This window comes from Cellulomonas xylanilytica (assembly GCF_007989805.1).
In the GTDB taxonomy this organism is placed as follows: Bacteria; Actinomycetota; Actinomycetes; order Actinomycetales; family Cellulomonadaceae; genus Cellulomonas; species Cellulomonas xylanilytica.
The window spans coordinates 112,216-225,380 of record NZ_BJUB01000002.1 but is presented as its reverse complement, the minus strand read 5'-3'; the positions used below and the strand labels follow the sequence as shown (position 1 = coordinate 225,380).

The following is a 113,165-nucleotide window of genomic DNA, read 5'->3' as shown; positions in this document are numbered from 1 at the left end:
GACCGCGGCGAGCTTCTGCCCGACGGTCTTCGCCCGGGACAGGTCGAGCAGCGCGCGGCGCAGGCGGTTGCTGACGGCGATGGGGGCGTCCGACGTGGAGTCGACGCCGCCGGCGATCGCCGACTCGAGCTGGCCCAGGCGGATCTTGTTGCTGAGCGAGACGACGGTCTCGAGGCCGGTCGCACAGGCCTGCTGCACGTCGTAGGCGGGTGTCTCGGCCGAGAGGGCCGACCCGAGGACGGCCTCGCGGGTGAGGTTGAAGTCCTTGCTGTGCTTGAGCACGGCGCCCGCGGCGACCTCGCCGATGCGCTCGCCCTGCAGGCCGTACCGGGCGACGAGCCCGTCGATCGCGGCGGTGAGCATGTCCTGGTTGCTGGCCCGCACGTAGGGGCCGCCGGCGCGGGCGAAGGGGATCCGGTTGCCGCCGAGCACGTAGGCGGGGCGCACCTGGAGGGTGGGTGTGGGGGTGGTCTGGGCCATGTGGCGCGTTCCTCTCGCATCGTCGTCGAGCGCAGGGAGTCGAACTGGTGAGCAGGGGCGCTCGCGGTGCCGTGGTGTCCGAAACCCACAGTACCTGATACCTTCGGTCTCGTGAGCCCTGTCACACCGGGTCCGTCGAAGGCGACGACCCTCACGCTGCTGAACTCCGAGGCCGGTCGTGCGCGACCGGCCCTTCCGACGCCCCCCTCGTCCAGGCGGCCCCCCGACGACGCCTTCGCGGCCGACGGCCGGTCCACCCGCTGGGCCGACCACCGCGAGGCCCGCCGCGCCGAGCTGGTCCGCATCGCCCGGCGCACGGTCCACCACAAGGGCCCAGACGTGTCCATGGAGGAGATCGCGGCCGCCGCGGGCACCTCCAAGTCGATCGTCTACCGCTACTTCGCGGACAAGACCGGCCTGCAGATCGCCGTCGCCGAGGCCGTCGTGCTGCAGATCCAGGGGGCGCTCGAGGGCGTCCTGCGGATCGCTCCGACCCCCCGCGACGGCCTGCGGGCGATGGTCGCGGTGTACCTCGAGATGATCGAGTCGTCGCCCAACGTCTACGCCTTCGTGACGCGCAACGGCTCGGTCGAGTCGGGCGGCCCGCTCGGGCACTTCCTCGACTCCGTCACCGCGCTCGTCGCCGCCCCGTTCGCTCGTGGCCTGACCGAGGAGCACGACGGCCGGCGGACCGCACGCAGGCCCGAGGCCTCCCAGGAGGACGACGCCGCCCTCGCTGCCCGTGTCGCCCTGGCCGAGTCCTGGGCCGCCGGCGCCGTCGGCTTCGTGCGCGGCTCCGGCGAGTGGTGGCTGGCCCACCGCGACGAGCCCGCCAGCCCCGATCGTGAAGAGCTCACCGCCCAGGTCGCCGCATGGCTCTGGGCCGGACCCGTCGGGCTGCTCGCCCGTGACCGCAACCGCACGTCCCCGGAGGAGTCCCGATGACCACCACCAGCACCCGCCCCGTCGAGGCCACCGAGGCCGGCGACCCCCGTCTGGACGCGGACGTCACCAACGTCGACATCGCGCACCTGAGCCAGGTCCTGCTCGGCCACTACCCGGAGCTGCGCCTCGCCGCACGCCGGCTCATGGCCGACGAGCGGTTCCACCGGATCGAGGGCCAGTCGCTGGCCGACCACCGCGAGCGCGTCCTCGGCCAGCTCCGCCTGCTCGCCGCGGAGGGCGACGTGCACCGGTCGTTCCCGGAGCGGTTCGGCGGCGCCGAGGACCACGGCGGCTTCCTGGCCCGGTTCGAGGAGCTGACGCACGCCGACCCGTCGCTGCAGATCAAGTCGGGCGTGCAGTGGGGGCTGTTCGCCTCGGCGATCTACCACCTCGGCACCGAGCGCAGCCACGACCAGTTCCTGGCCGACGCGCTGTCGGTGAAGGTCCCGGGCGCGTTCGCGATGACGGAGACGGGCCACGGCTCCGACGTCGCCGCCATCGGCACCACCGCGACGTACGACCCGGCGACGCAGGAGTTCGTCATCCACACGCCGTTCCGTGCGGCGTGGAAGGACTACCTGGGCAACGCCGGCCAGCACGGCACGGCGGCCACCGTGTTCGCCCGCCTCATCACGGCCGGGACCGACCACGGCGTCCACGCCTTCTACGTCCCGATCCGCGACGAGGCCACGATGGAGTTCCTGCCGGGCGTCGGCGGTGAGGACGACGGGCTCAAGGGCGGCCTGAACGGCATCGACAACGGCCGGCTCTGGTTCGACCAGGTCCGCGTCCCGCGCACCAACCTGCTGAACCGGTACGGCGACGTGGCCGAGGACGGGACCTACTCGTCGCCCATCGCGAGCCCCGGCCGCCGGTTCTTCACCATGCTCGGCACGCTCGTGCAGGGTCGTGTCTCGCTCGACGGCGCCGCGGTCACGGCCGCCCGCGTCGGCCTGACCATCGCGATCACGTACGGCAACCAGCGCCGCCAGTTCAACGCCGCGTCGCCCACCGACGAGGTCGTCATCCTCGACTACGCCGAGCACCAGCGCCGGCTCCTCCCGCTGCTCGCCGAGACCTACGCGGCCGGGTTCGCGCACGAGGACCTGCTCGCCGCGTTCGACGACGTGTTCTCGGGTCGCAACGACACCCCGGAGACCCGCGAGGACCTCGAGACGCTCGCGGCAGCGCTCAAGCCGGCCTCCACGTGGCACGCGCTGAACACCCTGCAGGTCGCCCGCGAGGCGTGCGGCGGGGCGGGGTTCCTGGCGGAGAACCGCCTCACGAGCCTGCGCGCGGACCTGGACGTGTACGCGACGTTCGAGGGTGACAACACCGTCCTGCTGCAGCTCGTCGGCAAGCGTCTGCTCACCGACTACTCGAAGAGCTTCAAGCACCTGGACGCGACGAAGGTCGCCCGCATGGTCGCCGAGCGCGCGTCCGACGCCGCCCGCTTCCGCACGCCGCTGCACCGGGCCGTCCAGACGATCGCCGACGTCGGCGACCCGCGCCGCTCGGCCGGTCAGCTGCGCGAGACGGCGACCCAGCGCGAGCTGCTGGTGGACCGCGTCGAGACGATGGTCGAGGAGGTCGCGCAGGCCCTGCGGCCCGCGCAGAAGGCCGACCCGGCGACCGCCGCGGCACTGTTCAACGCCCACCAGCACGAGCTGATCGCGGCGGCCCGCGCGCACGCCGAGCTGGTCCAGTGGGAGTCGTTCACGGCGGCCCTGGAGCGCGTCACCGACCCCGGCACCCGCCAGATCCTCACCTGGGTGCGGGACCTGTTCGGCCTGACGGTCATCGAGCGGAACCTCACCTGGTACCTGCTCAACGGCCGGCTGTCCGCGGGGCGTGCCCGCACGGTGACGTCCTACATCGACCGGCTGCTGGCGCGCCTGCGCCCGCACGCGCAGAGCCTGGTCGACGCGTTCGGCTACGAGCAGGCGCACCTGCGCGCACCGATCGCCTCGGGCGCCGAGCAGGCCCGTCAGGACGAGGCCCGCGCGTACTACCGGGCGCAGCGCGCGTCGGGTGACGCCCCCGTCCCGGAGAAGCACAAGCGCTGACCCTCAGACCGCGCGCCGATCCGGCGCGCCGACCCGCCGCCACACCCCCCGGGCGGCGGGTGCCCGGCCCGCCCCACCGCGCATCCCGCGGGAGGCGGGCCGGGCTTCGTTCAGCCCCTGCGGCCGGCCCGTCGGGTCTTCGCGATCCAGCCGACGACGATGCCGAGCACGAAGGTGATCGCGAGGATGACCCACAGCGGCATCGCGAAGTGCGTGAACACGAGGCTGAACTGGACCTCCTGCCGGTTGGCGGCGATCACGACGACCGTGACGACCACGATGACGATCGCGAGCCACCGGCGCCTGAGGAACGCGGCGAACGAGCTCTCCTGCGGGGCGGTCGAGGTTCCGGACATCTGTCGCTGCCTCCGTGCCGGGAGGGGTCGGCTTCCCCTCGTCGTCGCCAGTCTGGCGCGCTCAGGGGTTGCAGCGCTCGCGGATCATCTCGATGGTGCCGACGTCGGGGCGCCACGGCTCCAGGTTCCACGTGGCCTTGTCCGGGGCGCCCAGCTCGTGGCACTCGAGCTGGGCCCGCATGCCGGGGGTGTCGGCGTCAGGTGCCTGGGCGACGACCTGCGCCCACAGGCCCTCCTGCGACGCGAGGCTGCCGACGCGTGCCCACGCGCTGGGTGTCACCGCGAGGGAGCGACCACCCTCGGCCTCGCCCCAGACGGCGCTCTCGACCGCCACGGACGTGAACCAGAGGTCGGCGGCGTCGTCGAGCCGGACCACCTCGGGCCGCACCTGGGTCAGCGACGCGTCCCACGGCTGGACGGTCAGGCCCGCGACGAACGCCGCCCCGGCATCACGGACCACGGCGGTCCCGTCGGAGAGCGCGGTGAGCGTCATGCCCTCGGGCGCGGCCAGCAGCGTGCCGGCCGGGACGGCGAGCCGGGCGGAGCCGTCGGCGTCGGCGGTCGGCGTCGCACCGGGCGCGACGACCGCGAGCGTCACCGCCCCGGACGTCAGGGGTGTCCCGGTCGCCCGGACCACGGCGGGGTCCGTCGGGTCGGCGGTCGCCGTCGGGGCCGGCGTGGCAGACGGCGACGGGGGCTGCGGTGTCGCGGTGGGGCCGGGGCCGCAGCCCGCCAGCACGAGGGCGAGCAGCACCGGGACCAGGGCTGCCCGTGTTCTCACCCTGCGAAACGTACCGGCCCGTCCGTCAGCCAGACGCACTCCGACGGTGCGACGGCCGTCGGGTCGTCCTCGCCTCCGGTACGGACGACCACCGACGCGCCGGCCGGGAGCCGGCACGGACGGGACGAGGTGTTCAGCACCACGGCCGCGTCCCCGCGGCGGCCGACCAGCACCCCCGCGCGCGCGTCGTCCCAGGTCAGGTCGTCGGTGGTCCACAGTCGTGGGCGCACGGTGAGCGCCCGGTGCAGGACGGACCAGGGGGAGCCGGGGTCGGACTCCTGCCGGTCCCGGGCGTACCGCGGCCAGCGCGGCGGGACCGGGAGCCACGGCGTGCCCGTCGTGAAACCGGCGTTCGGTCCCGCCGTCCACGGCAGCGGGACGCGGGCTCCGTCGCGGTTGGGCAGCCGGCCGCCGGACCGCAGCGACTGCGGGTCCTGCCAGTGCTCCGGCGGCACGTCGGCGTCGGGCAGGCCGAGCTCGTCGCCGGCGTACAGGTAGAAGGCGCCGGGCAGGGCGAGCAGGAACAGGTGCAGGGCCAGCGCGCGCTCGGGTCCGAGCCGGGTGGCGACGCGTGCGGTGTCGTGGTTGCCGGCGACCCAGGCGGGCAGTGCGCCGACCGCGCGGTGCGCCGCCAGCTGGGCGTCGACGGTCCGCCGCAGCGCCGCGGCGGACCAGGGCGTGCGCAGGACCTCGAACGCGAACGCCTGGCCCAGCTCGTCGGGGCGGGCGAACGCGGCGGTGCGCTCGGGTGGGCCCCAGGCCTCCGCGACGGCGGGCGCGTCGCCCAGCACGTGCCGCCACGACCGGTAGACGTCGTGCACCTCCTCGCGGTCCCAGTGCGGGTGCGGCACGCCGCGCCGGACCTCCCCGTAGGCGGGGTCCTTGGCCAGCCCACCGGCGACGTCCACCCGGAAGCCGTCCACCCCGCGGGCGAGCCAGAACCGCAGCGTGTCCGCGAAGTCGGCCTGCACCGCGGGGTGCGCCCAGTTCAGGTCCGGCTGCTCGGGTGCGAACAGGTGCAGGTACCAGTCGCCGTCGGGCAGGGGTGACCAGGCGGGACCGCCGAACATCGACCGCCAGCCGGTGGGCCGGGAGCGGACGTGGAACAGCGCCCGCTCCGGGCCCCCGGCGCGTGCCGCGACGAACCAGGGGTGCTGGTCGGACACGTGGTTGGGCACCAGGTCCATGAGCACCCGCAGCCCACGCTCGTGCGCGGCGGCGAGCAGCGCGTCGAACGCGGCGAGGTCCCCGAAGAGCGGGTCGATGTCGCGGTGGTCGGCGACGTCGTAGCCGTGGTCGGCCTGCGGCGACCGGTACACGGGCGTGAGCCACACCGCGTCCACGCCCAGGCGGGCGACGGCGTCGAGACCGGCGGTCAGTCCCGCCAGGTCACCGACGCCGTCGCCGTCCGAGTCCAGGAACGACCGGACGTACACCTGGTAGACGACGGCGCTGCGCCACCACAGGCTCACCCGGCGCGGACCAGCTCGATCAGGACCATCGACGGGTTCGGCAGCCGGACGTCCAGCGCTGTCCCGACGAGCGGGCGCTCCGTGACGGCCAGGCGGTCGGCCGCGCGCAGCCGCTCCCACTGCTCGTCCGTCGGCCAGTCGGCGCCGTCGGACATCGACGACCACACGGCCGCGATGTTCGAGTGGTCGGCGTCGACCCGCGACTCCCGGACCGTCCACTCCCCGTCGGGGAGGCCGTCGAGCCCCACGTGGGCCGTGCGGGCCAGCGCGTCGGACCCGTCGACCTTCGACTGGTCGAGCGTGCCGTTCCAGAGGGCGAGCGCGATGCGGTCCTCCTCGCGAGACGCCCACACCTCCACCAGGCTGTCCGCGCCGTCGCCGGTCACGGTCGCCGCGACCTCGTCGCGACCCAGCTGCTCCAGCAGCCACAGCGCCCACCACCGCGGCTTGCGCAGCTCCCCGACCGTGCGCAGCCCGAACCCGCCGTGCAGCAGCCTCGGCGGACGGCCGAGCTCCTCGAACTGGTCCGAGACCACCCAGTACGACAGCGCGTCGATCCGTCCGGCCGCCGAGCGCATGCCGCGCACCAGGAAGGCCGCGGAGAACACGCCGTCGTTCGCGTTGCCGAAGTGCGTGGGGCTCACCCCCCACTCGGTCCACCAGATCTGCGCGTCCTCGCGCCCGTGCCGCGCGAGCGTCGTCCGCAGGTCCAGGGGTGCGTTGCCGTAGGTGTGCGTCGAGACGAAGTCGACGGGGGCGCCGGAGGACGCGACGTGCTCCAGCAGCCCGTCCACCCAGCCGGCGGCCGCGGTCGACGGCCCGCCGACCACCAGCCGGTCGTCGACGGCCCGCACGGCGTTCACGGTGACGTCGTACAGCCGCCAGAACTCGTCGCGCGTGCCCGACCAGAACACCTCGAGGTTCGGCTCGTTCCAGACCTCGAACGACCAGCGGTCGCGGACCTCCTCGAGGCCGTACCGGTCGACCAGGTGCTGCACCAGGTCCGTGACCAGGGCGGCCCAGCGGTCCCAGTCCGCGGGCGGGGACACGATCGCGCCGTAGTCGAACACGGTCACGTCCGGGTCGGACGCCAGGTCGCGCGGCATGTACGACAGCTCGACGACGGGCCGCAGGCCGAGCGCGAGCAGCGCGTCGTACGTGGCGTCGACGCCCGTGAAGTCGTGCACGGGCTCGCCGTCCACCTCGCGGTACACGCCGAGGTCGTCGCACAGGATCGCGTGCGCGCGGACCGTGGCGACGCCCAGCTCGTCGTGCGCGGCCCGCAGTGCCGACGTGAGGTCCGCGGCGATGCTCTGGCCGCCGACCGTCTCGTCGCTCAGCAGGAGGCTGAGGTGCTCCGAGCCGATCATCGGCCGCCATGGCCGGGGCAGCTCGCGCACCACCGTGGCGAGGTCGACCAGGACCTCGACCGACGCGTCCCCGGACGGCAGCGACGCCGCTACGACCTCGTCCCCGCCCGGACCGGACACGTCGACGTCGGTCACCGTCGCGACGGCGTACCGGTACGGCACGCCGGGCTCACCGGTGGTGTCCGCGTACGGACCGTGCGGGACCGCCAGGACGTCCCCGCCCTGGTGGTCCAGCGGCGACCCGTCGCGCAGCACCTGGTACCCGACCGCGCCGTCCACCGGGTCCCAGTGCAGCGTCACCTGCCCCACCCCCGGCGCGGCGTACAGCCCCGCCGGCGGAGCGAGCACGGGGACCTGACCGGCCGCGGTGGTGTCGGAGCGGCGCCCGATCCTGTTCTCCCAGTCCGTGCGTGCCTCGGTCACTTGATCACCCCCGCGCTGAACTCCTCCTGGCCGATGAGCGGGCGCAGGACCTTCTCCACCTGGCGCGTGCCGAACGAGTCGTGCAGCACGCCGCCGCCCAGCACGTTGCCCAGCGCGCCCAGGACCATGCCCTGGTCGAGCGACAGGTACCGGTCCGCGTGGGTGTTCGAGCGGACCGCGACGGAGTCGTAGAACCCGCCCTGGCCGTACGCGCCGAGCACGGCCTCGATGTTGCGCAGGTTGTCGACCGCCTCGCGCGGCGCGTAGGGGAGCGCGAGGAAGGACGCGTGCGGGGTCACGACGCCGTCGGCGAACGTCGGTGCCGGGTTGGTCGCCTCACGGCAGCCCTCGTAGCCGGCGTCGACGTTCGTCTTCTCCGCGTCGGACGGGTACCCGGTCGGGTCCATGCCGATCGCGTCGACGCCGTACACGTCGTAGGTGCCGAACGGGTCGCTCGCGGGCGAGAAGCCCCAGTAGCCGTAGCCGGCCTCCTCCATGCCGTGCTCGATGTGCGCACGGACGGCGAGCGGGTGGTTGACGCCCCAGCTCCTCGGGGCCCACTGCGACTCCGGCACGAACAGGTCCGGCATGAGCTCCTCGAACATGTCGCCGCCCCACGTCGGCACGATGTGCATGCCGCGGTAGGTGAACGCGCCCTCGAACACCTCGATGCCCTCGTACGTGCGCGTCACGCCGACCGGCCGCTGCTCCAGCCAGTCCCAGTCACAGCTGGCCGGGAACGTGCGGGCCGTCGCGTAGTAGTGCGCGGGCGGGATCTGACCGCGCGCGATGCCGATGTAGCTGGCGATCCGGGGCTCGGAGTTGGTGATGTCGTAGTGGTTCTTGGTGAAGTACACCGGCGACCCGGCGACCGTCCCGGGGTCGGTCTCCGCGTTCGGCGGGTCCGCCCAGAACCCACCGCGCAGCAGCCCCGCTCGCCCGGGGACGCCGCCGTTCGCGGCCGGGTCGTAGAACGCCGCGAAGTTCATCGGCTCCAGCAGCGCGTCCGCCTGCCGGCGCAGCGACGGCTCGGCGGTGCGGACCACCATGAGCGCCGCGGCCATCCAGCCGTTGTCCACCGACGACAGGAACGGATAGATCGTCTCGCCCGTCGGGAACACCGTGAGCTTCGTGGCCGTGGCCTCGTCGTACCAGTTGTAGAACATGCCGCTCGGCTCGTGGCGCTCCATCGTCGCCAGCGTCGTCAAGGTCTGCTTGAGCCGGTGGCGCGCCTCCCGCTTGCCGATGATCCCGAGCTCCTCGGCGGAGATCGTGGACCACAGGTACGCGCCGATGTTCGTCGGCGAGGTGTAGCCGGAGCGAGTCGCCGGGTCCAGCGACGCGTCGATGTTGTCCGCCGGCAGGCCGGTGATCTCGTCGGTCATGGCCACGAACGAGGTCCAGGTGTCCTGGCCCCAGCGCTTCAGGTCCGCGCGGTCGTGGCGGGTGAGGCCGAGATCGTCGTGGTGATGCCGGCCCCCGGCGGACGCGGTGGTGGCGCCCGTGAGCACCAGGGCGGACGCGGCCAGCACGGCCGCAGCGGGTCGGAGTCTCATCATCGAGCCCTTCATGATTTCAGGCCGGTCGTCGCCAGCCCCTGGACGAAGTGCTTCTGCAGCGCGAAGAACACGATGAGGATCGGGACGACCACGACCATCGAGCCGGCGAGCAGGAGCCCGTACTGGGTGGAGTTCTGCCCGACGCTGTACAGCGCGAGCGCCACGGGGAGCGTGTACATGTCCTCGGTGCTGGACACGACCAGCGGCCACAGGAAGTTGTTCCACGAGCCGAGGAACGTGAGGATCGCGAGCGTCGCCAGGGCCGGCTTGCACAGCGGCATGACGACCCGCGCGAAGATCCGGAACTCCCCGGCCCCGTCCACCCGGCCCGCGTCGATGAGCTCGTCGGGGATGCCCTGGATGAACTGCCGCATGAGGAACACGCCGAACGGCCCGGCCAGGAACGGCAGGATCAGCCCGAAGTAGGTGTTGACCATGCCCAGGTTGCTGACCAGCACGAACAGCGGGACCAGCGTCACCATCCCGGGGATCATCAGCGTCGCCAGCACCAGCCGGAAGAGCCACGTGCGGCCCCAGAAGTCGAGCTTGGCGAACGCGTACCCGAGCATCGAGCAGAACACCAGGTTGCCGAGCGTCACGACGACCGCGACGACGACGGAGTTGGCGAAGAACTGCGGGAAGTCGAGCCGCGTGAACAGCTCGCGGAAGTTGTCCAGCGTCGGGTTCTGCGGCCACCACGTGGGCGGGTTGGCGCGCAGCTCGCCCTCCGTCTTGACCGACCCGAGGGCCATCCAGACGAACGGCGTGACGACGAGCACGAGGCCGATGCCGAGCACGGCGTACAGCCACGGCCGGGCCTGCGGCTCGCCGATGTGGGAGCCGATGGTGCCACGGGGCTTGGTGTCCAGAGCGGTCATGCGGACGCACCTCCCGACCGACGGAACCAGCGCCGCTTCGCCCCGGTCGCGTCGTCGCGCTCACCGAGGACCTTGAACTGCAGGATCGTCAGCAGGACGACTGCGGCGAACAGCACGTAGCTCATCGCCGCTGCGACGCCGTAGTTGCCGAACCCGAAGGTGTTGTAGACGAGGTACGCCACCGAGAGCGTGCTGTTCAACGGGCCGCCCTGCGTCATGACGAACGGCTCCTCGAAGAACTGCAGGAACCCGATGCCGGTGATCACCCCGGCGAACAGCATGGTCGGCCGGATCGTCGGGATCGTGATCTGGCGCAGCCGCTGCCACGCGGTGGCGCCGTCGAGCGCGGCGGCCTCGTGCAGCGCCTTGGGCACGGACTGCAGCCCGGCCAGGAAGATCACGACGAGGGTGCCCAGCGACCGCCACACGGCCATCGCGATGAGCGACGGCATCGCCCACGTGGTGCTGCCCAGCCAGTCCGGGCCGGTGATGCCGACCCAGCCCAGCACCTCGTTGACCAGCCCGTTCTCGGGCCGCAGCAGGAACCGCCACACGACGGCCACCGCGACGATCGACGTCACGACCGGCATGTAGTAGCCGATCCGGAAGAAGCCGGCCAGCCTGGTGATGCCCGTGTTGAGCGCGATCGCGATGGCGAGCGCCGTGAGCATGGTCAGGGGGACGCCGACGACCACGAAGTAGAGGGTGTTCGTCGCCGCCTTCCGGAACGTCGGGTCGGCGAGCACGGAGGCGAAGTTGTCGAGCCCGACGAAGTTCACCGCGAACGGGTTCTGCAGGTCCCGGCTCTTGATGTCGGTGACGCTCATGAACAGCGACGACACCACCGGCCACGCGGTGAAGACGAGGAAGAGCAGGACGAACGGCGCCGCCATGCCCCACGCCGCGATGCTGCGCCGTCGGCGCAGGGGGGAGGAGCGGCGGACGCGGGGGACGGCCTGGTCGGCCGTCCCCGGCGCCTGCACGCCCGACCCGGAGGTCAGGGTCGTGGACATGAGGTCAGAGCCCCGTGCCGATCGCCTCGGCCTGCTGCTGGATGGCCGTGGCGGCCTCCTGCGGGTCCATCCCGGACTTGCAGACCTTCTCCAGCTCGGTGTCGATGACGTTGGAGATCTGCTCCCACGTGGGGATCGACGGAGGAGCCATCGCGGTCGTCATCTGCTCGCCGAACACGGCGAGCGCCGGGTCGGAGGCCAGGTCGCCCTCCTCCCACGCCGACTGCACGGCGGGCAGGTCGCTCGTCTCCGCGTACCACTCGGCCTGCACCTCGGGCTGGCTGAGCCACTGGACGAACTTCCAGGCCGCGTCGCGGTTCTCGGAGCCCTTGAACACGGCCAGGTTGCTGCCGCCGATGAACGACGCCTGCTTCTCGTCGGCCGGCAGCGGCGCCAGGGTCACGGAGTCGAGGAAGCCCTCGCCGCCGGTGTCGTCCAGGATCCCGATGTGCCACGGGCCGGACTGGAACGCGCCGATCTTGCCGGCGACGAAGTCGGGCTCCAGCGTGCCGTCGGGCAGCTCCTTGGGCGCGACGCCCTCGGTGAAGAACGACTGGTAGTAGGTGAGCGCCTTGACGAACTCGGGGCTGTCGAACGTGAACTCCGTCTGGTCGGCGTTCATGATCTCGGCGCCCCCCTGCCACGCGAACGGCATGAACGTCTGCCACGCGCCGGTCTGGCCGGCCTGCAGCGTGATGCCCCACTGCGCCCCGGCGGACTGCATGCCCTTGGACGTCGCCATCAGGTCGTCCCACGTCGCCGGCGTCGGGGAGACCCCGGCCTGCTCGGCGAGCGCGGTGTCGACGAACAGCACGCGCGTCTCGACGTACCACGGGACGGCGTAGGAGGTCCCGCCGACCTCCGTGGAGCCCCAGGCGCCCTCGAAGAAGGCGGACTCGTCGATGAGGTCCGGTGGCGTCGGGTCGAGGCCGCCGCTGGTGGCGAACTCGCCCATCCACGTCGTGCCGATCATCGAGACGTCGGGCACCTCGTCGGCCGCGATGGCCGTGGCGATCTTGTCGTGCGCCGCGTCCCAGGGGATGGCCGTGACGTCGACGGTCACGTCGGGGTTCTCCTCGGTGAACGCGCTCGCGAACTCGCCCAGCTTCTCGCCCTCGGTCCCCATGGCCCAGACGGTGATGTCCCCGCTGACGTCGCCGGTCGCGACGGGCGCCGCGCTGGCCTCCTCGGCCGCGGGGTCGTCGCCGCGGCCGCAGCCCGCGGTCAGGGCGAACGTGGTGACGGCCAACGCGGCGACGCTGACGCGCATGGATCTGTTCATGCTGGTTCCTCCTCGAACCGGACGGCCCCGCGTGGGGTCCGTCAGGGGTGCAGACCGCAGCTGTCGCGCACCACCAGGTCGGTGGTGAGCAGCTCGTGCCGCGGGGTCGTGCGGTCTCCGGTGATGCGCTCGTCGAGCACCTCGGCGGCGAGGGACCCGAGCGCGCGCATCGGCTGGCGGACGGTGGTGAGGGCCGGACGGGCGTGGCGCGCTGCCATCACGTCGTCCCAGCCGGTGATCGCGACGTCCCGCCCGACGCGCAGCCCGATCTCCTCCGCCGCGACGATCGCTCCGAGCGCGATCTCGTCGTTGGCGCACACGAGGGCGTCCGGGCGGTGGCGGACGGCGAGCAGGCCGGCCGCGACGCGCGTGCCGGAGTCCTCGTCGAACAGGCACGGCGTGACGGTCGGCTCGATGCCGTGCGCGCCGAGGCCGTCCCGCACGCCGCGCCAGCGCTCGGCGACGTCGGGGGACTCCTCGGGCGAGCCGAGGAACGCGACGCGCCGCACCCCGTGCCCGGCCAGGTGCTCGCCGAGCGTGCGTGCGGCCGTGAGGTTGTCGGCGCGGATGGAGTCGACCCCGGCCAGGACCGGGCGGGCGACGACGACCACGGGGACGTCACCCAGGGCGGCGATGGTCTCGTCGGGGACGGTGCGGCCGAGCACGACCAGCCCGTCGACGCGGCCGGCGAGGTCACGGACCGCGGCGTCCGCGTCGGGGCGGCCGTGCGTGGCCAGGACGAGCACGCTGCGGCCCAGCCGGGACGCCGCCTCCTCGTAGCCCAGCAGCACCTCGGCGAAGTAGGGGCCGGACAGGTCGGGGAAGACGATGCCGTTGGCGGCGTGGGTGCGCGCGGCGAGCGAGGTGCCGGCATGGCTGGGCCGGAAGCCGAGCTCCTCGACGGCGGCGAGGACCCGTGCGCGGGTCGCCTCGGCCACGGGCGCGGAGCCGCGCATGGCCCGGGAGACGGTCGCGATGCCCACGCCGGCACGCGCGGCGACGTCGTAGATCGTCACCGCGCCCGTCTCGGTACCCGACGGCGTAGGAAGCGCTTTCATGTGGCGACCGTCACACCTCGGGACGAGTTGCGCAACTCGAACCGAACGGCGCGATCACGGTCATCCCGGGCGGTCCCCAGTCATGCTGCGCCTGTCGCTGCAGGTCACCTCGCGGATCGGCGGGCGGGGCGAGCGCGCCGGGAATGCGGGGAAACTGGTCGGCGCGGACGCTGCTCCGGACGGCGTCCGGGCGCCGGTATCCTGTGCGCGTCTGCCGACGTCGGCTGGGCTTGCTCGCGCCAACCGGCCTGCGCCCGGCCCCACGGGTCTCCACCGAGGGAATCGATGACCACCGCACCTGCGCGCGCCCCCCAGACCGACACCGTCGACGTCGCCGCCGCGACACCGGACCAGGAGCAGCCGTTCGCGGAGCTGGGCCTGAAGCCGGACGAGTACCAGCGGATCCGGGACATCCTCGGTCGCCGCCCCACGGCGGCAGAGCTCGCCATGTACTCGGTCATGTGGTCCGAGCACTGCTCGTACAAGTCGAGCAAGAACCACCTGCGTCAGTTCGGCGACAAGACCACGGACGCCATGAAGGAGCACCTGCTCGTCGGCATCGGCGAGAACGCGGGCGTCGTCGACATCGGCGACGGCTGGGCGGTGACGTTCAAGGTCGAGTCGCACAACCACCCGTCCTACGTCGAGCCGTACCAGGGTGCGGCCACGGGCGTCGGCGGGATCGTGCGCGACATCATCTCGATGGGCGCCCGGCCGGTCGCCGTCATGGACCAGCTGCGCTTCGGGGCCGTCGACCACCCCGACACCGCCCGCGTGGTGCACGGCGTCGTGGCGGGCGTTGGCGGGTACGGCAACTCCCTCGGCCTGCCCAACATCGGCGGCGAGCTCGTGTTCGACGCCTCGTACCAGGGCAACCCGCTGGTCAACGCGCTGTGCCTCGGCGTGCTGCGGCACGAGGACATCCACCTGGCCAACGCCTCGGGCGCGGGCAACAAGGTGGTCCTGTTCGGGGCCCGCACGGGCGGCGACGGCATCGGCGGTGCGTCGATCCTCGCCTCCGAGACGTTCGACGACACCAAGCCCTCCAAGCGTCCGTCCGTGCAGGTCGGCGACCCGTTCATGGAGAAGGTGCTCATCGAGTGCTGCCTCGAGCTCTACGCCGCGCGCGTGGTCGAGGGCATCCAGGACCTGGGCGCCGCGGGCATCTCGTGCGCGACCAGCGAGCTCGCGTCCAACGGCGACGGCGGCATGCATGTCGACCTGGAGAACGTGCTGCTGCGCGACCCGTCGCTGACCGCCGGCGAGATCCTCATGTCGGAGTCGCAGGAGCGCATGATGGCCGTGGTCCGCCCCGACCAGCTCGACGCGTTCCTGGCCATCACCGGCAGGTGGGACGTCGAGACGGCCGTGATCGGCGAGGTCACCGGCACCGGCCGCCTCACCATCGACCACCACGGCCTGCGCATCGTCGACGTGGACCCGAAGACGGTCGCGCACGAGGGCCCGGTCTACGACCGCCCGTACGCGCGGCCGGCCTGGCAGGACGGGTTGAACGCCGACACGACGGCCGCGCTGCCGAAGCCGTCGACCAACGCGGAGCTCCGCGCCACGGTGCTCGAGCTCCTGGCGAGCCCCAACCTCGCGTCCAAGGCGTGGGTCACCCGCCAGTACGACCGCTTCGTGCAGGGCAACACCGCACTTGCGCAGCCCGACGACTCGGGCGTGATCCGCGTCGACGAGACCACCGGCCTCGGTGTCGCGCTGGCCACGGACGCCAGCGGCCGGTACGCCAAGCTCGACCCGTACACCGGCGCGCAGCTGGCCCTGGCCGAGGCGTACCGCAACGTCGCGACGACGGGCGCCCGCCCGCTGGCCGTGACCGACTGCCTCAACTTCGGCAGCCCGGAGCACCCGGACTCCATGTGGCAGCTGGTCGAGGCCATCCGCGGCCTCGCCGACGCGTGCCAGGTCCTCGAGGTCCCGGTCACCGGCGGCAACGTCTCGCTGTACAACGGCACGGGGGAGCCGGGTCTCATCGACTCGGCGATCCACCCCACCCCGGTGGTCGGCGTGCTGGGCGTCCTCGACGACGTCGCACACGCGACGCCGTCCGGCTGGACCGCGCCCGGCCAGGCCGTCTACCTCCTCGGCACCACGCGCGCGGAGCTCGACGGGTCGGCGTGGGCCGAGGTCGCGCACGACCACCTCGGCGGGCTGCCGCCGGCCGTGGACCTGGCCGCCGAGCGCCGGCTGGCCGAGGTCCTCGTCCGTGCCAGCCGCGACGAGCTCGTCGACGCCGCGCACGACCTGTCGGAGGGCGGTCTGGCCCAGGGGCTCGTCGAGTCGAGCCTGCGCTTCGGCGTCGGCGTGCAGGTGTCGCTCGACTCCCTGTGCGCCCGCGACGGCGTCACACCGTTCGAGGCGCTGTTCTCGGAGTCGACCGCCCGCGCGCTGGTCGCCGTCCCGCGCTCGGAGGAGGTCCGCCTGGTGGACCTCTGCACCGCCCGCGGCGTCCCGGCGCTGCGCCTGGGCGAGACCGCCGAGTCGTGCTCGCCCGGAGCCGGCACCCCGTCCGACGCCGCCGACCACGTGCACGGCCCCGCGGTCGAGGTCCAGGGCGTCTTCACGCTGCCCCTGGCGGAGGCCCGCGAGGCCCACGAGGCGACCCTGCCGCGCTGGTTCGGCTGACCCTCGTCCGCACGGCCACGTCCGACCCCGGCAGGGGTGCCGTTCCGCTAGTCGTGACGGCGCCCAGGTCGGGTTCGCGCGGGACGTGCGGCGTCGGGGCTGGTCGGCAGACGCTGCGCGCCAGCGCGTGCAGCGCTATTTCCGTGGCCTGGTGGCGCCGCACGCTCCTACCGTCGGGGCGTGGTCGAACTCTTCCGTGTGGTGCGCGCCGACAAGGGCGCGGTCCTCGTGCTGCCCGCGGACGGGCTGGACGGTGAGCACGAGCCGCACCGGGTGACGCTGGACCGGGACGGCCTGGTCGGCACCGAGGACGGCGAGCGGCTCGTGCCGACGGTCGGGGACTGGCTGCTCGTCGACGAGACGCGTGCGAGCCTGCGACCCCGCACCACGGCCCTGGTCCGCGACAGCGCGGGCGCGACCTCGCGCGTGCAGGCGCTGGCCGCCAACATCGACGTCGTTCTCGTGGTCGAGCACCTCGACCCGGACCCGGACCTCGGCCGCATCGAGCGGATGCTCACGCTGGCCTGGCGCTCCGGCGCGACCCCGGTCGTCGTCCTGACGAAGGCCGACCTGGTGCCCGACCCCGACGGCATGACCGCGGAGGTCGCCGCGGTGGCCCTGGCCGTCGACGTGCACACGGTCAGCGTGCCCACCGGGCAGGGCCTGGACGCCCTGCGAGCGCTGCTGGTGCCCGGCGCCACCCTCGTCGCCGTCGGCCCGTCCGGCGCGGGCAAGTCCACCTTGGTCAACGCGCTGGCCGGTCGGGACGTGATGGGGACGGGCGAGCGGCGGGCCGACGGGCGCGGCCGGCACACGACCACGCACCGCGAGCTCGTCCCGCTGGCGGGCGGCGCGATGCTCATCGACACGCCCGGCATCCGCGGGGTCGGCGTGGTCGCGGACGACGACGCGCTGGACACCACCTTCGCGGACGTCGCGGCTCTGGCGCAGGCGTGCCGGTTCGCCGACTGCCACCACGCGGGCGAGCCGGGCTGCGCCATCCGCGCGGCGCTCGACCGGGGAGAGCTGGCGGAGCGCCGGTTCGACAGCTGGCAGCGGCTCGCACGGGAGGCCGCGTACCAGGCGCGACGGTCGGACGCACGGCTGCGTGCCGAGGAGCGGGACCGGTGGAAGAAGGTCACCAAGGAGTACCAGCGGGGGCTGCGCGGACCGGGACGCCCCCGCCCCTGACGCGCGCGCGGAAGCGCATCGACGACGCGGATCCGGAACCAAAACGTTTCGGAAGCTGCTGAGCGCTCGCCAGACCTGAGCGCCGTCGGGTTTCCTCGACGGGACCGGGGTGCAGCCGCCGTCATTGTCGACGCGCAGCCCGCCCCGCCCGGACACAGAACTCCCGAGGAGACCCATGCCCACCCGCAGATCCGCCACCGCGCTGCTCGCCGCCGCGGCCATCGCGGTCGGAGGCCTCACCGCCGCCGCGACCGCCGCGCAGGCCGCCCCCGGCTGCAAGGTCGAGTACAAGATCACCAACCAGTGGGGCGGCGGCTTCGGCGCCGACGTCACCATCACCAACCTTGGCGACCCGATCAGCTCCTGGACCGTCGGCTGGACCTACGGGTCCGGGCAGAAGATCACGCAGCTCTGGAACGGCACCGCGACGCAGAGCGGCTCGACGGTCTCCGTCGCGAGCCTGTCGTACAACGGCTCGCTCGGCACCAACGGGAAGGCCAACTTCGGCTTCAACGGCTCGTGGAGCGGGTCCAACGCGATCCCCGCGTCGTTCACGGTGAACGGCACGGCCTGCACCGGCACCACGCCGACGCAGACCCAGACGCCGACCCCCACCCAGACCCAGAACCCGACCCCGACGGTGACCGCGACGCCGACCCCGACGCCCACGCAGACCACGCCTCCGCAGCCGGCCGGCAACTTCTACGTCGACCCCACCACGCAGGCGTACCGCGCGTGGCAGGCCGCGGGCGGCTCGGACAAGGCGCTGCTCGAGAAGATCGCGTTGACCCCGCAGGCGTACTGGGTGGGCAACTGGGCAGACGCGTCGCACGCGAGGACCGAGGTGGCCGACTACACCGGCCGCGCGGTTGCGGCCGGCAAGACCCCGATGCTCGTCGTCTACGCCATCCCGGGCCGTGACTGCGGCTCGTACTCCGGTGGCGGTGTCGCCGAGAGCGCCTACGCCGCCTGGATCGACACGGTGGCGTCCGGCATCCAGGGCCGCCCGTACGTGGTGCTCGAGCCCGACGCCCTCGCCCAGCTGGGCGACTGCAACGGTCAGGGCGACCGCATCGGCTTCCTCAAGTACGCCGCCAAGGCGCTCACCCTCAAGGGTGCCCGCGTCTACATCGACGCCGGCCACTCAGGCTGGCTCCCGGTGAGCACCGCGGTGAGCCGCCTCAACCAGGTCGGCTTCGAGTACGCGGTCGGCTTCGCGCTCAACACGTCGAACTACCAGACGACCTCGGCGTCGAAGTCGTACGGCCAGCAGATCTCGCAGCAGCTCGGTGGCAAGCGGTTCGTGATCGACACCTCGCGCAACGGCAACGGCTCCAACGGCGAGTGGTGCAACCCGAGCGGTCGGGCCCTCGGCGAGAAGCCGACCCTGGTGAACGACGGCTCCGGCCTGGACGCCCTGCTCTGGGTCAAGCTGCCCGGCGAGTCGGACGGCACCTGCAACGGCGGTCCCTCCGCCGGGGCGTGGTTCCAGAGCATGGCCCTGGAGCTGGCCCGCAACGCGAAGTGGTGACCACCCGGTCCTAGGTCATCACCCCGAGCTCGCGGACGTCACGGATCGTGGCGTCCGCGAGCTCGTTCGTGCGTGCGTCCCGCCGCACCGCGGACGACGGGCCGGCCACCGCGGCGGTCTTTGACGAGCGCGGCAGTTCGCGACGAGCGCGTCAGTTCCTATTGCCGCGCTCGTCCGGACGTGCCGCGCTCGTGGGGTGCGTGCTCGGTGGGCGGGGGAGAATCGACGCATGCCGCCACGTCGACGTACCGACCCTGCCGACGGACGGGCCGCGCTCGCGGTCTGGCGGACCGACCCCGGCGCCGTCCCGGTGGCCGCGCGCCGGACGGCCGTGCGGTTCACGCTCGAGGAGCTGGCCGACGTGGCGCCCGGCAACGCCGTCGAGGTGCGCGTGCCGCCGGACGGTGCGGTGCAGGCCGTGGAAGGACCGCGTCACACCCGGGGCACCCCGCCCAACGTCGTGGAGACGGACGCGCAGACCTGGCTCGGGCTGGCGACCGGGGCGCTGACCTGGGAGTCCGCCGTGTCCGACGGGCGGATCCGGGCGTCGGGGGAGCGCGCCGACCTGCGCGAGTGGCTCCCGCTGCAGGCCGCCCGCCCCCGCGGCTGAGCGGGGGACGTGAGCGCTGACCTAGGATCACGAGGTGCCTGACGACCCCCAGCCCGACGCCGTCCCGGACGTGACTCCGGCGGCCGCGCCGACCCCGTCGGTCCCCGTGGACGCCCGCGGCGTGCCGATCCCGTCGGAGGAGGAGCTGGCCCGGGTCGCCGAGCCGGCCACGGTCCGGCACGCCCCGAAGTTCGGCGCGTTCATCACCGCGGGCGCGCTCGTCGGCATCGTCGTCGCGCTGGTCCTCGTCGCGGTCGTCCGCCCCGAGGTGCCCTGGGTGGCCGACGGCTCCGGCTTCATCTCGTTCCTCGACGGCGAGGGTGCGGTGCGCACGGTCATGGCCGTCGCCGGTGCCGTGCTCGGGGGGTTCCTCGGAGGGCTCGTCGCGGTGGTCGCGGACCGCCGCAGCGTCCGCAAGGCGGTCCGTCCCGACGTCTGAGGCGGTGTCTGCAGAGCGGTCACGTCCACGAGCACGTCCGAGGACTGTGCGACCATAGGGGCGTGGCCCCCCGCGCAGACGGACGTCTGAACCACGACCTCCTCCCCAACGAAAAAGGCCCCCAGGACGCTTGTGGCGTCTTCGGTGTGTGGGCACCTGGCGAGGAAGTCGCCAAGCTCACCTACTTCGGCCTGTACGCACTGCAGCACCGCGGCCAGGAGTCGGCGGGCATCGCCACCTCCAACGGCCAGCAGCTGCTGGTCTACAAGGACATGGGTCTCGTGTCCCAGGTCTTCGACGAGACCGCGCTGAACGCCCTGCAGGGCCACATCGCCATCGGCCACGCGCGCTACTCGACCACCGGGGGCAGCACCTGGGAGAACGCGCAGCCGACGCTCGGCCCGACGGCCGCGGGCACGGTCGCGCTGGGTCACAACGGCAACCTCACCAACACCGCGGAGCTGGTCGACCTCGTCGCCGAGCGCTACGGCAGCCAGCGGCGCGGCGAGCTAGCGCGCGGCAACACCACCGACACGGCGCTCATCACGGCCCTGCTGGCGGGGGACCCCGACCACACGCTCGAGGCCACCGCGCTCGAGGTGCTGCCGCGCCTGCGCGGCGCGTTCAGCCTGGTCTTCATGGACGAGCACACGCTCTACGCCGCGCGGGACCCGCAGGGTGTCCGCCCGCTGGTCCTGGGCCGCCTGGAGCGCGGCTGGGTGGTGGCCAGCGAGACCCCGGCCCTCGACATCGTCGGCGCCTCGTTCGTCCGCGAGATCGAGCCCGGCGAGTTCATCGCGATCGACGCCGACGGTCTGCGCAGCAGCCGGTTCGCACCGGTCGACCGCGCCGGGTGCGTCTTCGAGTACGTCTACCTCGCGCGACCCGACACGTCGATCGCCGGCCGTTCCGTCCACGCCGCGCGGGTCGCCATGGGTCGTCGGCTGGCGATCGAGCACCCCGTCGAGGCCGACCTGGTCATCCCGGTCCCCGAGTCCGGGACACCCGCGGCCGTCGGTTACGCCGCCGAGTCCGGCATCACGTTCGGTCAGGGCCTGACCAAGAACGCCTACGTCGGTCGCACGTTCATCCAGCCGTCGCAGACGCTGCGGCAGCTGGGCATCCGGCTCAAGCTCAACCCGCTCAAGGACGTCATCCGTGGCAAGCGCCTGGTCGTCGTCGACGACTCGATCGTCCGCGGCAACACGCAGCGCGCGCTCGTGCGGATGCTGCGGGAGGCCGGCGCCGCGGAGGTGCACGTGCGCATCAGCTCGCCGCCCGTGAAGTGGCCCTGCTTCTACGGCATCGACTTCGCGTCCCGCGCGGAGCTCATCGCCAACGGCCTGGGGGTCGACGAGATCGCCGCGTCGCTGGGCGCCGACTCGCTCGGCTACATCTCCCCGGAGGGCATGATCGCCGCCACCGAGCAGCCCGCGTCGCAGCTGTGCGCCGCGTGCTTCACCGGTCAGTACCCCATCGAGCTGCCGCCGGACGACCGGCTGGGCAAGTTCCTGCTCGAGCAGAGCGAGCTCCCGCTGGGCGCCCCGGAGGACGGTCTGCTGTCGATCGTTCCGAGCGCCGGCGGCGCGACCGCGCTGGACCACCCGTGAGCGGCGCGCAGGGCACGCAGGTCACCTATGCCACCGCCGGGGTGGACACGGAGGCCGGCGACAAGGCCGTCGAGCTGATGAAGGACGCCGTGCGAGCGACGCACGGCCCGCAGGTGCTCGGCGGGGTCGGCGGGTTCGCCGGGCTCTACGACGCCAGCGCGCTGCTGACCTACCGCAAGCCGCTGCTCGCTACGTCCACCGACGGCGTGGGCACCAAGGTCGCCATCGCGCAGGCGCTCGACATCCACGACACCATCGGGTTCGACCTGGTGGGCATGGTCGTCGACGACATCGTCGTGGTGGGCGCCAAGCCCCTGTTCATGACCGACTACATCGCGTGCGGCCGCGTGGTGCCCGAGCGCATCGCCGGCATCGTGCGCGGGATCGCCGCCGCCTGCTCGGTGGCCGGGACGGCGCTCGTCGGCGGCGAGACCGCGGAGCACCCCGGGCTGCTGGGTCCCGACGAGTACGACGTGGCCGGTGCCGCGACTGGCGTCGTCGAGGCCGACCGCCTGCTCGGCCCGGAGCGCGTCCGGTCCGGTGACGTGCTGCTCGCGCTGGGGTCCAGCGGCCTGCACTCCAACGGGTACTCCCTGGTCCGCAAGGTGGTGTCGGTGGCGGGCTGGTCGCTGGACCGTCACGTCGACGAGCTCGGCCGGACGCTGGGCGAGGAGCTCCTGGAGCCCACCCGCGTCTACGCCTCGGACTGCCTCGCGCTCGCGGACCGCGCCGGGGTGGCCGGTCTGCACGCGTTCAGCCACGTCACGGGTGGGGGGCTGGCGTCCAACGTCGCGCGCGTGCTGCCGCAGGGGCTGGTCGCGGACATCGACCGCGGGGGCTGGACCCTGCCCCCGGTCTTCGCGCTGGTGCAGCGCCTCGGGCAGGTGCCGTGGACCGACCTCGAGGGAACGCTCAACCTGGGGGTCGGCATGGTGGCGATCGTCGCTGCCGACGCCGTCGACGGGGTCCTCGCGCACGCAGCCGAGCTGGGTCTGCCGGCCTGGGAGCTGGGCACCGTCCGGCACGCCGATCCCACCAGGGACGTGGTCGGCGCTCCGGGCTTCGTGGCGGGCACCAAGGGCGTGCACGGGGGAGCGGTCCAGCTCACGGGCGACTACCGGGCGTAGCGCGTCGGCGCTCGGGGCACCCCCACGGCGCCCGCCGCGATCCCGCGCAGCAGGGCTTCAGGAAGTCGCGTGGGGCAGGCGTCAGAGAGCGACGAGCGAGACGGGCGACAGCCGTGCTGCCGCCGCCTCGCTCGGCGGTCTCGCGACGCGCGCGAGGTGGGTGACGACCGCGTCAGCGGTCGTCGTCGGACCAGCGGCGGTAGTCGTCGCTGTCGTCGTCAGTGTCGGTCTCCACAGCCGCGCGAGGGCGGTTGTCGGTGACGACATCGTTGTGGCCGTGCGACGTGAGCTCCTGCTCGAGAGCTCGGTAGTTGGTCTCCGGGCTGAAGTACTTCAGCTCCCGGGCCACCTTCGTCTGCTTAGCCTTCTGACGGCCGCGCCCCATGGCATCGACCCCCTCTTACGTGGATGCGGGGCGGCTCCGTGCTGACACGTGCGGCCCCGGGGTGCTGAATCGTCTCTTCGAGGGGCAACGGTACATGCTCGTTCGCTATTCCGACCACTCGCCGGGGGCGACACGCGTCACGTGCGCCCGGCCGGTCGGCCTGCGGCGGGGCGAGTACAGGTCGGCCGTCCAACCGTACGTGGACGGATGCGCGCGTCGGTGTGTATGACCGATTGGTCGGGTTTAGGGTGGTCCTACGGCCGCTTCGCGGAGCGGTATGAGAGTTGTATGAGAGTCCTGTGTAGGTTGTCACCCGAACGTGTCCCGGAATGCGCTGTCTGAGGCTTTCGTTCATGCTAGGGAGCGATGTCAGATTTCGGGCATCGAGGACGTAGGCTTGCCATCCCGAGAACGTTTCACACGGTTGGACCTGCACCACCCGCACCAGACTGGCCGGGCGCCGACGTGTCGGCACCACAGGCCGCACGCTTGCCAGGAGGCAGCTGATGAACGCACACCCCGTAGAGACCGAGACACTGCTCACGCCCTCCGAGGTCGCGACCCTGTTCCGCGTCGACCCGAAGACCGTCACCCGGTGGGCGAAGGCCGGAAAGCTGTCCTCGATCCGTACCCTCGGTGGGCACCGGCGTTACCGCGAGTCCGAGGTGCGTGACCTGCTGAACGGTGTCCCGCAGCAGCGCCCGTCGGACGGCTGAGCGACTGCACCCACGGCCGAGCCCGTCGACCTCGATCGACGGGTCCTCGGCGGTCGAGCCCCCACGAGGGGCAGACACCCCTGCCTCACAAGACTGCGAGGGTCGCGACGATGCGACCCTCGCAGTCTTTGTCTGTCCCGGTCTCTGACGGCCCTCTGGCCGCCTCGCGCTCAGCCCCTGCGGCTCGCTGCGACGATCAGCGCGAGGACCACCGCCACGCCCGCCACCGCCCCGCCGAGAACCTTCAGCGCCTTCGTGCGGTCCTCGGGAGAGGCGTCGCCGCTCGTGGCGTCCTGCCACATCCGGCGCCCCGAGTCGACCGCCCTGCCCGCCTGCGCACGCGGGTCCAGACGAGCGGCGAGCTCGTCCACCGTCGACGCCAGCTGCGCGCGGGTCACGGCGAGCTCGGCCTCGAGCGCCACCATCTCGGGCGTGCTGAAGGGCTTCTGCGTGCTCGCAGGCTTCTGGACCGCCTCGTCGCTCATGCGCTGAACCCCGCCTTCACCGCTGCGATGTCGTTCTGGACGTTCTCGATCGCCCTCGCCGGCGTCGGAGGCGACCCGGCCTTGACCCGGTTGATGCCGATCAGGACCAGGACGACGATGACCAGCAGCAGGAACGCGCAGACGATCAGCGCGGCCAGCCACAGGTCGAGCCAGAGGTCCAGCACGATGATGGTCGTGGCGATCCCGGCGGCCAGCAGGTAGAGCGCGAGCACGGCACCGGCCGCGATGAGCGCGGCGCCGACGCCGAGCTGCTGCGCACGCCCGGTGATCTCTGCCTTGGCCAGGTCGATCTCGGCGCGGACGAGCCGCGCTCCTTGTTCGCTGAGCTCGGACACCAGCTGACCGAGCGACTTCTCGTCGCCCGGCAGTCTCGACTGGGTGGTCATGGGCACGGCCTCTCGTCTGCACATCCGTTGAGCACTCAGTCTGGTGGTCGGCGATCCCGCCCGCGAGTCAGTCCGCCCAGGGGTGCACCTGCTCCTCCGCCGGGTGGACGGGCTCGTGGATGCGGACGACCGACACCGAGGGCGCCGGCGGGAGGCGCCGCTTGGCCCATGCGGCCACGCCCGCGCCGATCAGCAGCAGGGCCACGCCGATGATGAGTGCGGCGAGCCACGGGTCGACGGCGTGCGACAGACCCAGCACCGCGGCGGTGATCAGCAGCGCCAGACCGAAGAAGCTGAGGAGTGCGGCGGCGGCGAACCCGATGGCGGACGGGCGGACCTCGATGGCCCGGGTCCGGACGCTGCGCGCGACCGCGTCGATCTCGTGCTGGATGGCCTCGCGGACGTGGTCCTCCGCCTGCTCGAACTTCTCGCGCGCCCGGTCCGCGAAGGGCTCGGTGAGCCGGTCGAAGAAGCTGCGGGGTCGATCGGCACCGGGGGTGCTGGTCATGGGTCCTCCTCGTGCGGCGTGCGGTGCGACCCAGACTAGGAGCAGATGCCCTGGTCGCGGGGTTGCCGCGCTCCATCGACCCGACGACGAAGCCCCGCTCCGGATGATCCGGGCGGGGCTCCTGGTGTGGCCACTGGCAGGGTCGAACTGCCGACCTTTCGATTTTCAGTCGAACGCTCTACCAACTGAGCTAAGTGGCCGTAACCGACGACGCCCGGGTTCCTGCGAACAGGATGACCGGGCGGATCGAGCGACCCCGACGGGACTTGAACCCGCGACCTCCGCCGTGACAGGGCGGCGCGCTAACCAACTGCGCTACGGGGCCTTGGTACTGCTGCAAGGCCTTCATGCTGACGTGCTGAACTGCTCGTACCCCCAACGGGATTCGAACCCGTGCTACCGCCGTGAAAGGGCGGGGTCCTAGGCCGCTAGACGATGGGGGCTTGTCCGACGCGAACATCCAACCCCCAACGCCGAGGCGCCGGATGACCGGTGACGAGCATACGGGGTCAGCGGCCCTATCTCCAAAGTCGATGGCGAGTGGCGGTCGTCACCACGCTGCTCATGGCCCTGAGCAGGCAGGATGGACCGCATGGTCGACATGTCCCCCACCGAGTTCGAGGACGCGGTCCGTGACGCCCTCGACGAGATCCCCGACGAGCTCGCGGCCATGATGGACAACGTCGTGGTGCTGGTGGAGGACGCGCCGCCCGAGGGCGAGGTCGAGCTGCTGGGGCTGTACGAGGGGACCCCGCTGACGGAGCGCGGCGAGTTCTGGGCGGCCGGGTCGCTGCCGGACCGGATCACGATCTTCCGGCTCCCGACGCTGGCCGTCTGCGACACCCGCGAGGACGTCGTCGAGGAGGTCGCCGTCACCGTGGTGCACGAGATCGCGCACCACTTCGGCATCGACGACGAGCGGCTGCACGAGCTGGGCTGGGACTGAGCCCGGTGGGACACGACCACTCCCACTCGACCGCGGCGCAGGCCCATCGCGGCCGGCTGCTCGCGGTGCTCCTGCTCACGCTCGCGGTGCTGGTCGTCGAGGTCGTCGGCGGGCTGGTCTCCGGGTCGTTCGCGCTGATCGCCGACGCGGGGCACATGCTCACCGACGCGGCCGGGGTCGGCCTGGCGCTGGGTGCCACCGCGCTGGCCGCCCGGCCCGCGACCGCGGCACGCACGTTCGGGTGGCAGCGCGCCGAGATCCTCGCCGCGCTGGTCAACGGGCTGGTCATCGCTGCGGTCGGGATAGGCGTCATCGTCGGCGGCATCGCCCGCATCGTCACCCCCGGTGAGGTCGAGGCGGGGCTGATGCTCGCCGTGGCGGTCGTCGGGCTCGCCGCCAACGCGGTCGGCCTCCTGCTGCTGCGCCGGGGGCAGGAGGAGTCGCTGACCGTGCGGGGCGCCTACCTCGAGGTGCTCGGTGACCTGCTGGGCTCCGCCGCGGTCGTCGCCGCCGCACTCGTGGTGATGGCGACGGGGTACCTGCGGGCCGACGGCATAGCGTCCGTGCTCATCGGCCTGATGATCGTGCCGCGTGCGGTCGCGCTGCTGCGCGAGGTGGGGACGGTGCTCCTGGAGGCCACCCCGCGCGGCGTCGACCTGGACGCCATCCGCGCGCACATCTGCGGCGTCCCGGGGGTGCTCGGCGTGCACGACCTGCACGCCTGGACCATCACGTCGGGCGTCCCGGTGCTCTCCGCGCACGTCGAGGTGCCGGACGACCTCCTGTCCCGCGGCGAGGCCGGGCGCGTGCTCGGCGACCTGCGGCGCTGCCTGGCCGGCCACTTCGACGTCGACCACTGCACGTTCCAGCTGGAGCCGCCGTCCACCACCGGCACCGAGCACCACGCGCACGCCTGACCCGTCGCACCACCCTGGACGTCCGCACTCGTCAGGGCTCGGACCCGCACGGGTGCGGACGTCACGGCGGGTGGGCGCATAAGGTCGGCGGATGGTTGCTGTGGGGATCGCGTTGCTGCCGCAGGAGCGGTGGGGGACTGCTCGTCGCAAGTGGGAGCAGGTCGAGGAGTGGGGGTTCGACCACGCGTGGACCTACGACCACCTGGCGTGGCGCACGCTCGTCGACCAGCCGTGGTTCGCGACCGTCCCCCTGCTGGCCGCGGCTGCTGCCGTGACCGAGCGCATCGGCCTCGGCACGTGGGTGGCGTCACCGAACTTCCGGCATCCCGTCCCGTTCGCGAAGGACGTGCTGGGGCTCGACGACGTCAGCAACGGCCGGTTCCTGCTCGGCGTCGGCGCCGGCGGTGAGGGGTTCGACGCCTCCGTCACCGGCGACCCACCCACCCGCGGGGAGCGGACCCGCCGGTTCGAGGAGTTCGTCGGGCTGCTCGACACGCTGCTGACGCAGCCGGTCACGTCGCATCAGGGCACCTTCTACCGGGCCCACGAGGCGCGGATGATCCCCGGCACCCTCGCGCAGCCGCGGACCCCGTTCGTGGTCGCCGCCAACGGTCCGCGCACGATGGCGCTGGCCGCCCGGTACGGCCAGGGGTGGGCCACCTACGGTCCCGCGTACGCCACGGAGGACGTGCCTGACGACCCCACCGCCGCGCAGGAGCAGTGGTGGACAGGGCTGGCGACGATGCTCGAGCAGGTCGACGCGATCGAGGCGGAGCACCGGCCCGCGGGGCAGCCCCCGCTGCGGCGCTACCTCAGCCTGGACGGGGCGCCGATCTTCTCGATGACCTCGCTCGACCTGGTGACCGAGGGCGTCGAGCGAGCCGCGGGGCTCGGCTTCACCGACGTGGTCGTGCACTGGCCGCGCGCCGACGGCATCTACGCCGGCGACGAGTCGGTGCTGGAGGGCCTGGTCGACCACCTGCCCCGCCTGCAGGCCCTCTGACCCGTACGGCACTGGCGACGCCAACGTCCGCACATCCGGTCGCCCGGACGACCGAACTTGCGGACGTCGCCGAGAGACCTGCGTGACGTCCGCACGTTCGGTCGTCGGAACGACTGTATGTGCGGACGTCTCGGAGATAGGGCTCTGACGTCCGAACGTTCGGGTGTCGGGACGCGTGAGTCTACGAACGCCGCGAGAGACGGCGGTGCGTCAGTGGGCCTGGCGGGCCTGCCAGGCGCTGGTGACCATGTCGAGGAGGGTGTGGCGCATCCGCCAGTCGAGGTCGCGGGCGGCCAGCTCGCCGGACGCGACGATGCGGGCGGGGTCGCCCGGTCGGCGCGGGCCTGTCTCGGGCTCGAACGGGATGCCGGTGCCCTCGGCCATGGCGTCCATGATCTCCCGCACGGAGACGCCCTCGCCGGAGCCCAGGTTGTAGACCGGCTCCAGGGTGCGGCCGGCGGCGAGCGCCTGGGCCGCGGCGACGTGCGAGTCGGCCAGGTCCGCCACGTGGATGTAGTCGCGGACGCAGGTGCCGTCCGGGGTCGCGTAGTCGGTGCCGTTGATGCGCGGCGTCCTGCCCGCGGCCAGGGCGTCCAGGACCAGCGGGAAGAGGTTGTGCGGGCTGGTGTCGTACAGCTCGGGGGTGGCCGACCCGACGACGTTGAAGTAGCGCAGCGACGTGTGACGCAGCCCGGCGGCACGCCCCTGGTCGCGCAGCAACCACTCGCCGATGAGCTTGGACTCGCCGTACGGGGACTCGGGGGCGGTCGCCGTGTCCTCGGTGACCAGGTCGACGTCGGGGGTGCCGTAGACGGCCGCGGACGACGAGAACACGATCGCGTCGACACCCTGGGAGGCCATCGCCTCGAGCAGGTGGGCCGTGCCGGTGACGTTCTGGTCGTACGTGTGCAGGGGGCGGTCCACGGAGACGCCCGCGTACTTGAACCCCGCGAGGTGGACGACGCCGACGATGCCGTGCTGGACGAGCGTGTCCGCGACGAGGTCGGTGTCGAGGATCGAGCCCTCCACCAGTGGCACCCCGTCGGGGACGAAGCCGCGGTGCCCGCTGGACAGGTCGTCCAGGACCACCGTCTCCAGCCCGACCTGCCCGAACGCCCGCACCACGTGCGACCCGATGTACCCGGCACCGCCGGTGACCAGCCATGTCATGGTGCCGAGCCTACCGACGACGATGCCGGGCGGCCGACCCGGCCGCCGCGGAGAGAAAGTCTGCGCCGGGTGCATCCGCCGGGGGCCCTGGGACCGAAGGGACGAGAACAACCGCGCGCGGTGGCGGTCCCGGAGATGCTCAGTACCCTGAGTATTCCTCGGGGCTCCGGCCGGGTGGGGGACGGGTCGGTGCCGGCGACAGGGACAGGAGAGCGCATGCACGTGGAGTCGGCGCTGCGGACGCAGCCACGCGCAGCCGAGGGGGAACGGGTCGAGACCGCCGAGCGGGTCGACGCCGTCGAGCGAGCGGGGCTGGCGAGGTCCGTCGAGCACACGATGGCGGCGACGTCGACGGTCCTGCAGGACTTCCTCGACGGCCGGGTGCGGGCGGCGGCCGCTCGGTCGGACGTCGCGGCACGCCTGTGGGCGGACCTCGCGGACGGCGTCGGCGGCAAGCTCATGCGGCCCCGGCTGGCAGTCGCCGCGTACCTCGGGATCCGGGGTGGGCACGGGGACGACGACTCCGCGGCCATCGCGCCCGTCGCCGCCGCGATCGAGGTGCTGCACACCGCGATGCTCGTGCACGACGACCTGCTCGACCACGACGAGGTGCGCCGCGGACGTCCGAACGTCGCAGGCGCCACCCGAGCACGCCTGGTCGGACGAGGGCTCAAGGAGCGGACCCTCGCCGACCAGGTGCAGGCCGCCGGGCTGCTGGCGGGCGACCTGGCCATCGCGTCGGCGTTCGCGCTGGTGGCGAGCGCACCCGCGGACCCGGCCGCCCTGCTCAGGGTGGTCCGGCTGCTGGCCGAGGGCATCGAGACGACGGTCGTCGGCGAGCTGCTCGACGTGACCGGTGCGCTGTCCTCGCCGCGGGACGTCGACGCGCTCGCGGTCGCGGAGCTGAAGACGGCCGCGTACTCGGGCAGCATGCCGCTGGTGGTCGGTGCGGTGCTGGCGGGTGCCGACGACGCGCAGGTGGCCCGGCTGGGCGCCGTGGGGTCCGCCCTGGGCGTCGCGTTCCAGCTGGCCGACGACGACCTCGGCGTGTTCGGCGACCCTGCGGTGACGGGCAAGTCCGTGCTGTCGGACCTGCGCGAGGGCAAGCGCACGGAGCTGCTGCGGCGGGCGTACGCGATGGCGGACGACGCCGGGTGCGCGCTCCTCGACGCGCACGTCGGCCGGGCGGACCTCGACGAGGAGGGTGCTGCGGCCGTGCGGCGCGTCCTGGTGGCCAGCGGGGCGCTGGACGCGGTGCGGGAGCTGACCCGGGCCACCGGGCTGCGCGCGCGGGAGCTGGCGGTGGACGGGGTGCCCGAGCCGTTGGGAGGCTACCTTGTGGGCGTCGTCGACGATCTCGTCGGACGAGGTCACTGACGTGCTGGGGGAGTCGATGACGGAACTGCGGTCAGCCCGCGACCGGGCGCTCCGGTTGTACGACAGCACGGCAGCGCGCACGAGCGCCGGCGTCCTGGCGGCCTACTCCACGTCGTTCGGCCTGGGCACGCGGCTGCTCGGGCGGCGCGGCCAGGAGGACATCCGCGCGATCTACGCGCTGGTGCGGCTGGCCGACGAGGTCGTCGACACCTACCGCGGCGACGACGCGGGTGCGGAGCTGGACGAGCTCGAGGAGCAGACCGCCCGCGCGCTGCGGACGGGGTACTCGACGAACCTGGTGGTGCACGCGTTCGCGCGGACGGCGCGACGCGTCGGCATCAGCGCCGCGGAGACCGGGCCGTTCTTCGCGTCGATGCGTGCGGACCTGACGGTGCGCGAGCACGACCGGGCCAGCTACGAGGCCTACGTCTACGGCTCGGCCGAGGTGGTGGGCCTGATGTGCGTCCGCGCCTTCCTCAACGAGGACCGCCGGCCCGGGGAGCCGGTGCGGGAGCCCGACCAGGTGCAGGTGCGCGGTGCACGGGCGCTCGGTGCGGCGTTCCAGAAGATCAACTTCCTGCGCGACCTGGGTGCGGACACCGAGGAGCTGGGCCGGACGTACTTCCCGGGCACCGTCCCGGGCCACCTGGACGACGCGCAGCTGGCTGCGATCCTGCGGGAGATCACCGACGACGTGGAGGCGGCTCGGGCGGCGGTGCCGAGCCTGCCGCGGCGCGCGCGCTACGCGGTCGGCGCCACGCTCGCCCTCTACCAGCGGCTGCTGGACGAGATCGCGACGCGCGCGCCCCAGGACCTGCTGGTCGGGCGGGTGCGGCTGCCCGCGCCGGTCAAGCTGCTGGTGGTGGGCGAGTCGGTGCTGGCCGAGGCCCGGGCGGGCAGGGCTGACGACCCAGGACGCCTCGACGCATGACACCCGGACGCGTCGTCGTCGTCGGGGGCGGCATCGCCGGGCTCACCACCGCCGCCCTGCTGGCCCGAGGTGGTGCCCTGGTGACCCTGCTGGAACGCCACGACCAGCTGGGCGGGCGGGCCGGGACGCTGTCGGTCGACGGGTTCCGGTTCGACACCGGGCCCTCCTGGTACTTTATGCCCGAGGTGTTCGAGCACGCGTTCGCCCTGCTGGGCGAGCGGATCGAGGACCACGTCGAGCTGGAGCGGCTGGACCCCGCGTACCGGCTGTTCCCGGAGCCGGTGGGCGACGGGCCGTCGGAGCCGTTCGACGTCGTCGGTGACGCCGAGACCAACTGGGCGACCTTCGAGCAGCGTGAGCCCGGGGCCGGGGACGCGATCCGCCGGTACACGGAGGACTCGACGCGGGCGTACCGGACCGCGCTCGACTCGTTCCTCTACACGACGTTCGCGCGGCCGGACCGGCTGCTGTCGCTCGACGTCGCCCGGCAGTCGGGGACGCTTGCGGGCCTGCTGACCGGGACGCTCGCGGACAAGGTCGCCGCGACGGTGACGGACCCGGTGCTCCGGCAGGTGCTCGGGTACCACGCCGTGTTCCTGGGGTCCTCGCCGTACCGGGTGCCGGCGCTGTACTCGCTGATGAGCCACCTCGACCTCGTCGACGGCGTACGTTTCCCTCGCGGTGGGATGTACACGATCATCGAGGCGCTCGAGCGCATCGCGCGCAAGGAGGGCGTCGAGGTCCGCACGGGTGCCGACGTGGCCGCCGTCGAGATCGACGACGCCGGCCCCTCGCTCCGGCATCCGCGCAGGTCAGGAAAGGCCCGTGGCGTCCGGCTGACCGACGGGACGTTCGTGCCGGCCGACGTCGTGGTGTCCGCGGCGGACCGGCACCACACCGAGACCGCGCTGCTCGGCTCGCACCGGGAGCTGCCCGAGCCGTGGTGGGAGGACCGGGGGCCGGGGATCTCGGCGCTGCTGGTCCTGGCCGGCGTGCGCGGGGAGCTGCCCGAGCTGGCGCACCACTCGCTGTTCTTCACGCGCGACTGGCCGGGCAACTTCGAGGACATCCTGGGGACCGGCCGGTCGACGCCCCCGGACGGGCTGCGGATCCCCGAGACCGCGTCGATGTACGTCTCGCGGACCTCCGCCAGCGACCCGACAGCGGCGCCGCCCGGGCACGAGAACCTCTTCGTCCTGGTCCCGTTCCCCGCCGACGCGTCGCTGGGCGCGGGGGACCGTGACGCCGTCGAGCGGCACGCCGACCGGTACCTCGACCAGATCGCGGACTGGGCGGGCATCCCCGGGCTCCGCGACCGCGTGGTGACCCGCCGCGTGGTCGCGCCCGCCGACTTCGCCCGCGACTTCTCCGCGTGGCGCGGCACCGCGCTGGGCATGGAGCACACCCTGCGGCAGAGCGCGATGTTCCGGCCGGGCGACGCGTCGTCGCGCGTCCCGAACGTCCTGCACGTCGGAGGTGGCACGATCCCGGGTGTGGGACTGCCGATGTGCCTGATCAGTGCCGAGCTCGTGGTCAAGCGGATGCTCGGGGAGACGTCGTCGCGACCCCTCCCCGCCCCGCTGCGCCCGGGCTACCTCGCGGCCGCGCGGCCTCGCGGGGTCTGGAGCGAGTCGGTCGGATGAGCTTTCTGTACCTCGGCGCCCTGCTGCTGTCGCTGGGCGGCCTCGCCGTGCTGGACCGCCGGTTCCGGCTGGCGTTCTGGTCCGCGCCGCGCCGCGCCGCGCTGACCGTGGGGATCGGCGTCGTCGCGTTCCTGCTGTGGGACGGGCTGGGGCTGGTGCTCGGCATCTTCGCTCGCGGCGACTCCCCGCACATGACCGGGCTCCTGCTGGCCCCGGAGCTGCCCGTCGAGGAGGCGTTCTTCCTGGCGCTGCTCTGCTACACGGCCCTGCTGTCCTGGCGCGCGCTGGACCGGTGGCGCGGGGAGCCCGCATGACCAACATCGTGCTCAACGTGATCGTCCTGGCGGTGCTGGGGGCGGTCTCGTGGCCGGTCCTGCGGCGGCTGCGTCCGGTGCCGATCCTGCTGACGGTGCTGATCCTCTGCGCCCTCACGGCGGTGTTCGACACCCTGATGATCGCGGCGGACCTGTACGTCTTCGACCCGGACAAGATCCTGGGCGTCTACGTCTGGGGCGCCCCGCTCGAGGACTTCGCCTACGCGATCGCCGCCGCGGTGGGGATGCCGGTGCTGTGGACGGTCCTGGGGCGCCGGAAGGCCCGGAAGGACGCCGCGTGAGAGAGGTCCTCGCCGCGTCCCGGCCGTTCTCCTGGATCAACACGGCGTACCCGTACGCGGCCGGCTACCTGCTGGCCACCGGCGGGCGGGTCGACCTCACGTTCGTCGTCGGCACGCTGTTCTTCCTCGGCCCGTACAACCTGCTGATGTACGGCATCAACGACGTCTTCGACTACGCCTCCGACCTGCGCAACCCTCGCAAGGGCGGGATCGAGGGCGGCCTCGTGGAGCCCGCCCGGGCGCGTGAGGTGCACCGCCGGATCCTGTGGGCGTGCCTGGTCACGACGGTGCCGTTCGTGGTCTACCTGCTGCTCGTCGGCGACGCCGCGGCCAACGCGACCCTTGCGCTGGTCCTGTTCCTCGTGGTCGCGTACTCGGCGCCCGTGCTGCGCTTCAAGGAGCGCCCGGTCCTGGACTCGCTGACGTCCGCGATGCACTTCGTCGGCCCGCTGCTCTACGCGCTCGTCCTCGTGGATGCGGACCTCGGCGCGTCGACGACCTGGCCGGTGCTCGTCGCGTTCGTGCTGTGGGGGATGGCGTCGCACGCGTTCGGCGCCGTGCAGGACGTCCGGGCGGACCGCGAGGGCGGGATCGCGTCCGTGGCGACCGCGCTCGGGGCGCACCCCACGGTGGTCGCCGCCACCGTCCTCTACGTCCTGGCGGCGGCCGTGCTGCTCGTGGTGCCGTGGCCGGGGACGCTCACGGCGGTGCTGCCGATCCCGTACGCGATCAGCACCGCGCAGTTCTGGTCCGTGCGCGACGAGGACTGCGAGCGCGCGAACACCGGCTGGCGACGGTTCCTCTGGCTGAACCTGGTGACCGGCTTCCTGGTGACGATGCTGCTGATCGTGATCGCCCGGACGGGCTGACCGCGGTCAGCCCGTCGTCGTGACGTCCCACGTGGCGTCCTCGTCCTCGCGCAGGACCAGGTACCCACCGGCCGCCACGGTCACGCCGTCGTCGGTCCGGCCGCCGGCCACCAGGTCGACGCCCGGACCGGTGACGCACGCCGCGCGCTCGCCGTGGTTGAGGACGAACAGGTAGTCGTGCTCGGCGCCACGGCGCCGGACCACCTCGACGGAGGCGGGGCGGTCGGCCACCACCGGGGCGACGCCCGCCGCAGCCGCGACGTCCTCCAGCAGGGCACGGGTCGCCGTCAGGTCGAGGTGCGTCGAGACGTAGGTGACCGTCCCCGTGCCGCGCGCGGCTCGGGTCACCGCAGGGGAGCCGTCCAGGTCGCCACCGCGGTACCGACGGAGCACGGTGGCGTCGTCGGGCTGCACCAGCTCGGACCACACCGTGCCGGTCGAGCCGTCGTCCAGGACCACGCTCTCGTCGGCCGCGAGCGGCGCCAGGTGCTCCACCCGCAGCCCGACCAGGTCGCGCAGCCGTCCCGGGTAGCCGCCCGTGACGACGTGCAGGTTCTCGTCGGCGATGCCGCTGAACGGCCAGACGACGACGTGCCCGCCACCCGCGACGAACTCCTCGAGGGAACGGACGGCTGCGTCGTCGAGGGCGAACATGCTCGGGACGAGCAGCACGCGGTAGTCCGACAGGTCGGCGCCGGGACGGGTGAAGTCGACCTCCAGGCCCGCGTGCCAGGCCGCACGGTGCACGGACCGCACGGCGTCGGGGTAGGTGAGGTGGTCCGACGGGAGGCTGCGGTTCTCCAGCGCCCACCAGCCCTCGGCGTGCCACCAGACGGCGATCTCGCTGCTCGTCAGCCGACCGTCGGCCGGCGGGCGGGTCACCTCGGCGATCGAGTCGAGGACCGAGCCGAGCTCGCACACCGCGCGGAACGTCGCGGAGTCGGCGCCGGCGTGCGGAACCATCGCGCCGTGCCACGCCTCGGAGCCCCCGGCCGACGCCCGCCACTGGAAGAAGAGCGACGACTGCGCGCCGCGCGCGACGTAGCCGAGCGAGTTGCGGACCGCCCGCGCCGGGTCCTTGAAGGTGATCCGTCCGCCGGTCGAGATCGAGCTCATCGACTGCTCCATCAGCAGCCACGGCCCGCCGTCCGCCCACGACCGGGTGAGGTCCGAGCCGTAGGCGACGTGCGCCTCCCCGTCCGGGCCTGTCGTGTCGAGGTAGTGGTCGACGGACGGCACGTCGAGCTCCGCGGACCAGCTCCACTGCTCGAGGTGGTTCCAGGTGGGCAGCATGAAGTTCGTCGTGATCGGCGCGGACGAGCCGGCTGCGCGGATCTCGGCGCGCTGCTCGCGGTACGCGTCGAGCATCTCGTCGGAGAAGAAGCGCCGGAAGTCCACGGACTGCGTCGGGTTGTGCAGGTACTGCGTCGCCCGCGGCGGGACGACCTGCTCCCAGGACTCGTAGTGCTGGCTCCAGAACGTGGTCCACCACGCCGCGTTGAGGGCGTCGAGCGTCCCGTACCTGTCCTCCAGCCAGACCCGGAAGGCGGCCGCGACGTGGTCGCACCAGCAGTACGTGCCGTACTCGTTGTGCACGTGCCACGCCCGCAGCGCCGGGTGGTCGCCGTAGCGCTCGGCCAGGACGCGCGCGATCGACCGGGACGCCTCGCGGTAGGCCGGGGCGCACACGCAGTAGGTGTCGCGGCTGCCGTGCCACAGCCGGGTGCCGTCCGCGAGGACCGGGAGGGCGTCCGGGTGCGCGGCGGTGAACCACGGTGGCGGGGAGGCGGTCGGCGTGGCGAGGACGACGCCGATGCCGCCGGCGTGGAGCAGCTCGACGACGTCGTCGAGCCAGCCCAGGTCGTACCGGCCCTCCTCGGGCTCGAGGAGGGCCCAGGAGAAGACGCCGATGGTCGCGGTGTTCACGCCGGCGCGCTGCATGAGCTCGACGTCCTGCGCCCAGACCTCGCGCGGCCACTGCTCGGGGTTGTAGTCGCCGCCGAACCAGAACCGGTCGGGGGCGAAGGGCGTGCGGGTCATCGGATCTCCTGGTGGTGCGAGAGCGTCATCGACCGTCGGGTCCGAGCCACACGCTGGTCGGGGACCAGCGTCGCGAGCTCGTCCCACAGGTCGGCGGGGACGGGGTGCCGCGCCCAGGCGAGCGCGTCGTCGATCTGCTGCGGGCGGGTCGCACCGACGATCGTCGAGACGATGCGGGGGTCACGCGTGGACAGCTGGAGTGCCGCCGCGGCCACGGGGACGCCGTGCCGGGCGCAGGCCTGGCCGATCGCGGTCCGCGCCGCGACGTGCTCGGGCGTCGCCGGGCGGTACGCGTACGTGAGGGCGACGCCCTCCTGCGGCTCGCGGGCGAGGATGCCGCCGCCGTACGGCGCGGCGTTGAAGACCGCCACGCCGTGCTCGACGGCCGCGTCGAGCAACGCGTCGGCGGACCGGTCCAGCAGGGTGAGCCGGTTGTGCGTCACGGCGGCGTCGAACACCCCGAGGCGCACGAAGCGCTCCATCATCGCGGCGGGTCCGCCGGCGACGCCGACGAGCCCGACCACGCCCTCGTCCCGGAGCGCGAGCAGCGCCTCCAGCGGGCCGCCGGGAGCGGTCGCGGCGGCGAAGGAGATGCGCTCCGGGTCGTGCAGGTGGACCAGCGGCAGGTGGTCGACCCCCAGCCGGGCGAGGCTCTCGTCGACGGAGCGGCGGACGCGGTCGCCGGAGAAGTCGTCGTCGCCGGGAGCCGGGTCGACCTTGGTCACCACCACGTGCCCCGCCGGGACGCCTCCGAGGGCGCGCAGCACGGCGCCGATGCGCTCCTCGGAGCGGCCGTAGTTGTTGCCGGTGTCGAGCGCGGCGAGCGGACCGGTCAGGGCCGCGGTGATCGTGGCCTGCGCCGTGGGGTCGTCGACGCGCGGGCTGCCCAGCGCCGAGGCACCCACCGTGAGCACGCTGACCTCCACACCGGGGGCGATCCTCCTGCGCCCGGCCGGGTCGGGTGAGGCGCTCATCCCTTGAGCCCGCCGCTGATGAGGTCCAGCCTCCAGAACCGCTGCAGGAAGAGCAGCAGCGCGACGAGCGGGATGATCGACACGGCGGCGCCGATGATCGCGATGCTGTACAGCGCCGGCTCCCCGGAGCCCTTGGACAGCAGCGTGTAGAGCCCGACGGTGATCGGGTACTTGTTCTGGTCGGACAGCATGATGAACGGCAGCAGGAAGTTGTTCCAGATGCCGACGAACTGCAGCATGAAGACGGTCACCATGCCCGGCAGCATCATCGGGATCCCGATGTTCGTGAAGATCCGGGCCTCGCCGGCGCCGTCGAGACGGGCGGCCTCGATGGTCTCCACCGGCACGGCCGCGGTCGCGAACACGCGGCAGAGGTAGATGCCGAACGGCGAGACGATCATCGGCAGCAGCACCGACGCGTACGACCCGGCGAAGCCGAGCTTGGACATCAGCAGGTACTGCGGGATCGCCAGCGTGATGCCGGGGATCAGGACGCCCGCCAGGATCGCGTAGAACACCAGGTTCCGGCCACGGAACTGGTACTTGGCCAGGCCGTAGCCCGCCATCGCCGAGACGATGACCGACAGGACCGACCCCACGCCGGCGTACAGCAGGCTGTTCAGCGCCCAGCTGCCGTACTGGCCGCCGCCGTACGCGAACAGGTCCTTCAGGTTGTCCACCAGGCCGCTGCCGGGCGCGAACGTGAACGTGGTGAAGAGCTCGGAGCGCGACTTGGTGGAGGCGACGATCACCCACGCCACGGGCACGAGGCAGTAGATCGCGCCGACCAGGATGACGGCGGTCGGCAGCGCCTTGGACAGGAACGGGGTGCGCACGGTGTCGTGCGCGAGGGTGGGCTGGGACATCAGCTCTCTCCGAAGGCGCGCTTCTGCGTCAGCCGCAGGAGGATCACGGACAGGGCGACGGTGCACACGGCGAGGAACACCGAGCCGGCGGCCGCGCGGGGCAGGTCGTCGCGGACGAAGGCGTCGCGGTAGATCGTCATGAGCGGCACCCAGGTCTGGGAGATCGCGCTCGTCATGGGCCGCAGCGTGGTGGGCTCGCCGTAGACCTGCAGCGTGCCGATGAGCGCGAACAGTCCGGTGAGGACCAGCGCCGGGGTCACCAGCGGCACCTTCACCCGCCACGCGATCTGCCACTCGTTCGCACCGTCGATGCGGGCCGCGTCGTACAGCTCGGACGGGATGCCCCGCAGGGACGTGTAGATGATGATCATGTTGAACCCGACGCCGCCCCAGATCGCGATGTTGGCGATCGAGCCGAAGATCTCGGGGTTCTCCAGGAAGGGGATCGTCCCCCAGCCCAGCTGCTCCGTCACGTACGAGAACGGACTGGTCAGCGGCAGGTACATGAAGCCCCACATGAGCGTCGCGACGACACCCGGGACCGCGTACGGGATGAAGATGGCCGTCCGGGAGAACCGCTTGGCCCGGGTCGCCCCGAGGTCGAGCAGCAGCGCGAACACGAGCGCGAGGCCCAGGGTGAGCGGCACGGCGATCGCGCCGTAGACGGCGAGCCGCCCGAAGCCGGCCAGGAAGTCGCGGTCGGTGATCGCCGAGACGTAGTTGCCGAGCCCGATGAACACCTCCTGCCGCTTGCCGAAGGCGCCGCCCTCGACGAGCCGCAGGCCGCGGAAGCTGAGGTAGACCGAGTAGAGCATCGGCACGAGCAGGAACGCGAGGTACAGCACGACCGCCGGCGCGACGAACACGTACGGGGCGATCGGCGAGCGCCGTCGGCTTCTCGTCCTGGTGGTGCCGCCGGTCGACGTGGTCGTCGGCATGGTCGTCGTGGTTGTCATGTCCCTCTCCGCCGGCAGGCCCGGCCGGGGCGCCCCGTGGACGCCCCGGCCGCGACCGTCCTCATTCGCTGACGTCGAACCCGGTGGTCTTCATGTCCTCGACGACGACCTTCTGGGTCTCCGTGAGGGCCTCCCGCAGTGGTGTCCCGTTCTGCACGGCCTTCGCCATCGCGTCCTGGAACGCCGACTGGGCGACGTTGACGTTCGGGCCCCACGAGATGTTCGGGATCGTGTCCGCGGCGATCGTCGAGGCGAGCTCCCAGAAGTCGGTCTGCTGCGGCATGAGGAGCGGCGGCGCGGAGGTCTCCGCCTTCGTCTGGCCCAGGGTCGAGGCCGGGTACTGGCCCGTCTCGAGCTGGATGGCGGCGCCCTCGTCGGTGGAGTTGATCCAGGCCGCGAACTCGGCGGCCTCCTTCGGGTGCTTGGAGGAGGTCGTCACGACGACGGCCGAGCCGCCCTGGTAGGCCACTGCGGTGTCACCGGGGGTCCACTGCGGCAGCGGCGCCATGGCCCACTGGCCCGCCATGCCCTCGGCGACGCCGTAGATGACGCCGGGTGCCCACAGCGCGGACGGCCACGACAGCACCTGGCCAGCGTTGACCTCCTGGTTCCACTGCGGGGTGAGCAGGTCCTCGACCTTGATCAGGTCGTTGTCGATGAGGTCCTGCCAGTAGTCGGCGACCTCCTGCGACGCCTCGTCGTCGATGCCGACGGTCCACTGGTCGCCGTCGACGGACCACCACTGCGCACCTGCCTGCTGCGCCATGCCGGCGAAGAAGCCGAACTCGGAGGTGTTGAACGTCGCCAGGTAGGCGTTGGGGTCGGCGGCACGGACCGCGGCTGCGGCAGTCTTGAACTCGGCCCACGTGGTCGGCACCGGGACGCCGAGCTCGTCGAGCCGGGCCTGGTTGTAGACGAACGCCATGGGGCCGACGTCCTGCGGCACGCCGTAGATGGCGTCGTTGAACGTCGTCAGGCCCCAGGTCGCGTCCGTGAAGCTCGACTTCAGGTCGTCGTCGACGTACTCGGTGATGTCGGCGGCGACGTCTCCGACGATCATCGCGGGCAGCGTCTGGTACTCGACGACGGCCACGTCGGGCGCGTTGTCGGCCCGGGTGGCGGTGAGCAGCTTGGCGGAGGAGTCGCTGCCGCCGCCGGCGTCGGTGTGCTTCACCTGGATGTCGGGGTGGGCCTTGTTCCAGGCGTCGACCATCGGGTCCTGCGCCGTTCCCCACGCCCAGTACTCGAGCGTGACGGGCCCGTCGGCGGCCTCGTCCTCGGAGCCGGAGGAGCTGCCGCCGGAGCAGCCGGCGAGCAGCGCGCCTGCGGCGACCAGGGCGCTGGTGGCGGCGAACACTCTCGAACGCATGTTTCACATCTCCCTTGACGTGGTACCGGTGCCGGGATCGGGGGACCCCGCGAAGCGAAGCGCTTCGATGACTGATGCGCGCCATCGTGTGCCTCGTCCGGGCTGCCTGTCAACACGTGCGCCGGAATTGTTTCTGGCGCGGGAGCGTGGGTGCGTCAGCTCGGCAGTGGTGATTTCGAAGCGCTTCGATATACGGATCCCGAAGGGGCGCCGAGCGTGAGCGCAGGTCAGCGGGGCGGTGCGACGCTGCCGTGCGGCGTGAGCGTGGGCGCCACCAGCCGGGTCTCCCCGGGGCTGTCCTGCTGCAGCCGGGCCATCGCCATCTGTACGGCGATCCCGCCGATGTCGTGGCCCGGCACGGTGATCGAGTCCACCGGGTGCCGCAGGCCCTCCGCGATGTTCGCGGCGTTGATGGCGACCACCGACATCCCGGCCGGGACCGGCCGGCCGGCACGGTCCAGGGCGTCCACCACGCCGGCCAGCGCTGCCTCGTTGTGCACGACCAGGCCGGTGACGCCGGGGTCCTCCGCGAGGAGCTGGTCGACCGCGTCGACGCCGCCCGCGTAGGTGGGCTCGCACGGCAGGACGTGCACCTCGAGCCCGCTGCGGGCGGCCTGCTCGACGACCCCGTCGCGCATGCGGACCGCGTAGTTGGCTCTCCGCTCGAACCGCTCCCGGGATGCGCCGATGAGCGCCACTCGGCGGTGACCTGCATCGATGAGGGTGCGAGTGGCCAGCCGGCCCGCGGCGGCGAAGTCGAGGTCGACGCAGGCCAGGCCCGAGGTGTCCTCGGGCACGCCGATCAGCACCGCAGGCCGGTCCAGGGCGCGCAGGGACGGCAGGCGCGGGTCCTCGGACTCGACGTCCATGACGATGACGGCGTCCGCGAGCGACCGCGCGGCCACGCGGTCGATCTCCTGGATGTCCTCCTGGGTGAGCAGCAGCACGTCGTGGTCGAACGCCCGGGCCGCGGTGACCACGCCGGCGACGAACTCCATGATGATCGCGACGTTGATCCCCGGCCGGAACGGCACCATCAGCGCGATGACGTTGCTCCGCGCCGACGCGAGCGCCTGGGCGCCGGCGTGCGGGTGGAACGCGAGCTCGCGGATCGCCCGCTCGACCCGCTCCCGGGTGGGCTGCGAGATCGGTCGCTTGCCGCTGATCACGTAGCTCACGGTCGACAGGGACACCCCGGCCGCCCGGGCCACATCGCCGATGGTCGCCATCGCGCAAGGTTAGCGCCCTCGGTCGGGGCGCGAGGAAGAATGACGCTCGGGCGCATTCATGAGCGCTTTTCTGGCGAGGTGGCGGCCGACGGTGCGCAGGCGCTGGGCGGGACGTCGGCCGTGCCGTAGGCTCCTCGCAGGCGAAGCGCTTCGACGATGTGCGCTCCCCTGGGCACCGGCCCGACGAGGGGCCGGACCGCGGCGGAGGAACGATCCCGCAGGACCGAGAGGACGACGATGAAGTTCACCGACGGCTACTGGCAGACCCTGCCGGGCATGAGTGTCCTGCACCCGCGTGACGTGGCCGACGTCGTCGTGGGGGACGCCGAGGTGCGGGTCTACGCCCCGACCGCGCCGCAGCGCCGCCGCGGCGACTCCCTCAACCGTCCGCTGGTCTCCGTGGCGTTCGACAGCCCGATGGACGACGTGATCCGGGTGCGCATCGAGCACCACAGCGGTGGCGTCGACCGGGGCCCGCACTTCGACGTGGCCACGGGCCCGGCGGACGTCAAGGTGACCGGTCCGGAGGCCGGGTCCGTCACGCTCCGGTCCGGTGGCCTGAGCGCCCGGATCGGCACGGGGGGGCCGTGGGACGTGACGTTCGAGGCGGACGGCCGGGTGCTCACCTCGTCCACGCCGCGGTCGGTGGGGATCGCCACCGACGCGGCAGGCCGCACGTACGTCCACGAGCAGCTGACGCTCGGGGTCCGCGAGCACGTCTACGGGCTGGGGGAGCGGTTCGGCGCCTTCGTGAAGAACGGCCAGTCGGTCGACATCTGGAACGCCGACGGCGGCACGGCCAGCGAGCAGGCATACAAGAACGTGCCGTTCTACCTGTCCGACGCGGGCTACGGCGTGTTCGTCGACCACCCCGGCCGCGTCTCGTTCGAGGTCGGCTCCGAGGTGGTCAGCCGGACGCAGTTCTCCGTCCCGGGCGAGTCGCTGCAGTACTACGTGATCCACGGGCCGACGCCCAAGGACGTGCTGCGGCGCTACACCGCCCTGACGGGCCGCCCGGCGCTGCCGCCCGCGTGGTCGTACGGGCTCTGGCTCTCGACCTCGTTCACCACCAGCTACGACGAGGAGACCGTCACGTCCTTCGTGGACGGGATGGCCGACCGGGACCTCCCGCTGAGCGTCTTCCACTTCGACTGCTTCTGGATGCGGGCGTACCACTGGACCGACTTCACGTGGGACCCCGCCACCTTCCCGGACCCGCAGGGGATGCTCGACCGGCTCAAGGCCAAGGGCCTGAAGATCTGCGTCTGGATCAACCCGTACATCGCGCAGCGCTCCGCCCTCTTCGAGGAGGGCCGTGCCGGGGGCTTCCTGGTGAGGCGCGCCGACGGGTCGGTCTGGCAGACCGACCTGTGGCAGGCCGGCATGGGGCTCGTCGACTTCACGAACCCGGCCGCGGTCGCCTGGTACCAGGGGCACCTGCGCCGGCTCGTCGGCCAGGGCGTGGACGCCTTCAAGACCGACTTCGGGGAGCGGATCCCGACGGACGTCGTGTGGCACGACGGCTCCGACCCGGAGCGGATGCACAACTACTACACGCAGCTCTACAACCGCGCGGTCTTCGACCTGCTGGAGGACGAGCTCGGTCCCGGCGAGGCCGTGCTGTTCGCGCGGTCCGCGACGGCGGGCGGCCAGCAGTTCCCGGTGCACTGGGGCGGCGACTGCGAGTCGACGTTCGTCTCGATGGCGGAGTCGCTGCGCGGCGGGCTGTCGCTGGCGTCGTCGGGCTTCGGCTTCTGGAGCCACGACATCGGCGGGTTCGAGGGGACGCCGGACCCGGCGGTGTTCAAGCGGTGGCTGGCGTTCGGGCTGCTGTCGTCGCACAGCCGCCTGCACGGCTCCAGCTCCTACCGGGTGCCGTGGGCGTTCGACGAGGAAGCCGTCGAGGTGACGCGGAGGTTCACGACGCTGAAGCACCAGCTCATGCCGTACCTGGCGGCGGCCGGCGTCGAGGCCCACCAGGAGGGGGTCCCGGTGATGCGGCCGATGGTGCTGGAGTTCCCCGACGACCCCGGCGCGGCGACCGTCGACACCCAGTACATGCTCGGGCCCGACCTGCTGGTCGCTCCCGTGTTCACCGCCGCGGGCGACGTGGACGTCTACGTGCCCGCAGGCACGTGGACGTCCCTGCTCAGCGGTGCACAGGTCAGCGGCCCGCGCTGGGTCCGCGAGCGGCACGGCTTCGACTCCGTGCCGCTGTACGTCCGGCCGGGCACGGTGCTGGCGCAGGGGGCCCGCACCGACCGGCCGGACTACGACTGGGCCGACGGCGTCACGCTGCGCCACTTCGACCTGCCCGAGGGCCACCGGTCGGTCACCACCGTGCCCGCGGTCGGCGAGCAGCCGACCGCGACGTTCGTGGTGACGCGCACCGGTCAGCAGGTCCGGGTGGAGGCGCGGGGCACGAGCGCGCCGTGGGCGGTGCAGGTCGAGCCGATGGGCGACCGGGCGGCTCAGGGCGTGACCGTGCCGGCCGGGACGGGCGAGGTCACCCTGGAACTTCGTCGGGACTGACCCCGCCCGCCCCTACAGTGCGCGTATGACGGACGCGGGCACGGTCGACTGGGCGGTGTTCGTGCTGGTGGTGGGGCTCCGGCTCGTGGTGCCGCTGTTCATCCCGCGGTTCCCGCTGCCGGCCATCCTCGCGGCGCTGGTCATCGACGGCGTCGACAAGTCGATCTTCGCCGCGTTCACCGGGCTGCCGCTCGACAACTACCAGTCGTACGACAAGGCCCTGGACATCTACTACCTGACCATCGCGTACCTGTCGGTGCTGCGGAACTGGCGCAACCCGTTCGCGGTGGGGGTGGCGGCGTTCCTCTGGTACTACCGGCTGGTGGGGGTGCTGCTGTTCGAGCTCACCGACGCCCGCTGGCTGCTCATGGTGTTCCCGAACACGTTCGAGTACTTCGTCATCGCGATCGAGGTGGTCCGGACGCGCTGGGACGCCGCCCGCCTGAGCCGGGCGGCGTTCCTCTGGACGGCGGGCCTGATCTGGGTCGTCATCAAGCTGCCGCAGGAGTGGTGGATCCACGTCGCGCAGCTCGACTTCACCGACGAGTTCGGGGAGCTGGTCGACGCGTACCCGTGGGTCTGGGGTGTGCTCGCGGTTCTCGCGGTGGTGCTCGTCGTCGTCGGCCGACGGGTGGTCCGGCGGCTCCCGCCCGCGGACTGGCCGTTCACGGTCGACGCGGACGCGGTGGCCCGGCGGGTCGGCTGGGTGCCGCGCGGTCCCGTGGCCGTCGCGCCGCGGGGGGTCGGGCACCTGGCCGAGAAGGTCGCGCTGGCGGGTCTGGTCACGGCGGTCCTGTTCGAGTCGTACCCGCTGACGGAGGGGCGGCTGTCCGTGGTGGTGCTCGTCGTGGCGGGGACGGTGCTGGTCCACGCGGCGCTGGCGCTGTGGCGGGCGCGCGCGTCGCTGGCGGTCGAGGTGGTGGTCAACACGGTCATCAGCGTGGTCGCGATGCTCGTCTTCGCGGCGTTCGCGACCGGTCAACGAGGACTGGTGTCGGTCGGCGACGTGCTGCTGTTCGCGTACGTGGTCGCCCTCGTCGTCACGCTCTACGACCGCTACACGGCCAGGCGCGAGGCATGCGCCGACGCGCGGGGCGACCTGCAGGTCGCGCGGGGCTAGGTGGTCGCGGCGGGCGGGGGGACGTACCGCGCGAGGTCCTGCGTCAAGGCGCGGGTGCCCACGACGGAGAGGCACGCCAGCAACGCGACGAGGAGCACCGACGCCAGCGGTGCCGTCGCGGCGGGAAGCAGGAGGAGGTCCGGCAGCGCAGCGGCCGCGAACGACGGCGCGCCGCCACCACCGCCGTAGGCGACCGCCCACGAGGACTGCCACCCGACCCAGGTCAGCAAGGTCGCGGGCACCACGAAGGCGGCGGCCCACGGGGACGGCCGCCGACGGTCGGTCAGCACCAGGGCGCCGATGACCAGCACGAGGACCAGGGAGACGGTCCGCACGGCCGCGGACGCCGTCGGCTGGGTGGGGAGAAGCACATACGGACCGCCCAGGGACGACACCCAGATCGGGACGGTGAGCACGGCGGCCCCGACGGCGAGGACGCGGACCGGGACACGCGTGCTCGCGTCCTCCGCGGTGGCGACCAGCCCGATCCCCGCCAGGGCCCAGAGGTTCACGAGCAGGACGGGGACGACGATCCCGATGACGCCGTGCCCGGGAGGCGCCGGCGCCTCCTCCGGGGCGTAGGCGAACCAGGCGGTCGACGCCGGCCGGGACCACCACCAGCTGGTCAGGAGCACCGCGGGGATCCCGAGGAGCAGGCTCAGACGGGCGGCGGACGGGCGACGCCGCACGACGACGGCCGCCAGGGCGACGACGAGGACCAGGCTCGGGGCCTGGCTGCCGTCGACGAGGAGGGCAGCGACGACCGCCAGGAGTCCGGCGGATGCCGCGAGGACGCGCGCGACGCGGTCGGCGACGCGGGGCGGCGAGGAGCTGGTCACGGGCTCTCCGCAGGTTCCTGGTGGCGAGCACCCGGCGCGGCTCGGCGTGGGACGACCCCCAGCACCGCGAGCGTCCACGTGAGGACCACCAGCAGGGACAGCGCGACCGAGACCGCGAACCACGGGGACGTGAACGCGGGTGGCGGGTCCTGGCCGGCGGAGCCGGTCATGGCGACCAGGTAGCTGCCGCCGCCCTCCGTGCGCCACCAGACCCAGGTCAGGGCCAGGGCCGGGACCGCGTAGAACGCGGCGACCCGCCGGCCGCGCCACCACGTCAGCCCTCCGAGCAGCACGACGGCCACCACGGCGGACACGCGCACGGCGGTGACCCCGGGGGGCACCGCCGCCGCGACCATGAAGACTCCGTCGGCGGTGGTGACGTGACCCGGGGGTGCCCAGAGCGGGATCGTCGCGAGGGCAGCAAGGACCGCGAGCACGCGCACCGGGCGCGAGCGAACCTGCTGGTCAGCGGGGGGCACCCCGCCACGCTAGGAGCGGGCCGGTCCACCCGGGGGTGAACCGGCCCGACGTTCACCCGTGCGCGCGCAGGTTCCTCCACGTCTCACGGCGGGCCGCCTGCTCCACCGGGTCCGGCACCGGCAGGGACGCCAGCAGGCGCTGGGTGTACGGGTGCTTCGGTGCGCCCAGCACCTCGTCGCCCGTGCCCTCCTCCACCAGCACGCCACGGTGCAGGACCGCGATCCGGTGCGCCAGCAGGTCGACGACGGCCAGGTCGTGGCTGATGAACAGGCACGCGAAGCCCAGCTCGGCCTGCAGGCGGGCGAACAGGTCGAGCACCCGGGCCTGCACGGAGACGTCGAGCGCGCTCGTCGGCTCGTCGGCGATGAGCAGCTCCGGGCCCAGGATGAGGGCCCGGGCCAGGCTGGCGCGCTGCCGCTGCCCGCCCGACAGCTCGTGCGGGAACCGGTCGCCGAACGCCTTGGGCAGCTGGACGGCCTCCATGAGCTCGTCGACCCGCGGGCGGGCCTCGTCCGGGTTCGGGGCGAGACCGTGCACGACCATGGGCTCCGCGACGCACTGCGCGATGGTGAGCAGCGGGTTGAAGCTGGTCGCGGGGTCCTGGAAGACGAACCCGATGCGCTTGCGGACCGGGCGGAAGACCTTCTCCTTGACGTCGAGCATCTCGACGCCGTGGACCTTCAGCGACCCCCCGCTCACGGGCGTCAGCCCGGCGATGGCCCGGCCGATCGTCGTCTTGCCGCTGCCCGACTCGCCCACCAGGCCGAGCACCTCGCCGGGCCGGATCGCCAGGTTCACGCCGTCGACGGCCGTGAACGCGGGCTGCCGCAGGCGGCCCGGGTAGACGATCCGCAGGTCGGACGCCTCGACGACCGGCGTCGCCGACTCGTCGACCGCCATCGGCTCGAGCTCGTCGGCCACGCGCACGCGGTCCCGCAGCCGCCGCCCGCCGACCCGCGGAACGGCGTCCAGCAGCCGCTGCGTGTAGGGGTGCTGCGGGGACGAGAACAGGGTGCGGACCTCGGCCTGCTCGACGATCTCGCCGTTGAACATGACCGCCACCCGGTCGGCCAGGTCCGCGACGACCCCCATGTTGTGCGTGATCAGCACGATCGCGGAGCCGAAGTCCCGGGGGAGGCTGCGCAGCAGGTCGAGGATCTCGGCCTGGACGGTGACGTCCAGGGCCGTGGTCGGCTCGTCGGCGATGATCAGGCCCGGGTCGAGGACCAGCGCCTGGGCGATGACGATGCGCTGCTTCTGGCCGCCCGAGAACTGGTGCGGGTAGTGGTCGACGCGGTGCTCGGGGTCCGGGATGCCGACCAGCCGCAGGATCTCGATGGCGCGGGCGCGGGCGTCCTTGTCGGAGATCCTGCTGTGCGCCTTGAGGCCCTCGGCGATCTGCCAGCCGACCGGGAAGACCGGGTTGAGCGCGGTGGACGGCTCCTGGAAGACCATCGCGGCGTCCCGGCCCCGCACGTCGCGCAGGTCGTTGCCGCGCAGCGTGACGATGTCGTGCGTGGCGGACCCGTCCTTGCGGGTGAGCAGCACCGCGCCGCTGGTCAGCGCGGTCTCGGGCAGCAGGCCCAGGATCGTGCGGGCGGTGACCGTCTTGCCGGAGCCGGACTCGCCGACGATCGCGAGCACCTCCCCGGCGGCGACCTGGAGCGTGACGCCCTCGACCGCCCGGACGGTGCCGGAGTCGGTGGCGAACGAGACGCGCAGGTCGGTGATGTCGACGACGTTGGTCATGAGCGAGGTCCGTTCTCGTCGAACAGGTCGGAAGGTCCCTCGAGCTCGTCGATGCTCTCGACACCGGGGACGCGGTCGGTGGCGACGCCGCCGGGCACGGCCGTGACCGGGCTCAGGGCGGCGGCCTTGGCGGCCCGGCGGGTGCGCAGGCGCGGGTCGGCGAGGTCGTTGAGCGACTCGCCGACGAGGGTGGCTCCCAGCACGGTGAGCACGATGGCGACGCCCGGGGGCACCGCGGTCCACCAGATGCCGCTGGTCACGTCGGACAGCGACTTCGACAGGTCGTAGCCCCAGTCCGCCGCTGCGGTCGGCTCGATGCCGAACCCGAGGAAGCCGAGGCCCGCCAGCGTGAGCACGGCCTCGGAGCAGTTGAGCGTGAGGATCAACGGCAGGGTCCGCGTCGAGTTGCGCAGGACGTGGCGGCCCATGATCCGCAGGTGGCCCGCGCCGATCACGCGGGCGGACTCCACGAACGCCTCGGCCTTGACGCGCACCACCTCGGCGCGCACCACGCGGAAGTACTGCGGGATCATCACGACGCTGAGCGAGATGGCCGCGGCCATGACCCCGCCCCACATCGAGGACTGACCGCCGCTGATCACGATGGCCACGACGATGGCGAGCAGCAGGGACGGGAACGCGAAGAGCGCGTCGGCGATGACGACGAGCACCCGGTCGACCCAGCCGCCGAAGTAGCCCGACACCAGCCCGAGCGCGACGCCCGCGAAGATCGAGAGCGTGACCGCGACGATGATCACGAGGATCGCCGGCCGGGCGCCCCAGATGGTGCGGGACAGCACGTCGTAGCCGCCGACCGTGGTGCCCAGCAGGTTCTCGGCCGAGGGCGGCTGCTGCGAGCCGAAGTTCACGTCACCGGAGCTCAGCTGCGCGTACCCGTAGGGCGCCAGCAGCGGCGCGAACACGGCCGTGACGACGAAGACGAGGACCAGGACGAGGCCGGTGACCAGCATCGTGCGCTGCAGGCCGACGCTCGTGCGGACGTGGCGCACGACGGGCAGGCGCTTCCAGAGCGAGGTGTGCTCGGGCGTCGGCGGGGCGGCGTGCGCGACGGCGAGCCCGACCTCGGGAAGGGATGTGTCAGTCATGTCAGTACCTGATCCTCGGGTCGACGAGCGCGGCGATGACGTCGACGACGAAGTTCGTCAGCGCCACCACCACGGCGAGCAGGACCACCAGGCCCTGCACGGCGACGAAGTCGCGGGCCAGCAGGTACTGGACCAGCTGGAAGCCGAGGCCCTTCCACTCGAAGGTCTTCTCGGTCAGGACGGCGCCGGACAGCAGCAGCGCGACCTGGAGGCCGATCACGGTGATGATCGGGACGAGCGCGGGGCGCCAGGCGTGCTGGCGCAGCAGGCGGCGCTCGTTGACGCCGCGGGACCGGGCCGCCTCGACGTACCCGGTGGACAGCGTGCCGATGACGTTGGTGCGGACCAGCCGCAGGAAGATGCCGCCGGTCAGCAGCCCGAGCGCGAGGGCGGGCAGGATCGCGTGCTCGAGCACGTCGAGGACCACCGCCGGGTCGCCGGTGGCGATCGCGTCGACGATGAACAGGCCCGTGCCGGCGCCGTTGCGCTGGATCTCGATCTGCGCGTCGGTCGAGGCGCGTCCGGCGACGGGGAGCCAGCCCAGCCACACCGAGAAGATCAGCTTGAGCAGGATGCCGGCGAAGAACACGGGCGTCGCGTAGGCCAGGATCCCGGTGATGCGCAGCGACGCGTCGACCCCCTTGTCCCGGCGGGCCGCGGCGATGCGGCCGAGCGGGATGCCGACGAGGAGCGCGACGAGCAGCGCGTAGAACGCCAGCTCGAGGGTCGCCGCGCCGTAGGTCATGACGACCTCGGTGACCGGGCGGTTGTCCGAGATGGTCGTGCCGAAGTCGCCGCGGAAGATGTTGCCCAGGTACTCGAGGTACTGCACGAGGATCGGCCGGTCGTAGCCCGCCTCGGCGATCCGCTCGTCCAGCTGGGCGCGCGTCAGGCGGCCACCCAGCGACGCGGTGATGGGGTCACCCGTCGCCCGCATGAGGACGAAGACGGTGGTGACCAGGATGAAGATCGTGGGGAAGATCAGCAGGAACCGCACCAGCAGGTAGCTGCCGAGGTGTCCCCCCGATCGCCTGCTCTTCGCGGCCGGGGTCGCCGGCGTGGTGGGCTCCGGCGGCGCGACGCCGGTGGGCGCTCCGGTGGTGGTGGAGGTCATGGGTTCCTGCCTTGTCGATGACGTGCCGTACGGACGTGCCGGACGGCCCCGCCCCCCGAGTGTGCTGGGGGACGGGACCGTCGGCCTGCTGTACGCGATCAGCCGTTGGCGAGCGCGCCGTAGCGGAACTTGAACGACGCGTCGAGGGTGTCCTCGGTGCCCGTCACGTCCTTGCCGACGACGGCCACCTGGGCGCCCTGCAGGTACGGGACCGTGGAGAGGTCCTGCGCCACGGCGTCCTGGATGTCCTCGATGAGGCCCGTGCGGGCGGCGGGGTCGGCCGTCGTCGCCTGCTCGAGGATCATGTCGTTCACCGTCGTGTTGTCGTAGTGGTTCCCGAGGAAGTTCTCCGTGAGGAAGAACGGCGTCAGGTAGTTGTCGGCGTCCGAGTAGTCCGGGAACCAGCCGAGCTGGTACGCGGGGTAGACGTCGGCGGTGCGGTCCTTGGAGTACTGCACCCACTCCGTGGTCTGCAGGTCGACCGCGAAGAGGCCGTCCTTCTCCAGCTGGTCCTTGATCAGCGCGTACTCGTCGGCCGACGACGGACCGTAGTGGTCGTTCGAGTACTGCAGGCTCAGCGCGACGGGGGTGGTGACGCCGGCCGCCTCCAGGGTGGCCTTCGCCTTGGCGGCGTCGGGGCCGCCGTCGCCGTCGCCGTAGAGACCCTTCAGGGACTCGGTGGCGCCGGTCAAGCCGTCCGGCACGTAGGAGTACAGGGGCGTGTAGGTGCCCTTGTAGACCTGCTCCGACAGCGGTGCCCGGTCGATCAGGTGGGCCACGGCCTGGCGGACCGCGAGGGCCTTCGCCGGGTCGGCGCCGTCGGCCTTGGTGCCGAACGGCTGCGTGTCGAAGTTGAACGTGATGTAGCGGATCTCCCCGCCGGGACCGTCGACGACCTTGACGTTGTCGCTGGTCTTGAGGTCGGCGATGTCCGTGGCCGAGAGGCTGCGGAACGCGACGTCGATGTTGCCCTCCTGGATGTCCAGCTTGAGGTTCGACGAGTCCGCGTAGTACTTGACGTTGACCTCGGCGGTCTCGGCCGGGGGCAGGACACCCGCGTAGTCGGGGTTGGCCTCGTAGGAGATCAGCTCGTTGAAGGCGTAGCTCGTGATCGTGTACTGACCACCGAAGGCGTTGCCGTCGACGATCTCGTTGTCGGGGGTCAGCTCGGTGGCCGAGAAGACCTCCTCGTCGACGATCGGGCCCGCGGGGCTGGACAGGATCTGCGGGAAGATCTGGTCGTTCTCCGACTTCAGGTGGAAGACCACCGTGGTGTCGTCGACGGCGTCCACGCTCTCCAGGTTGTACAGCAGCGACGACGGGCCGTTGTCGGCCGCGATCGCCACCTGGCGGTCGAACGTGAACTTCACGTCCGACGCCGTCAGGTCGTTGCCGTTGGCCCACTTCAGGTCCGGCTTGAGCGTCACCGTGTACTCGGTGGGCGCGGTGAACTCGGCGGAGACCGCGATGTCGGGCTCGACGTCGGGGCTGCCGTAGGGCGTGTTCATGAGGAACGGGAAGACCTGGTTCTGCACGGCGAACGAGCCGTTGTCGTACGAGCCGGCCGGATCCAGCGTGGTGACCTTGTCGGTGGTCCCGATGGTCAGCGCGCCTGCGGCGGAGGTGCTGCCGGCGTCGCCGCCCTCGTCGTCGTTGCCGCCCGAGCAGGCGGTCAGGACGAGAGCGGTGGCTGCGAGGCCCGCGGTCGCCGCGATGACGCGGCGACGGTGTGGTGCGAGGGAGGACATGCGCTACCTCTTCTGTCAGGGCCGCGGGCGCGCGTCGAAGCGGGCCCGTCGGCTGTTTCTCAGTGGGCTATGGGTAGCACACCGATGCGTCACGCATGTCGAGGGTCTTACCGGGAAGTAACATCCATATCTCGGGATGGTCACGATCGTCCGGAGATTGTTCGCGGCACGCCGTCCTCGTCGATCGGCTCGACCTCGGTGGCTCGCACTCCCAGCAGGCGTGCGACCAGCGGACCTGTGCTCCCGTAGACGATCGCGGTGAGCAGCACGACGCCGAAGACGACCGGCACGAGCTCGGGGAACGGCTCCCCGGCGTCATCGAACTGCAACGCGAAGACGCTCGCCGTGGACGCCGCCACGATGCCTCGCGGCGCCATCCAGGCGACCATCGCCCGCTCCGGCCGGGACAGCGCGGTGCGCATCGTGGCGAGCCCGGCGGCCAGGGGCCGGACGCCCAGCACCAGGAACGCGAGCAGGACGAGCGTGGCCGGCAGGAACCGGACGAGGGCGTCGAGGTCGATGCGGGCGGCGAGGACGATGAAGAGCGAGCCGATCAGGAGCATGCCCACGTGACTGCCGAACTCGTGCAGCGCGTCCAGGCGCACCCACGGCTGGTTGGCCAGTGCGACCCCGAGGGCCGTCGTCGCCCACAGACCGGACTCCTCCCCGACGGACTCCGCCACCGCGAACGCGGTGAGCGCGACCGCGACCCCGAGCGCGACGTGGGTGGCCGGCGGCACGCGGCCGGAGCGGACGATCAGCAGGTAGGCCGCGGCGCACACGATTCCGGTGACGATGCCGACGAGGGCCGTCATGCCCAGCCCGGTGCCGCTCTTGTGCAGCGCGAGGTGCACCATGCTCAGCGCGACGGTCGCGCCGATCGGGTCGATGAAGATGCCCTCGAACGCCAGCACCGACTCGAGCGGCTGCTTGGGCCGGATCACCGCGAGCAGGGGACCGACGACCGTCGGCCCGGAGACGATGAGGATCGCCCCGATGACCGCCGCGCGGCTGAAGGGCAGCCCGAACACCCACTGCGCGAGCAGCGTGGTGCAGATCCCGGTGACGATGGCGCCGGTGGTGACCAGCCCGAGGACGGGACGCCGTGCGCCGCCGTGCAGCCGCGAGAAGTCGAGCTTGAGGGACTCCTCGAACAGCAGCAGCCCCACGGCCATGGAGACCAGCGGGAACAGGGCGTCGCCCAGCAGCGCGTCCGGGTCCACCCAGCCGAGGACGGGACCGGCCAGCAGACCGAGCGCGAGCAGCACGATGATCGACGGGACCCGCACCGCGTGGCCGAGGAGCTGGCCCAGCACGCCGAGCAGGACGATGGCGGCGATGCCGGCGGTGAACCCGAGCTCCATGCCCGCCATTGTGTCGGGCCACCACGCGCTCGTCGTCGGCTACGTTGGCGCGTGTCCTGATCAGGGGCATGAACGGCGCAGACGAGGAGACACCATGCGGGGCACGCCACCGTCCGGGAGGCAGTACCGCATCATGGCTGCCGGCCACGAGGCGGTCGTCACCCAGGTCGGTGCCGGGCTGCGCGAGTGCACGTTCGACGGGCGCCCGGTGCTCGACGGCTACGACGAGGCCGAGCGCGCGCCCGACGGCCGGGGGCAGGTGCTCGCGCCCTTCCCCAACCGCATCGCTGACGGCAGGTACACGTTCGGCGGCCGCACGTGCCAGGTCGCGATGGACGAGCCGGAGCGTGGCAACGCGATCCACGGGATGGTCCGCTGGCTCGACTGGACCGAGGTGTCCTTCACCGAGCACGACGTCGTGCTGGCCTGCGTGCTGCGCCCGCAGCCGGGGTTCGCGTGGGAGCTGACGCTGCAGGTGGGGTACCACCTCGACCGGCACGGACTGACCGTCGCCTCGTCCGCCACCAACACCGGCACCGAGCCCGCCCCGTTCGGGATGGGCTTCCACCCGTACCTCGGCCTCGGCGCACCCGTCGACGGGCTCGAGCTGCTGGTCCCCGCGCGCACCCACTCCCCGGTCCCGGCCGACCGCGACCGGCGGCCCGAGCCGGTCGGCGTGACGGGCACCGATCTCGACTTCCGCTCCGCGCGGGCCGTGGGTCCGACCGTGCTGGACACCGTGTTCGGTGACCTAGTCCGGGGTGCCGACGGGCGTGCCGTCGTCCGCCTGACCGACCCGGTGAGCGCCGACGGCGTCCAGCTGTGGGTCGACGAGTCGTTCCCGTACGTCATGGTCTACTCCGCCGACGGGGTGCTCCCCGTCGAGCGGCAACGGCGCTCCCTGGCCGTCGAGCCCATGACCTGCCCGCCCCACGCGTTCCGGTCCGGCGCCGACGTCGTGACGCTCGCACCGGGGGAGTCCTGGTCGGGCACGTGGGGGCTGGCCGCGGGCTGACCGTGAGCAGCGCCGGTCAGTGCGCGGGCTCGGCCTTCCGGCGCTTCGGGATGACGTGCATGATCGCGACGACCACGGCACCGACCACGAGCCCGACCAGCGCGGAGCCCAGGGTGTCGATGAGCCAGGACAGCAGGCCGCCCACACCCGGGACGCCGACGACGGCCTCCTCCAGGTGGTGCAGCAGGTCGATCGGGGCGTGCCAGCCGAGCTCGTCGACCCCCGCCAGGAGGATGTGCCCACCGACCCACAGCATCGCGACGATGCCGACCGTCGACAGCACCGACAGCACCTTCGGCATCGCCAGGACGAGCCCACGGCCGATCCCGGCGACCGCACCGTTGCGCCGCTGCGCGAGGTGCAGGCCGATGTCGTCCATCTTCACGATGAGCGCGACCACCCCGTAGACGAGCACGGTGATCGCCAGCGCGACGACCGCCAGGATGATCGTGCGGGACAGGAACGGCTCGTCGGCCACCTCGTTGAGGGCGATCACCATGATCTCGGCGGACAGGATGAAGTCCGTGCGGATCGCTCCGCGCACCATCGACTTCTCGGTGTCCTCGCCCTGGACGGCCACCGGGGTGGTCGTGTGCTCCTTGGCGTGCCCGGTGATCAGCTCGTAGATCTTCTCGGCACCCTCGTACGCCAGGTACGTGCCGCCGACCATGAGGATCGGGGTCAGAAGCCACGGCAGGAACTGGCTGAGCAGCAGCGCGGCCGGGAGGATGAACAGCAGCTTGTTGCGCAGCGACCCGACGGCGATCTTGCGGACGATCGGCAGCTCGCGCTGCGGCTGGAACCCGTGGACGTACCGCGGCGTCACGGCCGTGTCGTCGATGACGACGCCCGCCGCCTTCGCGCTCGCCCGTCCCGCCGCCGCGCCCACGTCGTCGACCGACGCCGCAGCGAGCTTCGCCAGCGCGGCGATGTCGTCCAGTAGCGCGGCCAGACCGCCAGCCATCAGTTCTCCCTCGTCGGTGGTGCCAGGTGCTCGGGTGATCCTGGCACAGCGAGCGCCTCAGTTCAGGCTGGCGTCCTCCGCGAACGTCGACACGATCGCCAGGTCGCCGCCCTGGCGCCGCAGCACGCGGCGCCACAGCTGGTGGGGCTCGGACGTGAGCACGTCGTCCGGGACGGCGTCGACCACATACCAGGCGCGCTCCGCCAGCTCGTCCTCGAGCTGCCCGGCACCCCACCCGGCGTGCCCGGCGAACACCCGGACGCCACCGACGTGCGGCGCCACGGCCGTGGGGTCCGCGTCCAGGTCGACCAGGCCGAACCGGCCCGTCAGGCGGTCGACCTCCGGCGACTGCCCGACGCCGCGGGGGAGCACCGCCACGCCCATCGCGCCGTCGAGGCCGACCGGGCCGCCGTGGAACAGCCGCGGAGGTTCGCTGACGTGGTCCTGCCAGTCGGGCAGCACGACCCCGACGTCCACCGTCGACGGGCGGTTGAGGACCACCCCGATCGCGCCGTCCGGGCCGTGGTCGAGCAGCAGGAGGACGGTGCGGTGGAAGGTGGGCTCCCGCAGCCGCGGGGTCGCGACGAGCAGCCGGCCGCGCAGCGCCGCGTCGTCGGTCACCGGGCCAGCTCCCGTCGCATGATCACGCGGGGCCGGCCGCCGCTGTGCCCGGTCGTCTCCGACGCCTGGCTGAACCCTGCCGCCTGGAACAGGCGGCTCGTCCCGACGTACCCGGAGATGACGTCGACCCGCTCGTCGCCGTCGACCGTGACGGGGTACCCCTCGACCACCTCGGCGCCGTGCGCGGCGGCGTGCGCGACCGCCCCCTCCAGCAGCTCGTGCATGAGCCCGCGGCGCCGGAACGGCGGCCGGACGACGAAGCAGACGATGCTCCAGGCGTCGCGGTCGTCGACGAACGGGATGGTCCGCGAGCTCATCAGCCGGCGGTAGGTGCTCCGCGGGGCCACCGAGCACCAGCCCGCCACCTCACCGTCCACGTACGCCAGCACCCCCGGGCCCGGCTCGGCGGAGCACTCGTCGCGCATGTACTGGGCGCGGCCGTCGTTGGGCACGCGGCTGTCGCGGAACGCCATGCACCAGCAGCCGGCGCCGCCCGGCTTCTTCACGCCGACGACCTCGTAGAAGTCGTCGTACCGCCCGACGGCGGAGTGCACCTCGATGGCCATCCACCCAGGCTACGGAAACGTGTCAGACGCGCTCGGGGGCCTGCTCGCCGATCCGGTGCCGCTCGTCCTGGATCGTCGCGCCGGCCGCGACGAGCTTGAGCTCGTGGGCGCGGAAGTGGTGGCCGCAGAACAGCAGCTCCATCCCGTCCGCCGTGGGGATCGTCGCCTTCACGAACGCCTGCGCGCCGCAGCGGTCGCAGCGGTCCTGCCGCGTGAGCGCGGTCGTGGCGTGGTTGATGGTGGTGGCGGTCGTCATGGGGGCAGACCTCGTCTCCGTGGGTTGATCGTGTGCTGCCCATCCGAACCGCCGCCCCGGCGGGACCATTCCGGATCGGCTGTTCGCCCAGGGGAGAACCGCCGGGGACAGCCGCTGACCTGCGGATCAGCGCGCCGCCGTCGTCTCGCCGGGCACCAGGGTGGTCGGCAGGACCGTCTTGACGATCGCCCCCGGCTCGGCGAGCTGGGCGAGCACCCCGGACAGGGCGGCACGGCCCAGGCCCGGCTCGTCCTGCGACACGTGCGTGAACACCTGCGCGGCGTCGTCGTAGGCGTTGTCGGGGGAGTCGAGCGAGACGATCGAGACGTCCTGCGGCACCCGCATCCCGAGCTCGAGGCACGCCCGGCGCAGCAGCAGGCTGACGGAGTACTCCCCGCCGACGAACCCGGTCAGCTCGGGGGTCGCCTTGACGAACTCCTTGAGCGCGGAGACGTCGTCGTCCATCGAGGCCGTCGCGTGGGGAACGGTCGAGCGGACGTCGCGGAACTCGTGGCGCGGGTCGAACGCGTAGCCGCGGGCGGCGTGCGCGAACACGAAGCCGGAGTGCCGGTCGTCGAGGGAGGAGACGTGCCCGGCGGAGGTCACCAGCCCGATGTCACGGTGCCCGAGCGCGAACAGGTGCTCGGCCGCCTGCCGCCCGGCTCCCACGTGGTCCGAGCAGACCGTCGAGATGGGCAGGCCCACCAGCAGGCGGTCGAGGATGACCAGCGGGTGCTTCTGGTGCACGAGCTCGAGGATCGCGGGCGGGATCCAGTCGGACGACGACGGCAGCAGGATGAGCCCGTCGAGGCCCTCGTACTGCGCGATGAGCTGCTGCTCGCGGTCGTGGTGGCCCTCGGTCCGCGACAGGGTCACGTTCGCGACGCCGATGCTCGCGTCGAGCAGCCCGTGCAGCACGCGGGTGCCGAAGCTGTCGTCGAAGTTGGTCAGGATGGCGCCGATCGTCGGCAGGGCCCGCGGCGCCGACCGGGTGGGGACGGCGCTCACGACCACCGACCCGATCCGCGGGCGGCGCTCGATGTAGCCGGCGTCGTGCAGCAGCGCGAGCGCGTGCTTGATGGTGATCACCGAGACGCCGAACGAGCCGGCGAGCTCGCCCTGCGTCGGCAGCTTGTGGCCGACCTCCAGCTCGCCGGCCTCGATGCGCGCACGCAGCGTCTCGAACACCTGCGTGTACAGCGTCGAGTCCACGTCCGGCTCCTGTGCTCACGGGCCTCGCGTCCGGGCCGTCAGTGGATATCTAGCACACCTTGTATTCCTCCAGATGCTGGATATATTGAGAACCGCTCGAACATGCTCAGAACGGATCCTTTGCGACGGAGTGGGAGCAATGAAGCTGACACGACTGATCCAGACCACGGCGCTCGTCACGGGCGCGGCGCTGGCCGTGACCATGGGGGCGGTCCCCGCGGTGGCCGGCCCGGGCCACGAGAACAGCCCCGGCCAGCCGCGGAACGCGGCACGCGCCATCGCCGCCTACGAGGCGATGCAGGAGCACCTCTACGTCGACGACGGCTCGGGCCTGTACCTCGAGCGCACCGAGCCGACGGCGGAGGACCGGCAGTACTCGTTCGAGTGGCCGTTCTCCCAGGCGCACATCGCCACCCTCGACCTGACCGGCCTGCCCGGCCGCGCCGGGCGCGAGTTCCGCGACGACCTCGCCGACCGCAAGGTGGGCCAGGAGCGCTACTGGAACGAGACCGGCGGCAGCACCGGGCTGCCCGGCTACGACTCGTACGTCCGCGCCCCCTACGGCCAGGGCGGCGACATGTTCTACGACGACAACGAGTGGGTCGCGCTCGCCAAGGTGCAGGAGTACCTGCAGACCGGCGACGACGCCGCGCTCGACCGGGCCAAGGAGATCTTCGCGCTGGTCGAGTCCGGCTGGGACGAGGACCCCACGCACCCCTCGCCCGGCGGCGTCTACTGGACGCAGGCCCCCTGGAGCCAGGACCGCAACACGGTCTCCACGTTCCCCGGGGCGCAGCTGGCCACCCGCCTCTACCTGATCACCGGCGACGAGTCGTACCTCGACTGGGCCAAGCGCAGCGTCGAGTGGGTCGAGGGCACCCTGCTGGCCCCGAACGGCCTGTTCTGGGACAACATCAAGCTCGACGGCAGCATCGACAGGACCCAGTGGTCGTACAACCAGGGCACGCCGATCGGCACCTACACCCTGCTCTACCAGGCCACGGGCGACGCGACCTACCTCGACAAGGCCACGGCCCTGGCCGAGGCGTCGCTGGCGTTCTACTCCGAGGGGACCCGGCTGGAGGACCAGCCGATCTTCTTCAACTCGATCTACTTCAAGAACCTGATGCTGCTCGAGTCGGTGACCGGCGGGCACACCTACCGGGACGCCCAGCAGGCGTACGCCGACCACTTGTGGCGCGACGTCCGTGATCCCGAGACCGACCTGTTCCTGGTCCTCGACGAGTCCGACTCCACCACCCTGCTCGACCAGTCCGCCGCCGTGCAGATCTTCGCCACCCTGGCGTGGCCGCGAGGTCTCGCCTCGACCCTGTACTGAGCACGGACAGCGACGGCCGACGCATCACGCGTCGGCCGTCGTCATGTCGTGTGTGCCCGGTGGGCCCCGTGGGGATCGAACCCACAACCCGCGGATTAAAAGTCCGCTGCTCTGCCAATTGAGCTAGAGGCCCGGAGAGACGGGGAGAGTCGGTGGGGGAACCCCGGGACGAATCCCGTGTGGTTCGGGTACCACCGAGTGGCCCATCGCCTTCGACGGAGACCCTACGACACGCCGGTCCAAGGGCGCCCAGGTCGTGCGCGGCACTGTCGGGCTCCTGCCCGACGAACTCGCTCAGCACAGGGACGTGGCCCGCCGCCGCCTCAGCCGGGCAGTTCCTCGGCGACGAAGCCGGGGATGTCCTCGACGCGGTGATAGACCGGAAGCCCACGTTCTTGCGCGATCTTGACGTCCTGGTCGGCGCCGGTCGACTCTCCCTCCAGCCGGAGGACCGCGTCACAGTGCTGCAGCAGGCGCTCGGCGGTCGGGTACATGACCTCCTGCGCGAGCGGGCTGAGCGGACCGGCGGCTCCCGCGCTGCTGAGCACCGGGAGCGCCACCCACTCGCCGATCATCGGGAGGTGGCCGCTGCGGAAGACGGGCCACGCGGCCTCCTCGAGCCGTTCGAGGTTCTGCGCCATGAGGTCGGGGTCGTCGCCTGTGCCGGAGCGGTACGGGCCGGCGATGAGGATCATCAGTGGTCGGGTCATGTGCAGTAGTATGCACGAGTCGGAAGAAACAAGGGAGAACGTGCATGCTCGCCGCTCAGCGCAAGGAGCTCCTGCTCGACCGGTTGCGGGTCGACGGGCGGCTCGTGGCCAAGGACCTGGCATCGGAGCTGGACACGTCGGAGGACACCATCCGTCGTGACCTGCGCGAGCTCGCCGACGCCGGCCTCTGCCAGCGCGTGTACGGCGGTGCGATACCGATGCCGCTGGCCGCTGCGAGCTACGCGCGGCGGCAGGAGATCGCGACGACGAGCAAGCACCGCGTGGCCCTGGCCTGCGTGGGTCTCATCGAGCCGGGGAGCACCGTGATCCTCGACGGAGGGACGACGGCGCTCGAGGTCGCTCGGCTGCTCCCGCGTGACGTCGACGTCACCGTGATCACCCACAGCCCGACGATCGCCGTCTCGCTCGTCGACCACCCCGCCGAGGTGTTCATCCTGGGTGGCCGGCTGTTCAAGCACTCGGTCGTGGCGTCCGGCGCGGCCGCGGCCGAGGCGGCGGCGCAGGTCACCGCAGACCTGTTCCTGATGGGCGTCACCGGCGTGCGGCCCGACACCGGCCTGACGACGGGCGACGTCGACGAGGCAGCGATGAAGCGCGCGCTCTCGCGCCGGGCGGCCCGGACGTGGGTGATGGCGAGCGAGGAGAAGATCGGTGCGGCGTCGCCGTTCCCGGTCCTCCGCCTCGACGAGGTGGCGGGGATCGTCAGCGACGCGGAGCCGACGAACGCCGTCCTCGCCGAGCTCGAGGGTGCCGGTGTCGAGGTGCTCCGCGCCCGGTGAGCGGACCCTCGCCCGTCAGAACTTGCCTCGCAGCGAGCCCCGCCCCGGCTGGTACGGGGTGACGCTGAACGGGACGGTCGCACTCGTCGACGCCTGGTGCGTGGCCGAGCCCAGGTACTTCGCCGACACGGCGTAGGAACCGGAGGCCCACACGGGACCGTTCCAGGTCGCCCGGCCCGCCACGAGGGTCAGGGTCGTGAGCTTCGTGGCGCCGCGGTACAGGTCGACGGTGCCGGTCGCGGTGGCGACGCCGGTCGGCGACCCCACGATGACGGTGACCCGGGGCGTGGCGCCGTAGGGGACGTTGGGGGCCAGCACCGTGGGGGTCGTCACGGCCTTGTCGACCGTGACCGACCCGGTGGCGCTCGAGGGCAGGTGGGTTGTCGAGCCCAGGTAGCTCGCGGTCACCGGGTAGGTGCCCGGCGCCTTCACGGGGCCGGTCCAGGCCGCGGACCCGCCGGTCAGCGTGACGGACGCGAGCTTCGTCGCGCCGGAGAAGACGTCGACGACGCCGCCGTCCGGCACGCCCTGCACGGACACCCGGCCGGTCAGGCGGGCCCCGTACCGGACGTTCGGGTTGGACAGGGCCGTGACGCTGGGAACCCGTGCGTCCTTGCCGACCGTGATCGCGACGGTCGCGGAGCTCGGGGACAGCGCGGTGACGGCCACGCTGAACCGGTTCGGCGTCGCGGCGAAGGTGGTGCCGGCCGCGTGGGTCGCCCGGTACCGGATGCCGTCGAACGACGACAGGGTCGTCAGCTCGGAACCGTCGACACGGGTGACGTGCACCCCGGGCGAGTACACGGAGACCCGGCCGCTCGCGGAGAGCGTGCCCCCGGTGGTGTAGAACGTCCCGGCGTCCGCGCCTGCCCCCGCCCGGTACTCGACGAAGTAGCGGGCGCCGTTCGCCGGGTCCGTGAACTCCACCGACGTCACGCCCGTGAGGCTGGTCGACGGGCTCAGCGTGTGAACCGTCGTGGTCGGCTGTGCCGTCCAGGGCAGCGTGGTACGCCGCAGGTCGCGACCGGGCAGCAGGAGCTGCTCCTGGAAGCCGGCCTCGAGCGTCGCCGGTGTGTAGGAGCCGATGCGGGCGGACATCGGCCCGAACGCCCCGAAGTACTCCCCGATGACGGGGGCCGTCGTCGGGGTGACGTACTCGAGGTCCGCGTGGCCGAGGCTGACGTTGTGCCCGAGCTCGTGCGCGACGGTGGACCAGTAGGGTCCGTCGGCGATCTGGACGCGGCCGCCGCTGGCCAGGGAGCCGCCGACCGCGGCGATGCCGATGTACGGGTACGTGGTGCAGCCCGACGGCGAGTACACGATGAGGTGGTTGCCGTTCGAGAACGAGACGCCCGGGAACAGTGCTCCCGCCCGCTGCCAGAGGGACGCGTAGTTGGACGCGCAGCTGCCGTCGAGGACGAGCGTGGCGCGTGCGGCGATGTCGAACGACGAGATCGCGCCCTTCGCCTCGCGGACCCAGTAGTCGGCGGCCGCGGTCGTCATCTGGTCGGCCTGGGCGGTGGTGATGTCGCCGCCGATGGTCGCGTCGGCGATGACGACGACGTACGCGTGGTGGGCGCTCGCGGGCTGCGACGTCACGGCGGCGGCGACGTCGGTGCCGGGCTCCGTCAGGGTGGCCGACAGGACGTCCCGGGTGCCTTCCGCGTCCGGTGCGGAGACGCTCGCGACGATGGTGGTGCCCGCGTCGAAGTCCGTGTACGCCGCAGGCAGGTCCACCGGCACCAGCTGGCCGGCGGGCGTCTCGATGAGGAACTCCTCGCCGTGGACCTCGCCCGGCAGGGTCGGCTGCACGTCGTTGGAGACGCGGACCAGCTCGCCGGAGAGCGTCGTGGTGTCCGCGGCCACCGAGGGCACCGTGGCTGCGAGGGTCAGCGCGAGCGAGCCGGCCGCGGCGAGCGCGATCCCGCGCCGGTGGTGCCTCGTCGGGGGTGCTGGGGTGGGACGTCTCCGCGGGACGAAAGGCACGAGCAGGTCTCCTCGGTCGACGTGGCACAGCTTCACGGCTCTATCGGCACCGGCGAGGTCGTGGTGAAGTCCTGAGCCGGCGCGTTCTTGCCCGAAGTGTGCAGGTCAAGACACCCACCACGTCCGCGGTGTCCAGCATTGCCGGTGCCACCATGGTCGGCGTGCTCCTGAACCAGCGCGTCGCCGACGGGATCCGCAGCGGTAGGTGACCCTGGCGTTCCGACGGTGGTCGCGACCGCGCGTCACGCCGGGTGGCTCGTTCCTGTCGTCGGTCGGTGTGGTCCGGGTGGGGGCCGTCGACGAGGTCGGTGGTGCGACGCCGGACGAGGCGCGCGCGGCGGGTGCGTCGACGGTGGACGAGGTGGTCGGTGGACGGACGGAGCTGCCGCTGTACCGGATCGAGCTGTCGTGGGGCGGCCCGGACCCGCGCGACGCGCTCTCCGCCGACACGTCGTTCACCGCGGACCAGCGGGCGCAGCTGGCGGCGACGCTCGCCCGGTGGGACGCGCGCTCGCCGTGGACGCGGCAGACCCTCGAGCTGATCCGGGACCGCCCGGCCACCCGGGCGCCCGACCTCGCCGCATCGGTGGGCCGGGAGACGGCGCCGTTCAAGCGCGACGTCCGCCGGCTGAAGGAGCTGGGCCTGACGCACAGCCTGGAGGTGGGCTACCGGCTCTCGCCGCGCGGGCAGGCCTATCTGGAGGGTCCGGTCGCTCCCTGAGGAGCGCGCCGTCGCGTGCAGCGGGACCATCGCAGCATGGCCGCACAGCAGCTTCGGGGTTCATCCGACCCCTACCTCGCCCACGAGACGTACCGCCACCTGCGCCTGATGCTCGTCGCGCTGCCGGGACTGCTGCTCCTGGCGCTGGTCGGCGCGGCGTTCGCGTTCGGGCCGGGCTCGGTCCAGGGATCGATCAGCGCCTACTACCTCGGCCCCATGCGCGACGTGTTCGTGGGCTGCATGGTCGGCATCGCGGTGTGCCTCGTCGCCTATCGCGGCGAGGCGCTCGAGGACTACGCGCTCGACCTGGCGGGCTTCTACGCGCTCTTCGTCGCCTTCGTGCCCACCCAGCTGGCCGCGACCCTGGCGGAGCTGGAGACGGCGCAGGAGCGGGCGGAGGTGATCAGCTCGCTGCGGGTCACGATCGCCGCCGTCCTGCTGGTCACGCTCGCCTTCCTGGTCGCCGAGGCCGGGGAGAAGCGGCGGGCGTACGGCGAGCTCATGAAGAACACGGTGACCCGGTGGTTCTTCCGCCTCTCGACCGTGCTGGTGGTCGCCTTCCTCGTCCTGCTCGTGTGGCGGGCCGTCGAGGGGACCACGTTCGACAACGTCCACCTCGCCGCGACGGTCCTGCTCATCGTCAGCATGGCGACCGCCGTCGCCAGCTATGCGTGGCCCGGACCGACCGGTGCGTCGCGGCGGCCGCGTGCCGCCCGGTCCACACCGGGCGGCACGCGCACGTACGTGGTGATCTTCTGGCTCATGGTCGCCGGCATCGGCGTCTACGCCGCGTTCAGCCGGACCGACTACGCGGCCATCGTCACGGAGCTGTGGGAGCTCGGGCTGTTCATGGCGTTCTGGTTCATCCAGACCCGCGAGAAGTGGGACCCGCCGGTGACGCCGGCGGCGGCCGCGCGGGACGTGCGGATCGAGTCCTGACGCGACCGGGTCAGCGGTCGGTCCGCGGTGGTGCGGCGGGCAGGCGGACGACCACGCGCAGGCCGCCGTCGGCGCGGGGCGAGAGGGCGAGGTGCCCGTCGTGCGCCCGGACGATGCTCTCGACGATCGCGAGGCCGAGACCGACACCCGCCTGGTCGCCGTGCACGCGGGCGGTGCCGCGCTGGAACGGCTCGGTGAACGTCGGCACGCGTTCCGGGTCGAGCACCTCGCCGGTGTTCTCGACCGTGACCACGACCGACCCCTTCAGCGCCGCGGTGCGGACCTGCACCGCTCCGCCCGACGGGAGGTTGTGCACGATCGCGTTGTGCACCAGGTTCGTGATCATCTGCAGCAGCAGCGCCCGCGAGCCGACCGCCGGCGTGACGTCGCCCGAGGTCTCCAGGCTGACGCCGCGCCGCTCGGCGGAGGCGAGCAGCGTCTCGGTGGCCTCCTCCGCCAGGAGCGACAGGTCGACCCGCTCGCGCAGGAAGGACCGCTGGTCGGCGCGGCTGAGCAGGAGCAGCTCCTCGGTGAGGTCGATCGCCCGGGCGTTGACGGCGTGGAGGCGGTCGACGAGCTCGCGCGGGTCGTCCGGTGGGTCCTGCCGGGCCACGTCGAGGAGCGCCTGGCTGGTCGCCAGCGGGGTCCGCAGCTCGTGCGAGGCGTTGGCCGCGAACCGGCGCTGCTGGGCGACGTGCACCTCGAGCCGGTCGAGCATCACGTCGAAGGCGTCGGCGAGCTCGCGGAACTCGTCCTGGCGTCCCGGCAGCGCGATCCGGTGCGAGAGCGAGCCGCTCCCGGCCGTGCGGCTCGCCTCCGTGATGCGCTGCAGGGGTGCGAGCATGCGGCCGGCGAGGAGCCACCCGCCGGCCAGCCCGAACAGCAGCAGGAAGCCCAGCGCCAGGGCCGCCTTCGGTGCGAAGGCGCGCCACAGGTCGGAGCGACCGGGGATGAAGAGCCCCGGGCCGCCGCCGGGCACGGCATCACCCGAGACGGTGACCGCCTGCTCGGGGACGTACCGCAGGAGGAAGACCCACACGACCGCGATCAGCAGGGCCCCCGCCACCATGAGGAACGCGGCGTAGCTCAGGGCGAGCCGGAGGCGGACGCTCAGGCCCGGTTCCCTAGTCACGCTCGTCACCGATGCGGTACCCGGCGCCCGCGACGGTGGCGATGAGCCAGGGTTCGCCGAGCCGTTTGCGCAGCGCCGAGACGGTGATCCGCACCGCGTTGGTGAACGGGTCGGCGTTCTCGTCCCACGCCCGCTCCAGCAGCTCCTCGGCACTGACCACGCCACCGTCGGCCGCGACGAGGACCTCGAGGACGGCGAACTGCTTGCGGGTCAGCGGGACGTAGCGGCCGTCGCGGTAGACCTCGCGACGGAACGGGTCCAGGCGCAGGCCCGCGATCTCGTGCACGGGCGGCCGGTGGTGCGCCCGGCGCCGGTCCAGCGCGCGGAGCCGGAGCACGAGCTCGCGCATGTCGAAGGGCTTGGTCAGGTAGTCGTCGGCACCGAGCCCGAACCCGGACGCCAGGTCGTCGAGCTGGTCGGCCGCGGTCAGCATGAGGATCGGCGTCCCGCGCCCGGACGCGACGATGTGCGCGGCGACGTCGTCACCGGACGGGCCCGGGATGTCGCGGTCGAGCACGGCGAGGTCGTAGGCGTGCACACCGAACAGCTCGAGCGCCGCGTCCCCGTCGCCGGCGATGTCCGCAGCGATGGCCTCGAGGCGCAGACCGTCGCGGATGGCCTGCGCCAGGTAGGGCTCGTCCTCGACGATCAGCACGCGCATCCTCCGGACTCTACGAGCCGCCACCTATCGTCGGGATATCGAGATCCGCATACGCCCCGGCAACACCCGCTCGCGTTGGCTGGGGTCATGTCTTCTCCTCCACGAAAGCGGACCCGCTCCGCCGTCGCCGTCCTCGCGCTCGCCGCGGTGGGGGTGGCCGCGGGAGTCGGGCTCCTCGACGACCAGCCGTCGGCGGCGTCCGTCGTCTCGGCGACACCGGGCCGTCCGACCCCTCCCGGAGCACCGCCCCACGACCCCGCCACCGGCCCGGGCACGGGCCTCGGCGCCGACGGCAGCGTCCCGGACGGCGTGACCGTCTTCGACGAGGTCCCCGCGGTGGCGAACCTCGACGCCGCCCTGCTCGACGCCGTCCGCCGGGCCGCGACCGACGCCGCCGGCGCGGGGGTCACGTTCGAGGTCAACAGCGGCTGGCGGTCGGCCGAGTACCAGGAGCGGCTGCTGCGCGACGCGGTCACCCAGTACGGCTCGGCGCAGGAGGCTGCCCGCTGGGTCGCGACGGCGGGCACGTCGCCGCACGTGCAGGGCGACGCGATCGACGTGGGCCCGTGGGCGGCCATGGACTGGCTCGCGCAGCACGGCGCCGCGTACGGGCTGTGCCAGATCTACGCCAACGAGCCGTGGCACTACGAGCTGCGTCCGGACGCCGTCGGCAGCGACTGTCCCGCCCAGTACACCGACCCGACGCAGGACCCGAGGATGCAGCAGTGACCAGCACGGCTCCGGCCGTCGTCGCGACGGCCCCGGCCCACCGGTCCGCCGGGGTCTCGGGGCTCTTCGTTGTCTACCTCGCGCTGCTCGTCTGGGCCGTCCTCTGGAAGCTCGAGGCCCCGTGGGTCGGCGTGGCGGGCGAGCGCATCGTCAAGCTCGTCCCGTTCGTCGCGACGAGCGGCGCCGGTGCCAGCAGCCGGTCCGACGTCGTCGCCAACGTCGCGCTCTTCGTCCCGTTCGGCCTCTACCTCGGCCTGCTCGCGCCGGCGTGGCGGTGGTGGAAGGTCGCCGCCGCGGCGGGTGCGGCGAGCATGGCGCTGGAGGTCGCCCAGTACGTGCTGGCCGTCGGGAGCTCCGACCTCACGGACGTCGTCGTCAACACCGCCGGCGCCCTGGTCGGTCTCGGCCTGCTCGCCCTGGCACGCCGGCGGTACCGGGAGCGGACCGTGCTCGCGATGACGCGGGCCTGCGCCGTCGGGACGGTGCTCGCGCTGCTCGTGGGTGCGCTCGTCGTCGCCTCCCCGCTGCGGTACGCGGCGCCGGAGGACGTCCGGTGCGACCGCGTCTCCGGGCGCTGCGCGCCGCCGCTAGAGGAACTCGAGCCGCGCGATGCGCTGGGCCTTGGGCAGTAGCCCCTTGTGCACCTGGTCCAGCACCCACAGCACGGGCATCACGACCTCGGCGAGCCCGGCCTGCTCCTGCCACGACACGGTCGGCGGCCCGGCGGGTGAGCGCGGGTGCCCGGGGACCGGCCGCAGCGTGTGGGTGACGACGGGGGACCGGTCGCCGTCGCGCGTGAGCTCCATGCGGTCCGCGATCAGCGTGCCGGCCGGCCGCCAGCGCCAGACCTTGTCCTGGGGGCCGTCCACCTGGAACGCCCACCGGTCGCGGCCGCTGCGTTCCCGGGTGACGTCGACCGTGTCGCCCAGGACCGTCAGCGGCATCACCGTGTAGTCCCAGACGAAGGTGTCCTGACCCGTGCTCACGCCCTCCGCCGTGCCGGACGCCACCTCGCGCCCGGCCACCGAGCAGGCCAGCACGCGCCCCGCCCGCCAGTGGACGTCGACGCGGTGGCCGGCGACCTCCAGGTCGCACCGGTGCACGTGCGGCGTCGCCGCGGGCGTGCGGGCGAGCTCCAGATGGGTCAGGGCGTCGACGACCTCGACCGTCCCGGCGACCCCCAGAGGTGCCCAGACGTCGAGCGCGGTCACCGCGGGACGGTGTTCTGGGCGTCGCGCGCGTCCTGCTCGCGCTGCGCCGCCCTGCCCGCCTCGCCGCGCACGCGGGACGCCTCCTCGCGCAGGTTGCCTGCCGACGTGCGCGCGGCGCTGCGCCACTGGTCGAGGGCGCCCCGCACGTCGTTCGCGTTGGCGCAGTCCCACTCGGGCGTGCGCGGCACGCCCCACGCGACGTCGACGCAGGTCTCGACGTCGGCGGCGAGCGCGTCGAGGTCCCGGGCCTTGGCGTACAGGTCCTCCGAGGTCATCGGGTCCTCCCTAGAACCAGTTCATGGGGTTGAGGTCGGACTCCTTGATGTCGTCCAGCCGGTCGCCGGCCCAGTCGGCCGCGTCGTCCGCCCGGTCGCCCACCCAGTCCGCGGCGTCGTCGACCGCGGCGGTGATGTCGTCCCAGTGCTCGACGACCTCCGCCCCGGCCCACACCAGACCCGTGACGGCGACGAGACCGATCGTCACCGGGTTCGGCGCGATGAGCGCGGCGGTCATGGAGGCGTTGAAGGCGGTCTCGGCGTACTCGCCGATGACGTGCGCCTTGCCCTCCGTGCCGCCGTTCTCCCAGAGGTCGGCGTTCTCGTCCCAGTTGTTGACCAGACCGACCACGCCGTCGACCGTGGCCAGCCCGCTGCCGGCGACGCCCAGGACGCGCAGCGCACCGGCGCTGGACGCCATGGTGCGCCACCCGGACTGGTTGGCCATGGTCAGCAGGTTGCCCGCACCGCGCCCGTACGTGATGCCGGTCGCCGTGTTGGTCCACGGCCGCCCGAAGACGTTGTTGCCCCAGCCGGCGAGCCGCGTGGCCAGCTGCCCGGTGCTCGTCGTGCCCAGGACCGACGAGACCCACGAGGTCGCGGCCACCCCCGGGCGGGACGTGAGCATCTTGGCGAGCAGGGTCGGCTTGACCTGGCCGGCCACCTCGTAGGGCTTGACCGCCTGGGAGGTCCGCAGCACCCACGAGTCGAAGTCCTCGACCGTGGACGCGGTGCGCAGCAGCAGCTTCTGCGTGAGGTTCGGGACGAACGCGCCGGGCCGGGTGAACTGCGTCTTGGCGTTGATGTAGTTGGAGTCGGCGGCGTTGAGCGCGCCGCTGAGCCAGTTGGCCACGCCGGGCCGGCCGGACGCCACCAGGGCGTTGAGACCGGGGTCGACGATGCCGCGCTGCGCCAGCCACCGGACCATCGCGGGCCCGCCCTTGAGGATGATCTGGGACACCGCCGCCGTGGTGCCCGCGCTGGCGACGACGAGGTTCTGGACGTCGTTGTAGGCGTCGACGAGCTTCTCGGCCTGCTCGGCGTCGCTCATGCCGGTGAGCTTCTGCAGCGCCCGGGCCTGGAGCTCCTCGAACCACTCGCTCAGGTTGGCCGGGTCACCCGTCCAGGCGTCCGCGGGCGTGCCGGTGACCTCGAGCGCGAGCGCGGCCTCCTCGATGCGCATCGACTGGCCGGCGATGTCCAGCGCCTGCTGACCCGACATGCGCACCCCGGCGAACGTGGGGTTCGCCTGGGCCATCTGCTCCAGGACGCCGATGCGGGCCTGCAGGTCCCGTGCGGTGTCCGTCGCCCACTCCTGCGCGCCGCGCAGGCCGGCGACATCCGGACCGGCACCCAGCTGGTCGGCGCGCGAGAGGAGGGCCGGAAGGGCGTACGACAGGTCGTCCAGCGCGATGACGGTCGCGGCCAGGACGTCCTTGTCGACCTTGACGGTCACGGTGCCGGGACCCGGTCGAGCACCGCCCGCAGGTCCGCCGACGACGGGAGCAGGCCGGCGAGCAGCCGCCACGCCTCGCCGCCGGTGACCGGACGGAACCGCGCCTCGGTGTCCGGGGTGATGTCCTCGGCGCGCAGCGGCTCGGCAGGCTGCTCGCGCACCCAGTACCCGCCCGGTCCGCAGTCCCACAGCACCAGGCCCCGGGCGTCCGTCTCGATGTCCGGGCCCCACACCAGGGTCACGCGGGCGGTCGACTCCAGGAACGACAGGGTCGCCATCAGCATCGTGCGGTCCTGCTCGGCGATGTCGCCGCCGAAGAACCGCTCCAGCTGGGCGGTCGCCACGATCCGGGTGGGCTCCCACGCGTCCTCGGACAGCGCCATCGTCTGCACGACCGCGTCGATGGCCCGCAGCGGCACCGTGAACGGCGTCGCCACCGGCGGCACCTCACGCCGTCGCAGCCCGACCAGCCGCGCGAGGACCCAGAGGATCTGCGGCAGCTCGTCCTGGCAGTAGACGGTCGACTGCGGCGCCGCGTCGCCCTGGGGCCACGGGTCGGTGTACCAGACGGTCTCCTCCCGGACGGCCAGCAGCGCGCTCACCGCGCCCTGGGGACCGGCGGTCTCGACGGCGCACTCGATCATCGGCTCCGAGACGGTGCGCACCAGGTCCAGCACGAGGGGCGCGATGTCGCCGTCGGCGGTCACGATGCCCGCGTCCACGAGTCCCCGCCGAGCCTCGTCGGCGACCGGCTCGTCGTTGTGCACCAGCCGCAGCGTCTCGAACTCGTCGTCGCTCAGCGAGATCCGTCGTCGCACCACATCCAGCTGCGCCATGCTCAAGATCTCCTCGGGGAGGGGTCGGTTCCGGGCGAAACCTTACCGGGGCGTGCCGCCGCCCCGGGGTAGGCCGAACGGGTCAGCGCGCGTCCGCGCGGAACGGTGCCAGGACCTCGTCGAGGGCGGCCCGCAGCGCCTCGGGGTCCTTCGCCTGGACCAGCTTCGTCCCGCCGTCGCGCATGGTGAGCCCGACGACGTGCGTGCCCATCGCCTGCGCGTAGGCGCCGCCGATGATCTTGCCGGACAGGGCGTCGCCCGGCTTCGAGACGCCCCACGGGTGGATGTCGGCGAGCGGCACGCGCGCGCGTCCGACGCGCAGCAGGGTGTCCGTGAGCGTGATGTTGCCGTACCGGCCGGTGCTCCACATCGTGATGGCCGCGATGACGCCGAGCATGCCCACGATCGTCGTGGGCATCCACGGGGAGGACGTGTCGACGAGGAAGAGGCCGAGCCACGCGACGACGCAGATGCCGAGCAGGATCAGCCACGCGCGCCGGCTGGGGGAGCGTTCCTGGTACCGGATCACCTGGGCATCCTAGGACGTCCCGGGCGTGGCTACCGTGGCTCCATGTACCTGGAGAACCTGGTCCTCGACGCCGTCGACCCGCAGCGGGTCGGCCGGTTCTGGGAGGCCGTCGTCGGCGGGGAGACGCTGACGGACGAGCCCGACGCCTTCGAGACGCGGCTGGCCGTCGACGGCGGACCGGTGCTCGACCTGTGCTTCCAGCGCGTCCCCGAGGCGCCCACGGAACCGCTCCGGCTGCACCTGGACCTGCGGGGCGGGCCCCGGCAGGCCGAGGAGGTGGACCGGCTGCTCGGGCTGGGCGCGCGACGGCTCGACATCGGTCAGGGCGACGTGCCGTGGGTGGTGCTCGCCGACCCGGAGGGCAACCCGTGCTGCGTCATGGACGACCGGTCGGAGTACACGGACACCGGACCCGTCGCCGCGCTGCCGCTCGACTCCGCGGACCCGGACCGGGACGCGGAGCTCTGGTCCTGGCTGACCGGGTGGACCGACGCGCCCGGCTCCGCACCGCGCACCCTGCGGCACCCGTCGCGTCGGGGTCCCCTGCTCGACCTGTGGCACGAGCCGGCGGCCAAGGGACCGGCGAAGAACCGGCTGCACCTCGACATCCGGCTCGAGGCGGGGGACGACCCCGACGAGGTCGCCGCGGGCATCGCCGACCGCGGGGGCCGCGAGCTGCACCCGGAGTGGGCCGTCGGCCTGCCGTGGCGGATCTACACGGACCCGTCGGGCAACGAGCTGTGCGTGCTGCCGGCGCGCACCTGAGCCACCGGCCGCCGAACGGGTGACGCAGGCGTCCCTCCGGTCACGACACCGCAACGGGCCGACCGAGCGGCCTGCGACCGCCGTACGGTGCGCTCATGCCGACGCCGCGCCGGGCACGCCTCCGACCGCTCGCGGTCGCGTTCGTGCTCGTCGTGGGCGCGGGTGCTGCCGTGGCGACCTCACCCGGGACGCCCGCGTGCCCGGACCCGCCCGAGGCGGGGGTCGTCGGCGAGTTCTACGGTCCGCAGGACCGCGACTCCTCGATGACGCGCCTGGCGTCGCCGTCGGCGTTCCGCGCCGGCAGGTTCGGGGTGTGGCGGACCCAGGTGAGCGCCCCGGGCTGTCTCACCGCCGACGACGTGACGGTCCCCGTCCGGGTGAGCCTGGAGCTCGACGAGCGCGATCCCGGTCCGCTGCCCGAGGCCGCGCTGCGGACGTTCACCGTGACCGACGGGCAGGGGCGGACGTGGTCGCCGCGGGAGGTCAGCACGCGCGAGCGCCAGCCCCCGTCCTCGGAGGGCGGCCAGCCGTACCGCTCCTACGCCCACCTCGTGTTCGACCTGCCGCTCGACGTGTCGACCCCGGTCACGCTCGGGCTGGGCGACCTCGGCGACGCCGGCACCGACACGGTCTCGCTCGACGAGGACGCCGCCGCGCCGACCGGGTGACCCGACGGCGCAGCCGGCTCTGTGCGCCCGTGGGCGAGCCCATCCCGCCCGATGCACCCGGTATGTCCGTATCAGCCAATCGTGACGCCTGCTCCTCCTCTGCGAACGGCCCGGTCCGGGTCGTCCCACTCTGGAGGGGGAGCCATGGGTTTCTACGTGAAGGACCTGTACGTGCAGCGCGTGCCGAAGTTCCGGTGGCACGACAAGCTGACCAACCCGCCGACGGTCCCGGAGACGTCGCCGATCATCGAGATCGCGGCACTGTCGCCGCAGATCGCCCAGGTGCGTGCCGCCGGCGGCGGGGGCGGCGCCTTCCTGCCCGCCGACGACATGACGCTCTACACCGTGCCGTCGTGGCTCACGCCGATCATCAACCCGGCACGCCACCTCTCGGAGGTCGACCTGCACACCGTGCGGGAGAGCCTCGCGGTGACCCTGAAGGCCGTCGATCAGCAGATCGAGGGGCTGCAGGGCACGGCCGAGGACATCGAGTACGCGACGTCCGTCCTCAAGGGCTGACCATGTCGCAGCCGTCCGGCGACCGCCTCGCCCAGATGACCCGCACGCTGGTCGTCCGTGCCGCGGCGCTCGCCGGACGGGCGCGACCCGACGAGCTGGCGGCCGTCCTGTACCGGTCCGGGGGAAGCGCCCCCGACCCTCGGCAGGACCCGCGCTGGCCGCACCACCTGGCCCACCTGGCCGAGCGGTCCGCACCCGGGACCGAGCGGTACGAGCGGTCCCGCGCCGAGCACTGGAACGGCTGGACCACCCCGGGGGTCGAGACCACCGCGCAGGTGCACAAGGTCTACGTGAGCCCGACCGTGCCTGGCCTGGCCACCGTGCTGCCCGTGGTGTTCGCGACCGCGGCGGCCCTCGACGTGCCGTCGTGGAAGGTCGGAGCCGACGCGGCGGGACTGCACCGCGCGGACAAGATCGTGCTCTACCTCCCGTCGGCATCCCGCGCCGACACCGTCGCGGCGGCGCTCGCGGACCTCCTCGACGGGTGCTCCGCACAGGGGGTGCCGTTCACCGGCCAGGTCGGCGCGACGGGCATCGTGTCCCGGGGCCAGGACCGGCCGGGGGAGAGCTGGCGCGCGGTCGTCTGCCGCGCGGTGGCCGACGCGCTGGACGAGCACCGCGCGCGGCTGGGTCCCGCCGCCGCCGCAGAGGCCGTCGCAGGGGCGGCGCTGGACGCGCTCGCGGACGCCTACGACGTGGTGACGTGGCGCCCCGGCACCCGCGAGCAGGTGCCGGCGTGACCGCGACCGAGGTGCGGTACCTGCTGCACCCCGACGTCGAGACGGTGCCCCTGGCCGACCAGGACGAGGTGCTCGTCGCGCGCCGCGGCAGCCGCGTCCCGCCGCAGCTGGTCTCGGGCGACGCGATGGCCCTGCTGAACCGCTTCCGGGAGCCGTCGACGCTGGTGGAGGCAGTCCTGGCGTACAGCGCGGACGTCGGCGCCGACCCGATGGCCACGCTCGACGAGGCGTTCGGCGTCCTGGTCGCCCTGACCCGCACCGACGTCCTCGTCGCGGACGGCACGGCGCCCGCACAGACCTTGGAGGACCGGCACCGGGTCGGGGAGGCGGTCGGGCCGGCGACGATCACCGGACGCATCCGGGTCCTGCGGGACAGCGAGATCTGGCGCGGGGTGCTGGCGGACGGTGCGCGGGTCGTCGTGAAGGTCGTCGACGACCCCGTCCACGGCCCGGGCCTGGTGTCCCGTGAGCTCGCCGCTCTGAACCGGCTCGACGGCCATGCCGCGCCACGGCTCGTGTGGCACCACCGGACCGCGACCGGGGGGACGCTCGTGCTCGACGAGGTCGACGGCGACCCCGCCGACCTGGCGACGCTCGTGGTCGACGCCGACGGGCGCCGGCGGATCGCGTCCGCCGTGCTCGACGCGTACGTCGACCTGCACGGGCGCGGCGTCCTGCACGGCGACGTCCACCCGGGGAACGTGCTCGTCGGCCCCGACGGCGCCGTGACGCTGGTCGACTTCGGGCTGGCGGGCAGCGCGAGCGCGCCACCCCCGCGCGCCGGTGGCGGCGAGTACCTCGACCCGGCCGCCGCCGCGGCGCTGCGGGCGGGGACCCCGCCCCCCGCGCTGGACGCGACCGCCGAGCAGTACGCCGTGGCAGCGGTGGTCTACCGGCTCCTCACCGGCGAGGCCCCGCACGACCTGGCGTGCGAGCGCGACGAGGCCCTGCGCCGGATCGTCCAGGAGCGGCCCCGGCCCTTCGTCACCGTCGGCGCGACGCCCTGGCCGGCCGGCGAGCGCGTGCTGCGGCGCGCGCTGTCCGCCGACCCCGGACGCCGGTACCGCTCCGTGCGGGCGCTGCGCGACGCGTTCGTCGGGGCAGCCGTCGTCCCGAGCCCGAACCCTCCTGACCTGGGTGACGTCCTCGCCGCGCTCGACGTCACCGGGTCGGTGTGGGCCACGGCGGACGACGCCCGGGCGACGCATGTCGCATGGTTCGCCGCCCGGGTCGCGACCCTCACGGGCGACCCGTTGGCGCACGACCTGGCGCTCGTCTGGGCGAGCCGCTGCGGGCACGTCTCGCCACCCGCGCCGCACCCGCACAGCCCGCTCGCCCGCGCCCACCGCGCCCTCGCCACGTACGCGCGCACCGGCCGGCCCGCACCGCTGCGCGTCGCCCGGGACATCGCCGTCCGGCTGAGCACCGGGGGCGCCGAGCCGGTGGACGTCCTGACGGGTGGGTGGGCCGGCCTGCTCCTCGCGCTCGAGTGCGACCGACCCGCCCTCGCGCTTGCGCCGGGGACCGCCGGCGAGTGACTAGCGTGGCGCTCATGCCGGCCAAGGGAACGCGCCAGGCGCGGTACGCGGCGCGTCGCAGGCGTCGCATGGCCGCCGTCGAGCACGACCTGCTCCCCGAGCAGTGGGCCGCGCTGACCGCGGCCTGGGGCGGCTGCGCGTACTGCGGGGTCACCGGCACGCCGCTGCAGCGCGACTGCGTCCTGCCGATCTCGCGCGGCGGCCGCTACACGCTGGACAACATCGCGCCCGCCTGCGGCTCCTGCAACGCGAGCAAGTGCAACGACGAGGTCACCGGCTGGCTGCGCCGCAAGCGGCTCGACGAGCGGGCGTTCCTGGAGAAGCACGTGCAGGTCCAGCGGGAGCTGGCGCAGCGGTTCGCGCCCGTCACTCCGGCGGGGTGAACTGGCTGACGGTGAAGACCGCGCCCTGCGGGTCCCGGACCGTCGCCGTGCGCGCCCACTGCGACTCCTCGACCGCGAGCACCTCGCCGCCGTTCTCGGTGACCAGCGCCGCGGTGGCGTCCCGGTCGGCGACCGCGAAGGTCACGTGCCAGTGCGGCGGCTCACCCTCCTCGGCGGGCGCCACCCAGCCGATCGCGTCCGCGAACCCGGGCGGGACGGACACGCTGGCCTGCCGCTCGCGGATGTCCGGGTCGGTGGTGGCGGCCAGGTGGTCGCCGTACCCGGGTACGCGGATCATCGTGGCGAACCACGCGTCGGTGATCTCCCACCCGAAGACCGTCTCGTAGAACCCGGTCGCCGGGTCGTCGGCGTGCAGGTCGCTGAAGTTCCAGGCGCCGGGGGCGTTGACCACCTGCGCTCCCAGCCGCCGGTTCGCCTGCCACAGCCGCAGGACCGCCCCGGTGGGGTCGGCGAGCTCGGCCCAGGTCCCGCCCTCACCGGCCACGGTCGGTCCGGCGGTGACGGTCCCGCCGGCGGCGGCCACCGCGTCGAGGACGGGCTGCAGGTCGTCGACGGAGACATAGGTCTGCCAGCCGGGCCCGTCCGGGGTCCCGCTGCCGATGCCCGCCGCGTCGAGCCCGTCCACCTGCGCGACGACGTACCGGGACGGTGCGTCCGGCGGCGCCGCGTCGTGGAACGTCCACCCCAGTACGGCTCCGTAGAACGCCGTCGCCGCGTCGACGTCCGCCTGCTCCAGGTCCACCCAGGACGTCACGCCGTGGGGATAGGTCCGCTGCATCCCCCTACGGTAGGGAGCGCTCCAGCAGCGTGCACGAGAACTCGGCGAAGTCGCGCTGCCCGACCGCCCGGAACCCGTGCCCCTCGTAGTAGGTGCGCAGGACGGGGTTGGTGGTCCGGCAGTCCAGCCGGAACAGACCCACCCCCGCGTCGCCCCCGCGGGCGGCCGCCCAGTCGAGCAGCGTGGTGCCCAGTCCCTGGCCGGCCGCGCGACGGTCGACCATCAGGCCGTGCACGTAGACCGCCGGGGTGTGGTCGTCGCCCCAGAAGTCGGGGTCGGTCCACAGCAGCCGGACCGTGCCCACCAGCCCGAGCCGGTCGTCGAGCACGACCCACCACTCGCCGGCGTCGACCTGCGCGGCGATGCGCTCCCGGGTGAGCGACCCTCGCGGCCACTGCACCGTGCCGTGCTCCGCCATCCAGTCCTCCAGGGACCGGCGCAGCGCGTGGATGTCGTCGACGTCGGCCGGGGTGGCGGCCCGCGGGGGGTCGAAGGTCACCAGACGAAAGTACCTGTCGGATCCCGTGGTCCTCGCTATGGTCCGGAGATGGGTGCGGGGTGTCGCCGCTGGTCCGACCGGGTGCCGATCGTCGAGGTGCTGCGCACCTACGACCGGCGGTGGCTGCGCACCGACGTGGCCGCCGGTGTCGCCGTCGCGGCGCTGATCGTCCCCAAGAACCTCGGCTACGCGGGCATCGCCGGCATCCCGCTGCAGAACGGTCTGTACGCCGCCGCGGCCGGGGCGATCCTCTACGCGATCTTCGGCACGAGCCGGCAGATCTCGACCGGACCCAGCTCCGGTCTCGCCGCCGTCGCGGCGAGCGCGGTCCTCGCGGTCGGCCTCACGGGGGCGCAGGCGGCGCCGTTCGTCGCCGGGATCACGCTGGTCTCCGGCGTCGTGTTCCTCGTCCTCGCGGTGCTGCGGATGGGGTGGATCGCGCAGTTCCTGTCGCGTGCCGTCGTCACGGGGTTCCTGTTCGGCGCGGCGATCGACGTCGTCGTGGGTGAGCTGCCCAAGATCACGGGGACCAGCGCCGAGGGGTCCACGCCACCGCAGGAGCTGTGGTCGTGGCTCGGCACGCTCGGCGACGTGAACCGCGCGACCGTCGTGGTCGGCGTGGTCGCGCTCGTGACGGTCTTCGGTCTGCGTCGCGTCGCACCGCGCGTCCCCGGCGCGCTCGTCCTCGTCGTCGGTGGGCTGCTCGCCACCTGGCTCCTCGACCTGGGCGAGCGCGGGGTCGCCCTGGTGGGCGACGTGCCCCGCGGGCTGCCGTCGGTCGAGGTGCCCGACGTGGCCCTGCTCCTCGACAACGTCGCGACCGTCGCGCTCGCGTCCGTGGCGCTGGTGATGATCGGGTTCTCGCAGACGGCGGGGGACGCCCGCACGTTCGCCGCCCGGCACCGGTACCGGGTCGACATCGACCAGGAGTCGTTCGCGCAGGGCGCCGCGAACGTGGGTGCCGGGCTGCTGCAGGGCATGCCCGTGTCGACGAGCCTGTCCGCGAGCTCCCTGAACGACCGCACCGGCGCACGCACGCCGGTGGCGTCCCTGACGTCCGGCGTGATGGTGCTGCTCACGCTGGTCCTGCTGGCGCCGCTGTTCTCGGGACTGCCCACGGCGGTGCTCGCGGCGATCATCATCGAGGCCGTCGTCATGGGGATGATGGACGTCGCCGCGCTCCGCCGGCTCGCCCGGGTGCAGCGGTTCGACTTCTGGATCGCGATCGTCGCCCTGGTCAGCACGGTGCTGGTCGGCGTGCTGGCCGGCGTGCTCGTCGGGATCGGCCTGTCGCTGCTGTGGCTGGTCTCCGTGACCACCCGGCCCTCCCTGCCGCTCATGGTCCGGGAGCGGGGCACCCAGGTGTTCCGCGAGCTCGGTGAGCACGCCGACGACGAGCCGGAGCCGGACATCGCCGTGATCCGCATCGACGGCGGCCTGTTCTTCGCGACCGCGGACGCGCTGGAGGACCGGGTGCGCGAGGTCGCCGAGGCGAACCCCGGGCTGTCGGCGATCGTGATCGACTGCGGTGCCATCACGATCGTCGACGCCCAGGGCGCCGCCACCCTGCACGAGATCCTCGCCCTGGCGCAGGACCACGACGTCACGGTCCGGCTGGCGCGGGTCAAGCCGTCGGTGCGCGCGACGCTCGCCCGCGACGGGGTCGTCGACCGGCTGGGTCCCGACAAGCTGCACGGCAGCGTGCACCGGGCCGTCGAGGCCCACCGCGCCCAGCAGCCGCGCGACGCGACGGACTAGCTACTCGCCGGCGATGACCCTCGCCTTGGCCTCGGCGTACTCGACGTCGTCGAGGTGCCCGTCCCGGTGCAGCCGGCTCAGGCGCTCCAGGCGGGTGGTCACGTCGTCGGTCCGGTCGTCGACCACCGGTTCCGGGACCACGTACGACGCGGTCGCCTGCTCGTGGCGAGTCCGCTGGAACGTCTCGGTGCCCTCCTTGGCGGCGGTCACCGCGCCCTTGCCCGCCTCGACCGCACCCTTCGCCAGCGCCACGGTCGTCTCCCCGACGACGGCGACCGCGGTGGCGCTCGTCGACGTGAGCGAGCTCTTCGTCGTGTCGCTCACCGGCAGCCGGCCGATGCCCGCCGCCATCGCGCGCTGCAGGTCCTTGGCCATGCCGAGGCGCCGGAGGCGCTCGTCGATGGACGGCTTCCCGTCGGTGGTGCTGTCGGTGGCGCTGTCGGTGGGGCCGTCAGTGAAGTCGTCGTGGGACACAGGTACCTCCGCGCTCGTCGTCGGGTGATCCTCCCCTGATCGTCCGGCGCCCGCCAGTGCCGGCGCGACGCGTCACCGGCCGACGAGCCAGCCGTACAGCGAGCGGTCCCACCCGTCGTCGGTGACCTCGCCCACCAGGGAGCCCAGCTCGGTGACGGCGCCGGTGGTCGCGTCGGTGCTGATCGTGCGCTGCCGCCCCGCCTTCCCGTGACCGACGTAGCACACGTTGAGCTCCGTGAGCACGGAGCCGCCGGCGACCTGGGACCCGGAGGCGTGGTCGTACGGTCCCCACTGGCCGGTGAGCGGGGAGACCACGCCGTCGGCGAGCACGGCCGCGTCACCGCCGACGTCGCACGGCGCCTCCTGGGTGAGGATCCCCAGCGCCACGCGACCGTCGCCGAGCGGCGTCGCGTCGACGACCGTGAACTCGGACGTCCCCACCGTGCGGGGTGCCGACGACGGCTCCCGGGCATCGAGCACCCGGAGCTCGGCCGGGACGCCGCAGGACAGGAGCAGCTCGTCGGGGCCCGTCCACCCGCCGACCGTGCAGGGCGGCTCCGCGGGCACCTGGGAGGCGGTCGTGCTGGTGCCTGACCGCAGGTCGACGAGCAGCAGGCCGCCGTCGGCGGCGGTCGCCGTGACCCACCGGCCGTCCGGGCTGAGCGACGTCGTGTACCGGGAGTCGTCGATCGGGCCGAGGTCGCGCTGCGTGCCGTCCGGGGCACGCACCGTCAACCGGAACTCGGTCGGTGCGAAGCCGTGCATGCGCAGCTGCGGGCCCAGCACGTTGCGCGGCATCGGCATCCCCCCGTCGGGCATGTCGGTGTCGTCCCACTGCGGCACGGCCCAGACCGTCGTGCCCTGACGCGTCCCGCCGATCCACATGGCGCTCGCCGGCAGGTCCGCCCAGGGGGTGAGGTCACCCGTGCGCAGGTCGAGCGTGCCGGCCAGCTGCTCCGGGCTGGCCGCGGAGTGGTCCGTGCTGGTGAAGAGGACCATCGGCTGACCGGCCGTCCAGTCGAACCACCCCGTCAGCACGCGGTCGCTGGCCACCTCGAGCAGCGGGTGGTGCTCACCGGCGGGGGAGACCAGCGTGAGCAGGGTGCGGTAGTCCTCCGGCGTGGCCTTCGACGGGTCGGTGCCGGTCCGGGTCTGCATGTCCTGCACCAGCGACCAGCCGGGGCCGGTGGACTCGATCAGCCCGTCGGGCACCGGCCACGGGTCGGCGACGTGGACCGTCGCCGCGGGAGCGACGGCCGCGGGCGTCGGGGTGGGCGTGGGCGTCGTCGTCGGGCTCGCGGTCGGCGTGCCGGTGGTCGCCGGGGCGGGTGGGTCCGGCACGTGCGTGCCGAGCCACGCCGTCACGCCGAGCGCAGCGACCACGGCGACGCCCGCCACCGACTGCACCGAGTGCCGGACGGTCCGGCGTCGTCGCACGCGCCGCAGGGTCCCGGCCAGCGCGTCGGGCGGCGGGGTGGAGGTGGCCCGGGCGCGCGCCACCGCGGTCTCGGTGGCGGCCAGCAGCTGTCCGAGGTCACTCATGACCGGTCTCCCCTCGTCGTCGAGCTGCCGTCGACGAGCTCGACGGTCGGGCGTTCGTGGTCGCCGGGCCGGGGGTCGGTGGTGGTCCCCAGCCAGCGCTGCAGCGCGGTCGCGCCGTCGGACGTGTACCGCTTGACGGCGCCGGGGCTGAGTCCGAGCTGGTCGGCGGTCTGCGCCACCGACAGGTCCTCGACGTGCCGCAGTACGACGCACGCGCGCTGCCGTGGGGTCAGTCGCGCGAGGGCGGCCAGGACGTCGACCTCGAGGCCCGGCAGGGTCGTCTCGACCGGCGGCTCCGGCCGGACCGCGACCCGGTCGGTGGCTCGTCGTTCGCTGGCTGCGCTGCGCGCGCGGTCGATGGAGCGGGTGGCGATGGCCCGGCGGACGTACGACTCCGCCTGGGCGAGGGAGGTGAAGCGCGCGCGGCTGGAGAAGGTGGCGACCAGGGCGTCCTGCACCAGGTCCTCCGCGTCGGCCGGCGTCGCGGCCAGGAGCGTGGCACGGGCCAGGAGCGTCGACCACCGCTCCTGGACCAGCTGTTCGAGCAGGCCCTCCCACCGCGCGCTCATCGGCCCCCTGCCCGTCCGTCGTGTGTGCTCACAGCAGAAGAACGGATCCTGGCAGAGATCGGTTGGTCGGGGATTCGTGAGCCGCCCCCCGTGCTAATGTCCGCAGGAGGACTTGACCATTCCATGACCTTCGTAGATGACCATGGAGGACGCGGGCGATCCGCCCTCTGCGCCGAGCTGGACGTGAAGGACGACGATGACCGAGGCAGCCCCCCTGCAGCCCCCCGCACCGCAGTCGGTGTTCGCCCTGGAGGCTCCCGCCCCGGTCGCACCGGTCGCGACGACGGCCGCTCCCGCGATGGCCCCGCAGATCCCCGAGGCCGCCCTGCCCGGGCTCAACGCCAAGGTCGACTCCTACGTCACCGGCCTCATGGCCGCCCAGATCGGGTCGCCGGAGATGGCCGGCAAGGCCGACGACATCCGCCTCATGGGTGACTCCGACATCCGCGCCGCCGCGGACACCTCGAACCGGCTGCTGCAGATGCCGGTCAAGGAGCTGCGCGAGGGTGGCGTGTCCGGCACGTCGCAGGTCAGCAAGTCGCTGCTCGACCTGCGCAAGACGGTCGAGAGCCTGGACCCCAGCGAGGCCACGATCGGCAAGAAGCTGCTCGGGCTCATCCCGTTCGGCGACTCGCTCACCGACTACTTCCGCCGGTACGAGAGCTCGCAGAAGCAGATCGACGCGATCGTCCGTGCGCTCTACAACGGGCAGGACGAGCTGCGCAAGGACAACGCGGCGCTGAACCTGGAGAAGCAGCACCTCTGGGACACGATGGCCCGCCTGCACCAGTACATCTACGTCGCCGAGGCGCTGGACACCCGCCTGTCGACGACGATCGCGGAGCTCGACGCGACCGATCCGGCGCGCGCGAAGGCGCTGCGCGAGGACGTCCTGTTCTACGTGCGCCAGAAGCACCAGGACCTGCTCACGCAGCTGGCCGTGTCCATCCAGGGCTACCTGGCGATCGACATCATCATCAAGAACAACATCGAGCTCATCAAGGGCGTCGACCGGGCGACGACGACCACGGTCGCCGCCTTGCGCACCGCCGTGATCGTGGCCCAGGCCCTGAACAACCAGCGGCTCGTGCTCGACCAGATCACGGCCCTGAACACCACGACGACGGGCCTCATCGCGTCGACCGCCAAGATGCTCAAGGAGCAGTCGGCGGGGATCCAGGAGCAGGCGGCGCAGGCGACGGTGGGCCTGCCGCAGCTGCAGCAGGCGTTCTCGGACATCTACGCGACGATGGACTCGATCGACACGTTCAAGGTCAAGGCGCTCGACTCGATGGCGACGACCATCGGGGTGCTCGAGACGGAGACCACCAAGGCGCGCACGTACCTCGACCGCGTCAAGCGCGCGGACACCACGGACGTGGCCAGCGGTTCGCTCGACCTCGGCACGAGCTGAGCGGGCTGAGTGGGCTGAGTGGGCACAGGCTCGGGCAGGCGTCACGGATGAGCTGGATCGCACGCCTGCTGGGGCGGCGTCAGGAGCCCGAGGTCGTCGTCGAGGCGTCACCCGCACCGACGACGGCGGACATCCTGGCGTCCGCGCACCAGGTGGAGCAGCAGATCGCGGGCAGGGTGCCGGCCGCGGTGACCGCGCGCGTGCTGCGGATCACCCGCACCGTCGACGACATGGCGCCGCGGCTCGACCGGCTCGGCGCGGGCAGCCAGCAGGCCCACACCGTCGTCGCGACCGCGACCTCCTACCTGCCCGAGGCCGTCGGCGGGTACCTGCGGCTGCCGCGCGACTTCGCCGACCGCCGCGTGGTGTTCAAGGGCAAGACGTCGCTCATGGTGCTGTGCGACCAGCTCGACCTGCTCGGGGTCACGCTGGACAAGATCTCCGACGCCGTCTCCCGCGAGGACGCCAACGCCCTGGTGGCGCACGGCGCGTTCCTCGCCGAGAAGTTCGCCGGCTCGTCCCTCGCGCTGGCCCCCGAGGCCGGCCTCGACACCCCGCAGGTGGAGCAGCCATGAGCCTGAGTGCTGCCCTGGACACCCTCGCCGGCGTCGGGCTCGCCGCCGGCCTCGACGGCGCCGCCGTCCGCGACGAGGGCGCGCGCCTCGCGGCGGCCGTCGCCGAGTCGGTCCCCGGCGCGGCTACCGGCTGGCTCGCGGCCGTCGGTGCACCGGACGCGACGTTCGGGGCCTTCTTCGCGGCGGCGTCCAGCGCCCGGCGGTGGCGGTCGGCGCCGACCGACCTGCTGACCGGGCTCGTCGGCACCCCGTACGCCGAGCCGTACGCGGCGGCGCTCGCCGAGGTGGTCTCGGCGGCGTGCGACCTGGGGCCCGCGGACATCGACGTGATCGCCCGCGCCTCGTCCACGGCCGCGGTGCAGCGTGCCGCGGTGCACGGTCGGATGGCGCCGAGCACGGAGCTCCCGTCCGCGTCCGACCTGCCGCGCGTCGACCCGTCGGTGTTCGACCTGTCCGCCCTCGCGCTGCCGCCGCTGCCCGGGACCGCGGACCCGGACCGCGGCCTGGTCCCCGTCCACGGCAGCCCGACGCCCGCGTCGGGACCCGCCACGACGGCTCCCGACGAGAAGCCCGCGAAGACCCTCGAGGAGCTCCTGGCCGAGCTCGACGCGCTCGTCGGGCTGAACCGCGTGAAGGCCGAGATCCGGCAGCAGACGCAGCTGCTGCGCGTCGAGCGGCTGCGCACCGAGGCGGGCCTGACCGCGCCGACCCTGACCCGGCACCTGGTGTTCCTGGGCAACCCCGGGACCGGCAAGACGACGGTCGCGCGGCTCGTCGCCGGGATCTACCGGGCGCTCGGGCTGCTGAGCAAGGGCCACCTGGTCGAGGTCGACCGCTCGGAGCTCGTCGCCGGGTACCTCGGGCAGACGGCCGTGAAGACCTCGGAGGTCGTCGCGACGGCCCTGGGCGGCGTCCTGTTCGTCGACGAGGCCTACGGCCTGGCCGAGGACCAGTACGGCGCCGAGGCCGTGAACACGCTGGTCAAGGACATGGAGGACCACCGTGACGACCTCGTGGTGATCGTCGCCGGCTACCCCGGTCCGATGGCGACCTTCCTGGCCACCAACCCCGGGCTCGAGAGCCGGTTCTCCACGACCGTCGAGTTCGACGACTACACGGACACGGAGCTGCGCGAGATCTTCGCCCGCGCCGCGGCCAAGGCCGACTTCGAGCCCACCCCCGAGTGCCTCGCGCGGTTCGAGGAGATGGCCTCGCTGCAGATCCGCGACGAGGGCTTCGGCAACGGCCGCTACGCCCGCAACGTGCTGGACCAGGCGATCACCAGGCACGCCTGGCGCCTGCGGGACGTTGAGCAACCGACGGTGGACCAGCTGCGGCTGATCTTCCCGGAGGACCTGGTGCCGGCGCCCGACGAGCCCGTGGAGAGCACGGGGCCCGGCGAGGTCGTCGAGCCCGTCGAGAACGAGCCAGAGCCGCACGACCACATCGAGGAGTCCGCGTGACGCAGACCATCGCCCCGCACGCGGCACCACTGACCGCGGTACCGACCCCGGCGTCCGCCCCCGTGCACCGCACCGGGCTGCGGGGCGCGCTGAGCCGCACCCCGGGACGCCTGCGCGTCGCGGGGGTCGTCTCGGTGCTGGCCGCCGCCGCGGTCGGCGTCATCGGCCTGAACGCCGGTCTGGCGCAGTCGGAGGCGCTGTCCGACGCCGACGCCGACACCACCCAGCTGGTCGGCATCCAGGACGTCCGCAACGACCTGGTCGTCGCGGACGCCACGGCGACCAACGCGTTCCTGGTGGGCGGCCTGGAGCCTCCCGAGCAGCGCGCCCGGTACGACGAGGCCGTCGCGTCCGCCGCGAACGGGCTCGCGCAGCTGGCCGGGTCCAACGCCGCCGACGCGGAGCTGCTCGGCCAGGCGACCGCCGGGCTGACCACGTACACCGGTCTGGTCGAGCAGGCCCGCGCCAACAACCGGCAGGGCTTCCCGGTCGGCGCCGCGTACCTCGACCAGGCGTCGTCGGTGCTGCGCAGCGACGTGCTGCCGCAGCTCGACGAGCTCGTGCAGGCCAACAGCGACCGGGTGGACGCGTCCTTCGACTCCGTGGCCTCGGTGCCGTGGCTGCTGGCGCTCGGCATCCTCGCGCTCGCGGCGCTCGTCGTCGTGCAGGTGTGGTTGGCCAGGCAGACGCACCGTCGCCTCAACGTGGGGCTGTTCTGGGCCACGGTGCTGGCGCTCGCGGCGAGCATCGGCGGTGCCGTCGTGCTCGGGTCGGCCGCGGCGAAGGCCGGCGACGCGCGCAACGGCCCCTACGACGCGACGGTCTCGGTGTCCGAGGCGTACTCGCTGGCCAACGACGCGAAGTCGCAGGAGTCGTTCACGCTCATCAAGCGCGGCTCCGGGGCGGCGTACGAGGAGCAGTTCGTGCTCAAGACCGACGAGGCGCGCGAGCTCCTCGCGCGGCCCACGGTGGACCCGGCGCTGGCGCCCCTGCTGGACGACTGGGTCGCGTCGCACCAGGAGATCCGCGCGCTCGACGACGCCGGCCGGTGGGACGAGGCCGTCGCCCTGGCGATCAGCGAGGAGCCCGGTGCGCCCAACGACCTGTTCGAGGCGTTCTCGACCGCGGCGTCCACCAGCCTGGAGGCGAGCGCCGAGGTCACGCACGACGCCCTGTCCGGCTCGGGAGGCTCGTCGGTCCTGGTGGGCTGGCTGATGCTGGTCGTCGGCGTGCTGGCGGCGGTCCTGTCCTGGCGCGGCATCTCGAAGCGAGTGGAGGAGTACCGGTGACCACGACACGCATCACCCGGCTGGGTCTCGGAGCCGCCGTCGCGTCCCTCGCGCTGCTCGCCGGGTGTGCCGGCGCACCGGCTGCCGCACCGGCGGCGCAGGAGCGGGCGGCGGCCTCCGTCGACCTCCCGGCGACCGTCCCGGCGAACCTCGCCACCGCGACCGCCTGCGACGACGGCAACGAGTCCACGATGTCCTACGAGCCCGCCGCGGGCGGGCCGACGGTGGACGCCATCCGTGCGCGCGGCGCGCTGCACGTGGGCGTCTCCGCCGACACCCTCCTCATGGGCTCGCGCAACCCGCTGTCCGGGCAGATCGAGGGCTTCGACATCGACATGCTCAACGCGGTGTCCACGGCGATCTTCGGCCGGCCGACGCCGCTGCAGATCCGGGTCATCACGTCGGCCCAGCGCCTCGAGGTCCTGGAGAAGCACGAGGTCGACCTGGTGGCCCGCACGTTCACCGTGAACTGCGAGCGCTGGGAGACCATCGCGTTCTCCGCCGAGTACCTGACGGCCGGCCAGAAGGTGCTGGTCACGCGGGACTCCGACGCGCAGAGCATCGAGGACCTGGAGGGTCTGGGCGACCAGCGCGTCTGCGCACCGGAGGGCACCACGACGCTCGAGCGGCTGCAGGAGACGTACCCCGGCGTGGAGGCCGTCGCGGCCCCGACGCACACGGGCTGCCTCGTGCTGTTCCAGCAGGGCAAGGTCGAGGCCATCACCGGCGACGACACGATCCTCGCCGGCTTCGTCGCGCAGGACCCGTACGCGAAGGTCGTCGGCGACGCGTTCAGCGCCGAGCCGTACGGGATCGGCGTCGCGGCGGACCAGGTGGACCTCGTGCAGTTCGTCAACGGCGTGCTCGACCAGGCGAAGGCCGACGGCTCGTGGGCGGCTTCGTACGAGAGGTGGCTCGGCGCGCTCGGCCCCGCCCCCGTCCCGCCCGTCTCGGTGTACGGGCGGGTCGACGGCCCGTGAGCGGACCTGACGCGCCCGAGGCGCCGGGCAGGCTGGGGGAGCCCATCCCGGCTCCGCAGCTGCTGCGGTACCTCAGCGGGCTCGAGGCGTGGCTGGCGCACCGCCGGGCGGAGCTGGACCGGCTGGACCAGGCCGCGCAGGCGTCGCCGGCGTCCGAGAGCTACACGGACGACGTGCTGCTCGCGCTGACCATGTGGCAGGCGATCCGGAGCCGCACCGACGAGCTGGTCGCGGTCTGGGACTCGGGCCGGGCGGACGCCGTGGACCGGGAGAAGATGTCGCAGCTGGTGTGGGGCCGGCTGGACTCCGGTCTGGGTGCCGCGCTGGTGTCCCTGGTCGAGGCCGTGACGCTGTGCGACGCGATGATCTCCCAGGTCCGCGCACGCCTGTCGTTCGACCCGGACACCGCCGACCAGGCGGCCCGGCTGCGTGGTCTGCGCGCCGGGCTGGTCCGCGCGGAGGACCTCGCGGGCGTCGACACGGCAGCCCGCGAGCTCGTCGCGACCCTGCGCACGCGGGAGCAGAAGCTGGTGGCCCAGGCGGCGCGCGGTGCCGACATCTCCGGCCCGCTCGCGGAGCTCGAGGCGCGTGCGGCGCTCGTCGAGCGGGACCTCATCGTCCAGGTGTCCCAGCGGCGCACGCTGGAGAAGGGCCGGGCGGACGCGCGTGCCGCGATGGCGGCCCTGGAGCTGCGGGAGCCGACGCTGCACCAGCTGGCGGACCGGTGCCGCCGCGAGATCGCGCACCCGCCGAGGCTCGCCGTCCCCGACGTGTCGCGGCTGGGCGAGGTGCCGGGCACGCGCACCGAGCTCGACGCGTTCGTCGACCGGCTGGCCGCCGTCGGGCGGGCGTTCGACGCCGTGGCCGACGCCTACAGCGCGCCCCTGCGCGAGCGCGCGGAGCTGCGCTACCGGCTCGAGGGCGCACGCGCCGCCGCCGACGCGAACGGCCGCAGCTCCTCGCCGACGGTCCGCTCCGGGTACGACGAGGCCCGCGAGGTCGTCGCCCGGACGCCCTGTGACATCACCCTGACCCGCTTCCTCGTGGAGCAGTACGAGTACCTCACCCGAGACCTGCCCACGGTGGGTCAGGAGGGACGACGATGATCGCCTGCACCGAACCGGGCTGCACCGGCACCTACGAGGACGGCTACTGCAACGTCTGCGGCTCGCCGCAGGCCGCGTCGTCCGCCGGGGCGCCCGCCTCGGCCACGTCGCTGCTCGGGACCGGGGTGGCGCAGGCCGCTCCGGACCGCGGTGCCGCTGCCGCCGACCCTGACGCCGAGCGGTCCACCCGGACGGGCCGCACCAGCTCCAGCCGGCTGGCGACGGCCGCGCTGGGGTCGGCCCGCACCGCGGCGACCGGCGGCTCCCGGCCCACCCGTCGGGTCGGCACGTCCTCGACCCGGCTGCGGGGGGCGCGGCTCGGCGCCGGCCTGACCACGGTCCCGGCCGCGCCGGTCCAGGACCCGCTGCAGGCCGTCATGGCCGTGGCCGAGGTGCCCGAGCGCAAGCGCTTCTGCCCGGCGTGCGGCGCCGAGGTGGGGCGGTCGCGGGACGGGCTGCCGGGGCGGACGGCCGGCTTCTGCCCGAAGTGCGGCAACCACTTCGACTTCACGCCCTCGCTGAGCCCGGGCGACGTGGTCGGCGGCCAGTACGAGGTGGTCGGCTGCCTGGCGCACGGTGGCCTGGGGTGGATCTACCTGGCGCGGGACCGCAACGTCTCCGGCCGGTGGGTGGTGCTCAAGGGCCTGCTGAACTCCGGTGACCCCGACGCGTACGCGGCGGCGATCTCCGAGCGGCAGTTCCTGGCCGAGGTCGAGCACCCGCTGATCGTGGAGATCTACAACTTCGCGATGCACGAGGGCGCCGGCTACACCGTCATGGAGTTCGTCGGCGGACGGTCGCTCAAGCAGATCCTGCAGGACCGCCGGGACGCCGCCGGGGGAGTCAACACCCCGCTACCGGTGGACCAGGCGCTCGCGTTCGTGCTGGAGATCCTGCCCGCGTTCGCGTACCTGCACGACGTCGGGCTGCTGTTCTGCGACTTCAAGCCGGACAACGTGATCCAGCAGGGCGACGCGGTCAAGCTCATCGACCTCGGCGGCGTGCGCCGGATCGACGACCTGGACTCGGCGATCTTCGGCACGGTCGGCTACCAGGCACCCGAGGTCGCCGAGGTGGGGCCGTCGGTGGCCTCGGACATCTACACGATCGGCCGCACCCTGGCCACGCTGGTGCTGGACTTCCGCGGCAACACCAGCACCTACGTCGCGTCCCTGCCCGCCGTCTCGGACACCCCGGTGTTCCAGACGTACGACTCGTTCTACCGGCTGCTGGCCAAGGCGTGCGCGCTGGACCCCTCGGACCGGTTCGCGACGGTCGACGAGCTGCGCGCGCAGGTCCTCGGCGTGCTGCGCGAGGTCGTCGCCACGGACCGCGGTCCGGGGAGCCCGGCGCTGCACTCGGCCGCCTCGGTCCTGTTCGAGGCGCCGACGTCCGACGAGGCCGGGCACCCGCTGGCCTGGGACCAGCTGCCCGCGCTGAAGGTCGACGCGAGCGACCCGGCGGCGAGCTGGCTGGCGGGCGTCAACGTGAGCAACCCGCAGCAGCGCATCGCCGCGCTGGCCGACGCGCCGCAGGAGACCGTCGAGGTCCGGCTGCGGCGCACCACCGCGGCGATCGAGGCGGGCGACCAGCAGCTGGTCGACCGGACCATCGCCCAGATCCTCGAGGACGATCCCTGGGAGTGGCGGGCCGCCTGGCTGGCCGGGCTCGCGCAGCTGAGCATCAACGACCCCGTCGCGGCCCGTGCCTCGTTCAACGCCGTCTACGGCCAGGTGCCGGGGGAGCTCGCACCCAAGCTCGCGCTGGCCACCGCGTGCGAGCTGAGCGGCGAGCCGGACATCGCGGAGTCGCTCTACATCATCTGCGCGCGGTCCGACGCCAACTACACGGCCCCGGCCGCGTTCGGCCTGGCCCGGATCCGGCGGGAGCGGGGCGACCTGCGCGGCGCGCTGGCCGCGCTCGACCTGGTCACGGCCACGCGCAGCTCCTACGTCGACGCCCGGATGATGCGCGCGCAGCTGCTGGCCACCTCCAGCGGCGACCTGACCGCGCTCTCGGACGCCCTGGCGAGCGTGCAGACGGTGTCGATCGAGCCGCGGGTCCGCGCGGCGCTCCGGGTCGACGTGCTCGGCTCGGCGCTCGCGGTCGTGCTGGACAAGGGGTCGTCGACGGCCGTGCAGGTGGGCGGCGTGCCCGCGCAGGAGGCCGAGCTGCGGGACGCGCTGGAGGCCGCGCTGCGCGAGTCCGCCGTGCTGAACGACGACCACGACGCGCGCATCGTGCTCGTCGACCAGGCCAACGCGGTCCGCCGGTGGACCACGTGGTGACCTGCGCGGCGTGCGGCACGGTCGCCGAGGAGGGCTCGAAGTTCTGCGAGCAGTGCGGCACGCCGCTGGGCGCTCCCGCTGCCGTGGCGGAGGTCCCCGTCGTCGTCGTGCCGGACGAGCCCGTGGCACCCGCCGCGTGCCGGGCGTGCGGCGGCACGATCGCCGACGACGGGTACTGCGAGAGCTGCGGCGAGAAGGCCGTCAGCGAGCGCGACCACTGGAGCGAGCTCCCGTCGGCGCTGGTCGGCGGGGTCTGCGACCGCGGCCGGCGCAAGAGCCGGAACGAGGACGCGATGGCCCTCGCGCTCAGCGGTACGACCGCCGTCCTCGTGGTCTGCGACGGGGTGTCGAACGTGCCGGACTCCGACATCGCGAGCCTCACCGCGGCGCGCGCCGCGCGGGACGTCCTGGTCACGGGGTCGGCAGGCAGCACGGTCGGGGCCTGGTCGGCGCTCCTGGTGACCGCCACGGCCGCGGCCGACCAGGCCATCGCGGACGCGGTCGGAGACACGTCGGGCCGCGACGAGCCACCGTCGTGCACCTTCGTCGCCGCCGTCGTGGACGGCCCGACCGTCGTCGCGGCGTGGCTGGGCGACTCGCGTGTCTACTGGCTCCCCGACGAGGGGGCCGCCCACCAGGTCAGCGTGGACGACTCCGCCGCGAACGAGATGATCGCGCGCGGCGTCCCCCGGGCCAAGGCCGAGGCGTCGCGCGAGGGGCACGCCATCACGCGGTGGCTCGGCCCCGACGCGGAGACCGTGGTCCCGAGCACCGGCACCACGCGCGCGCAGGGACCTGGCTGGGTCCTCGCGTGCTCGGACGGGCTGTGGAACTACTGCTCCGAGGCCACCGACGTCGCCGACCTGCTGCACCGCACGATCACGCAGGTGGGATCCGCCCCTGACGTGGTCGCCGCCGAGCTCGTCCGCTGGGCGAACGAGCAGGGCGGGCACGACAACATCACCGCGGCGCTGGCCCGCGTCGCAGCACCCGTCGATACTGTCCACACCGACGAGGCCGTGCCGGCCGACCGACCATCCGACCTTGCACCGCCCGCACGCTGATCGAGGAGCCACAGTGGCCGACTTCCGTACCGAGGTGTTCCAGAACGAGTTCCTCTCCGACGGCGCCACGGACGTGCACGCGATCGTCACCGTGACCAGCTCCGGCGCCGGGACCGCCGCCACCAGCAGCGGCGGCGTCGCGGAGATCGTCATCATCGACACGTCGGGGTCGATGAGCGGCCCGAACATCGACGCCGCCAAGTACGCGGCGCAGGTGGCGGTCGACCAGATCGCGGACGGCACGTGGTTCTCGATCATCGGCGGCAGCCACGTGGCCAACCGCGCGTTCCCCTACCCGAACGCGCCCGTCGCGATCGTGCAGATGGAGCCGGGTGCCCGCGAGGAGGCCAAGCGCGCGATCTCGTACATGCGCCCGTCGGGCGGCACCGCGATGAGCACGTGGCTGCGCCTCGCCGACGCGATCTTCGCCGAGGTGCCGCAGGTGGCCCAGAAGCACGCGATCCTGCTCACCGACGGCCGCAACGAGTCGGAGCCGCGCGCCGAGCTGTCGAGCGCGATCTATGACGTCACCGGGCACTTCCAGTGCGACGCGCGTGGCGTCGGCTCCAGCTGGGAGGTCGCGGAGCTGCGCGAGATCGCGACCGCGCTGCTGGGCACCGTGGACCTCATCCGCAACCCCGCGGACATCGCGGCCGACTTCAAGGCGCTGGTCGCCGAGTCGATGTCCAAGGGCGTCGCCGACGCGGAGCTGCGCGTGTGGGCGCCCCAGGGCGCGCAGGTGCTGTTCGTGCGCCGCGTGGCCCCGACAGTCGAGGACCTGACGTCCCGGCGCACCGAGGTGAACGCCCTGACCGGCGCGTACCCGACGGGCGCGTGGGGCGACGAGTCGCGCGACTACCACGTGGCGGTCCGGGTCCCGTCGAAGCCGGTCGGCTCGGAGCAGCTGGCGGCGCGCGTGCAGATCGCCGTCGGCGGGGACGTGCTGGCCTCCGGGCTGGTCAAGGCGCGCTGGTCGGACGACAGCTCGCTCACCGCCCGCATCAACCCCGAGGTCGCGCACTACACGGGCCAGGCCGAGCTGGCGTCGGTGATCCAGGAGGGGCTGGCCGCCAAGGCGTCCGGCGACGAGGCCACGGCGACCGTGAAGCTCGGCCGCGCAGTCCAGCTGGCCGCGGAGACCGGCAACGAGGAGGCCACCTCCCGGCTGCGGCGCGTGGTCGAGATCGACGACGAGGAGCAGGGCACCGTGCGCCTCAAGCGCAACACCGACAAGCTCGACGAGATGGCGCTCGACACGGCCTCGACCAAGACGACCCGGGTCCGCCGGTGAGCACCGTCACCTGCCCCAACGGTCACCCGTCCACCTCGACCGACTACTGCGACGTCTGCGGCTCACCCATCGAGGCCGCCGTCGCGGTGGAGGCTCCCGCCCCGGCGGCGGCGACCGGGACCGCGACCACCTGCCCGCACTGCGGGTCGCCCGCGTCGTCGCTCGCCCTGTTCTGCGAGGTCTGCGGCTACGACTTCACGACCGGCACCGCGCCGGCACCGATCGCGACGCCGATCGCGCGGCCCGCTCCGGCGACGCCGCCCGCGGGTGGATCCGAGCCTGCGCCCCTCTCGGCACCCGTGCCCGTCGCCACCCCCGCGCCGCAGGCCGGCGCCGGCTCGCCGGACCCCGGTCCCGGCGGCGCGGCACTCCCCACGCCCGCCCCGGACGGCGAGGAGTCCTGGGTCGCCGAGATCTGGGTCGACCCCGACTGGTACGCGGAGCAGAAGGCCGAGGACCCGATGCCGTCGGCGGGCCTGCCCGGTCTGGTGCCGCTGCGGGAGCGCAGCGTGCTCGTCGGCCGCCCGTCGGCGTCCCGCAACATCCACCCGGCGGTCGACTGCGGGACCGACTCGGGCGTCTCGCGCCGGCACTGCCAGCTCAACACGGACGGGCAGCGCTGGTGGGTGGAGGACCTGCAGTCCGCCAACGGGACGTATGTCAGCCGCCCGGGCGACCCGCTGCCCACCACGCCGATCCCCGCCGGGCAGCGCAAGGAGCTCGAAGACGGCGACCGGCTCTACGTCGGGGCGTGGACGCGCATCGTGATCCGGACGGCACTGCCCGGCGAGGTGTGACGGGCCGGGCTCACGTCCGCCGGCGGTCCGCGGCGACCGCGCGGGCGGCGACCAGGGCCATGAGGAGCCCGATGGTCAGCGCGCTCGCGTGGCCCGCGTCGGTGAACGTGCGGTTGATCGCGCCGGGCAGCAGCCAGTAGACGGCCGTGGCGCCCAGGTACCACCAGCGCCAGCGGGGCGGGATGGCCAGGACGAGGAACCCCATCGCGGCGGCCATGACGTAGCTGACGCCGACGTCGGTGGCGCCGGCGACGCTCTCGTCGACGAGCCCGTGGAAGATCCCGGTGGAGAGCCCGGCGGCCACCACGAGCCCGGCGCCGACGTGCCCGGCGAGCCCGACGACGAGGGACGCGAGCCGGCCGACGAACCGCTGCAGGTACGCCAGCACCACGAGCAGCTGCACCACGAGCGCGAGGCCCCAGAGGCTCTCGACGACGAAGGCGCTGCCGAGCATCGACAGCAGCGGCTCGGCGCGCAGGTTGTCCAGGTTGCCGCTGACCCGCGCGAGGATCTCGGCGGTGCGCTCCTCGGGCTGCAGCATCACGAGCAGCGTCACGACGGTCACGGTGCCGCAGTAGGCGATCGCCAGGTCGGCGTGCGCGACGGTCCGGCCGACGTCGCGGAGCACCGCGGGGATGGCGTCGCCCAGGGCCGGCCTGCCCGGCGCGGAGCGCGCGTCCGTCATGCCGGTCACGCTACCGGCCGGCCCCGCGCGGATCCGGACGCGGCCACGGACGCGGATCAGGGCCGAAGGTCCCGGGCGCCGGCTGTGGCGGCCTGATAACTTCCGAAGAACACCAGGTCCGCGCGATGACGCCGGACCGAGCACGGGGGTCTCATGGTGCAGCAGGCCGACAGCAGGATCGCGGTACGGGTGCTGGTCGTCGCGACGATCGGGTTCCTGGTCAACTTCTGGGCGTGGGCGCTGATCAGCCCGCTGGGCGGCTCCTACGGCGCGGCGCTGGACCTGACCGGGGTCCAGCAGTCGGTGCTGGTCGCGGTGCCCGTGATCGTGGGGTCGCTCGGCCGGATCCCCGTGGGCGCGCTGACGGACCGGATCGGCGCGCGGAAGATGTTCCCCGCGGTCACGCTGCTGACCATCCTGCCGGTGCTGTTCATCGGCTTCGTCGCGGACACCTATCCCGCGATGCTGGTGGGCGGCTTCTTCCTCGGGCTCGGCGGGACGACGTTCGCCATCGGCGTCCCCGCGGTGAACGCGTGGTTCGCGCCCGAGCGCCGGGGCGCGGCGCTCGGCATCTTCGGGCTCGGCATGGGCGGCACGGCGATCTCCGCGTTCACCACGGTGTGGATCACCGACACGTACGGCGCCGAGGCCCCGTTCGTGCTGGTGGCGTGCGTGCTGGCCGTGTACGCCGTGGTCGCCGCGGTCCTGCTGCGGGACAAGCCCGGACGTCCGACGCCGCAGGGCTCGTTCCTCGCCCGGATGTGGGCGACGGCACGCATCCCTGCCACCGGACAGCTCTCGTTGCTGTACGCGCTGGGCTTCGGCGGCTTCGTCGCGTTCAGCGTGTACCTGCCCACGTACCTGGTGAACGCGTACGACCTGTCGGCGAGCGACGCGGCCGCGCGGACGGCCGGGTTCGTCGTGCTGGCCGTCGTGATGCGCCCGGTGGGCGGGACGCTCTCCGACAAGGTCGGCCCGGTCCCGGTGCTCATGGTGGCGTTCGTCGCGGCGGGGCTCCTGGCCCTCGTGGCCGCGCTCGAGGTGGCCCTGGTGCCCGTGGAGACGATCGCTTTCCTCGGGCTCGCCGCGGCGCTCGGTGCGTCCTCCGGAGCCGTGTTCGCCCTGGTCGCGCAGGTGGCCCCGGCCGACAAGGTCGGCGCGGTGACGGGCATCGTCGGTGCCGCCGGGGGGCTGGGCGGCTTCTTCCCGCCCCTGGTCATGGGGGCCGTCTACGACCAGGTCGGCGACTACAGCCTCGGGTACGTGCTGCTCGCCGCGAGCGCGTTCGGCGTCGCCTGGTTCACCTGGGGCCCGGTCCGCCGGGCTGCCCGCGCACGTGCAGCCGACGCGATCAGCACCAGCTAGGGAGCCTCCATGACGATCGAGCAGGGACGCCGGCCGGGCCTGGACGAGGGGGTCGTCGAGGCGCTGCTGCGCACGCGGCGGTTCCTGCAGAAGAACGAGGTGTCGGCGGACCTGCGGACCCTCCACCAGATCGGCGGGCGGGACGCCGACACGTTCTACCGGGACCGCTGGAGCCACGACAAGGTGGTGCGGTCCACCCACGGCGTGAACTGCACCGGCTCCTGCTCGTGGAAGGTGTTCGTCAAGGACGGGATCATCACGTGGGAGGCGCAGCAGACGGACTACCCGTCGACCGGCCCCGACCGCCCCGAGTACGAGCCGCGCGGCTGCCCCCGCGGAGCCGCGTTCTCCTGGTACACCTACTCGCCCACCCGCGTCCGGTACCCGTACGTCCGGGGCGTGCTCCTGGAGATGTACCGCGAGGCGAAGGCCCGGCTGGGCGACCCGGTGCTGGCGTGGGCGGACGTCGTGGGCGATCCCGTGCGCGCTGCCCGGTACAAGGCGGCCCGCGGCAAGGGTGGGCTGGTGCGGGCCTCCTGGACCGAGGCGGTCGAGATGGTCGCCGCCGCGCACGTGCACACCATCAAGGAGCACGGCCCGGACCGGATCGCCGGGTTCTCGCCCATCCCGGCGATGTCGATGGTGTCGCACGGGGTCGGCGCCCGGTTCTACGCGCTGCTCGGCGCTCCGATGCTGTCGTTCTACGACTGGTACGCGGACCTGCCCGTCGCCTCTCCGCAGGTGTTCGGCGACCAGACGGACGTCCCGGAGTCGGGGGACTGGTGGGACGCCGGCTACCTGGTCATGTGGGGCTCGAACGTGCCGGTGACCCGCACGCCCGACGCGCACTGGATGGTGGAGGCGCGGTACCGGGGGCAGAAGGTGGTCGCGGTCTCCCCGGACTACGCCGACAACGTGAAGTTCGCCGACGAGTGGCTGGCACCCGCGCCCGGCACCGACGGCGCGCTCGCGATGGCGATGGGCCATGTGATCCTGCGCGAGTTCTTCGTCGAGCGGACCACCCCGTACTTCGACGGGTACGTGAAGAAGTACACCGACCTGCCGTTCCTCGTGTCCCTGGAGCCCGACCCGGACGGAGCCGGGTTCGTGCCCGGGAAGTTCCTCACCGCCGCCGACCTCGGTGAGACGTCGGAGAATGCGCAGTTCAAGACGGTTCTGCTCGACGAGGCGACGGGCGATCCCGTGGTCCCCCACGGGTCGCTCGGGTTCCGGTTCGGCGCCGAGGGGGAGGGACGCTGGAACCTGGACCTCGGCTCCGTGGAGCCGCGGCTCAGCGCTGCGGGCACCGGCTCGGGCACGGCGGCGGTCACGCTGCCCCGGTTCGACGCGGTCGACGGGTCCGCCGGGAGCATCGTGCGCGGTGTCCCGACGAGGCAGGTGGCCGGTCGCACCGTGACCACGGTGCTCGACCTGCTGCTCGCGCAGTACGGCGTGGGTCGCGACGGGCTGCCCGGGACCTGGCCGAGCGGGTACGACGACGCGTCGTCGCCCTGCACCCCGGCCTGGCAGGAGGGCATCACCGGGGTGCCGGCCGCCAAGGCGGAGAAGATCGGCCGCGAGTTCGCCGCGAACGCGGAGGAGTCGAAGGGCCGCTCGATGATCCTCATGGGCGCCGGCACCAACCACTGGTTCCACGCCGACACCATCTACCGCGCGTTCCTGACGCTCACCACGCTGTGCGGGACGCAGGGCGTCAACGGCGGCGGGTGGGCGCACTACGTGGGCCAGGAGAAGGTCCGGCCCATAACCGGCTACAGCCTGTACGCCAACGCCCTCGACTGGTCGCGCCCACCGCGCAACATGATCCAGACCGCGTACTGGTACCTGCACACCGACCAGTTCCGGTACGACCACTTCGGCGCCGACGCGCTCGCGGCGAGCAAGGCCGGCGGGCTCTGGGCCGGGATGACCACCGCGGACGTCCTCGCGCAGTCCGCGCGGCTCGGCTGGATGCCGAGCTACCCGACCTTCGACCGGAACCCGCTCACGCTCGCCGATGACGTCGCCGCCTCGGGCACACCGGCCGCCGAGTACGTGCCCGCGGCGCTGCAGGACGGCTCGCTGCGGTTCGCCGGCGAGGACCCCGACGCCCCGGAGAACTTCCCCCGCGTGCTCACCATCTGGCGGTCCAACCTGCTGGGCAGCTCCGCCAAGGGCAACGAGTACTTCCTCGAGCACCTGCTGGGCACGGACTCGTCGTTGCGCGCGCAGGAGGCGCCGCCCGAGCACCGGCCCCGGGACGTCGTGTGGAGGGACGAGGCGCCGCGCGGCAAGCTCGACCTCCTGCTGACCCTGGACTTCCGGATGACGTCGACCACGGTGTTCAGTGACGTCGTCCTGCCGGCGGCCACCTGGTACGAGAAGTACGACCTGAGCAGCACCGACATGCACCCGTTCGTGCACTCCTTCAACCCGGCCATCGCACCGCCGTGGCAGACCCGCACCGACTTCGACGCGTTCCACGAGATCGCCAAGGCGTTCAGCGCGCTCGCGGCCACGCACCTCGGCGTCCGGCAGGACGTCGTCGCGGTCCCGCTCACCCACGACACCCCGGACGCGATGGCCACACCGAGCGGGATCGTGCGCGACTGGAAGGCGGGCGAGTGCGACCCGGTGCCGGGCGTGACGATGCCGAAGCTCGTCGTCGTCGAGCGGGACTACCCCGCGGTCGCGGACAAGCTCGGTGCGCTGGGTCCGCTCGCGTCGTCGCTGGGCGCGACGACCAAGGGCATCACGTTCGACCTGACGAAGCCCGTCGACTACCTGGGCCACAAGAACGGGCTGGTCCGCGGGGGAGCGGGCAACGGACGCCCGTCGCTGCAGCGGGACGTGCACGTCTGCGAGGCGATCCTCGCGCTGTCGGGCACCACCAACGGGCACCTGGCCACCGAGGGCTTCCACACGCTGGAGAAGCGCACGGGCCGGCGGCTGGCCGACCTGGCGGCCGAGCACGAGGGCAAGCAGGTGACGTTCGCGGACACCCAGGCGGCGCCGACGCCCGTCATCACGTCCCCCGAGTGGTCCGGGTCCGAGTCGGGTGGTCGGCGGTACTCGCCGTTCACCATCAACGTCGAACGGCTCAAGCCGTGGCACACACTGACGGGCCGCCAGCACTTCTTCCTCGACCACGACTGGATGACCGAGCTGGGTGAGAACCTGCCGGTGTTCCGGCCACCGCTGAACATGGCCGCCCTCTTCGGGGAGCCGCAGGTGGGCTCGAACGGGGAGCTCGGCATCGCGGTGCGGTACCTGACGCCGCACAACAAGTGGTCGATCCACTCGGAGTACCAGGACAACCTGCTGATGCTCAGCCTGTCGCGCGGCGGGCCGGGCATCTGGATGAGCCAGAAGGACGCCGACAAGATCGGCGTCGCGGACAACGACTGGATCGAGGCGGTCAACCGCAACGGCGTCGTGGTCGCCCGCGCGATCGTGTCGCACCGCATGCCAGAGGGGACCGTCTACATGCACCACGCGCAGGACCGGCTCATCGACGTCCCCCGCTCGGAGGCGTCCGGCAAGCGCGGCGGCATCCACAACTCGCTGACCCGCATCCTCATGAAGCCGAGCCACCTGATCGGCGGCTACGCGCAGCTGACCTTCGCGTTCAACTACCTCGGGCCGACGGGCAACCAGCGCGACGAGGTCACCGTCATCCGCCGGCGCTCGCAGGAGGTGCAGTACTGATGCGGATCATGGCGCAGATGTCGATGGTGATGAACCTCGACAAGTGCATCGGGTGCCACACCTGCTCGGTGACGTGCAAGCAGGCGTGGACCAACCGGGCCGGCACGGAGTACGTCTGGTTCAACAACGTCGAGACGCGACCGGGGCAGGGGTACCCGCGCACCTACCAGGACCAGGAGCGCTGGCAGGGCGGGTGGCGGCTCAACAAGCGCGGTCGCCTGAAGCTCAAGGCGGGCGGCCGGCTGAAGAACCTGGCGACGATCTTCGTCAGCCCGAAGATGCCGTCGCTCGACGACTACTACGAGCCGTGGACGTACGACTACGAGACGCTGACCACCGCGCCGCTGCAGGAGCACACCCCCGTGGCACGGCCGCGCTCGCTGATCAGCGGCGAGCCGATGCAGATCGGGTGGAGCGCCAACTGGGACGACGACCTGGGCGGCAGCGCGGCGACCGCGGTGAGCGACCCGATCCTGGAGCGGGTCTCGACGAAGATCAAGCTCGAGTTCGAGCAGACGTTCATGTTCTACCTGCCGCGCATCTGCGAGCACTGCCTCAACCCGTCCTGCGCGGCGTCGTGTCCCTCGGGTGCCATCTACAAGCGGGCCGAGGACGGCATCGTGCTGGTCGACCAGGACCAGTGCAAGGGGTGGCGCAAGTGCGTGACCGGCTGCCCGTACAAGAAGGTCTACTTCAACCACCGCACCGGCAAGGCGGAGAAGTGCACGTTCTGCTTCCCGCGCATCGAGGTGGGTCTGCCGACGGTCTGCTCGGAGACCTGCGTCGGCCGGCTGCGCTACCTGGGTCTCGTGCTCTACGACGCCGACAAGGTCCTGGAGGCCGCGTCCGTGACCGACGAGCACGACCTGCTGGAGGCGCAGCGCGGCGTCTTCTGCGACCCGCACGATCCCGCGGTGGTCCGGGAGGCCGAGCGGGCGGGCATCCCGCGGGACTGGATCGAGGCCGCCCAGCGCTCCCCGATCTGGGCCCTGATCAGCACCTACAAGGTGGCGCTCCCGCTGCACCCGGAGTACCGGACGATGCCGATGGTCTGGTACATCCCGCCGCTGTCGCCGGTGGTGGACGCGGTCGCGGAGACCGGCGAGGACGCCGAGTCGAAAGGCAACCTGTTCGCGGCGATCGACCAGCTGCGCATCCCGGTGGAGTACCTGGCGGAGCTGTTCACCGCCGGGGACACGATCCCGGTGACCGGCGTGCTGAAGAAGCTCGCCGCCATGCGCTCCTACATGCGGGACATCTCGATGGGTCGCGACGCCGACCCCTCGATCCCCGCCGCGGTCGGCCTGACCGAGCAGGAGATGCTCGACATGTACCGGCTGCTGGCCATCGCCAAGTACGACGAGCGGTACGTCATCCCGCCCGCGCACGCGGAGGCCGCGCACGACCTGGAGGAGCTGGCCACCGAGTGCAGCCTGGACTACGAGGGCGGCCCGGGGATGGGTGGCTCGGGACCGTTCGGTGAGGGGTCGGGGTCCAACACCCCTCTGGCGGTCGAGAACTTCCGCGCCCTCAAGGACCGGCAGACCGCCGACGAGGTCACGCCGACCGGTGGCCAGGGCGGGCGCGTGAACCTGCTCAACTGGGACGGCAAGGGCTCCCCGCCGCCGGGTCTCTTCCCCGAGCGGAAGGACCCCTCATGAGGCGCGACGACGCCCGCACCCGCGCGCTGACCCATCGGATCGCCGCGCTCCTCCTGGAGTACCCGACCGCCGAGCTCGTGGCGCAGGTCCCCGACCTGCGGGCCGTCTCGCCGGCGCCCGCGTTCGACCCGCTGCTGGACCACCTCGCGACGACCCCGCTGGGCGCGCTCACCGCGGAGTACGTGGACACCTTCGACCTGCGTCGCAAGGTCTGCCTCTACCTGACGTACTACGCGTACGGCGACACCCGGGAGCGGGGGATGGCCCTGCTCGCGTTCAAGCGGGCGTACCGGGCGGCAGGGCTGGAGGTCAGCCCCGACGAGCTGCCCGACCACCTGTGCGTGGTGCTGGAGTTCAGTGCCACCGGCGACGTCGAGGCGGGCACCCGCCTGCTGCTGGAGTACCGGGCCGGCCTGGAGCTGCTGCGGCTGGCGCTGGTCGACCGCGGCTCTCCTTGGGCCGCCGCGCTGACTGCCGTCTGCTCGACGCTGCCACCGCTGCGTGGCGACGAGCGCGAGGCGGTCGCGCGGCTGGCCGCCGAGGGCCCTCCCGGGGAGCAGGTCGGGCTCGAACCCTACGGCGCGATGGCGGGGATGCCGCGATGAGCGCCGTGCTCCTCTGGGTCGTCGTGCCCTACGTGTGCCTCGCGTTCTTCGTGTTCGGGCACTGGTGGCGCTACCGCTACGACAAGTTCGGCTGGACCACGCGTTCGTCGCAGCTCTACGAGAGCCGGCTGCTGCGCTGGGGGAGCCCCCTGTTCCACTTCGGCATCCTCGCGGTGTTCCTCGGGCACGTCATGGGCCTGGGCATCCCGGAGAGCTGGACGTCGGCCGTCGGGATCTCGGAGGAGCTGTACCACTTCATGGCTGTGACCATCGGGGTGGTCGCCGGGTTCTGCACGCTCGTCGGGCTGACGCTGCTGATCTACCGGCGGCGGACGGTCGGGCCGGTGTTCAGCGCCACCACGCGGATGGACAAGGTGATGTACCTGTTCCTCGTGCTCGTGATCGTGCTGGGCTGCTGGAACACGGTGGCGGGCTCGATCCTCAACCTCAACGGCGAGTACGACTACCGGACCGGGGTGTCGGAGTGGTTCCGGGGCATCTTCCTGTTCCAGCCTCAGCCGGAGCTCATGGTCGACGCGCCGTTCGGCTTCCAGGCGCACGCGATGGTCGCCATGATCCTGTTCGCGCTGTGGCCGTTCACGCGCCTGGTGCACGTGCTGAGCGTGCCCGTCTTCTACCTGTGGCGACCGTACGTGGTCTACCGCACCAGGTCCGACCGGACGGGCAGCCGGGCGACCAGGCCGGGCTGGAGCCCGTCGGACGACCGGGTGCGCCGCTAGCCGCGGGGAGGGTGCAGTCTGTTCGTCGCCTCCGCGAGCAGGCGCTCCAGCACGGCGTGCCGGTCCAGGGCCCGCAGCAGGGCGTCGTCGTCGTGCCTCCGGCGGGCGTCGTCGACGGCGTGGTGCGCCTGGCTGGTGGCGGACGCGAGCCGGAACCAGGAGGCGCCGGCGACCTCGCGCCGCACCTGCGCCTCGGTCTCCGGGGCGATCGCCTCGTAGCGGTGGTGGTGCTGATCGATGACGGTCACGTCCTCGACCTCCTTCGTGCAGTTCTCGTTCCCCGCCCTACCCATGCTGCTCGCCGCCACCCACACGGCTGTCGCGACACGCCTGTGCGCTGCTGATAAGGAGCGCAGGAAGGGCGTCCGCATACATCCGCGGGCCCTCGGAGAAAGAAGGGCCGCCCCTCGTTCTTCGGCATTCCCGGGGGCATTTCTGAGCGTCGTCGACGCGGTCGTCGGAGCGGCTTCTCGCTGTCGAAGACTGCGCTTTCCCGCTGGTCCGTGCCGCGGAAGACGACCCAGACGGGTGTCCGGGAACCGTTGACTTCACCCTGTGACGATTGTTAGCGTCGCTGTGAACCATTAGTACACACTCCTTACATATTCGACGCTCCGACGATGGACAGGGGAACCGCACGATGGCTTTCAGACACTCCCGCACGACGACGGGCCGACGACGTCCCGTCCTGGTCACCACGGCTCTCGCCGCGGTGCTCACGCTGCTCACCGCGCTGGTCGTGACCCAGCCCGCGTACGCAGCAGGTTCGATCGGCGCCACGTTCACCTCGGCCGGCGACTGGGGCACGGGCCACCAGGTCAACGTCAAGGTCACCAACTCCGGCACCACCGCCGTGAACGGGTGGACCCTCGAGTTCGACCTCCCCGCAGGGGACACCATCAGCAGCTCGTGGGACGCCGACGTCACCCGGGCCGGCAACCACTACACGGCGAAGAGCAAGAGCTGGGCCGGCACCCTGGCGCCGGGGGCCTCGCTGACCTGGGGCTACGTCGCGACGGGACCCTTCAAGAGCCCGACCGCCTGCAGCATCAACGGCGTGGCGTGCACCGGTGGGACGCCCACCAGCACGCCGACCCCGACCCCGACCACCCCGACGCCGACGCCGACCACCCCGACGCCGACCCCGACCACGACGCCGCCCCCCGGTGGCAAGAAGCTCGTCGGCTACTTCGCCGAGTGGGGCGTGTACGGCCGCAACTACCACGTGAAGAACATCCAGACGAGCGGCTCGGCCTCGAAGCTGACCCACATCCTCTACGCGTTCGGCAACACCACCGGCGGCAAGTGCTCCATCGGTGACTCCTACGCGGCGTACGACAAGGCGTACACCGCGGCCGACTCGGTCGACGGCGTCGCGGACACGTGGGACCAGCCGCTGCGCGGCAACTTCAACCAGCTCAAGAAGCTCAAGGCCATGAACCCCGGCCTCAAGGTGATCTGGTCCTTCGGCGGCTGGACCTGGTCGTCCGGCTTCACGCAGGCGGCGGCCAACCCCACCGCGTTCGCCGACTCCTGCTACACGCTGCTCAACGACCCCCGCTGGGCCGGTGTCTTCGACGGCATCGACATCGACTGGGAGTACCCGAACGCGTGCGGCCTGACGTGCGACTCGAGCGGACCCGCGTCGTTCAACAACGTGATCACGGCGCTGCGCAACAAGTTCGGCAGCAGCAAGCTCATCACCGCGGCGATCACGGCCGACGGCAGCAACGGCGGCAAGATCGACGCCGCCGACTACGCCGGAGGAGCGCAGAAGCTCGACTGGATCATGCCCATGTCCTACGACTACTTCGGGGCGTTCAACCCGACGGGTCCGACGGCACCGCACTCGCCCCTGACGTCCTACGCGGGCATCCCGCAGGCGGGCTTCAACACCGAGGCGGCCGTCAACAAGCTCATCGCCAAGGGCGTCCCCGCGAACAAGATCCTGCTGGGCGTCGGCTTCTACGGCCGCGGCTGGACCGGGGTCACGCAGACGGCCCCCGGCGGCTCGGCGACGGGCGCGGCCCCCGGCACGTACGAGGCGGGGATCGAGGACTACAAGGTGCTCAAGAACCGCTGCCCGGTCACGGGCACGGTCGGCGGCACCGCGTACGCGAAGTGCGGCTCGGAGTGGTGGGGCTACGACACGCCCAGCACGCTGGCCGGCAAGACGTCCTGGGCCAAGACCAAGGGTCTGGGCGGTGCCTTCTTCTGGGAGCTGTCCGGCGACACGTCGAACGGTGAGCTGATCAGCGCGCTGTCCACCGGCCTGCGGTAAGCACTCCCGCTGACGCCCGGTCGCTCCCGAGCGGCCGGGCGTCAGCGCGTCCATGCGTCCGTCGACCATTTTCACCCGCTTTGTCCCGACTCCGCGGCCGTAGACTGAACGATCGGGCTCTCGGCGACGCCCGCGCGGCAAGGGGGTCGTGCCATGAGGCGAGCATTCTTCTCGGTCGTGCTGCTGGTGGGCGCGTTCCTGATCGCCCCGGCGTCGCCTGCCGCGGCGGCGCCCTACTGCGGGATCGTGTGGGGGTCGCTGGCGAAGGCGGCGCCCGACCTGTCCCAGGCTCCCGTGGTGAACGTCCGCACCGGCCGGCACTCCTGCTACGACCGGCTCGTGATCGACGTGGCCGGCGACGTGGGCGGCTACACCGTGGCGTACGTCCCGGTCGTCATCCAGGACGCCTCGGGCTACGAGATCCCGACGCGCGGCGGCGCGGCCCTGCAGATCACGGTGAACGACCCGTCGTACGACTCCGGCTACAACGAGACCTACGACCCGGCCGACCCGCTCGAGCTGACCGACGTGACGGGCTACAGCACCTTCCGGCAGGTCGTGGCGGCCGGGTCCTTCGAGGGCTACACGAGCCTCGGGCTGGGCGTCCGGGCCCGGCTGCCCTTCCGCGTGTTCACCCTCGACGGACCGGGCACGTCGTCCCGGCTGGTGGTGGACGTCGCACACCGCTGGTGATCAGGCCAGCAGCTCCCGGAGCACGGCCGCGGTGGCCTCGGCGGGGATGCCGTGGTCGGCGCCGCCGGGGACCACGACGTGCCGCGCGTCCGGCAGCAGGCGGGCCAGCGCGGCGGCCGACTCCGGCAGGCCCGGCCACGTCTGCGCGCCGGTGACGACGACCGTCGGGAGGTCGACGGCGCTCATGGACGGCGTCGGCACGCCGAGCACCGAGGTGATGGTCGCGTCGTAGACCGTGCTCTGCGCGATCGCGACGAGCGAGGGCCAGCCCGGCGACGTGCGGAGCTGCTCGACGAGCGCCGCGGGGATGCCGACCCCCTCGGTCTGGAACAGCGCGACCGCGTCACCCGGGCGGCCGTCCGCGATCAGCGCCGCCAGCCGCGCCGACAGGTCCGCGGGCCGCGCGGGCAGGGTGCCCAGCGCGAACGGTGCCTCGTAGAGGGCCAGGTGCGTGACGGGGACGCCGGCCGCGGCGGCGGCGAGGGCGAGGTTGCCGCCGGAGGAGAACCCGAACACGGCGGCGCGGCCGCCCGCGACGTCGACCACGGCGGCGAGGTCCTCGATCTCCCGCTCGATCGCGTACGGCGCGGTGTCGCCGCTGCGCCCGCGAGCGCGCCGGTCGTAGGTGACCACCGTGTGGTCGGGCTCGAGCAGCGCCGCGAGGTGGGCGCACGTGGTGTGGTCGTTGAACGCGCCGGTGGCGAAGACGACGGCCGGGCCGGTCCCGGCGCGCACGTAGGCGATCCGCGTGCCGTCGGCGGAGGTGAGGGTCTGCACGGTGGGCTCCTGGGGTGGGGGATGTCACGAGGAGGACGAAGACCGCTGCCACTGATGGACACGTCGCGCGATGCTGTCCCTCGGGGCGTCCGCCGCTCGTCCAGGGGGACCACCCGTCGACCGTCAGGAGCCGTCATGCAGTACCTCTTGCTCATCAGTGCCGACGAGGAGCTCGCGCAGGAGCGCCTGCGGGAGGGGGCTCCCGGCTCGTTCCACGCCTGGATCACCGACCTGGAGGAGCGGGGGGTGCTGCGCGCGCACGTCGGCCTGCACGACAGCGCGACCGCCACGACGGTCCGGCTGCGCGAGGGTGAGGTCCTGCTGACCGACGGCCCGTTCGCCGAGGGCCGGGAGCAGGTCGGTGGGCTCGCCGTCGTCGACTGCGCCGACCTCGACGAGGCGGTCGCGATCGCGGCCGCGCACCCCGCGGCAGTGATCGGGCAGGTGGAGGTCAGGCCGGTGCGCGTCTCGTGACCGACGACGTCGAGCGCGTGCTGGCGGACACGTTCGCCCAGGACTGGGGACGTCTCGTCGCCACGCTGATCCGGGTCACGGGCGACTGGGACCTGGCCGAGGAGTGCACGCAGGACGCGTTCGCCGCAGCCCTGCGTACCTGGCGCCGCGACGGCATCCCCGACGTCCCGCGCGCCTGGCTCACGACCACCGCCCGCAACCGGGCCGTCGACCGCATCCGGCGCGAGCGCGTCGGCGCCGAGAAGCTGCGGTCGATCCGTCCCGACCCCGACCCCGGCGAGGGCGGGCTCGACCTCGACGCGCTGGACAGCGGGATCGTCGACGAGCGCCTCCGGCTGCTGTTCACCTGCTGCCACCCGGCGCTGTCCCTGTCGTCGCGCGTCGAGCTGGCCCTGCGCACGCTGTGCGGCCTGACGACGGCGGAGATCGCGCGCCTGTTCGGGGTGCCCGAGCCGACGATGGCCAAGCGGCTTGTGCGGACCAAGCGCAAGATCGCGGTCGCGGGCATCCCGTACCAGGTGCCGTCCGCGGCGCGGCTGCCCGAGCGCACGCCCGCCGTGCTCGCGGTGCTCTACCTGATGTTCACCGAGGGCTACGCGGCGAGCTCCGGTCCGCACCTGGTGCGGGTCGACCTCTGCCACGAGGCCGTCGACCTCGCCCGGGTGCTGGTCGGGCTCGTCCCGGACGACCCGGAGGCGCACGGCCTGCTCGCGCTGCTGCTGCTGCACCACGCGCGGACGTCCGCCCGCACCGACGTCGACGGCGTCCTGGTCGCCCTCGAGGACCAGGACCGTGCCCTCTGGGACCGCGCGGCGATCGACGCAGGCCTGAGGCACCTGCGCGAGGCGGTCCGCCACGAGCGCGTCGGCCCGTACCAGCTGCAGGCCCTGGTCGCGGCGTGCCACGCGACCGCACCGACGGCCGCGGACACGGACTGGGACAGGATCGCGGGTCTGTACGACGAGCTCGTCGTGGTGCTGCCGTCCGCCGCCGTGCAGGTGAACCGGGCGGTCGCGATCGGCATGGCGCACGGTCCGCAGGCCGGGCTGGACGCCCTGGCCGGGGCCCCGGACCACCCGCTGCGACCCGCGGTACGCGCCGACCTCCTGCGTCGGCTCGGCCGCACCGACGACGCCGCGGCGGCGTACCGCGAGGCGCTGGCGCGCACCGCGAACGATGCGGAGCGGGCGTACCTCGAGCGCAGGGTGCGCGGCTGAGGCCTACTGTCGCGTGATGGGGCCGGTGCGTCGCATGCAGCAGGTGGAGGTGGTCGACGACGACCGCCCCGTCGCCGCTGCGGAGCAGCCTCCGGTCGCCGGCCGTGCCCGTCGCTGGGGGGTCGCGCTGCTCGTCATGGCGCTCGTGCTAGTCGGCACGCAGGTCGTCCTCGCGGCCCGCGACCGTGCCGCGTCGGCACGGTTCGCGCAGCTGCCCGGCGTGCTGCGCCCGGTCGACCCGGACCTGGTCGCGCGGTGGGCGGTCGACGAGGCCGACGCCGAGGTGCTGACCGAGGGCGCCGAGATCGGCGGGCTGCTCGTCGGGGTGCGCACCGGTCCCGACGGGGCGCAGAGCGTCGTGGCGCTCGACCCGCAGACCGGGAGCGACCGGTGGGCCACCGCGCTGGCCGATCCGGACCCTGCGCTCGGGCAGCGTGGGGCCCGTGCGTCGAGGACGTCGTGCGCGCCCGTGCCCGACGGTGAGCAGGACGGCACCGAGGAGCTCGTCGCGTGCCTGGTGTCCGACGCGCTGCTCGGCACCAGTGCGCGCGGCCGCCTGACCCTCGCGCGCGTGCCGACGACCTCGCGCGTCGTCGTGGTCAACGCCGCGGACGGACGGGTGGTGGCGGACCGGACGGCCCCCGCCGCCCTCACGTTCGCCCTGCTGCCCGGGCTCGCGGTGGTCGCCGCCCCCGGCGCGGACGGTCATGCCGAGGTCACCGCGCAGGACCTGCTCACCGGTGAGGTGCGCTGGCGCCACACGTCGCCGCGGCCGGAGCTGGACCGGGCGGGCGACGTCTCCGGGTTCGACCTCGTGACGGTCGGCGACCTGGTGGCCGTGACCGAGGCGGGGTCCGCGGTGACCCTGCTCGCCGCGGACGGCACGGTCGCGCGCGAACGCGAGCGGTACGACCGGCTGTCCCGCGACGAGGCCGGCGCGCGGCTCGAGGTGCTGTCGGGGTACCTCGCCTTCCGGCCGGTCACGACCATCGTTCAGCCCGGCCGGGACGACCGCCGGATCCCCGGTCGCCTGGTGCACCGGGCCGTGGACGACGGGAGCCTGCCGGACGTCGAGCTGATCGAGGGCTCCCGGATGCAGGCGCTGGACCCGGCGAGCGGCGACGCCGTGTGGCAGGCCGACCGGCACACCAGCGGTCCGGTCCTGGTGCTGCGGGGGCTGGTCTACTGCACCAGCGGCGACAGCGCCGGTGAGATCGTGGCGTTCGACGGGCGGACGGGCTCGGTGGTCTGGACGGCGAACGCCGGCACCTACGACCAGCTGGCCCGGCTGATGACCGACGGTCGGGTCCTGCTGGTCGGGCTCACGCCGGGGGAGGATGCCGCGGCGGGCTCGCTGTCGGCGTACTCGCTGACGGGCGGCGAGCGGCTGTGGCAGGCGCCGCTGCCCGGCGGCCTCGACGCGGCGTGGACGCAGGGCCATCTCCTCGTCGCCGGCGAGAGCGGCGACCCGGCGCCGTCGGCGGTGCTGGGCAGCTCATGAGTTCCACCCGCTCTGCGCGCGCCGCCGGACCGCGGCGAGGTTAGTGTCCGGCCATGCCGCGCGGTGCGATGCAGCACGTCGAGCTCGACGAGGCGGACGTCCCGGCCGTCGCGCCGGAGCCGGCTGCCCGGGGCCGGGGTGCGTGGCGGTGGGTGGTCGGCGTCGCCGTCGTGCTCGCCGTGGGGCTCGGCCTGACGCAGGCGGTCCTCGATCGACGGGAGCGGGCAGCGACCGAGCGCCTCGCGGCGACGCCCGGGGTCGTGCGGTCCGTCGGGGCCGAGACGGGGGTGCTGTGGCGGCCGGACCCCGCGGTGACCGCGGTGATCGCGCAGCGCATCGACGTCGACGGCGCCGTGCTCGGGCTGCTCGTCGCCGAGGACGGGTCGCAGGCGTTCGTGTCCCTCGACCAGCGCACGGGGCGGCAACGGTTCAGCACCCCGCTGCTGGGACCGGACGCCGACCGGGCACGATCCCTCGACCGGACCGCCGCCGGCACGTGCGTCGCGGTGCCGGTCGACGAGGGGCCGCCCGAGGAGGCCGCGTGCCTGGTCAGCGACGGCTTCGTGCAGTACGGCGACGAGGGGGTCGAGACGCGCAAGGCGGCGACGACGACGCGGGTGGTCGTCCTCGACACCCGCGACGGGCACGTCGTCGCCGACACGTCCGCACCGGGTGCCACCGCGCTCGCGGCGCTCCCCGGGCTGGCGGTCGTGGCGGTCCCCGGGCGGGACGCCGAGACGGAGGTCTCCGGCCGGGACCTGCTGACCGGGGAGGTGCGCTGGCGGTTCAGCCCGCCGCTGCCCGGTGCCGACCGCCGCGCGTTCGCCGGCGGGGTCCGGCTGGTCGCCGTCGACGGTCTGGTCGCCGTGACCGTCCCCGGGTGGACCGCCACCGTGCTGTCGTCGACGGGACAGGTGCTGCGCGAGAGCGGACCGGGGGACGCCGACCACGTGGTCGACCCCGTCGCGGGGCGGCTCGTCCTGCTGTCCGCCACCGGGTCGGGCACGCTGCTCTCGACCCTGGTCGAGCGCGGCCGTGCGGACGTCGACGTGCCGGGCGAGGTCCTCCCGTTCACGGTCGACGACGGGAGCGTGCCGGGTCTCGTCGTGACGTCCAGCGGGAACGTCCGTGGCTGGGACGCGGCCACGGGCGAGGCCCGCTGGCGGTCCGAGGTGGTCGCGTCCGTGAACTCGGTCGTCCTGGACGGGCGGGTGTACCTGAGCACGCAGGCGGGGGTGGTGGCGCTGGACGGCCGCACCGGGGAGCTGGTGTGGCGGGCCGCGACGGTCGAGGGCACGGTGCCCGGGTTCCTCGTCACCGACGGGCGGCAGCTGGTCACCGCGGAGCAGCCCGTCGGGGGCGACGACCGCAGCGAGCTCGTCGCCTACGCCCTGACCGACGGCCGCACCCTGTGGCGGGTGCCGTTCCCCGACGGTCTGCGGTCCACGCTCTCCCTCGGGCACCTGCTGCTCGGCTGGGGTGACGGCCGGCTGGTGGTGCTCGGATAGCGACGGACGGCCCCCGGGGTTCCGCCGGGAGGCCGTCCGCCTGGTCAGGGGGTCAGTGGCTGTGCGTCCCGCCGAGGACGCCGGTGAGCTCGTTCGGGGTGATGGTCAGCTCGACGCTCTTCCATATCTCCCCGGTGGCCGGGTCGACCACGTGCAGGCGGCGCTGCTCGGGGTCCGTGACGTAGGCCATGCCGTCGAGCACCCGCACGGTCGGGCGGGGCTGCTGCCAGTCGTCGGGCTCGGTCCACGGCCCGACCACGGGGGCGGACCGCTCCAGCCGTCCCGTCAGCGGGTCGATGACGTGCAGCGCGCCGTCGGTGCCGAGCACGAGGGCGGACCCGTCGGCGCCACGGGCGAGGGACCGGAACGAGTAGCTGGCGGGCAGGTCGACCAGCTGGAGCGTGCCGGCCACCGTGTCGACCAGCGACACGCGCGTCGGGCGCTCGAGCTCGGCGTCGGGGTCGGACTTGTAGTCGCCGAGCACCACGGGCGACGCCTCGGTGCCCGCCTGGTTGCCGATGCGGCCGTACGCGTCGGGGGACGCCACCTTGGTGATCGTGCCGGCGCGGTAGACGAGCACGCCGTCCTGGCAGCCGACGACGACGGCCTCGTCGGCGGCGACCGCCTCGCCGTGCACCCCGGGGCACGCGTCGGAGCGGTCGACCTCGGTGCCGCCGGCGTCGAGCACCCGGATCCCGGTCCGGGCGTCCTCGGTGCCCTCGCTGACGACGACCGTGCCGTCCTCGAGCTCGACCGCGACGCCGTGGTGCGCGGACGGGGTGGTGAACGTGCGGGCGCCCTCGGGACCGTCGGCGACGTGCTCGCTGTCGATCACCGTGACCGCACCCGTGCCGTCGTCGAACAGCGCGGTCCGCTCGCCGTGGGGGACGACGTGGCCGGGCTTCTCGGCGGTGAAGGTGGTGCCCGTCAGCTCCGGGTCGGCCGCGTAGTAGTGCGCGTGGTCCCCGTGGGCCTCGGCCCACACCCCGGTGTCGAGCACGGTGAAGCCGTCCTTCGTGGTGACGAGGACGTGCCGGCCGTCACCGGCCTCGTTGATGCGGTTGAAACCGTCGAGGGGCAGGTCCGCGAGGGTCTCGAGCGTGGTCGCGTCGAGGACCTGCAGGCCGCCGTCGTAGGTGAGCACGAGGCGGGGCTCGAGGGTCGCCGTCTCG

At 72.9% G+C, this 113,165-nt stretch carries 107 protein-coding genes and 4 tRNA genes (2 of these 111 only partly in view); 56 read left to right on the top strand and 55 right to left on the bottom strand.

The genetic code is table 11. From position 1 onward, the window contains the following. Positions 1–480: the beginning of an acetyl-CoA C-acetyltransferase gene (locus CXY01_RS03920; protein WP_146925753.1), read on the bottom strand. It extends 852 nt beyond the left edge of the window; 480 of the gene's 1,332 nt are visible here — the first part of the coding sequence; it begins with the start codon at positions 478–480; the stop codon falls past the left edge of the window. A gap of 111 nt (positions 481–591) precedes the next feature. On the opposite strand from CXY01_RS03920, the gene CXY01_RS03915 reads away from it, so the two are divergent. Continuing rightward, complete coding sequence (locus CXY01_RS03915) at positions 592–1,425, top strand: TetR/AcrR family transcriptional regulator (protein WP_146925752.1); 834 nt, start codon at positions 592–594, stop codon at positions 1,423–1,425. Further along, positions 1,422–3,491: an acyl-CoA dehydrogenase family protein gene (locus CXY01_RS03910; protein WP_146925751.1), complete on the top strand. Its 2,070-nt coding sequence runs from the start codon at positions 1,422–1,424 to the stop codon at positions 3,489–3,491. The genes CXY01_RS03915 and CXY01_RS03910 overlap by 4 nt, the downstream gene beginning before the upstream one ends. Before the next feature lie 110 nt (positions 3,492–3,601). Here CXY01_RS03910 and CXY01_RS03905 read toward each other — a convergent pair whose 3' ends face one another. The 9 genes from CXY01_RS03905 to CXY01_RS03870 form a co-directional block, all read right to left on the bottom strand. Further along, entirely contained in the window at positions 3,602–3,847 is a 246-nt protein-coding gene (locus tag CXY01_RS03905) for a LapA family protein (protein WP_146925750.1), read from the bottom strand. A 61-nt stretch (positions 3,848–3,908) separates the two neighbouring features. Next, on the bottom strand, positions 3,909–4,628 hold the full coding sequence (locus tag CXY01_RS21130) for a DUF2599 domain-containing protein (RefSeq protein WP_246125013.1): 720 nt from the start codon (positions 4,626–4,628) through the stop codon (positions 3,909–3,911). Then, entirely contained in the window at positions 4,625–6,100 is a 1,476-nt protein-coding gene (locus tag CXY01_RS21020; RefSeq protein WP_222594481.1) for an alpha-amylase family glycosyl hydrolase, read from the bottom strand. The genes CXY01_RS21130 and CXY01_RS21020 overlap by 4 nt, the downstream gene beginning before the upstream one ends. After that, positions 6,097–7,893 carry a GH39 family glycosyl hydrolase gene (locus tag CXY01_RS21015; RefSeq protein ID WP_222594480.1) on the bottom strand — a complete coding sequence of 599 codons (1,797 nt, stop codon included), beginning with the start codon at positions 7,891–7,893 and terminating at the stop codon, positions 6,097–6,099. Before CXY01_RS21015 ends, CXY01_RS21020 begins: the two co-directional genes overlap by 4 nt. Then, positions 7,890–9,449, bottom strand: coding sequence for a glucoamylase family protein (locus tag CXY01_RS03890; protein WP_371862751.1), 1,560 nt, complete (start codon positions 9,447–9,449; stop codon positions 7,890–7,892). The genes CXY01_RS21015 and CXY01_RS03890 overlap by 4 nt, the downstream gene beginning before the upstream one ends. An 11-nt stretch (positions 9,450–9,460) precedes the next feature. Continuing rightward, positions 9,461–10,330 (bottom strand): carbohydrate ABC transporter permease, encoded by an 870-nt coding sequence (locus CXY01_RS03885; protein ID WP_146925748.1) that lies wholly within the window; start codon positions 10,328–10,330, stop codon positions 9,461–9,463. Beyond that, a complete protein-coding gene (locus CXY01_RS03880) occupies positions 10,327–11,343 on the bottom strand; it encodes a carbohydrate ABC transporter permease (protein WP_146925747.1) in 1,017 nt (338 codons plus the stop codon). The genes CXY01_RS03885 and CXY01_RS03880 overlap by 4 nt, the downstream gene beginning before the upstream one ends. Positions 11,344–11,347: 4 nt before the next feature. After that, positions 11,348–12,625 carry a sugar ABC transporter substrate-binding protein gene (locus tag CXY01_RS03875; RefSeq protein WP_146925746.1) on the bottom strand — a complete coding sequence of 426 codons (1,278 nt, stop codon included), beginning with the start codon at positions 12,623–12,625 and terminating at the stop codon, positions 11,348–11,350. 41 nt (positions 12,626–12,666) lie between these two features. Then, a complete protein-coding gene (locus CXY01_RS03870; RefSeq protein ID WP_146925745.1) occupies positions 12,667–13,683 on the bottom strand; it encodes a LacI family DNA-binding transcriptional regulator in 1,017 nt (338 codons plus the stop codon). 285 nt (positions 13,684–13,968) lie between these two features. Between CXY01_RS03870 and purL the strand changes: the two genes are divergently transcribed. From purL to purM, 7 genes are all read left to right on the top strand, one after another. Further along, positions 13,969–16,332 carry a phosphoribosylformylglycinamidine synthase subunit PurL gene (gene purL / locus CXY01_RS03865; RefSeq protein ID WP_146925744.1) on the top strand — a complete coding sequence of 788 codons (2,364 nt, stop codon included), beginning with the start codon at positions 13,969–13,971 and terminating at the stop codon, positions 16,330–16,332. A 180-nt stretch (positions 16,333–16,512) separates the two neighbouring features. Continuing rightward, a complete protein-coding gene (rsgA, locus tag CXY01_RS03860; protein ID WP_246125011.1) occupies positions 16,513–17,523 on the top strand; it encodes a ribosome small subunit-dependent GTPase A in 1,011 nt (336 codons plus the stop codon). A 175-nt stretch (positions 17,524–17,698) separates the two neighbouring features. Then, the gene (locus CXY01_RS03855) at positions 17,699–19,054 is read left to right on the top strand and encodes a glycoside hydrolase family 6 protein (protein ID WP_146925743.1); all 1,356 of its coding nucleotides are present in this window, start codon (positions 17,699–17,701) and stop codon (positions 19,052–19,054) included. 229 nt (positions 19,055–19,283) lie between these two features. After that, on the top strand, positions 19,284–19,664 hold the full coding sequence (locus tag CXY01_RS03850) for a sterol carrier family protein (RefSeq protein WP_146925742.1): 381 nt from the start codon (positions 19,284–19,286) through the stop codon (positions 19,662–19,664). Positions 19,665–19,698: 34 nt separating this feature from the next. Continuing rightward, entirely contained in the window at positions 19,699–20,103 is a 405-nt protein-coding gene (locus CXY01_RS03845) for a histidine kinase (protein WP_246125009.1), read from the top strand. Between the two features lie 62 nt (positions 20,104–20,165). Further along, on the top strand, positions 20,166–21,713 hold the full coding sequence (purF, locus tag CXY01_RS03840) for an amidophosphoribosyltransferase (protein ID WP_146925741.1): 1,548 nt from the start codon (positions 20,166–20,168) through the stop codon (positions 21,711–21,713). Then, the gene (gene purM, locus CXY01_RS03835) at positions 21,710–22,840 is read left to right on the top strand and encodes a phosphoribosylformylglycinamidine cyclo-ligase (protein WP_146925740.1); all 1,131 of its coding nucleotides are present in this window, start codon (positions 21,710–21,712) and stop codon (positions 22,838–22,840) included. The genes purF and purM overlap by 4 nt, the downstream gene beginning before the upstream one ends. Positions 22,841–23,012: 172 nt before the next feature. Here purM and CXY01_RS03830 read toward each other — a convergent pair whose 3' ends face one another. Continuing rightward, positions 23,013–23,225: a DUF3073 domain-containing protein gene (locus tag CXY01_RS03830; RefSeq protein WP_055911492.1), complete on the bottom strand. Its 213-nt coding sequence runs from the start codon at positions 23,223–23,225 to the stop codon at positions 23,013–23,015. A 506-nt stretch (positions 23,226–23,731) separates the two neighbouring features. Here CXY01_RS03830 and CXY01_RS03825 point away from each other — a divergent pair. Continuing rightward, complete coding sequence (locus tag CXY01_RS03825; protein ID WP_146925739.1) at positions 23,732–23,941, top strand: BldC family transcriptional regulator; 210 nt, start codon at positions 23,732–23,734, stop codon at positions 23,939–23,941. Positions 23,942–24,111: 170 nt separating this feature from the next. On the opposite strand, the gene CXY01_RS03820 is transcribed toward CXY01_RS03825, so the two are convergent. The 6 genes from CXY01_RS03820 to CXY01_RS03795 form a co-directional block, all read right to left on the bottom strand. Beyond that, the gene (locus CXY01_RS03820) at positions 24,112–24,426 is read right to left on the bottom strand and encodes a DUF3618 domain-containing protein (protein WP_146925738.1); all 315 of its coding nucleotides are present in this window, start codon (positions 24,424–24,426) and stop codon (positions 24,112–24,114) included. Then, complete coding sequence (locus tag CXY01_RS03815; RefSeq protein WP_146926077.1) at positions 24,423–24,833, bottom strand: phage holin family protein; 411 nt, start codon at positions 24,831–24,833, stop codon at positions 24,423–24,425. Before CXY01_RS03815 ends, CXY01_RS03820 begins: the two co-directional genes overlap by 4 nt. 67 nt (positions 24,834–24,900) lie before the next feature. Further along, positions 24,901–25,341 carry a phage holin family protein gene (locus tag CXY01_RS03810; protein ID WP_146925737.1) on the bottom strand — a complete coding sequence of 147 codons (441 nt, stop codon included), beginning with the start codon at positions 25,339–25,341 and terminating at the stop codon, positions 24,901–24,903. Between the two features lie 127 nt (positions 25,342–25,468). Beyond that, positions 25,469–25,541: transfer RNA gene (locus tag CXY01_RS03805), tRNA-Phe, on the bottom strand. Positions 25,542–25,592: 51 nt separating this feature from the next. Continuing rightward, positions 25,593–25,666, bottom strand: a tRNA-Asp gene (locus tag CXY01_RS03800). A 45-nt stretch (positions 25,667–25,711) separates the two neighbouring features. After that, a tRNA-Glu gene (locus CXY01_RS03795) sits at positions 25,712–25,784 on the bottom strand. 149 nt (positions 25,785–25,933) lie between these two features. On the opposite strand from CXY01_RS03795, the gene CXY01_RS03790 reads away from it, so the two are divergent. From CXY01_RS03790 to CXY01_RS03780, 3 genes are all read left to right on the top strand, one after another. After that, a complete protein-coding gene (locus CXY01_RS03790) occupies positions 25,934–26,287 on the top strand; it encodes a metallopeptidase family protein (RefSeq protein ID WP_146925736.1) in 354 nt (117 codons plus the stop codon). Positions 26,288–26,292: 5 nt separating this feature from the next. Next, entirely contained in the window at positions 26,293–27,204 is a 912-nt protein-coding gene (locus CXY01_RS03785; RefSeq protein ID WP_146925735.1) for a cation diffusion facilitator family transporter, read from the top strand. A gap of 91 nt (positions 27,205–27,295) precedes the next feature. After that, entirely contained in the window at positions 27,296–28,207 is a 912-nt protein-coding gene (locus CXY01_RS03780) for an LLM class flavin-dependent oxidoreductase (RefSeq protein WP_146925734.1), read from the top strand. A gap of 210 nt (positions 28,208–28,417) precedes the next feature. Here the strand turns inward: CXY01_RS03780 and galE are convergent, their stop codons facing one another. Then, positions 28,418–29,377, bottom strand: a complete 960-nt coding sequence (gene galE / locus CXY01_RS03775; protein ID WP_146925733.1) for a UDP-glucose 4-epimerase GalE — start codon at positions 29,375–29,377, stop codon at positions 28,418–28,420. 216 nt (positions 29,378–29,593) lie between these two features. Here galE and CXY01_RS03770 point away from each other — a divergent pair, with 216 nt between their 5' ends. Genes CXY01_RS03770 through CXY01_RS03745 form a run of 6 tightly spaced genes read left to right on the top strand, consistent with a single transcriptional unit; the run spans position 29,594 to position 34,813 of the window. Then, the gene (locus tag CXY01_RS03770; protein ID WP_186813286.1) at positions 29,594–30,754 is read left to right on the top strand and encodes a polyprenyl synthetase family protein; all 1,161 of its coding nucleotides are present in this window, start codon (positions 29,594–29,596) and stop codon (positions 30,752–30,754) included. Positions 30,755–30,770: 16 nt separating this feature from the next. Further along, complete coding sequence (locus CXY01_RS03765) at positions 30,771–31,685, top strand: phytoene/squalene synthase family protein (protein WP_146925731.1); 915 nt, start codon at positions 30,771–30,773, stop codon at positions 31,683–31,685. Then, positions 31,682–33,328, top strand: coding sequence for a phytoene desaturase family protein (crtI, locus tag CXY01_RS03760; protein ID WP_146925730.1), 1,647 nt, complete (start codon positions 31,682–31,684; stop codon positions 33,326–33,328). The genes CXY01_RS03765 and crtI overlap by 4 nt, the downstream gene beginning before the upstream one ends. Next, positions 33,325–33,642, top strand: coding sequence for a lycopene cyclase domain-containing protein (locus CXY01_RS03755; protein WP_146925729.1), 318 nt, complete (start codon positions 33,325–33,327; stop codon positions 33,640–33,642). The genes crtI and CXY01_RS03755 overlap by 4 nt, the downstream gene beginning before the upstream one ends. Next, complete coding sequence (locus CXY01_RS03750; RefSeq protein WP_146925728.1) at positions 33,639–33,944, top strand: lycopene cyclase domain-containing protein; 306 nt, start codon at positions 33,639–33,641, stop codon at positions 33,942–33,944. The genes CXY01_RS03755 and CXY01_RS03750 overlap by 4 nt, the downstream gene beginning before the upstream one ends. Continuing rightward, the gene (locus CXY01_RS03745) at positions 33,941–34,813 is read left to right on the top strand and encodes a prenyltransferase (protein WP_146925727.1); all 873 of its coding nucleotides are present in this window, start codon (positions 33,941–33,943) and stop codon (positions 34,811–34,813) included. Before CXY01_RS03750 ends, CXY01_RS03745 begins: the two co-directional genes overlap by 4 nt. A gap of 6 nt (positions 34,814–34,819) precedes the next feature. Here the strand turns inward: CXY01_RS03745 and CXY01_RS03740 are convergent, their stop codons facing one another. The 6 genes from CXY01_RS03740 to CXY01_RS03715 form a co-directional block, all read right to left on the bottom strand. Next, complete coding sequence (locus CXY01_RS03740) at positions 34,820–36,853, bottom strand: beta-galactosidase (RefSeq protein WP_146925726.1); 2,034 nt, start codon at positions 36,851–36,853, stop codon at positions 34,820–34,822. Next, positions 36,850–37,827 (bottom strand): aldo/keto reductase, encoded by a 978-nt coding sequence (locus tag CXY01_RS03735; protein WP_146925725.1) that lies wholly within the window; start codon positions 37,825–37,827, stop codon positions 36,850–36,852. The genes CXY01_RS03740 and CXY01_RS03735 overlap by 4 nt, the downstream gene beginning before the upstream one ends. Beyond that, entirely contained in the window at positions 37,824–38,693 is an 870-nt protein-coding gene (locus tag CXY01_RS03730) for a carbohydrate ABC transporter permease (protein WP_146925724.1), read from the bottom strand. The genes CXY01_RS03735 and CXY01_RS03730 overlap by 4 nt, the downstream gene beginning before the upstream one ends. Beyond that, the gene (locus CXY01_RS03725; protein WP_146925723.1) at positions 38,693–39,649 is read right to left on the bottom strand and encodes a carbohydrate ABC transporter permease; all 957 of its coding nucleotides are present in this window, start codon (positions 39,647–39,649) and stop codon (positions 38,693–38,695) included. The genes CXY01_RS03730 and CXY01_RS03725 overlap by 1 nt, the downstream gene beginning before the upstream one ends. A gap of 61 nt (positions 39,650–39,710) precedes the next feature. Further along, positions 39,711–41,018: an ABC transporter substrate-binding protein gene (locus CXY01_RS03720; protein ID WP_146925722.1), complete on the bottom strand. Its 1,308-nt coding sequence runs from the start codon at positions 41,016–41,018 to the stop codon at positions 39,711–39,713. 227 nt (positions 41,019–41,245) lie between these two features. Beyond that, positions 41,246–42,247, bottom strand: coding sequence for a LacI family DNA-binding transcriptional regulator (locus tag CXY01_RS03715; RefSeq protein WP_146925721.1), 1,002 nt, complete (start codon positions 42,245–42,247; stop codon positions 41,246–41,248). Between the two features lie 237 nt (positions 42,248–42,484). Between CXY01_RS03715 and yicI the strand changes: the two genes are divergently transcribed. Further along, positions 42,485–44,779 (top strand): alpha-xylosidase, encoded by a 2,295-nt coding sequence (yicI, locus tag CXY01_RS03710; protein WP_146925720.1) that lies wholly within the window; start codon positions 42,485–42,487, stop codon positions 44,777–44,779. A gap of 25 nt (positions 44,780–44,804) precedes the next feature. Next, positions 44,805–45,899: a hypothetical protein gene (locus CXY01_RS03705; RefSeq protein WP_146925719.1), complete on the top strand. Its 1,095-nt coding sequence runs from the start codon at positions 44,805–44,807 to the stop codon at positions 45,897–45,899. On the opposite strand, the gene CXY01_RS03700 is transcribed toward CXY01_RS03705, so the two are convergent. The 7 genes from CXY01_RS03700 to CXY01_RS03670 all read right to left on the bottom strand — a co-directional run bounded on the left by CXY01_RS03700 (position 45,896) and on the right by CXY01_RS03670 (position 54,299). Continuing rightward, positions 45,896–46,738, bottom strand: a complete 843-nt coding sequence (locus CXY01_RS03700; protein ID WP_146925718.1) for a hypothetical protein — start codon at positions 46,736–46,738, stop codon at positions 45,896–45,898. The two genes, CXY01_RS03705 and CXY01_RS03700, sit on opposite strands and share 4 nt — an antisense overlap. Then, positions 46,735–47,217 (bottom strand): hypothetical protein, encoded by a 483-nt coding sequence (locus CXY01_RS03695; protein ID WP_146925717.1) that lies wholly within the window; start codon positions 47,215–47,217, stop codon positions 46,735–46,737. The genes CXY01_RS03700 and CXY01_RS03695 overlap by 4 nt, the downstream gene beginning before the upstream one ends. A 52-nt stretch (positions 47,218–47,269) precedes the next feature. Then, the gene (locus tag CXY01_RS03690) at positions 47,270–48,967 is read right to left on the bottom strand and encodes an ABC transporter ATP-binding protein (protein ID WP_146925716.1); all 1,698 of its coding nucleotides are present in this window, start codon (positions 48,965–48,967) and stop codon (positions 47,270–47,272) included. Then, a complete protein-coding gene (locus tag CXY01_RS03685) occupies positions 48,964–50,073 on the bottom strand; it encodes an ABC transporter permease (protein ID WP_146925715.1) in 1,110 nt (369 codons plus the stop codon). Before CXY01_RS03685 ends, CXY01_RS03690 begins: the two co-directional genes overlap by 4 nt. A gap of 1 nt (position 50,074) precedes the next feature. After that, positions 50,075–51,187, bottom strand: coding sequence for an ABC transporter permease (locus CXY01_RS03680; protein WP_146925714.1), 1,113 nt, complete (start codon positions 51,185–51,187; stop codon positions 50,075–50,077). 98 nt (positions 51,188–51,285) lie between these two features. Beyond that, positions 51,286–52,935 (bottom strand): ABC transporter substrate-binding protein, encoded by a 1,650-nt coding sequence (locus CXY01_RS03675; protein ID WP_146925713.1) that lies wholly within the window; start codon positions 52,933–52,935, stop codon positions 51,286–51,288. Between the two features lie 140 nt (positions 52,936–53,075). Next, the gene (locus CXY01_RS03670; protein WP_186813285.1) at positions 53,076–54,299 is read right to left on the bottom strand and encodes a cation:proton antiporter; all 1,224 of its coding nucleotides are present in this window, start codon (positions 54,297–54,299) and stop codon (positions 53,076–53,078) included. 94 nt (positions 54,300–54,393) lie between these two features. Here CXY01_RS03670 and CXY01_RS03665 point away from each other — a divergent pair, with 94 nt between their 5' ends. After that, the gene (locus tag CXY01_RS03665; protein WP_146925711.1) at positions 54,394–55,314 is read left to right on the top strand and encodes an aldose 1-epimerase family protein; all 921 of its coding nucleotides are present in this window, start codon (positions 54,394–54,396) and stop codon (positions 55,312–55,314) included. A 16-nt stretch (positions 55,315–55,330) separates the two neighbouring features. Here the strand turns inward: CXY01_RS03665 and CXY01_RS03660 are convergent, their stop codons facing one another. From CXY01_RS03660 to CXY01_RS03640, 5 genes are all read right to left on the bottom strand, one after another. Beyond that, complete coding sequence (locus CXY01_RS03660; protein WP_146925710.1) at positions 55,331–56,278, bottom strand: DUF808 domain-containing protein; 948 nt, start codon at positions 56,276–56,278, stop codon at positions 55,331–55,333. Between the two features lie 57 nt (positions 56,279–56,335). Continuing rightward, entirely contained in the window at positions 56,336–56,899 is a 564-nt protein-coding gene (locus tag CXY01_RS03655) for a YqgE/AlgH family protein (protein ID WP_146925709.1), read from the bottom strand. Beyond that, entirely contained in the window at positions 56,896–57,465 is a 570-nt protein-coding gene (locus tag CXY01_RS03650; protein ID WP_146925708.1) for a GNAT family N-acetyltransferase, read from the bottom strand. Before CXY01_RS03650 ends, CXY01_RS03655 begins: the two co-directional genes overlap by 4 nt. Before the next feature lie 22 nt (positions 57,466–57,487). Continuing rightward, the gene (locus tag CXY01_RS03645) at positions 57,488–57,721 is read right to left on the bottom strand and encodes a DUF7455 domain-containing protein (RefSeq protein ID WP_146925707.1); all 234 of its coding nucleotides are present in this window, start codon (positions 57,719–57,721) and stop codon (positions 57,488–57,490) included. Between the two features lie 126 nt (positions 57,722–57,847). Then, positions 57,848–58,933 (bottom strand): substrate-binding domain-containing protein, encoded by a 1,086-nt coding sequence (locus CXY01_RS03640; protein ID WP_146925706.1) that lies wholly within the window; start codon positions 58,931–58,933, stop codon positions 57,848–57,850. 139 nt (positions 58,934–59,072) lie between these two features. Between CXY01_RS03640 and CXY01_RS03635 the strand changes: the two genes are divergently transcribed. Further along, positions 59,073–60,272, top strand: a complete 1,200-nt coding sequence (locus tag CXY01_RS03635) for a glycoside hydrolase family 76 protein (protein WP_146925705.1) — start codon at positions 59,073–59,075, stop codon at positions 60,270–60,272. A 60-nt stretch (positions 60,273–60,332) separates the two neighbouring features. Here the strand turns inward: CXY01_RS03635 and CXY01_RS03630 are convergent. Both CXY01_RS03630 and CXY01_RS03625 read right to left on the bottom strand, forming a co-directional pair. Next, positions 60,333–60,405: transfer RNA gene (locus CXY01_RS03630), tRNA-Lys, on the bottom strand. Between the two features lie 190 nt (positions 60,406–60,595). Beyond that, the gene (locus CXY01_RS03625) at positions 60,596–60,982 is read right to left on the bottom strand and encodes a DUF4406 domain-containing protein (protein WP_246125006.1); all 387 of its coding nucleotides are present in this window, start codon (positions 60,980–60,982) and stop codon (positions 60,596–60,598) included. Between the two features lie 44 nt (positions 60,983–61,026). Here CXY01_RS03625 and CXY01_RS03620 point away from each other — a divergent pair, with 44 nt between their 5' ends. Next, the gene (locus CXY01_RS03620) at positions 61,027–61,782 is read left to right on the top strand and encodes a DeoR/GlpR family DNA-binding transcription regulator (protein ID WP_146925704.1); all 756 of its coding nucleotides are present in this window, start codon (positions 61,027–61,029) and stop codon (positions 61,780–61,782) included. Between the two features lie 15 nt (positions 61,783–61,797). Here CXY01_RS03620 and CXY01_RS03615 read toward each other — a convergent pair whose 3' ends face one another. Then, positions 61,798–63,768 carry an Ig-like domain-containing protein gene (locus CXY01_RS03615; RefSeq protein WP_146925703.1) on the bottom strand — a complete coding sequence of 657 codons (1,971 nt, stop codon included), beginning with the start codon at positions 63,766–63,768 and terminating at the stop codon, positions 61,798–61,800. Between the two features lie 205 nt (positions 63,769–63,973). On the opposite strand from CXY01_RS03615, the gene CXY01_RS03610 reads away from it, so the two are divergent. After that, positions 63,974–64,489 (top strand): hypothetical protein, encoded by a 516-nt coding sequence (locus CXY01_RS03610; RefSeq protein WP_222594479.1) that lies wholly within the window; start codon positions 63,974–63,976, stop codon positions 64,487–64,489. Between the two features lie 36 nt (positions 64,490–64,525). Then, complete coding sequence (locus CXY01_RS03605) at positions 64,526–65,428, top strand: hypothetical protein (protein WP_146925702.1); 903 nt, start codon at positions 64,526–64,528, stop codon at positions 65,426–65,428. Positions 65,429–65,438: 10 nt separating this feature from the next. On the opposite strand, the gene CXY01_RS03600 is transcribed toward CXY01_RS03605, so the two are convergent. Together CXY01_RS03600 and CXY01_RS03595 are read right to left on the bottom strand one after the other, a co-directional pair. Next, complete coding sequence (locus CXY01_RS03600) at positions 65,439–66,542, bottom strand: sensor histidine kinase (RefSeq protein ID WP_371862750.1); 1,104 nt, start codon at positions 66,540–66,542, stop codon at positions 65,439–65,441. 10 nt (positions 66,543–66,552) lie between these two features. Continuing rightward, positions 66,553–67,221 (bottom strand): response regulator transcription factor, encoded by a 669-nt coding sequence (locus tag CXY01_RS03595; protein ID WP_146925700.1) that lies wholly within the window; start codon positions 67,219–67,221, stop codon positions 66,553–66,555. A gap of 87 nt (positions 67,222–67,308) precedes the next feature. Here CXY01_RS03595 and CXY01_RS03590 point away from each other — a divergent pair, with 87 nt between their 5' ends. Continuing rightward, positions 67,309–67,950, top strand: a complete 642-nt coding sequence (locus CXY01_RS03590) for a M15 family metallopeptidase (protein WP_146925699.1) — start codon at positions 67,309–67,311, stop codon at positions 67,948–67,950. Then, positions 67,947–68,582 (top strand): VanZ family protein, encoded by a 636-nt coding sequence (locus CXY01_RS03585; protein WP_146925698.1) that lies wholly within the window; start codon positions 67,947–67,949, stop codon positions 68,580–68,582. Before CXY01_RS03590 ends, CXY01_RS03585 begins: the two co-directional genes overlap by 4 nt. Here the strand turns inward: CXY01_RS03585 and CXY01_RS03580 are convergent. The 5 genes from CXY01_RS03580 to CXY01_RS03560 all read right to left on the bottom strand — a co-directional run bounded on the left by CXY01_RS03580 (position 68,538) and on the right by CXY01_RS03560 (position 72,257). After that, complete coding sequence (locus CXY01_RS03580) at positions 68,538–69,161, bottom strand: hypothetical protein (protein WP_146925697.1); 624 nt, start codon at positions 69,159–69,161, stop codon at positions 68,538–68,540. The two genes, CXY01_RS03585 and CXY01_RS03580, sit on opposite strands and share 45 nt — an antisense overlap. After that, positions 69,158–69,436 (bottom strand): hypothetical protein, encoded by a 279-nt coding sequence (locus CXY01_RS03575; protein WP_146925696.1) that lies wholly within the window; start codon positions 69,434–69,436, stop codon positions 69,158–69,160. Before CXY01_RS03575 ends, CXY01_RS03580 begins: the two co-directional genes overlap by 4 nt. A 10-nt stretch (positions 69,437–69,446) precedes the next feature. Continuing rightward, on the bottom strand, positions 69,447–70,892 hold the full coding sequence (locus CXY01_RS03570) for a hypothetical protein (protein ID WP_146925695.1): 1,446 nt from the start codon (positions 70,890–70,892) through the stop codon (positions 69,447–69,449). Beyond that, positions 70,889–71,728: a hypothetical protein gene (locus CXY01_RS03565; RefSeq protein ID WP_146925694.1), complete on the bottom strand. Its 840-nt coding sequence runs from the start codon at positions 71,726–71,728 to the stop codon at positions 70,889–70,891. Before CXY01_RS03565 ends, CXY01_RS03570 begins: the two co-directional genes overlap by 4 nt. A gap of 82 nt (positions 71,729–71,810) precedes the next feature. After that, on the bottom strand, positions 71,811–72,257 hold the full coding sequence (locus CXY01_RS03560; protein ID WP_146925693.1) for a DUF3093 family protein: 447 nt from the start codon (positions 72,255–72,257) through the stop codon (positions 71,811–71,813). A gap of 42 nt (positions 72,258–72,299) precedes the next feature. On the opposite strand from CXY01_RS03560, the gene CXY01_RS03555 reads away from it, so the two are divergent. The 6 genes from CXY01_RS03555 (at position 72,300) to CXY01_RS03530 (ending at position 76,870) form a co-directional block, all read left to right on the top strand. Beyond that, positions 72,300–73,022, top strand: coding sequence for a VOC family protein (locus tag CXY01_RS03555; RefSeq protein ID WP_146925692.1), 723 nt, complete (start codon positions 72,300–72,302; stop codon positions 73,020–73,022). A 95-nt stretch (positions 73,023–73,117) separates the two neighbouring features. Continuing rightward, the gene (locus CXY01_RS03550) at positions 73,118–73,690 is read left to right on the top strand and encodes a hypothetical protein (RefSeq protein WP_146925691.1); all 573 of its coding nucleotides are present in this window, start codon (positions 73,118–73,120) and stop codon (positions 73,688–73,690) included. A 144-nt stretch (positions 73,691–73,834) separates the two neighbouring features. Next, complete coding sequence (locus CXY01_RS03545; RefSeq protein WP_146925690.1) at positions 73,835–74,209, top strand: hypothetical protein; 375 nt, start codon at positions 73,835–73,837, stop codon at positions 74,207–74,209. 2 nt (positions 74,210–74,211) lie between these two features. Beyond that, entirely contained in the window at positions 74,212–74,949 is a 738-nt protein-coding gene (locus CXY01_RS03540; RefSeq protein ID WP_146925689.1) for a hypothetical protein, read from the top strand. After that, the gene (locus CXY01_RS03535; RefSeq protein ID WP_146925688.1) at positions 74,946–76,487 is read left to right on the top strand and encodes a protein kinase domain-containing protein; all 1,542 of its coding nucleotides are present in this window, start codon (positions 74,946–74,948) and stop codon (positions 76,485–76,487) included. The genes CXY01_RS03540 and CXY01_RS03535 overlap by 4 nt, the downstream gene beginning before the upstream one ends. A gap of 14 nt (positions 76,488–76,501) precedes the next feature. Beyond that, entirely contained in the window at positions 76,502–76,870 is a 369-nt protein-coding gene (locus CXY01_RS03530; RefSeq protein ID WP_222594478.1) for an HNH endonuclease, read from the top strand. Here the strand turns inward: CXY01_RS03530 and CXY01_RS03525 are convergent. After that, positions 76,854–77,669, bottom strand: coding sequence for a VOC family protein (locus CXY01_RS03525; RefSeq protein ID WP_146925687.1), 816 nt, complete (start codon positions 77,667–77,669; stop codon positions 76,854–76,856). The genes CXY01_RS03530 and CXY01_RS03525 overlap by 17 nt on opposite strands. Before the next feature lie 4 nt (positions 77,670–77,673). Further along, positions 77,674–78,168, bottom strand: a complete 495-nt coding sequence (locus CXY01_RS03520; RefSeq protein WP_246125004.1) for a GNAT family N-acetyltransferase — start codon at positions 78,166–78,168, stop codon at positions 77,674–77,676. Between the two features lie 48 nt (positions 78,169–78,216). Here CXY01_RS03520 and CXY01_RS03515 point away from each other — a divergent pair, with 48 nt between their 5' ends. Further along, complete coding sequence (locus CXY01_RS03515; RefSeq protein WP_146925686.1) at positions 78,217–79,926, top strand: SulP family inorganic anion transporter; 1,710 nt, start codon at positions 78,217–78,219, stop codon at positions 79,924–79,926. On the opposite strand, the gene CXY01_RS03510 is transcribed toward CXY01_RS03515, so the two are convergent. From CXY01_RS03510 to CXY01_RS03500, 3 genes are all read right to left on the bottom strand, one after another. Continuing rightward, entirely contained in the window at positions 79,927–80,400 is a 474-nt protein-coding gene (locus CXY01_RS03510; protein WP_146925685.1) for a hypothetical protein, read from the bottom strand. 72 nt (positions 80,401–80,472) lie between these two features. Further along, the gene (locus tag CXY01_RS03505; RefSeq protein ID WP_146925684.1) at positions 80,473–81,942 is read right to left on the bottom strand and encodes a hypothetical protein; all 1,470 of its coding nucleotides are present in this window, start codon (positions 81,940–81,942) and stop codon (positions 80,473–80,475) included. Further along, positions 81,939–82,511, bottom strand: coding sequence for a sigma-70 family RNA polymerase sigma factor (locus CXY01_RS03500; protein ID WP_146925683.1), 573 nt, complete (start codon positions 82,509–82,511; stop codon positions 81,939–81,941). Before CXY01_RS03500 ends, CXY01_RS03505 begins: the two co-directional genes overlap by 4 nt. A 196-nt stretch (positions 82,512–82,707) precedes the next feature. Here CXY01_RS03500 and CXY01_RS03495 point away from each other — a divergent pair, with 196 nt between their 5' ends. Genes CXY01_RS03495 through CXY01_RS03450 form a run of 10 tightly spaced genes read left to right on the top strand, consistent with a single transcriptional unit; the run spans position 82,708 to position 94,778 of the window. After that, the gene (locus CXY01_RS03495) at positions 82,708–83,925 is read left to right on the top strand and encodes a toxic anion resistance protein (protein WP_146925682.1); all 1,218 of its coding nucleotides are present in this window, start codon (positions 82,708–82,710) and stop codon (positions 83,923–83,925) included. A gap of 47 nt (positions 83,926–83,972) precedes the next feature. Continuing rightward, entirely contained in the window at positions 83,973–84,500 is a 528-nt protein-coding gene (locus tag CXY01_RS03490; RefSeq protein WP_246125002.1) for a hypothetical protein, read from the top strand. After that, positions 84,497–85,963 carry an AAA family ATPase gene (locus CXY01_RS03485; protein ID WP_146925681.1) on the top strand — a complete coding sequence of 489 codons (1,467 nt, stop codon included), beginning with the start codon at positions 84,497–84,499 and terminating at the stop codon, positions 85,961–85,963. Before CXY01_RS03490 ends, CXY01_RS03485 begins: the two co-directional genes overlap by 4 nt. Next, complete coding sequence (locus tag CXY01_RS03480) at positions 85,960–87,252, top strand: GlnX family signal transduction membrane protein (RefSeq protein WP_146925680.1); 1,293 nt, start codon at positions 85,960–85,962, stop codon at positions 87,250–87,252. Before CXY01_RS03485 ends, CXY01_RS03480 begins: the two co-directional genes overlap by 4 nt. Continuing rightward, on the top strand, positions 87,249–88,232 hold the full coding sequence (locus tag CXY01_RS03475; RefSeq protein WP_246125001.1) for a glutamate ABC transporter substrate-binding protein: 984 nt from the start codon (positions 87,249–87,251) through the stop codon (positions 88,230–88,232). Before CXY01_RS03480 ends, CXY01_RS03475 begins: the two co-directional genes overlap by 4 nt. Next, the gene (locus CXY01_RS03470; RefSeq protein WP_146925679.1) at positions 88,229–89,338 is read left to right on the top strand and encodes a hypothetical protein; all 1,110 of its coding nucleotides are present in this window, start codon (positions 88,229–88,231) and stop codon (positions 89,336–89,338) included. Before CXY01_RS03475 ends, CXY01_RS03470 begins: the two co-directional genes overlap by 4 nt. Further along, entirely contained in the window at positions 89,335–91,626 is a 2,292-nt protein-coding gene (locus CXY01_RS03465; protein WP_146925678.1) for a serine/threonine-protein kinase, read from the top strand. The genes CXY01_RS03470 and CXY01_RS03465 overlap by 4 nt, the downstream gene beginning before the upstream one ends. After that, positions 91,611–92,690, top strand: a complete 1,080-nt coding sequence (locus CXY01_RS03460; RefSeq protein ID WP_146925677.1) for a PP2C family protein-serine/threonine phosphatase — start codon at positions 91,611–91,613, stop codon at positions 92,688–92,690. The genes CXY01_RS03465 and CXY01_RS03460 overlap by 16 nt, the downstream gene beginning before the upstream one ends. Before the next feature lie 13 nt (positions 92,691–92,703). Then, a complete protein-coding gene (locus CXY01_RS03455; RefSeq protein ID WP_146925676.1) occupies positions 92,704–93,981 on the top strand; it encodes a vWA domain-containing protein in 1,278 nt (425 codons plus the stop codon). Next, positions 93,978–94,778 carry a double zinc ribbon and FHA domain-containing protein gene (locus CXY01_RS03450; RefSeq protein ID WP_146925675.1) on the top strand — a complete coding sequence of 267 codons (801 nt, stop codon included), beginning with the start codon at positions 93,978–93,980 and terminating at the stop codon, positions 94,776–94,778. Before CXY01_RS03455 ends, CXY01_RS03450 begins: the two co-directional genes overlap by 4 nt. Positions 94,779–94,788: 10 nt before the next feature. Here the strand turns inward: CXY01_RS03450 and CXY01_RS20765 are convergent, their stop codons facing one another. Continuing rightward, a complete protein-coding gene (locus CXY01_RS20765) occupies positions 94,789–95,463 on the bottom strand; it encodes a rhomboid-like protein (RefSeq protein WP_186813284.1) in 675 nt (224 codons plus the stop codon). Between the two features lie 153 nt (positions 95,464–95,616). On the opposite strand from CXY01_RS20765, the gene CXY01_RS03440 reads away from it, so the two are divergent. The 5 genes from CXY01_RS03440 to narI are packed head-to-tail and all read left to right on the top strand — an operon-like array spanning position 95,617 to position 103,542. Then, positions 95,617–96,828 (top strand): MFS transporter, encoded by a 1,212-nt coding sequence (locus CXY01_RS03440; protein ID WP_146925674.1) that lies wholly within the window; start codon positions 95,617–95,619, stop codon positions 96,826–96,828. Between the two features lie 9 nt (positions 96,829–96,837). Continuing rightward, positions 96,838–100,536, top strand: coding sequence for a nitrate reductase subunit alpha (locus tag CXY01_RS03435; RefSeq protein WP_146925673.1), 3,699 nt, complete (start codon positions 96,838–96,840; stop codon positions 100,534–100,536). Then, entirely contained in the window at positions 100,536–102,197 is a 1,662-nt protein-coding gene (gene narH, locus CXY01_RS03430) for a nitrate reductase subunit beta (protein WP_146925672.1), read from the top strand. Before CXY01_RS03435 ends, narH begins: the two co-directional genes overlap by 1 nt. After that, positions 102,194–102,802, top strand: a complete 609-nt coding sequence (gene narJ, locus CXY01_RS03425) for a nitrate reductase molybdenum cofactor assembly chaperone (protein ID WP_146925671.1) — start codon at positions 102,194–102,196, stop codon at positions 102,800–102,802. The genes narH and narJ overlap by 4 nt, the downstream gene beginning before the upstream one ends. After that, positions 102,799–103,542 (top strand): respiratory nitrate reductase subunit gamma, encoded by a 744-nt coding sequence (gene narI / locus CXY01_RS03420; RefSeq protein WP_146925670.1) that lies wholly within the window; start codon positions 102,799–102,801, stop codon positions 103,540–103,542. The genes narJ and narI overlap by 4 nt, the downstream gene beginning before the upstream one ends. On the opposite strand, the gene CXY01_RS03415 is transcribed toward narI, so the two are convergent. Further along, positions 103,539–103,790 carry a hypothetical protein gene (locus CXY01_RS03415; protein ID WP_146925669.1) on the bottom strand — a complete coding sequence of 84 codons (252 nt, stop codon included), beginning with the start codon at positions 103,788–103,790 and terminating at the stop codon, positions 103,539–103,541. The two genes, narI and CXY01_RS03415, sit on opposite strands and share 4 nt — an antisense overlap. A 392-nt stretch (positions 103,791–104,182) precedes the next feature. Here CXY01_RS03415 and CXY01_RS03410 point away from each other — a divergent pair, with 392 nt between their 5' ends. Continuing rightward, positions 104,183–105,823 carry a glycosyl hydrolase family 18 protein gene (locus tag CXY01_RS03410; RefSeq protein WP_146925668.1) on the top strand — a complete coding sequence of 547 codons (1,641 nt, stop codon included), beginning with the start codon at positions 104,183–104,185 and terminating at the stop codon, positions 105,821–105,823. Positions 105,824–105,976: 153 nt separating this feature from the next. Next, a complete protein-coding gene (locus CXY01_RS03405) occupies positions 105,977–106,516 on the top strand; it encodes an AMIN-like domain-containing (lipo)protein (protein WP_146925667.1) in 540 nt (179 codons plus the stop codon). On the opposite strand, the gene CXY01_RS03400 is transcribed toward CXY01_RS03405, so the two are convergent. Next, positions 106,517–107,293, bottom strand: a complete 777-nt coding sequence (locus CXY01_RS03400) for an alpha/beta fold hydrolase (protein WP_146925666.1) — start codon at positions 107,291–107,293, stop codon at positions 106,517–106,519. 135 nt (positions 107,294–107,428) lie between these two features. Between CXY01_RS03400 and CXY01_RS03395 the strand changes: the two genes are divergently transcribed. The 4 genes from CXY01_RS03395 to CXY01_RS03380 are packed head-to-tail and all read left to right on the top strand — an operon-like array spanning position 107,429 to position 111,993. After that, a complete protein-coding gene (locus tag CXY01_RS03395; RefSeq protein ID WP_146925665.1) occupies positions 107,429–107,767 on the top strand; it encodes a YciI family protein in 339 nt (112 codons plus the stop codon). Next, complete coding sequence (locus CXY01_RS03390) at positions 107,764–108,984, top strand: RNA polymerase sigma factor (RefSeq protein ID WP_146925664.1); 1,221 nt, start codon at positions 107,764–107,766, stop codon at positions 108,982–108,984. The genes CXY01_RS03395 and CXY01_RS03390 overlap by 4 nt, the downstream gene beginning before the upstream one ends. Before the next feature lie 34 nt (positions 108,985–109,018). Beyond that, positions 109,019–110,485: an outer membrane protein assembly factor BamB family protein gene (locus tag CXY01_RS03385; RefSeq protein WP_146925663.1), complete on the top strand. Its 1,467-nt coding sequence runs from the start codon at positions 109,019–109,021 to the stop codon at positions 110,483–110,485. 53 nt (positions 110,486–110,538) lie between these two features. Beyond that, entirely contained in the window at positions 110,539–111,993 is a 1,455-nt protein-coding gene (locus tag CXY01_RS03380; RefSeq protein WP_146925662.1) for an outer membrane protein assembly factor BamB family protein, read from the top strand. 52 nt (positions 111,994–112,045) lie between these two features. Here the strand turns inward: CXY01_RS03380 and aztD are convergent, their stop codons facing one another. Further along, a protein-coding gene (gene aztD, locus CXY01_RS03375) for a zinc metallochaperone AztD (protein WP_146925661.1) crosses the window boundary here: on the bottom strand, positions 112,046–113,165 show its 3' portion. The gene runs 152 nt beyond the window's last position; only the last 1,120 of its 1,272 coding nucleotides appear in the window; its start codon lies beyond the right edge, outside the window — the gene reads right to left on this strand; the stop codon is at positions 112,046–112,048.

What these genes read in the sequence shown, in the direction of transcription:
- CXY01_RS03635 (WP_146925705.1), top strand. Translation starts at nt 59,073, where the DNA reads ATGAAGCTGACACGACTGATCCAGACCACGGCGCTCGTCACGGGCGCG.
- CXY01_RS03755 (WP_146925729.1), top strand. Translation starts at nt 33,325, where the DNA reads ATGAGCTTTCTGTACCTCGGCGCCCTGCTGCTGTCGCTGGGCGGCCTC.
- CXY01_RS03495 (WP_146925682.1), top strand. Translation starts at nt 82,708, where the DNA reads ATGACCGAGGCAGCCCCCCTGCAGCCCCCCGCACCGCAGTCGGTGTTC.
- CXY01_RS03565 (WP_146925694.1), bottom strand. Translation starts at nt 71,728, where the DNA reads ATGGCGCAGCTGGATGTGGTGCGACGACGGATCTCGCTGAGCGACGAC.
- CXY01_RS03485 (WP_146925681.1), top strand. Translation starts at nt 84,497, where the DNA reads ATGAGCCTGAGTGCTGCCCTGGACACCCTCGCCGGCGTCGGGCTCGCC.
- CXY01_RS03685 (WP_146925715.1), bottom strand. Translation starts at nt 50,073, where the DNA reads ATGACTGACACATCCCTTCCCGAGGTCGGGCTCGCCGTCGCGCACGCC.
- CXY01_RS03545 (WP_146925690.1), top strand. Translation starts at nt 73,835, where the DNA reads ATGGGTTTCTACGTGAAGGACCTGTACGTGCAGCGCGTGCCGAAGTTC.
- galE (WP_146925733.1), bottom strand. Translation starts at nt 29,377, where the DNA reads ATGACATGGCTGGTCACCGGCGGTGCCGGGTACATCGGGTCGCACGTG.
- CXY01_RS03690 (WP_146925716.1), bottom strand. Translation starts at nt 48,967, where the DNA reads ATGACCAACGTCGTCGACATCACCGACCTGCGCGTCTCGTTCGCCACC.
- purL (WP_146925744.1), top strand. Translation starts at nt 13,969, where the DNA reads ATGACCACCGCACCTGCGCGCGCCCCCCAGACCGACACCGTCGACGTC.
- CXY01_RS20765 (WP_186813284.1), bottom strand. Translation starts at nt 95,463, where the DNA reads ATGACGGACGCGCGCTCCGCGCCGGGCAGGCCGGCCCTGGGCGACGCC.
- CXY01_RS03905 (WP_146925750.1), bottom strand. Translation starts at nt 3,847, where the DNA reads ATGTCCGGAACCTCGACCGCCCCGCAGGAGAGCTCGTTCGCCGCGTTC.
- CXY01_RS03530 (WP_222594478.1), top strand. Translation starts at nt 76,502, where the DNA reads ATGCCGGCCAAGGGAACGCGCCAGGCGCGGTACGCGGCGCGTCGCAGG.
- CXY01_RS03490 (WP_246125002.1), top strand. Translation starts at nt 83,973, where the DNA reads ATGAGCTGGATCGCACGCCTGCTGGGGCGGCGTCAGGAGCCCGAGGTC.
- narI (WP_146925670.1), top strand. Translation starts at nt 102,799, where the DNA reads ATGAGCGCCGTGCTCCTCTGGGTCGTCGTGCCCTACGTGTGCCTCGCG.
- CXY01_RS03885 (WP_146925748.1), bottom strand. Translation starts at nt 10,330, where the DNA reads ATGACCGCTCTGGACACCAAGCCCCGTGGCACCATCGGCTCCCACATC.
- CXY01_RS03715 (WP_146925721.1), bottom strand. Translation starts at nt 42,247, where the DNA reads ATGGCGACCATCGGCGATGTGGCCCGGGCGGCCGGGGTGTCCCTGTCG.
- CXY01_RS03525 (WP_146925687.1), bottom strand. Translation starts at nt 77,669, where the DNA reads ATGCAGCGGACCTATCCCCACGGCGTGACGTCCTGGGTGGACCTGGAG.
- CXY01_RS03595 (WP_146925700.1), bottom strand. Translation starts at nt 67,221, where the DNA reads ATGCGCGTGCTGATCGTCGAGGACGAGCCCTACCTGGCGCAGGCCATC.
- CXY01_RS03575 (WP_146925696.1), bottom strand. Translation starts at nt 69,436, where the DNA reads ATGACCTCGGAGGACCTGTACGCCAAGGCCCGGGACCTCGACGCGCTC.
- CXY01_RS03665 (WP_146925711.1), top strand. Translation starts at nt 54,394, where the DNA reads ATGCGGGGCACGCCACCGTCCGGGAGGCAGTACCGCATCATGGCTGCC.
- CXY01_RS03550 (WP_146925691.1), top strand. Translation starts at nt 73,118, where the DNA reads ATGCCGACGCCGCGCCGGGCACGCCTCCGACCGCTCGCGGTCGCGTTC.
- CXY01_RS03405 (WP_146925667.1), top strand. Translation starts at nt 105,977, where the DNA reads ATGAGGCGAGCATTCTTCTCGGTCGTGCTGCTGGTGGGCGCGTTCCTG.
- CXY01_RS03740 (WP_146925726.1), bottom strand. Translation starts at nt 36,853, where the DNA reads ATGACCCGCACGCCCTTCGCCCCCGACCGGTTCTGGTTCGGCGGCGAC.
- CXY01_RS03725 (WP_146925723.1), bottom strand. Translation starts at nt 39,649, where the DNA reads ATGACAACCACGACGACCATGCCGACGACCACGTCGACCGGCGGCACC.
- CXY01_RS03670 (WP_186813285.1), bottom strand. Translation starts at nt 54,299, where the DNA reads ATGGAGCTCGGGTTCACCGCCGGCATCGCCGCCATCGTCCTGCTCGGC.
- CXY01_RS03855 (WP_146925743.1), top strand. Translation starts at nt 17,699, where the DNA reads ATGCCCACCCGCAGATCCGCCACCGCGCTGCTCGCCGCCGCGGCCATC.
- CXY01_RS03870 (WP_146925745.1), bottom strand. Translation starts at nt 13,683, where the DNA reads ATGAAAGCGCTTCCTACGCCGTCGGGTACCGAGACGGGCGCGGTGACG.
- CXY01_RS03890 (WP_371862751.1), bottom strand. Translation starts at nt 9,449, where the DNA reads ATGAGACTCCGACCCGCTGCGGCCGTGCTGGCCGCGTCCGCCCTGGTG.
- CXY01_RS03515 (WP_146925686.1), top strand. Translation starts at nt 78,217, where the DNA reads ATGGGTGCGGGGTGTCGCCGCTGGTCCGACCGGGTGCCGATCGTCGAG.
- CXY01_RS03465 (WP_146925678.1), top strand. Translation starts at nt 89,335, where the DNA reads ATGATCGCCTGCACCGAACCGGGCTGCACCGGCACCTACGAGGACGGC.
- CXY01_RS03825 (WP_146925739.1), top strand. Translation starts at nt 23,732, where the DNA reads ATGAACGCACACCCCGTAGAGACCGAGACACTGCTCACGCCCTCCGAG.
- CXY01_RS03590 (WP_146925699.1), top strand. Translation starts at nt 67,309, where the DNA reads ATGTCTTCTCCTCCACGAAAGCGGACCCGCTCCGCCGTCGCCGTCCTC.
- CXY01_RS03830 (WP_055911492.1), bottom strand. Translation starts at nt 23,225, where the DNA reads ATGGGGCGCGGCCGTCAGAAGGCTAAGCAGACGAAGGTGGCCCGGGAG.
- narJ (WP_146925671.1), top strand. Translation starts at nt 102,194, where the DNA reads ATGAGGCGCGACGACGCCCGCACCCGCGCGCTGACCCATCGGATCGCC.
- CXY01_RS03750 (WP_146925728.1), top strand. Translation starts at nt 33,639, where the DNA reads ATGACCAACATCGTGCTCAACGTGATCGTCCTGGCGGTGCTGGGGGCG.
- CXY01_RS03660 (WP_146925710.1), bottom strand. Translation starts at nt 56,278, where the DNA reads ATGGCTGGCGGTCTGGCCGCGCTACTGGACGACATCGCCGCGCTGGCG.
- CXY01_RS03770 (WP_186813286.1), top strand. Translation starts at nt 29,594, where the DNA reads ATGCACGTGGAGTCGGCGCTGCGGACGCAGCCACGCGCAGCCGAGGGG.
- narH (WP_146925672.1), top strand. Translation starts at nt 100,536, where the DNA reads ATGCGGATCATGGCGCAGATGTCGATGGTGATGAACCTCGACAAGTGC.
- CXY01_RS03790 (WP_146925736.1), top strand. Translation starts at nt 25,934, where the DNA reads ATGGTCGACATGTCCCCCACCGAGTTCGAGGACGCGGTCCGTGACGCC.
- CXY01_RS03555 (WP_146925692.1), top strand. Translation starts at nt 72,300, where the DNA reads ATGTACCTGGAGAACCTGGTCCTCGACGCCGTCGACCCGCAGCGGGTC.
- CXY01_RS03620 (WP_146925704.1), top strand. Translation starts at nt 61,027, where the DNA reads ATGCTCGCCGCTCAGCGCAAGGAGCTCCTGCTCGACCGGTTGCGGGTC.
- CXY01_RS03650 (WP_146925708.1), bottom strand. Translation starts at nt 57,465, where the DNA reads ATGGCCATCGAGGTGCACTCCGCCGTCGGGCGGTACGACGACTTCTAC.
- CXY01_RS03675 (WP_146925713.1), bottom strand. Translation starts at nt 52,935, where the DNA reads ATGTCCTCCCTCGCACCACACCGTCGCCGCGTCATCGCGGCGACCGCG.
- CXY01_RS03680 (WP_146925714.1), bottom strand. Translation starts at nt 51,187, where the DNA reads ATGACCTCCACCACCACCGGAGCGCCCACCGGCGTCGCGCCGCCGGAG.
- CXY01_RS03880 (WP_146925747.1), bottom strand. Translation starts at nt 11,343, where the DNA reads ATGTCCACGACCCTGACCTCCGGGTCGGGCGTGCAGGCGCCGGGGACG.
- CXY01_RS03505 (WP_146925684.1), bottom strand. Translation starts at nt 81,942, where the DNA reads ATGAGTGACCTCGGACAGCTGCTGGCCGCCACCGAGACCGCGGTGGCG.
- CXY01_RS03435 (WP_146925673.1), top strand. Translation starts at nt 96,838, where the DNA reads ATGACGATCGAGCAGGGACGCCGGCCGGGCCTGGACGAGGGGGTCGTC.
- CXY01_RS03850 (WP_146925742.1), top strand. Translation starts at nt 19,284, where the DNA reads ATGCCGCCACGTCGACGTACCGACCCTGCCGACGGACGGGCCGCGCTC.
- CXY01_RS03645 (WP_146925707.1), bottom strand. Translation starts at nt 57,721, where the DNA reads ATGACGACCGCCACCACCATCAACCACGCCACGACCGCGCTCACGCGG.
- CXY01_RS03910 (WP_146925751.1), top strand. Translation starts at nt 1,422, where the DNA reads ATGACCACCACCAGCACCCGCCCCGTCGAGGCCACCGAGGCCGGCGAC.
- CXY01_RS03625 (WP_246125006.1), bottom strand. Translation starts at nt 60,982, where the DNA reads ATGACCCGACCACTGATGATCCTCATCGCCGGCCCGTACCGCTCCGGC.
- CXY01_RS03605 (WP_146925702.1), top strand. Translation starts at nt 64,526, where the DNA reads ATGGCCGCACAGCAGCTTCGGGGTTCATCCGACCCCTACCTCGCCCAC.
- CXY01_RS03395 (WP_146925665.1), top strand. Translation starts at nt 107,429, where the DNA reads ATGCAGTACCTCTTGCTCATCAGTGCCGACGAGGAGCTCGCGCAGGAG.
- CXY01_RS03735 (WP_146925725.1), bottom strand. Translation starts at nt 37,827, where the DNA reads ATGAGCGCCTCACCCGACCCGGCCGGGCGCAGGAGGATCGCCCCCGGT.
- yicI (WP_146925720.1), top strand. Translation starts at nt 42,485, where the DNA reads ATGAAGTTCACCGACGGCTACTGGCAGACCCTGCCGGGCATGAGTGTC.
- CXY01_RS03385 (WP_146925663.1), top strand. Translation starts at nt 109,019, where the DNA reads ATGCAGCAGGTGGAGGTGGTCGACGACGACCGCCCCGTCGCCGCTGCG.
- CXY01_RS03820 (WP_146925738.1), bottom strand. Translation starts at nt 24,426, where the DNA reads ATGAGCGACGAGGCGGTCCAGAAGCCTGCGAGCACGCAGAAGCCCTTC.
- CXY01_RS03765 (WP_146925731.1), top strand. Translation starts at nt 30,771, where the DNA reads ATGACGGAACTGCGGTCAGCCCGCGACCGGGCGCTCCGGTTGTACGAC.
- crtI (WP_146925730.1), top strand. Translation starts at nt 31,682, where the DNA reads ATGACACCCGGACGCGTCGTCGTCGTCGGGGGCGGCATCGCCGGGCTC.
- CXY01_RS03730 (WP_146925724.1), bottom strand. Translation starts at nt 38,693, where the DNA reads ATGTCCCAGCCCACCCTCGCGCACGACACCGTGCGCACCCCGTTCCTG.
- CXY01_RS03875 (WP_146925746.1), bottom strand. Translation starts at nt 12,625, where the DNA reads ATGAACAGATCCATGCGCGTCAGCGTCGCCGCGTTGGCCGTCACCACG.
- CXY01_RS03440 (WP_146925674.1), top strand. Translation starts at nt 95,617, where the DNA reads ATGGTGCAGCAGGCCGACAGCAGGATCGCGGTACGGGTGCTGGTCGTC.
- CXY01_RS03410 (WP_146925668.1), top strand. Translation starts at nt 104,183, where the DNA reads ATGGCTTTCAGACACTCCCGCACGACGACGGGCCGACGACGTCCCGTC.
- CXY01_RS03705 (WP_146925719.1), top strand. Translation starts at nt 44,805, where the DNA reads ATGACGGACGCGGGCACGGTCGACTGGGCGGTGTTCGTGCTGGTGGTG.
- CXY01_RS03540 (WP_146925689.1), top strand. Translation starts at nt 74,212, where the DNA reads ATGTCGCAGCCGTCCGGCGACCGCCTCGCCCAGATGACCCGCACGCTG.
- CXY01_RS03810 (WP_146925737.1), bottom strand. Translation starts at nt 25,341, where the DNA reads ATGACCAGCACCCCCGGTGCCGATCGACCCCGCAGCTTCTTCGACCGG.
- CXY01_RS03780 (WP_146925734.1), top strand. Translation starts at nt 27,296, where the DNA reads ATGGTTGCTGTGGGGATCGCGTTGCTGCCGCAGGAGCGGTGGGGGACT.
- CXY01_RS03380 (WP_146925662.1), top strand. Translation starts at nt 110,539, where the DNA reads ATGCCGCGCGGTGCGATGCAGCACGTCGAGCTCGACGAGGCGGACGTC.
- CXY01_RS03720 (WP_146925722.1), bottom strand. Translation starts at nt 41,018, where the DNA reads ATGCGTTCGAGAGTGTTCGCCGCCACCAGCGCCCTGGTCGCCGCAGGC.
- CXY01_RS03815 (WP_146926077.1), bottom strand. Translation starts at nt 24,833, where the DNA reads ATGACCACCCAGTCGAGACTGCCGGGCGACGAGAAGTCGCTCGGTCAG.
- CXY01_RS03500 (WP_146925683.1), bottom strand. Translation starts at nt 82,511, where the DNA reads ATGAGCGCGCGGTGGGAGGGCCTGCTCGAACAGCTGGTCCAGGAGCGG.